Source organism: Neoaquamicrobium sediminum (genome assembly GCF_013240295.1).
GTDB lineage: Bacteria > Pseudomonadota > Alphaproteobacteria > Rhizobiales > Rhizobiaceae > Aerobium > Aerobium sediminum.
Genome location: NZ_JABETK010000003.1, coordinates 459921 through 573221, shown reverse-complemented (window position 1 = coordinate 573221; position 113301 = coordinate 459921). Strand labels below are relative to the sequence as shown.

The following is a 113301-nucleotide window of genomic DNA, read 5'->3' as shown; positions in this document are numbered from 1 at the left end:
GCAAAAGTAAAATCGACCAGTTTGGCATAGTGGAATGCCCGTCAAACCGCCAAAGGTTTAGAGCCGTAATGTGGGCGGAGTGAACCATGATCGTGGCAAAAGCGATCAACCTCCTGACGTCAGACAGGCGCCGATTGCTGTGTGCGTCCGATTCATCCTTGAAGCGCCAGATCACAGTTCTCACGCGCATGCGGCACAGACCGCTGAAGCTTGCCGACAACCGCAGGCTTTGTGTGCGGTCGACGCGGCCACTATGGCACCGCCCGATCCTTAGTCCCGGCTTTCACCGATTGGCTGCGTGGATATTGTGATGGACGAGCGGTCCAAAATATCGGAATGCTGCGCTCGCGCGCACCCTGCTTATTTATCCACCTAAGCAGGTTCGGGGAACGCTTTCGACCTCCTCCCAAAGCGGAGGATCTGATCCACGCAGGATCTGCCGGCAGCAGGCCTAGCCGTTGAGAACGTCACTCACGACATCTGCGAGAAGTCTCGGGAGAATGTCAAATGCATAGCCGGTGTGCAGCCGCTCGAGCGGCGTGTGATAGTCGCGACCCCACGGTCCAATGTTAATGGTGGGAACGTTGGCGATGCCATCGCTACCGGGCCAGCGTACGACCTGTTCCCACAATGGTGTGTTACGGCCGACGACGTTCAGGTTAGATCTCGTCTGCTTCTCCAAAGAAACTCATGTCAGAGATCCCAGCAAAGTAGTCGACGCATCTGACGACGCAACCATAGCGCGCTTCGCTGTGCCTCGCGGCGCGAACGGCGACGGTCCGCAAATGCCTCGCATTGTCGCGGCTCGAAAGTTGTGTCGAAAGATACGGAACCGAACCGAAGCCTGTTACGACGGCTGGACCCGCCAGGCCGCTCAGACGCCAGGCATGCTCCGTCATCAGCCGGCAGCTTTCTGGCAACGACAGGTGCTGCGTCGCCAGGGTGCGCGCCTTCTCCGTCATCAGCGTGTCGTTTCCTGGCTGACGTTTTCGCGCCGCGGCCGCCACATCCTCGTAGTTGTAGATTGGGATCGAACCCGGCAGGAGGGGTGCGTCCTTGGTGCCTGCGATCCCAACGGCCCGTGCCCGTAGCTCTCCCAAAGCCTGGGCCAGGGCTTCTGCGCAAAGCGCATCGAACCGGGTCAGAACCTCGATGGGTGTCCTCCGGTAAGTGAGGACATTAAAGTATGCGAAAGCCGTTGCCGGCGTTGTGACGTCATAGGATGTTTTCCCGTCCCGCAAGCTGAGTAGGCTCGGCGGTGCCCCGGCACCCGTCGAAAGCGTCTCCGTCAGTTCCTCCGCCCACTCCACTCGCGCTGCGATGGCCGCTGCGAGTGCGCCCGCATTAATGCCGTTGAAGGGAAAACCGCTATGGGCAGGCGTTCCAATGACGAGAGCGGTTGGCAACAACTTGCCTACGGTGCCCAGCGCGATCACGCGACCGTCATGCCCCTCCTGATCGTCGGCAATGGCGTCCAGATTAATGACGGCTGCGATGTCGAGATCGTGTCGGAGTGCGATCTCTGGCAGGAGCTGCGCGGCGCGTCGAGCGCCTGCTGAGCCGTTTTCCTCATCTGGAACCGCGATGAAAAGCACGTTGCCTGAACCCGAAGCTTCAGTAGCCAGGGCTGCTATGGCCGATAGACCGGCTGCCAAGCCGGCCTTCATGTCAAGAAGACCTCTGCCCGGTAGGAATGCATTCGCGGCTAGATCGGATTCCGCCCTCTGCGCGGCAGCCGTTGTCGGATTGGCAAGCCTCTGGCGCATGGCGACTGCAAGCTCTTGCGGCTCAGTTGCAAGATCGCTGAGGTCACCGTAGTCGTCTATCGAAACTGTATCGTAGTGACCGGTCAGAATTACTGTTCGCCGGCCCCCACGGCGCAACAACATCGCGACGCACTGACGCGCATCCCCGTCGGCCACGGGGAAGGTCCACACGTCTCGCCGAATGCCGAAACAGTCACTTTCCATGAGCCGGTGCGCCAGCCATTCCGCGAAATCCACCTCACCGGAAGTGCCCGTCACGCTGCGCCGGCGTGTCAGTTCCATGGCCCAGTGTTGGGCAATGTCGAAGTGCCGCTCGTCGGGACCGCTGTTCGACGTTTGATCCATCTGTGCACGCTCGCTCTTTGGCTGCCTCAAGGTTCGGTATGATGCCAGAAAGCACCAATTCAGCCCGACCGCCATCGTTCTAGCGACGCTGCGCTCAAGGCGGCTGTCAAACGCAAGCAGAGCGGTGTGGGTGAGCGGCACCCTTGTCCTTTGCTCCGCGCTCCGTCAGATTTGGCCGTTGAATCGAGGGACCTCATGACGAACGAAGCCGTACCCACCATCACCTATTCACCACTGGGCCAACGGATTGAAGGTGACGGCACCTACATCGATGTCGAGATCTACCGGCGCGAGAGTGATGCTGGTTGGATTCTGGAAGTCGTAGACGAAGAGAACGCCTCAACGGTCTATGACGATCCTTTCGAGACTGATGAAGCTGCGTTGGCCGAGGTTCTGGCGTCGATCCAGAAGTACGGATTGAGGGTCTATCTGGAGAATGGATTTCCAGATGAAGACGTGCAGTCAGGCACCCTTCACTAAAGCCATTTCGCTTAAAATCGATTGCGCCACGCCGCTAGGACCGGAGGTCACCTGGATTTGGAGAGCCAGTAGATGCAATCGGTTGCTTTGTATACCGTCGCAGGGTTGATCTTGACTGCTGTCGGCACGTTGGGAGTTGCTCCCGCCCTGATCAGAGGGCGGATTGGCAAGCAAGCCATCTGGTTCGCCATCCCTCTCGTAATCGGACTTGCAATGCTAGTCCTATTCCTCGCTTAAGCCACGCTGCAGTGTCGGATGATGCGCAAGCCGACAAAGTCTGCCAGCTAGCAGGCACAAAGGCCCGTTCGCGCGGGTTCGGCGAGCGAAGCGAGATTTGAGCGGGCGGCCCCGACATAAGGCCATTGCAGCCGGAGACCCTAACGCGGGGATCCGTACCTGCCGCATTCATAGGCACGTCTGCAGCGGGGGCCTTAAAAACGCTGAAGTACGCGAGCTGTATCGTACCCCTCCGGTGAAGGCCGCCTTGCGGGCTGAGGGCGAACGTCGGAAGTCCTAGGGATAATCCTAGGAGTAGCCCTATGACGATGCCGCGGGTGGAGGTGATCACGTCGGTCGAGAGACGCCGCCGCTGGTCGCGTGAGGAGAAGGAGCGCCTGGTCGCGGCGTCGCTTGAGCCTGGCGTGTCGGTTTCGGAAGTCGCGCGATCGGTGGGCATTCACGTCAGCCAGCTCTTTCGATGGCGCAAGGAGCTGTGCGATCGGGTCGATACCGGTTCATCGCAATTGGTCCCGGTCGAGATCGTTCCTGCCGCTGCCATACCGCCCGCCGTTGAGGCGGCGGGGCCATCGGCGTCTCCCGGCCGCAGTCGCCGCAAGAGCGGCATCATCGAGATCGAGCTTGGCGGCGGGCGCCGTGTCCGTGTCGATCGCGACGTGGATGCCGAGGCGCTGCGGCGCGTGCTGGACGCGCTCGGGTCCCGATGATTCCGGTTCCCAGCGGCGTGCGGGTGTGGCTGGCGACTGGCCACACCGACATGAGGAAGGGCTTTCCGGGCCTGGCGCTGGTGGTGCAGGAGACGCTGAAGCGTGATCCGCACAATGGTCACCTGTTCGTCTTCCGCGGCCGCCGCGGCGATCGGATCAAGGTTCTGTGGCACGACGGCCAGGGCGCCTACCTGTTCTCGAAGAAGCTCGAGCGCGGCCGCTTCATCTGGCCGTCGCCGGCCGACGGCGCGGTCACGATCACGCCGGCCCAACTCGGCTATCTGCTCGAAGGCATCGACTGGCGCATGCCGCAAAAGACCTGGCGGCCGACGGCGACAGGCTGACGATTTTGGCCTTGCACATGGTGGTGGATATGATTCCATCGCCCTGTGTCCACCGCTGAATCGCTCCCTTCCGACCTCGCCGCCGCCCACGCGATGATCCTCGCGGAGCGCGCCGCGCGCGTCGAGGCCGAAGCGCTTGCCGCCCGTGCGGCGGCGGTCAGCTCCGGGACCGAGGCGCTGATTGCAAGACTGAAGCTGGAGATCGAGAAGCTCAGGCGCGAGCTCTACGGCAGCCGCTCGGAGCGCAAGGCCAGGCTGCTCGAGCAGATGGAGTTGCAGCTCGAGGATCTGGAGGCGAACGCAACCGAAGACGAACTGGCGGCGGAGCACGCGTCGCGCGCCACGACGGTGAAGTCGTTCGAGCGTCGTCGTCCATCGCGCAAGCCGTTCCCGGAGCACCTGCCGCGCGAGCGCGTCGTGATCGCCGCTCCCGAGAGCTGCGCTTGCTGCGGCTCGACCAGGCTGTCGAAGCTGGGCGAGGACGTCACCGAGACGCTGGAGGTGATCCCGCGCCAGTGGAAGGTGATCCAGACGGTGCGCGAGAAGTTCTCGTGCCGGCAGTGCGAGGCGATCAGCCAGCCGCCGGCGCCGTTCCACGTGACGCCGCGCGGCTTCGCCGGCCCGAACCTGCTTGCCATGGTGCTGTTCGAGAAGTTCGGCCAGCACCAGCCGCTGAACCGGCAGAGTGAGCGCTATGCCCGCGAGGGCGTCGATCTGAGCCTGTCGACGCTGGCCGATCAGGTCGGCGCGTGCGCGGCGGTGCTGCGTCCGCTTCACGCCCTGATCGAAGACCATGTGCTGAAGGCAGAGCGGCTTCACGGCGACGACACCACGGTGCCGATCCTGGCGAAAGGCAAGACGACCACCGGCCGGGCCTGGGTCTATGTCCGCGACGATCGCCCCTTCGGCGGGGCATCACCACCGGCAGCCCTGTTCTACGCATCGCGCGACCGGTCGGGCGATCATCCCGAGCGGCACCTGAGGCAGTTCACCGGCATTCTGCAGGCCGATGCCTATGCCGGCTACAACGGGCTCTACCTCCCCGACCGGAAGCCCGGACCGGTGACGGAGGCGCTCTGCTGGAGCCATGCACGGCGCAAGTTCTTCGTGCTTGCCGACATCGCCGCCAATGCGCGTCGGGGAAAAACCGCGCCGCCGATCTCACCGATCGCCTTCGAGGCCGTCAAACGCATTGATCTGCTATTCGACATTGAGCGCGACATCAACGGACTGCCCACGGAGGAGCGCCTCGCCATCAGGTCGGAGCGGAGCGCGCCGCTGGTCGCCGAGTTGGAAGAGTGGATACGTGACGAGCGGGCCAAGCTGTCGCGTCACGCGCCCACCGCACAGGCTATAGACTACATGCTCAGGCGCTGGGAGGGGTTCAGCCGTTTCCTCGCAGACGGGCGCATCTGCCTGACCAACAATGCAGCCGAGCGGGCGCTGCGCGGTCTCGCCCTCGGCAGAAAGTCCTGGCTCTTCGCCGGCTCCGAACGAGGTGCCGAGCGTGCGGCCGTCATGCTCATCGGCACGGCAAAGCTCAACGATGTCGACCCGCAGGCTTGGCTCGCCGATGTGCTCGCCCGCATCGCCGATACGCCGCAGGGCCGGCTGAGTGATCTCTTGCCGTGGAACTGGACGGCGCAATCTGCAAGACTGGTGGCATGAGCCACGCCGATCGCATCGCCCGCATCATGATCCAACTCGATGACTGGCAACCCGCCATATGGCGGCGCGCCGAGGTGCCGCTGACGGCAACGCTCAAGGCCTTGCACGACGTCATCCAGGCGGCAATGCTGTTCGACGACTATCACCTGTTCGAGTTCCGCGCCGACGGAAAGCGCTACGCCATTCCCGATCCCGAATGGGACAGCCTGCGCGACAGAACCTACTCGGCGAAGACGACGCGGCTCGGAGCGCTGGTCGATCGCGGCATCACGCAACTGGCCTACACCTACGACTTCGGTGACGACTGGCGGCACACGATCACCATCGAGGCAATCGCCGACGCCGATCCCGCTGTCGAGTATCCCCACTACATCGACGGTGCCGGCCGCGCGCCACCCGAAGATGTCGGCGGCATCCCCGGCTTCGAATTGTTCCTCGACGCGATCACCGATTCCAAACACGAGCAGCATCGCGAACTCAAACGCTGGCACGGCCGCCCGTTCGATCCCGCACATGCTGCTGAAGACGAAATCCAGACCCGGATCAAAAAGCTCGCCAGACGCCGCGCTCTCGGCAAGGCCGGCTTCGAGAAAAGCCGCAGTCAGGCGCGCTGATGATCCGAGGCGGCTGCGGACCTCGCCGGAGGCTTACGCTGTATCGGACGGTTCAATGTCACCGAACGTAGATTGTGATTGTTTCCCTATCGTCCATCGTTGCGGCGACGATATTACGAATCGCCACCGAGCGGCGTAAAAGTTCCAGCTTGAGCTTTTCGTTGGCTACGATGGCAGTTTGTACCATGGCCCAGCCATCATCTGTATCTCTCAGAGCCAATTCGATCGCTTGGTTCTCATATGCTGAGTCAAATTCGCTCAGGTCGATAACATTTATACCGTTGTAGCTTTTGAGCGAACGGATTTCATTTGCGCTGAGATCGGTTGCATCGAGCGCGGCAACGATTTTGTGAATGTTTGCGCTGCGGTCGGACAAGTCGTCGCAAAGCGCCGCGACCGGCCACATTGCTAGGACGCTCCACAAGAGCCAGATAGCAGCAATTTTCATCGCGAGTTCCGACAAGAAACACTACCGGGGCGCAGGTGTCCCATATGGCTGGCGCAAAGCGGAGTTTCCAAAGCGTCCATATGCGGTGTTCCTGATACCAATTGTCCCCGCAGGGCCTGGGCGGCAACCTCGTCACCGCCCGAGAGCAGCCACTTATTTAACTGTCGGTCGCCGGCATCTCGTCGGCAGACGAATCCGGAGTTACCGTTCGCGCTGGAAGCGATTCCATCGCTATGAGTTGGTCGGCACAGATATCAGAGGCGCCGCTAACTTGTTTATCGAGTGCCGTGACAGTGTTCCATCCGCCATCCTCGATGAAGTCATCCTGCTGATAGGCGCTCTCCTTCTTCAGAGCGACGAGGTTATTTGCGGCGTTTGCGTCGGCGATGAAATTCTCGACACAGAGCGATGCGACCAGTTGCTCACGTGCGTCCTGCGAGGCTTGGTCCGCCATCGCTTGAGCAGAGCCGCCTGTGACCCATCCGGCCCAAGTGAAGCCGACAACCATCGTCAAGACACTGGCACCGACTGCTGTCCAGACGAGCCCACCCTTCGTTGGCCGATAATCGTTCCATCTGGTCGTAATGCTCATCTTTCGCTCCCTATTTGTTTCAATCGGATAGACAGCGTGAACCTACAGGTGGTGGATGTCAAATATCGCTAATACTAGGACCGCTAGCTCGGAGCGGTCCGGACCCTAAGCGGCGCTCGGGGACGTTACGGCGGGGTCCGCACGCAAAGCCCCGAATATGCCCCGGTGGGGCCTCGGATACGGCAGCTTCCGCTCGGGGCAATTTCAATCGCACCAGACAGGAAGGTGAGATCCTAAAAACGTGCAAGTCGCCATTGGACGCGGAAGAAATGGAAGCACCGAGCTCAACTGCAATTCGCGCGCAGGTTGTCCGAAAGCGCAACGTGTGGTTACCTTGTTGTGGCGGCGGGCGGCTATCGGAGAGGGACAATGCCGAGATTGACACTCAAACTCCTGCCGATCCTGCTTTTGCCGTTTGCTGCGGCTGGGTGTGTCAGCACCGACGATCAGCGCGCGATGGACGCTGAAAAATGCAACTCCTTCGGGTTCCAACCGGGAACGGACGGCTTTGCCACGTGCATGATGAGGCAAGATGCGCAACGCACAGCGGATGAACAGCGCTCGCTCGACCGAATGGAGGCACAAGAACGACGCGATCGCGACCGGCAGGCATCGCAACGCAGCGACGACATCGATACGCGGCCAAGCTTCGATAGAGACGGCAATCCCAATTTCGATCCCGATGGCAACTACATCGGTTGCCACGGCATCGGCTGTGAAGTCGACAATCCTGACGACGATACGGACGGTTAAGCAGGGTTACAGAAGACCGCCTGGGCCGGTGCCAGCGGGGCGATGAACTGGGACATTTTCAGCCCCTATTCAATTGGAAGATCGCTGGACCCGGAATGGTCGGCGGCGGGGTTAGCTTCACCCTTGCTCGTGTTCCGCTCAAAAATTACCTACGCGCGTCCTCCACGCTCTGCTGACGTTTTCGTCGGGAACGTCACCGCGGGACAGTTCGTCGCGCATTTCTTCGAACTCGTCGGGATAGAAAACTCCACGCATCGAAATTCTAGAGGTTGTCATTACTACCTCCTTTTCACTCTAGGGCGTGAGCATGATGATCGCTGACAGCGCCAGCGCGCCGACAATGGACTGACGATGTGGCATCATCACCAGGAACAATGACACCAAGAAGGCAATTCGGCTACTGGTCGATGACGAAGTGTTTCACCGAATCCTAGACTAGGGTCCAGACTCATAACCAGTAGCTGACGGTTGCCGCGATGCAGATGGCGGCCAGGAAGTTGGTTGCAAGCCTGTCATAGCGGGTAGCGATGCGACGAAAGTCCTTGAGGCGGCAGAACATGCGCTCGATGGCGTTGCGGTCGCGGTAGAGATAGGGGAGAAGCAGTTCTTCCACTTCCGGTTTGCCTTCGGCGGTATGTTGGCAAAGGCGCCGCGCGCCTTGACCTGACGACGGATGGCGTCACTGTCATAGCCTTTGTCAGCGTTCAGAAGAGATGTCGACGGCATCCGCTGGATGAGCACTTCGCCGGCCTTGCAGTCGGCGACATGGCCTCCGGTCAGGAGGAAGGCAACAGGCCTGCAAAGTCCATCGGTCAGGGCATGGATCTTGGTGGTGCGGCCGCCGCGCGATCTGCCGATCGCCTGGTTGAGTTCCCCTTTTTTCCTCCCGCCGCACTGCGATGGGCTCGGACGGCAGAGGAATCGATGAGCAACTGAGCAGGTGGACCACCGGCATTGGCCAGGGCGTGGAATATGGAGCTCCATATCCCTTTGGCTGCCCAGCGCTGGAAGCGGTTGTAGAGTGTCTTCCTCGGACCGTAGACGGAAGGTGCGTCAACCCAACGCCCTCCGCTCTTGATGACATGGATGATGCCGCTGATCACCCGCCGGTCATCCACGCGAGGCTTGCCACGGGTGTCGGTGGGAAGGTGCGGTCTCAGCTTCGCGAACTGCTCGTCGGTCAGCCAGAATTGATCCCGATTCATTGCTGTCCTCCTTTCGGAGGCCGTGAATCATATCAGGCCGCGTGACGGAACCCCTTTATGGGTCCGGACCCTAGTACATTGGAGATCTCCTCAACCGCCGTGACAGCTCTTTATGCGACCGAATGCATAAGATCTATTTTATCGCGGTTAACACATAATCCGTCGTTATGTGCTAAATCCGATATTGACCTTTTATCGGAATTAGAGCATAACTACCGAAATGACAAACTTGGCACGCAATCCGAAGCAGATCGGAAACATCGTACAGCGCGCCCGCAAAAAGCAGGGCCTTAACCAGACTGAGCTCGGCACCAAAGCGGGACTGCGGCAGGAGACCATTTCCCTTATCGAAACCGGCAACCCGGCGGCGAAACTGGAGACAGTTCTTGCCGTCCTCGCCGCCCTCGATCTGGAATTCAGAATCCTACCGCGATCGAAACGCCATCCTTCGGACATTGAGGACATCTTCTGATGGCGCGACGTCGCACGTATGAGCCGCTACGCGTTTATCTCAATAACCGGCTGGTCGGATTTTTCAGCAAGGAAACAAGCGGCGCGCTGGAATTCCAGTATGATCAAAGCTGGCTCGATTGGGAGCATACTCTCCCTATTTCACTATCGCTGCCCCTACGGGAAACGCCTTTCCGAGGCAAACCGGTCATCGCGGTATTCGATAACCTGCTCCCCGACTCCGACGCACTGCGCCGCCGGGTGGCCGAAAAAGTCGGCGCGCGGGGAACTGACGCTTACAGCATGCTCGCGGCAATCGGCCACGACTGTGTAGGAGCCCTGCAATTCATCCCCGCTGACGACGAGGCGATCGATGCGACCGGCACGATCAAGGGCGAAGCTGTTGATGACGCGGCTATCGACAGACTTTTGCGCGGCCTCGCGCAAGCACCGCTTGGCTTGAGCCGTGACGACGACTTCCGGATATCGATTGCAGGTGCCCAGCAGAAAACCGCCCTGCTCTACCTTGATGGCAAATGGATCAAGCCGCACGGTGCGACCCCTACAACGCATATCTTCAAGACACAGATCGGCACCTTGCCCAATGGCATCGATTTGTCGAGCAGTATCGAGAACGAGTTCTATTGCCTGAAGTTTCTCGAAGCGTTCGGCCTTCCGGTCAACAAAGCTGAAATCAGAACATTCGGGAAAACGAAGACGCTCATTATCGAGCGGTTCGATCGCCGCTGGACCTCGGACGGAAGATTGCTCCGCCTGCCGCAAGAGGATTGCTGTCAGGCACTCTCGGTTCCTCCTACGCTGAAATACCAAAGCGACGGCGGCCCCGGCATGGTCGCGATCCTCGATCTCCTCAAAGGCGGCGATAGTCCGGCAGAAGATCAGTCTGCCTTCATCAAGGCGCAAATCCTGTTCTGGCTCCTTGGCGCGACCGATGGCCATGCCAAGAATTTCAGCATCTTCCTAGGGAGCGGCGGCACTTACCAAATGACGCCGCTTTACGACGTCCTGACGGCACAACCGAGCCTCGACTCCCATCAAATCCAGCGCAAGCAGATGAAGCTGGCGATGTCGGTCGGCGATAGTCGACACTATCGCATCGACCAGGTTCACGCACGGCACTTCATTCAAACCGGCGCTGAAGCTGGCCTGCCGAAATTTCTGGTTCCTGATGCAATCGAAGACGTCGTCACACGTGCGAACGATGCGATCGAGTCGATCGAAAAGTCTTTGCCCGAGGGCTTTCCTGCCGTCATTCACGACTCGGTTTCTGCAGCGGTCGCTGGTCGGATACGCAACATGACGATGTCGCAGTCGCAGTCGGCATGAAGTCTAAGCCGAGATACAGGTGAAGCTGCGCGAGTGGACAATCCGGTCGTTCTAGCCGCATGGCGAAGGCGCGATACTGGAAACGTTTAAGGACATCCTCGCACAGGACATTGAAGACGGCGTCGTGGCACAGCCGGACCCAACGGCGTATCTGCCGCCATGGTCGACGAAATAGGTCAACAAGCCGGCGGAACATTGGCGAGAATGCGGCGTTTAGCCTTCCGCAACGCAGGAGGCTCTTATGCACGGAATCATCTATCTCGTCGGGCTCGTGGTCGTGATCATGGCGATCCTGTCTTTCTTCGGTCTGCGCTGAGGGAGGCTGAGATGGCAATTGTTGAAGAAACCATCGTAACACCCCAGGCAGATGAGGGTCGTTCGTATGTCGATTGGTCCGCAATTTTCGCAGGCGCCGCGGTTGCAGCTGCCATTTCGTTGGTCCTGCTGACCTTCGGCGCGGCGCTGGGCCTGTCGCTGACATCTGCCCATGAAGGTCAATCGGCATCCTTGTTCTGGATCGCGGTCGTCGGCGGGCTCTGGCTCTTGTGGGTTCAGGTCTCAGCTTCGATGGCGGGCGGCTATCTTGCCGGGCGTATGCGGCGGCGCGTCGGCGATGCGACCGAGTATGAATCCGACCTGCGCGACGGCTCACACGGTGTCGTCGTATGGGCCGTCGCAACGCTGGTCGCAGCTACCCTCGCCTATTCCGGCGCAATGGGCACGGCGACGGTTGTCGGACAGACCGCAGGTGCAGCCGCGTCGGCCGTAGGCTCGGCCACAGTGGCGGCCACCGATGCTCTCGATCCAAATGCACTGCTGGTCGACAGAACGCTTCGCGGCGCTCCGGGTGCCGACCCGATCGACGAAGGCACGCGAGACGAGGTCGCTCGAATCCTGCTGTCAGCCGTGACAACCGATGGCGGACTGGCTGATGCAGACCGCCAGTATCTCGTGGCCGTGGCAGCCGAGCGGGCCGGGGTTTCTCCTGAAGAGGCAGAGCAACGCATCAATGAAGTGATCGCCCAGGCTCAAGAGTTCGAGCAGGACGCGCGCGAGGTGGCGGATCAGGCTCGCCGTACCGCAATGCTTGCAGCCTTTATCGCAGCTGCGTCGCTGGTCGTCAGTGCCGCTGCGGCCTACTTCGGCGGCACACTCGGCGGGAACCATCGTGACAAACAGACTGTCGTCGCGGGCTGGTACCGTCCCTGGTAGTCCTCGTCGATCCCAAGAACTGCCGCCCCGGTCAACCGGGGCGGCTTCAGCAACGGCGCAGACCTCGAATAAGAATCCACGGTTGGAGGCTCCTGGAGTCAGGATCTGGCTGTATTCGACTGGGGAGCGCGAGCACGACATCGCCGCCGAGGTAATATGCGCAAGCTCGATTTAAGAAGCGGAAAACCAGTCTGGCAAGCCTATCGCTCTCCAGCTATCGCGCACTCAACGCTAACCCGCAGCCTCACAACTGATGTCCTCATTGTTGGCACGGGCATCACCGGCGCGATGACAGCGGAACTGCTTTCCGAAGATGGTCACGAAGTCATTTTGGTGGATCGACGTGGAGCGGCGCTAGGCTCCACCCCGGCGACGACAGCGTTGGTACAGCACGAAATCGACGTTCCATTGTCCAAACTGCAAAAAGCGATCGGAGCCGAAAAAGCGTTTCGTGCGTGGCGCCGCTCGAAGCTCGCAGTGGCAAACCTGCGCGGACAGATTGAAAGCTTGGAGATCGCCTGTCGGATGACGGATCGCCAGACACTCTATCTTGCGGGAAATGTGCTCAGCGGGAACAAGCTGCGCGATGAGGCAGATGTTCGCGCCTCCGCGGGACTGCCCGCACAATATCTTACCGCAAGCGAACTCGCCAAACGGTTCGGCATCGATCGTGACGGCGCCATTCTTTCGACCGGCAATTTCGTCGTCGATCCAGTCAAGCTGACGAAGGGTCTCTTGCTGCAGGCGCAGCGACGCGGAGCCCAACTTTTCGCGCCCGAAGAGGCCTCGGCAATCAAGTTCCACAAATCGTCGATAGAGATCACCATGCGATCGGGCCATCGGATCGAGGCCGGTCATGTGATACTCGCGACAGGGTACGAACTGATGGATGTCGTGCACACAGATCGACATGACATCATTTCGACCTGGGCGATTGCGACCAAGCGGCAGCCGAAGGATAGACTTTGGCCGGGCGAAGCCATGATTTGGGAGGCGTCCGATCCCTATCTTTATGTTCGCACCACCCATGACGGACGCGTTATCTGCGGTGGAGAGGATGAAGATTTCCAGGACGAACAGACTAGAGACAAGCTGTTAGCAAAGAAGACGCAACGGATCGTCGACAAGCTTAGCAAGCTCTTGCCCGGCATCGACCCCATGCCTGAATTCGCTTGGGCTGGCAGCTTCGGCACTACGCCAACCGGCTTGCCACTGATTGGCCCGGTCCACCGGCGGCCACGACTGTTCTCGCTGATGGGGTATGGAGGCAACGGCATTACGTACGCCCGTATAGCCGCGGAAGTGGTCAGGAACAAACTTGCCGGGCGGGAAGACTCCGATGCCGATCTCTATGCGTTATCCAACCGTGTCACGTCTCAAACCTCTTTCCATTGACGGGTCGCGAGGCAAAGAGCCGTCAGGGCCGATTTGTAAACAGGAAGGCCTTGAGCCCAATCCATTGTCTTTATGGTGGAGCATGGGTGGTCGACGTTACATCCAGCCACCAGACTTGAAAGGATCCCAATATGACGGTCGTACTTGCCACCGTTTGCCGAGATGGAGTCGTGCTCGGCTCGGACTCCCAGATCACCGACAAGGGGCGAGGCATGACATATCCCGCCGAGAAGCTTCACCCGCTAGGCAAGTTGGCGGCGTGGGGTGGCAGCGGCGCGCGATCTGTTCTGTACGACGTTGAACGTTGCTTCAACGAGAACAGCGCTGCGATCCTGGAGGCACCCGACATTGGACGGGCATTGCAGGAACAGGTCCTTCCGATCTTGAGCCATCACTACAACACCTTCATTCCCGACGTGCCGGGCGAAGAAGGCGGCGGGACGCCGTCGGCTTACGTCATGGCCGCCGGATGGCGTGACGGTGAACCGTGGATTGTCGAGATAACGCCGTCTGGCATGATCGGCCACTACGCTGATATTGGATTCCATGCAATTGGCAGTGGCGCGGCTATGGCTCAGCAGGCCGGTTCGCTGCTGTCCCACTTCCATCTGACCGAGCGGTCCCTGCGTTTTGGTTGCGCGGCGGTGCTGCGTGTCCTGCAGGCGCTCGACTTGACCTCTTCGAGTGTCGGTGAACCCTTCAGCCTGTGTCGCATCGACAAAGACGGCGCCCACCATCTCAGCGACAAAGAAATCGAAGCCGTAAACAAAGACGTGCGCCGCTGGGAGAAAGCCGAAAAGGCTGCCATCGCTGACATCTTCGATTGATCACCCCTTGCTCAGTTGCCGGCATCGCAGCGTTTACCCCATCCAGGGGCGAGGTTGGCGAATGCCTTGACCACGCGAGGCAGATGAGTCGCACGACCGTCCGTCGGTAGTCGCTTGAGGCCCTACCGCTATGACCAGAAGCCCGGCAGGGGCAAGACAGCGGAGAACGCCCGCCGCGAAACTGCTGAGATCGCCAGATCACTTTGAAACCTCCCGCAGAGACCGCTGTCCCGCCCTTCAGACTGGTTGCTGCCATGAGATAGGCTGCCATCGCCCTGCCACCGGCTTCGGGATCGTCAGGTCCGACCGGGCGAGCGCGCCGAGCACAACCTGCTCGAAGGAGCAAATTCCATTGGCGCGACCAGCGTTGCCATCACTGTGGGGCCCCCGTCCGGCTCGTGCGCCACAAAGAGTAGAAGATGCCAGCGGTAATAATCGCCAGCGTCACGCCGAGCGAGACCGACGCGGGGAATTTCTCCAGGGCGAGCATGTCGGCCACAAAGATCTTCGAGCCGATGAAGATTAGAACCACGGCCAACGCCGGCTTCAGATAATGGAACCGCTGGATCATCGCCGAAAGCGCGAAATAGAGCGCACGCAAACCAAGGATGGCAAAGATATTGGACGTGTAGACGATGAACGGATCTGTCGTGATGGCAAAGATCGCCGGAACCGAATCCACTGCGAAGATAACGTCGGCAATCTCGACCATGACGAGCGCCATGAACAGCGGCGTTGCAAACCAGGCCAGCTTCCCGGTTACCGGATCACGCTTCTTCACAAAGAAGTTCTTACCGTGGTGTTCGTCAGTGACATTTATGAGGCGGCGTACGACTCGGATCACGGGGTTGTTGCCGATCTCGGGCTCCTTGTCGCCTAGCCAAAGCATCTTAATGCCGGTTATTATCAGGAACGCCGCGAAGATATAAAGAACCCAGGAAAACTGAGAGACCAGGGTCGCGCCAAGCCCGATCATGATCGCGCGCAACACGATGACGCCGAGAATGCCCCAGAACAGCACGCGATGCTGATATTTGCGCGGTACTGCGAAAAAGGAAAAGACCAGAGCGATCACGAAGACATTGTCGAGTGCCAGCGTCTTCTCAACGACGAAGCCGGTGAGATAGTTCATACCTGGCTCGGCGCCCAGCTGCCACCATACCCAGGCGCCGAAGAGGAGGCCTAGGCTGATATACATCGATGACAAGATCAGGCTTTCACGAACCTCGATCTCACGATTATCGCGGTGAAGCACACCAAGGTCGAAGACCAGAAGTGCGATGACGATTGAAATGAAGCCGAGCCACATCCAGACCGGCTTGCCGAGCCAGTCGGTGAACAAGAGGGCAATTTCCACGTGAACTCTCCCGCCGGTCGCTCACCAGGTTTGAAATGTCCGACATCGCGAGAGGACCGGCAGCTCTCGCCAGAGGGGCCCGGACCAGGGGATTGAATCGAGCCCCGCCGGTTATGCAGAACCGGCGGCGGATTTCACTTGGCCAGCGCTGGATTGCAGTCGACCAGACGCTCGCAATGAGCGACCCGAAAAGAGGAGTGGCCAATTGGACAAACCAGGCGGTTGATGCGCCACCCCTGCCCATGCCGGCCATCCAAAGGGACTATCCCTGCGCTGCCAGCGTATGCGGCAAGAGCAAGCGGCGACCATGCGGTGCCTGGCGCGCTCCGCCGTAGCCGACATGGGACCGTCTCCCCATCCTCGCGCCTTGCACGATGCATGGCTGCACCCTCACGCCCGTGATCGCGCAGCCGTCGGCGTAGTGAATCTGCGGCGGATGACGGGGATGGATGTCGCCTGCCCTTCCCGGTTGAGCCGCTCCAGATACTCGATCTGCTCCCGGAACCTGAGCTTGAGCTTTTTCAATCCCTGAAGTGCCAGACTGTCCGGTGCAGGACGCGCCTGTTCACGCTCGATGCGGGCCTGGATTACAGCACGACGATTGCGCAGAGCATTCAGAATCGGGTCCATTTCGTGTCTCCTTGATAACCACCCGGCTGATCTGGTCACGACCGGATGATTGCGCCAATTGATTGTTGAAATGGCGACAATAGCGCATAACTATTGCTCATGCCGTATCGTCCCACGCTTCGCCAACTCGAATATATCGTCGCACTGGCAGAGTGCGGTCATTTCGGGAAAGCCGCAAAGCGCTGTCATGTGTCCCAGCCGACGCTCTCGGTCCAGATTGCCCTGGTTGAAGAGAACCTCGATATCCAACTCTTCGAGCGTACTCCGGCCGCCGTTCTGCTCACGCCCACAGGGGAACGATTTCTCCACGGCGCGCGCGTTACCATCGCAGCCATGAACGATCTGATGGACGCAGTCACCGATGACGCCGCAGCGCTTGGCGGCGTGATAAGGCTGGGCACGCCGTCCACTTTCGGGCCTTACTTCCTACCGACGTTTCTACCCCCATTGCACCAGACGTATCCGGACCTGAAGATCTACATAGTCGAGGATCGTCCGGCTGCGATCGAGACTGCGGTTGCAGAAGGTACGCTCGACTGCGGTCTCGGTCCTTCATGCGGTGAGCCGTCGCTGACATTCATCCCGATTGGGAACGAGAGGCTCTATCTCGGGGTGCCGGCCGACCACCGCCTCGCGCACCGTCACGTTGTCGCCTTGGATGAACTGCGCCAAGAACGCCTTTTGGCACTCGGACGCGGTAATCGGTTGCTGGAAAACGTTCAGCACTTGGCAGAGGCCTCGGGAGCAACGGTCATTGAGGATTATGCCGGCACGAGTCTCGATTCCATTCGTCAAATGATATCAATAGGTATGGGATGCTCCATCTTCCCGGAGCTCTACGCCCGTGCCGAACTCCAGAATGGGCAGGATGTTCGGATGCTGTCGATTGAAGGTTGGATGGAGACGCGCCAAGTTGGTCTCCATTTTCGAGACAACAGCGGACGAAGACGACACTTCGAGGTGCTTGCCTCACACGCGCACCAAGCCGCCTCAACTCTTGGAATAGCTGCAGGCGATATAATCTAGTCACAGAGCCACCGCTCCCGTAACCTGCCTGCGCGACTGACACCGGCAAAGCGTTGCCGGCCCCAAGCTCGACACTCCACAATTCTTTGTGACCTCGCCGCGGTGAACCGCGTGAAGGCTCCCCTCGTATGTCGATGCGAGATGACCCCTGGTCTCTCCCCGAACCGCGAACATGAGAGGAAAGCAAAGATGCTGAAGAAATTGATGATTTCCGGCGCAGCTGCCGTCGCGATGACCACGTCCGTACTTGCCGCAGACATTGTCGACACCGCCAGCCAGGCCGGCAACTTCACCACCTTGCTTGCAGCTGCCGAGGCTGCGGGCCTGGTCGAGACGCTGAAGGGCGATGGACCATTCACTGTCTTTGCGCCGACGGACGACGCATTTGCGGCCCTCCCCGCTGGCACGGTTGACGATCTGCTCAAGGAAGAAAACCGAGACCAGCTCGTGTCGATCCTCACTTACCACGTCGTACCAGGCAGCGTGGCATCTTCCGACCTCACCGAAGGAATGACCGCAGCCACGGTCCAGGGAAGCAACGTTACATTCACGCTTGAGGGCGGCGCCAAAGTGAACGATGCAAACATCACCCAGGCCGATATTGAGGCCGATAACGGTGTCATACACGTCATCGACGCTGTCATCATGCCATCAATGTGATGTCGTCGCAGGGCCATTGAGCCCGGGGCCGCAGCCGCGCGATCGCAACCGGCTGCGGCTTGCCCATACCGAAACGGGAGGTCTCGGTGAATATCGCGGTGGTGGTCGGTTCGACCGGCGGCATCGGCAGGGCACTGCTCGAAGCGCTTGAAGCACAAGGAACGTTCGATGAGGTGATCGGCCTGTCGCGCCGTACCATTCCTAATGTAGATGTTGTCGATGAAGCGACCATTTCAGCCGCCGCTTACACCGTCGCAAGCCGGGGGACGCCAAGGCTGATTGTGGATGCAACAGGGGTCCTGGCAGATGGGACCGCTGTGCCCGAGAAAACCATACGGGCGATCGAGCCCGAGACGATGGCGCGGCTTTTCGCGACAAATAGCATCGGTCCAGTGTTGCTGATGAAGCACTTCCTGCCGCTCCTGCCTCGCCAGGGCCGTGCGCTGTTCGCAACGATTTCGGCGAAAGTGGGCAGCATAGGGGACAATCGGCTGGGCGGATGGTACAGCTACCGCGCGTCCAAAGCGGCATTGAACCAGCTCGTACGCACTGCCGCGATCGAGCTCAGCCGTACCCATCCAGAGGCAATCTGCGTTGCCGTCCACCCGGGTACAGTGGCAACTCCTCTGTCTTCGCCATTCGCCAAGAACAGGCTCAATGTCCTTGCTCCTGCCGACGCAGCGCTGGATCTGCTGGCGGGTTTTGCTCGTCTTGGCCCTCAACACAGCGGCGGCTTCTTCGACCGGCATGGTGCGCCATTGCCTTACTGATCCCTTTTGGATTCCTGATCGATGACCTCAGAAAACGTACTTTGCCGGTCTCGCCCGCCCGACGGGTCATTGCCCTTCGTAGGAGGGTACAAGTCGCTCGCGCATGAGCACCAAAGAGAGTGTCAGTTGCAGACCTGAACTTCGGTAGTCGACGCTCACATCGGCCTCGAGTTGAACTTTCAACACGCGCTCGATCAGTATCGTACCGAAGCCTTCGTGGCTGGGTGGCATAACTGTGGGCCCGTCGCTCTCCCGCCACCAGAGTGACAGCCTTTCCCCTTCTGCGCAGGCATCTGTGTGCCATTCGACGTCAACGATTCCGGTACCGGCCGACAGCGAGCCGTATTTCGCAGAGTTTGTAGCAAGCTCGTGGATGGCCATGCCCAGTGGAACCGCTTGATCGGCGACCAGAAACACATCCGGCCCAGAGAGTCGGACACGTTTTGCATCGTTGTCGTATACCGACAGTTCGGCCTTCAGCATCTCCTGGAGGGACGCGCGCTGCCAATAGTCGTCCGTGAGAAAAGAGTGCGTTTTTGCAAGCGAATGAATACGTGCCGAAAAGCTCCGGTGGAAATCCTGTACCGTCGCCGCGGAGCGCGCGGTCGCACCCAGAACCGCCTGCACGTTTGCCAATGTGTTCTTCACACGATGGTGAAGCTCCCGGATCAAGAGCTTTTGCCTTTCATCTGCACGGTCACGTTCGTCAAGGAACGATTTGACCTGCAGTTGTCGTTTACGCGCGCGAACAGCCGAGCGGACAGCCGCACCCAGTGCTTGAGGGCCGAACGGGCGCTCGAGCGTCACGGCGTTATCGATCAGGAAATCCAGGCGCTGATCGAGTTGCGTGCCGCGCCAGGTCAAAAGGACAAGCGTGTAGTCGGACCACGCCGGCTGGTCCGCGATCCAGCCCGCAAGTCGGGTTCGATCTTCCGAAAGCAGCGCCTCCTCGGAGACGACGAAGCAGTAGCAGCCTTCAATGGCATCCAGAGCATCATCCAATGTCGAGCATATGATGGATGAATAGCCATGACCGTCGAGGATGGAGGCCGCGACACTTGCATCGCGCCCCGTTGGTGCGAGAATCAGCACATCGTGAGGATCAATCGTCACTGGAAGGCATCTGGTCCATGAGGTGCTCTTCAGCTCCGTGATAGGTAGGCACCCCAGTCAGGACGCCCGAGAATTTGGTCAGAGCTTCGCCAACCGACAGGCCTTTCGACGAGAATGCAAACTCCCGGATCGTATCTTCATGTGCACCCGTGCGTTTCTTGACTACCGAAACTGCCCGGCGGATGCGGCCATGCGCTTCGAAATATCTGAGCAGGACAACAGTGTCGCTCAAATAAGTCAGATCGACGGATACGCTCATTGGGCCCACCAAACCATGATTTGCGAGAAGCAGTAACGTCACCACGCCCCTTTGGTTCAGGTACGTGCTGATCTCATGCATTTGCAGGACCAGAAACTGCTCCTCCGGCATGGCGTTGAGATATCCAGTCAGACTGTCTATCACCACGACCTTCGTTCCGCGCTCTTCCACTGCACGTTGGATACGATTTGCCAGTTCTCCTGGTGAAAGCTCAGCCGGATCGACTTGGTCAATCTGCAGCAGGCCACTTTCCAGAAATACCTCAAGCGGCATGCCCATACCGGCAGCACGCTCCAAAACAATCCGTAGCGCCTCGTCGAAGACGACGAAGTAGCAGGGTTCACCTCCGCGAAGCGCTTGATAGACATACGACAATGCGATCGACGACTTCCCGGTCCCGGAGGGACCCATAAGCAACGTCGTCGTTCCCCGAGCCAATCCGCCCTTGAGCAAACTATCAAGCTTCGTACCGCTCGGTAGTTCGTCGCCACCGAGCGCCACGGCGTGTTCGGCAGCTATCAGTCGCGGAAAAACCGTAACCCCTCCCGGTCGGATGACGAAGTCGTGGTACCCGCCGCGTATCTGCACACCACGCATCTTCACCACGCGAAGCCGCCGCCTTTCTCCACCAAAGATTGGAACAAGCTGTTCGAGACGTATGACACCGTGACAGACACTATGGAGGTTGAGGTCGTCGTTCTCTCCGGTCAGGTCGTCCAGCATCAAGACCGTGCAGCGGTTGAGAAGGAAGAAACTCTTAAGCGCCAGAACCTGACGCCGGTAGCGGAGCGACCCCTGAGACAAAAGGCGGATTTCAGACAGCGAATCGAACACAACGCGGTCGGGCATCAAGCGCTCGATTTCATCGAGTGCCATTTGAACGGTTTCCCCGAGCTCAAGATCCGATGAATGAACCAGGGTTTGTCGCTTGCCCGCATCAAGGCTCAGTTCGGGTGGCACCAGTTCGAAAATCTCGATGCCTTTAAGATCAAAATTGTGTCGTTCGGCGACTGATAGAAGCTCTCGTTTGCTTTCGGACAAGGTGATGTAGAGACACCTCTCACCTTGATTTCGGCCGTCAATCAGAAACTGCAGGCCAATCGTTGTCTTGCCGCATCCAGGCCGACCTTCCACGAGATGGGATCGACCGGCGGCAAAACCTCCCCGCAAAATGTGGTCCAGTCCAGGAACCCCAGAACTGATCGGCGCGGCATCGAATGGTTGATCTTTTGACATCACGTTCCTCGTTTGGAGCCTCTATGCCATGTGATCCCCATGCCTGTCCGCAAGATTTGACGTATCGCGGGCTGATCGATCGAGGATCGTGGCTTTTGGCGACGGCGCTCGTCAGCGCAGACAACAAGAATCGGGGGTCGGAAAGCCGAGTTCGCACTTGGCGGGCGCCAACGGAGTCAGACGTCCTAGTGTCGGGCGTCAGACACTATAGTTGCAGCGACCTCTACAGGCGATCATTTCCGTCTCTCAGAAGTGAGATCTCGTTCTATTATTCGTCTCATTCGAAAAAAAAACGTCCTGCAGCGCATCTTGCGAAAGTGGCCGGCCCATCAAAAAGCCCTGCAGTTCGTCACATCCGATTTCGGCGAGGAAGCTGCTTTGTTCTGCTGTCTCCACGCCCTCTCCCGTCGTTCTCAGACCTCTCGCCTTGGCCAAATCGACAATCGCTCGGACAATGGCTTCGTCACCATTCCCGGATCCGAACCCGCTAATAAAACTGCGGTCGATCTTGATGCGATCCACATCCAGCTGCTGAAGCCGCCCCAGCGAAGAAAATCCGGTGCCGAAATCATCCAACGCAAAACGAACGCCGAGCTTTCTCAGCGCAGCGACGTTCGCTCGGCTGACGCCATCCATGTCAGACATGGCGGTCTCGGTGACCTCGAGTTCGAGCCGGTTCGGACTAAGGCCAGTCGCCATCAGGATGTTTGTTACACGCATCGCGTAGGCCGGGTTTGCCAATTCTACGGCAGAAGCATTTACAGCCAACGTTTCAACAGGCCACCCGCACGCAGCGGTGCACGCACCTCTGAGCACGATTTCACCCAATCTGTCGATCAATCCCGCTTCTTCGGCCAGGGGAATGAAGACATCCGGACCAACAGCGCCCCGAACGGGATGCTGCCAGCGAAGAAGCGCCTCAACTCCCACCAACTTCCTGCTCTTGGCTTCGAACAGCGGCTGGTAGTGGATTTGGAATTGCTCGGGCAAGTCCAGAGCCTTGCGAAGATCTCGCTCCAATTCCCGTCGCTCGGTGAGCAGCGTCTCCAAGTCTGTAGTGAATACGGCATAGCCACTGCGGCCGTTCTTCTTGGCCGCGTAAAGCGCCATGTCCGCCTGACGGGTGAGATCGATCGCATCCACCTCTCCCGCCCGCCCCACAGCAACGCCAATGCTGACGCCCACGAAAATCTGGGTGTCAGAGAGATGAAAGGGATGGCGTGCACTCTCCACCAGCTTGCTACAGAGCTGCTCGATCGCCTCCTCGCTATCCACATTGCGCAGGATGATGGTGAACTCGTCTCCGCCCAGCCGCGCAACAGTGTCCGCGGGATCAACGGCCCGGCTGAGACGGTCCGAGAACTCGCGCAACAGCACGTCCCCTGCCGGGTGGCCCAGCGTGTCATTGACTTCTTTGAATCTGTCGAGGTCGAGATAAAGCAGCGCTATCATGTGGCCCCGATCGGCAGCCGTCGTCACAGCCTCCTGCAGGCGATGTTCGAAGTGAATCCGGTTTGGCAGTCCCGTAAGCCCGTCATGCCATGCGATATGCCTGATTTCAGCCTGACTCCGGTTGAGCGAGAGAGAGCGACGGCGAAGAACGAGGAGCAATACCGAGAGCGCTGCCATGCCTATCACGAAGAGGCCTACCAAAATCGGCCAGACGCTGCCAAAGACGATCGATCCGGGGCGGTAGGGCCTCCAGATATAGTAGCCCATGACATTTCCTGCAGAATTGGTCAGCGGGCTTGCTGCTTCGTCCGCCGCCACCGCATCATCCCAAGTAAAGCGCAAACCATCGAGCAGGTAGCTGTCCTGCAATTCCTGAAGCAACGTGCCATCCAGATAGCGCACCGCAATGTGGAGGTATTCCTCGCCGGCGATCTGCTCGATCTCACCGCTATCTGACACAATCGGTTTCACACTCACGATCGCGGGACGTCCGCCAGCAACCGCGATGTCCGAGGTGCCAATTGAAAGCACTTGGTCAGAAATTCCCTCCTCGTCCCCATCGCGCAACCTGCGTCTCAAGTTGCTTGCAAGCGGTCCCGCTCGGCTCCAAATCTCATAAAGCTTGGCCGGATCGACCACGCCCCCGCCAATCGAGGCGTAGATGGGTTCGTCGTGAGGATCGAGGATGTATGCGCCGTCGTGACCGAAGTAGCTGTTCATCCAGCTACCAAGGTTAACGTCGATCCAGCCGAGATCGCGTTTCCGAACACCCTCAACTGCGTCATCCCAAACCGTCACGCTCTCTTGGTCGTGCGCGACGGTTTCCCTAAGCTGTGAAACGACAAGGTCGACGAGCGCCCTCTGGCGATCCGTCGAGATCCGATCGGCTTCGGCGGTTGACCAGTACAAGAACCCGGCCGCGACGACGTTGAGCATGACTGCCAACGCAGCGAATGGAAGCACGATGCGTAGAAGAAAGCGCAGGCGACTGGGATGTCCTAAACTAGTAAGCATCCGGACAAGCTTCTTATCATTATTGTTCCCTCGAACGCTGCCACCTATTAGCTAAGGAATCCTTGAGCGGAGCAGAGCGCCGAGTTGACGATGCGTAATCTGGGCGAAGCCGCAGGCAATGCCGTCAGTCTCCGCCAGAAGAGCCTAACGAAGAGGAACCTTTCTGCTCCTTCTGGAATCCAAGCGACATGAGCCCGGCACGAAGTCTCCTATGATTTGTGCTCGATCCAGACGCGAGCGCAGCCGAAAACGCGGATGAACCAGCGGTGCGTTGTCGAACAACCTGTGGCATCTGAAGCGACCCATATGACGTTCGCTGGTGGATTGTATTAGCAACTTGCTAGGCGAGACCGGCGATAGTCGCATTCGCGCATCACCTTCGATGCGTGGGGGAGTGTCGGCAGACTGCCGGTACCGTACGACGGTGCTGAAAGTGTCTTTCACCAATCTCAAGATTTCGCGCAAGCTTGGCCTTGCTTTCTCGGCCGTCGTGGCGGCCATAATAGGCGGAGAGAAACTCCGCCTCATTAAAGGTTGGCGTCGAATAACTTATTCCCAATCTTTGTCCTTAAGCAACCAGACTGACTGCGACCACGCGGTTTTGGGTTTGCAGGTAGAGTATCGTGGTGGTCTGCCCCCTGAAAAGTGGTCCTCCCTGAAGTAGGCTATTGAGCCTTTAGAGAGGACGTTGGAATGCCCCAGAAGAAGCACAAGCCCGAAGAGATTGTCGCGAAACTGCGCCAGGTTGAGAACGGCGGTGGAAAACTAGACCACGGTAGCGGCGGGATTGTCCGGCTGCGGGCGGCGTAAAAGTCGTCCACTTTTTCCCTTTTCTGCGTGGCGCAGGGAGGGAATAGGGATCTACACCGTGGAATTATATCTGAAGGTTCGCGTGGCTTGCGACGGAGGCATGAGCCAGCGCGAGGCAGCAAGGCATTTCGGCATCTCGCGCGACACGGTTCGCAAGATGATGGCGTATTCGGTTCCGCCGGGCTATCGGCGGCAGGCTCCGGTTCGGCGTCCGAAGCTGGACGCGTTCATCGCTGTCATCGATCGGTGGCTTGATGCGGACCGTGCGGTCCCGCGCAAGCAGCGCCATACGGCCAAGCGGGTGTTCGACCGGCTGCGCGACGAGCACGGGTTTGCCGGCGGCTACACGATCATCAAGGACTATATGCGCGAGCGGGATCGGCGCGGCCAGGAGATGTTCGTGCCGCTGGCGCACCCGGCGGGGCACGCACAGGCCGACTTCGGGGAGGCTGTCGTTGTCATCGGCGGCGTTGAGCAGAAGGCGCACTTCTTCGTGCTCGATCTGCCGCACAGCGATGCCTGCTATGTGCGCGCCTATCCTGCGGCGGTGGCCGAAGCGTGGGTGGACGGCCATATCCATGCGTTCGCCTTCTTCGGCGCCGTGCCGCAGTCGATTGTCTACGACAACGACCGCTGCCTGGTGGCGAAGATCCTGCCCGACGGCACGCGCAAGCGGGCAACGCTGTTCAGCGGCTTCCTGTCCCACTATCTGATCCGGGATCGTTACGGCCGCCCCGGCAAGGGCAATGACAAGGGCAGCGTCGAAGGTCTGGTCGGCTATGTGCGCCGCAACTTCATGGTGCCGATTCCGCACTTTGCATCGTGGGACGAGTTCAATCTGTGGCTCGAGTAGCAGTGCCGCAAGCGCCAGGGTGACCGGCTGCGCGGCGAGAGCGAGACGATCGGCGAACGCTTGCTGCGCGATCTGGTGGCGATGCGCCCACTGCCGGCATCACCCTTCGATGCTTGCGACCATGCCAGCGGTCGGGTCACTTCGCAGGCGCTGGTGCGCTACAGGACCAACGACTACTCCGTCCCGGTCGCCTACGGCCACCAGGACGTCTGGATCCGTGGCTATGTCGGCGAGGTGGTGATTGGCTGCGGCGGGGGATCATTGCCCGTCATCCGCGCAGCTATGAGCGCGAGGAGGTTGTCTTCGATCCACTGCATTACCTGCCGCTGATCGAGCAGAAGATCAACGCGCTCGACCAAGCGGCACCGCTACAGGGCTGGGAATTGCCGGAGGCGTTCACGACACTGCGCCGCCTCATGGAAGCACGGATGGGCAAGCAGGGCCGGCGCGCCTATGTGCAGGTGCTGCGCCTGATGGAAAGCTTCGATCTGGCCGATCTGCACGCAGCCGTGAAGCGGGCGCTGCATCTGGGCGCCATCAGCTTCGACGCCGTGAAGCACCTCGTCCTGTGCCGGGCCGAACGCAGGCCACCAAAGCTGGACCTCGACATCTATCCCTATCTGCCCAGAGCCACTGTCGAGAAGACGTCGGCCAAGGCCTATATGCGCCTGCTGGACCGTAAGGAGGAACCGGCATGAGCAGCGATGCTCCAGAACTCCTGCTCGCCCACCACCTCAAGACCTTGAAGCTGCCGACCTTCCTGCGTGAGCACCACAAACTTGCCCGGCAATGTGCGGTCGAGGGCGTGGATCATGTCCGCTACCTTGCCCGGCTGGTCGAGCTGGAACTGATCGATCGGGAACGGCGGATGGTCGAACGCCGCATCAAGGCGGCAAAGTTCCCCGCCGCAAAAAGCCTCGACAGCTTCGACTTCGCCGCCATCCCGAAGCTCAACAAGATGCTGGTGCTGGAACTGGCGCGGTGCGAATGGATCGAGCGCCGCGAGAACGTCATCGCGCTCGGCCCCAGCGGCACGGGCAAGACCCACGTCGCGATCGGCCTCGGCCTGGCGGCCTGCCAGAAGGGATTGTCCGTCGGCTTCACCACAGCGGCCGCGCTCGTCAGCGAGATGATGGAGGCGCGCGACGAACGCCGTCTTCTGCGCTTCCAGAAGCAGATGGCGGGCTACAAGCTGCTCATCATCGACGAGCTGGGCTTCGTGCCGCTCTCCAAAACCGGCGCCGAGCTGTTGTTCGAGCTGATCTCGCAGCGTTACGAGCGTGGCTCCACCCTGATCACCAGCAATCTGCCCTTCGACGAATGGACCCAAACCTTCGGTTCCGAGCGCCTCACAGGCGCACTCCTCGACCGGCTGACCCACCACGTCAGCATCCTCGAGATGAACGGCGACAGCTATCGCCTCGCGCAAAGCCGGGCACGAAAAACCCCCAACCCTCACCAATAAGATCGCCGCTGCTGCGAGCGGAAAACTCTGGTCGGGCTACGCCCTCCCGACGTTCCCCGCTCGCAGCAGCGCCAGTGGCCTGGTTTTGCGCCGCCCAATGGCCGGTTTTTGCTCCGCCGTTGACAGACGAGGCGTTGCCAAATGATGATGACGAGGCCGCCCTGTCGCGAAGGCCTTCGTGCGAAGGAAGTCGTTTCGACGAAGTGTGATGTCTTCGCCTCTTCCCAGGATGCGGTGCAGTAGACGAAATGTCCCAAAGCAAGGATGAGTGGGCACGGTTGGTTGTGCTTCCACGGCAGGAGGGCACTATGGCTAGACAGCAGATCTTGACGGACCACAATGCGATACGAGCTTGGGCAGCGGCACGCATGGGCGTGCCAGCCGTAGTCGATGTGTCGTCACAACCGGGCGTTCAACCGCATCTCCTTATCGCCTTCGATCAAGTGGCCTAGGAAGATCAGGATCAAGCGGAGCGACCTCCATGCCGGCGGGTTCGAGCTCGTGGGATGGGATGAGTGGTTTCGTATCTTCGATGACGCGGGGCTGGCTCTGGCTGTCCTGCCTGAGAAGCCCGGTGTTCTGGATAACAGGCATCAATTCATTAAACGCGACGACCGTTAGTTATAGCAACACGTCGAACGGTGCTGGGAAGCGTCGATCAGTATCCGAGGCGGCCTCCCGCCAAGGGCCGAAACCTTAGTTGGGTGCGCAGCGGTTGTTTCACAAAGCCGAGGTTGCCAGTCAGGGGTCGTAGGCTGCAGAGTTCACATCAGGCGCAGGGGCGGCGAACTGACGTGATATGACCGCAACGCCGATGTCCCCGGCATTTCTTCCAACTGAAGCAGGTAACGCGTTAAGAGTGCGAACCAGTTATCTCAACAGTGACAGAACATAATATCCTGCGTGAACCCCCAGGCTGCCCACCGACCGTAATATGAAGTGACTGGCCAGCAAGCCCGCAATCTGTGAGACTGGGTGCATCGTCAGCCATCTTCTAAGGGCGCTGACGGCTGTTTGCGACCATCATGCTCTCGCCCCAAAGGTTCGGAGATGGCTATGATGTCCGCCAAACCCGTTAACAATGGTATATTCACACCGCGCGATCTCGCTTTGATGTGCGAGGAGTTACGGCGCTCGGAAGCTCCTGACGAAGGTCCTGCAGACCGTGAAGCGCGAGCTGAGATGCTGGTTCAAACCTGGAGCCGTCAGCGGCAAGCCCGAAACGCAGACCAAAGGGAAGGCGGCGAGAGCCGACACACCTAAGCGGTGCGATCGGCCGTTATCGGTGGAGGACGAACAAGAACTCTACATCGTCTGGCTGCTGCCTTATCTGCGTTGAAAGGCATATCTCTGTTGCGGCGATAAGAAACACGCGGGTGCTTTTGTGCCGAACGCCCTGCAAACCGTCATTGACCAGGTCCACACTGCTCCCAGCGGCGGAGTGCGCGTGGCTGGATAGCAGAGCTAGGGGCGAGGCCGGCACCTTCTTAGCAAAGCGGACGCAATTGTATCCTCGGAAAGACCTGATGGAACTGCGGCAATATCGGTGGTCACAAGGCATCCGCTGCGCAGCGACGCACCCTAAGCCGTCTGTCGCTCGGCCTACCGCCGACCTTGTCCCTCAATGAACTGATATGATGCCGTCGACGGCCCTCCATTCCGATGGTCTGATCAGACGGTGGTGGGCGACGCGCACGGAATGAAGCGGCCCTTCCAGCGTCTCGCGCCAGTATTCCAGGAACCCGCGCAGTTCGGGGAAGCCGGGCGCAAGGTCGTATTCCTGCCAGACATAGAGCTGAAGAAGGCTGGGATGGTCCGGCATGTGATAGTGGATTTCTGCCGTGGTCAGGCCATATCCTTCCATTTGCAAATGAAACTCTCTGCTCACCGTCTTGGCCATTCAAGTCTCCAAGTTCCCGTTTGAACGTCAGGCATCCAGTTGCTGCCAATGCCCATCCGGCATCGCCTTGCGCGCCATCGCTCTCGCCTCGTCCGGGTGATCCAGTCGACGCAGGGCATCCATGATGACATTAAACGAGATTGGCTGTGGAATACCCGGCGGGCGGCGCAGGGTCGGCATCGATTCAACCGCGCACGCATCTGACGCCCAGGATGACAAAATGGCGCGTTTCTCGCCCATATTTAGCTCCGGGTCGCGAACAACATCATCGGGATGCTTGTAATGGCGCGATGGGGACAACAGACGATCAAGCGCGACATCCTCTGCTTCAGGCGCGAGTGACGGAATGATCGTTGAGAAATCGGTTCGGCCCATAGCTTACCTCCTTTCGGATTGCCGTTCCAAACTCCAGTTGCGACCATTTTTGCTGGCGCGTTTCAAGAACGCGACCATGGCGAAAATTTTGCCGTCTCCTTCGAAAAAATCAAGCCTTTTAGTGATCCGGGCGCCGTAGAAAGTTGCACGATTTCAGGCCCCTAGCACTCGTAACGATCAAGTGCCAAAATTTTTCGCCAGCCCTCTTGAAACGTCAAATTTCTCAAACTAGCTCCATGTGCGCGTAATGCCGAAAGGGTTGCGCGCCCCGTGCCGGACCCCGGTCCGGTGCGGAGGAACCTCTCAAAATTTGTTTGTCCTGAAGGAGAACGAGATGACGTTCCGTCCATTGCATGACCGCATCCTGGTCCGCCGCATCGAAGCCGAGGAAAAGACGGCTGGCGGCATCATCATACCCGACACGGCGAAGGAAAAGCCTCAGGAAGGCGAAGTCATCGCCGTCGGTTCCGGTGCCCGCGACGAAGCGGGCAAGCTGGTGGAGCTCGACGTGAAGGTTGGCGACCGCATCCTGTTCGGCAAGTGGTCCGGTACCGAGATCAAGCTCAACGGCGAAGACCTCCTCATCATGAAGGAGAGTGACGTCATGGGCGTGATCGATGCGACCGCCGCACTGAAGAAGGCCGCTTAAGGCTTCTTCCGTTTCTCAACCAGTCAACGAAAGCTGCCTACTGAAGGAGTGATCCAATGGCTGCCAAGGAAGTCAAGTTCCATTCCGACGCGCGCGAGCGGATGCTGCGCGGCGTCGATATCCTCGCCAATGCGGTAAAGGTCACGCTGGGCCCAAAGGCCGCAATGTCGTGATCGACAAATCGTTCGGCGCACCGCGCATCACCAAGGATGGCGTGACTGTCGCCAAGGAAATCGAGCTGGAAGACAAGTTCGAGAACATGGGCGCCCAGATGGTGCGCGAGGTCGCGAGCAAGACAAACGATCTCGCCGGCGATGGCACGACCACGGCGACGGTGCTCGCCCAGGCGATCGTGAAGGAAGGTGCCAAGGCCGTGGCCTCCGGCATGAATCCGATGGACCTAAAGCGCGGCATCGACAAGGCCGTCGACGCAGTGGTCGCCGAGCTCAAGGCGAATGCCCGAAAGATCTCGAAGAACGACGAGATTGCGCAAGTCGGTACCATCTCGGCCAATGGGGATACGGAGATCGGTCGGTTCCTCGCGGAGGCCATGCAGAAGGTCGGTAATGAGGGCGTGATCACCGTCGAGGAAGCCAAGACCGCCGAGACCGAACTCGAGGTCGTCGAAGGCATGCAGTTCGACCGCGGCTACCTGTCGCCCTACTTCATCACCAACCAGGACAAGATGCGCGTGGAGCTCGACGAGCCCTACGTACTGATCCACGAGAAGAAGCTCTCCAATCTTCAGGCACTGCTTCCGGTTCTCGAGTCTGTGGTCCAGTCCGGAAAGCCCCTGCTGATCATTGCTGAAGATGTCGAGGGTGAGGCTCTGGCGACTCTTGTAGTCAACAAGCTGCGCGGAGGCCTCAAGGTGGCTGCGGTCAAGGCACCGGGCTTTGGCGATCGCCGCAAGGCTATGCTCGAGGACATCGCCATCCTTACCGGCGGTACCGCAATCAGCGAAGATCTTGGCATCAAGCTGGAAAACGTCACGCTTCAGATGCTGGGCCGCGCCAAGAAGGTGGTCATCGAGAAGGAGAATACCACGATCGTCGACGGCTCCGGCTCCAAGGCTGAAATCGAAGGTCGCGTGAAGCAGATCAGGGCGCAGATCGAGGAGACGACCTCGGACTACGACCGCGAGAAGCTCCAGGAGCGTCTCGCCAAACTTGCTGGCGGCGTTGCTGTTATCCGCGTCGGCGGCTCGACCGAGGTCGAGGTGAAGGAGCGCAAGGACCGAGTGGACGATGCGTTGCACGCTACGCGCGCCGCGGTCGAAGAGGGCGTACTGCCTGGTGGCGGTGTTGCTCTGCTAAGGGCGGCCAAGGCGCTTGAGACCATCCAGGTCGACAACGCGGATCAGCGGACGGGTGTGGAGATTGTCCGCCGCGCGATCGAGGCGCCGGTCCGCCAGATCGCCGAAAATGCCGGTGCCGAAGGCTCGATCATCGTCGGCAAGCTGCGGGAGAAGGCCGAGTTTGGTTGGGGCTGGAACGCCCAGACCGACGAATTCGGCGATCTCTACAAGCAGGGTGTGATCGACCCGGCAAAGGTCGTTCGTACCGCATTGCAGGACGCAGCCTCCGTAGCCGGTCTGCTGGTGACGACCGAGGCGATGGTGGCTGAGAAGCCGAAGAAGGACACCGCGCCCGCCCTGCCCGCCGGCGCAGGAATGGACTTCTAGATCAACTGCGAAGCCTGCGCCCGATTACGGGCGCAGGCATCATCGATCAGGGAGGCTGTCATGAACATGGTCCCCAATATCGGCACGATCGCTCCACCGAATTGTCCGCCGAGCGATTTCGTTGGCCATCAGGCGGAATGCCGCTCAACGTTCAAGCCGTGGCTTGAAGGGTTGCTTGCCAAGGCGGAAACTGCCGGGTGGAACCGCCGGACAGTGGCTTCGACACTGATGTTTCTGTCAGCGCAGAGCGCCTCACGGCCGTCACCTACGCGTAACCGCGAGGGATGAGCCAATGCCGCTCATGGCGGCTGGATGATTTTTTGACACCGACGAAGGCGGCAGACCCGACCGCCGCCTTCCGAACCAGGGAGAAGGACGTTTTCGGGAGACTGAAGATGATCGTGTATATGCCACCGCGTGCGCAGCGATTCTTCGCCGTTGTTGTCACCACCATTTTCCTGGCCTTCTCGGGATGCGCCGTGGCCCCGTCGCCGCACAATCTCCATTTGCGGAAACCGTCGAAGCGCGTTCCCTTGCAGATGTGCTGGAAGATGTGACGCCGGCTGTCGTCAACATCGCCGTAACCTCGCGCGCGCCGGCAGAAACCAACCCGCTGTTCAACGACCCTTATTATCGCCGCTTCTTCGACCTGCCGCAGATGCCGCAGCAGCGACACAAGATGAGTGCCGGCTCCGGCGTCATTGTTGATGCCGCGAACGGCTATGTTCTGACCAATCACCACGTCATTGAAGGCGCCGGTGACATCGCCGTGACGTTGAAGGACCGTCGTCGCTTTGCGGCGGAGCTTGTCGGCAGCGATAAGGCCACCGACATCGCGGTATTGAAGATTGAGGCCGAAAGGCTGACTGAGTTGCCGATCGGTAACCCTGATCTGCTTCGGGTTGGCGATGACGTCGTTGCCATCGGCAATCCCTTCGGCCTTGGCCAGACGGTAACGTCCGGCATCGTCAGCGCGCTGGGCCGCAGCGGCATCAATGTCGAGGGCTACGAGGACTTCATACAGACAGATGCGTCGATCAACCCAGGCAATTCGGGCGGGGCACTGATCACGGGGGATGGCCGCCTCGTCGGCATCAATACCGCGATCATCGCGCCGGCCGGCGGCAATGTTGGAATCGGATTTGCAGTACCGATCGACATGGCACAGGCGGTCATGCGGCAACTCATAGAGCACGGTCAGGTCAGTCGGGGCCGAATTGGCGTCGCAATTCAGGATCTGACGCCCGACCTGGCCGAGGCGCTCGGCATCGAGAGGATAAGGGGCGCGGTTGTAGGGAGCGTCGAAGAGCAGGCGCCAGCGGCACATGTCGGCCTTCAGGCAGGCGACGTGATCGTTGCAGTGGATGGGCAGGAAATCACTGGGGCGCCCGATCTGAGAAACCGTATCGGGCTGACGCCGGTTGGCTCGACTGTTGAGATCGCCTGGCTGCGCGACGGTGAAAGAAATGTGGCCCGGGTTCGAATCGAAGCTGACAATGGTGGCGCGATCGCCGCAACATTCCCCCAGAAGTTGTCCGGAGCGATCTTACAAGATGCCTCCGGAAACGTCTTCGTCGAAACGGTGGAGCCCAACAGCGCTGCCGCGATGGCAGGACTGCGCGCCGGAGACGTCATCGTCGCCGTGAATCGTCAGCCCGTTCAATCGAGGGAGGACCTCTCAAGCGCCTTGCGTGCCGCGCGCGGCACCATTGCGCTCGATTTGTTTCGCGGCGGAAACCGCCTGCTTCTGGTTATCCGATGACTAGAGCCATCCCCACCTTACTTAGCGCGTGCAACCATCTCAAAGAGACGATGATGAGGAACTTCATGTGCCGCTCGCCGTGGCGGCGTGGCTCGAGGTGCTAGTCAGACTGCACAGTTCGTTGCCCGTGCCTGATACTAGGGAGACCGTGCAGATTGTCTCGACGAGCGCAACACCAACGTGCCAACCACTGAAGCCCGCATCGTTGACAATGATGCAAGTTCCACTGGAGGGACGTAGCCTTCTCGCCGGCACAGCGGCGCCGCGACAATTATCTAGGAAAGGATCGACACATGCCGCATCTATCCATTGAGGAGCCGATCATGATTCTGGTGGGAATGGCATTCCCAGACGTATCGAAACGGTGCTGGAGGCCTACGCACTGCTTCGCGATTGGCCCGATTCCAGCCGCAACGGGGCTCACATGGTGATACTCAACGCCTGTAAGGCGGGCGTTGCCGGTGAGATTGACGCCGAAACCGTGCGTGCCACTTTCGCTGCATTTGCGCGCCGCAACGGCATAATTGTACCGAACATCATTTCATACTCCCGAACCGAAGGCTGTCGGCTGGTCGCTTAAGGCTGTCGGCGGATTCCTAGCTAGGCCAGGCATTACTGCTTCGCGGTCGCTTCTCCGAGCTAGCCGTGACGTCAAGTTCTAGCATCCACAGAGCACGTCGCCTAGCTGATGCCTGCCTTCCGGGAGACTTCTCCAACAGACGTCCCATCCTGCGCCTGATCGATGATGAACGTCTTCTGCGCGTCCGTGAACTGCGATGGTATCATGCGTTCCGCTCCCCTGCCAGCCAAGGGCTTGGTGCGGAAAACTATAGCCAAAATAGGGCCGTTTTGATCATAACATTTAGCGATGTGGTGAACGGCGGCAATATCGCAATGTAGAGGGCAACGGCGGCGTTGGTGGCGGAGGACCGCTACCGTCGATCCCAAAACCTATCGGATGTACGCTACAAGCTCCGAACACTCTCGGCTTCTGGCAGCATAGTCACGCTGCGCGCTCGATTGCTTTGACGCGGGCACGAGGGGGCTCCTCTCGATCATTGCGTGCGGCACATCCCAAGCTCTATGGGGCGGCGGAAAAGACCGTCCGAAGGCTGGCTGGTTTCGCAGCCTTCGAGCGGTAGGCAGGTTCAACCAGTACCGTTAATTGTAATCCGCTTGCTCTTTGCCTGAGCGCGTTCGGTTTTGGGTAGAGTGACGGTGAGAACACCACTCTTGAAATCTGCGCTTACCTTATCGTCGTCGATTTCATAACCGAACGGTATCCGGCGCTCAAAGCGGCCGTAGAAGCGTTCGGAGAATCGACGATCCTTCTCCTCGGACTCGGCTCTCTTCTCGCCCCGTAGCGTCAGCACGCCATCCTCGAGCAGCACTTCGATGTCCTCCGCCTCGAGGCCGGCGACCTCAGCGGTTACGCGTATTTCCTTTTCGTTGTCGGACACCTCCACGTTGGGCCAACTTCCACCAAACGATGAGGCTCTGCCGAGGGTAGCCGCATGGCCACCAAAGCCTCGAAACACATCGTCGAACAGCCGGTTCATCTCGCGATGCAGCGAGAGGAACGGGTCGCGCGTATCGCCGTCGCGAAACACGGCGGGAACCTGACCTCGCTCCCGGTTCCAAGGGATCACGTCACGCAAACTCATTGTCATTCTCCTTTCAGTTTCGGTAGTTCGCAACAAAGCCGTCGACGAGGACCGGGCCTACAGCCCGGCCCTGTCAGCTCTCGCGTACGGGACCGCTCAGGCAGCCTGTTTGTCGGTTCCGCCCTTGCGGTGTTCGACCTTGGGCGTATCGGCGCTGCCGATCTCGATCCGGCGCGGTTTCATCTCTTCGGGAATCTCACGCTTGAGATCGACGGTCAGCAGGCCGTTTTCGAGGCCGGCGCCGGTCACCTGGACGTGGTCGGCCAATTCGAAGCGGCGCTGAAAGGCCCGGCCCGCGATGCCGCGGTGCAGGTATTCTCCTTCATCCTCTGGGGATTTTTGGCCAGAGACCAGTAGCAGGTTCCGTTCCTGCGTTATGGATAATTCGTCCTGACCAAAGCCAGCCACCGCCATCGTGATGCGGTAGGCGTCTTCGCCCGTTCTGGCGATGTCGTAAGGAGGCCAGTTATCGACGGCAGTCGTCTGGCTGGCGTTTTCGAGCAGGTCGAAAACGCGGTCGAAGCCGATGCTTGACCGGTAGAGTGGTGAAAAGTCGAATGCGGTTCTCATAGCCATATCCTCCGTTTGAGCAACATGGGTACGAGGAGCGCCAAGAAGCCGGCGCTCCTGACCATGCCGGCCCCGCAGGCAACCGGCAATATCGATTTGGGAATTCAGTGCTGGCCCGTCAAGGCCTTCTTCGAACCGGCGGAACTTTGGACGTGACCTTGGGTTTGCCATCATGGCTTCAAGCATGTTGAACCGATGGAGGATTGAACATGCCGATCACACGCGCTGACGTCATATCTGTTCTGGGACCCACCGATGAAGTGCTGGTCGTGGAACTGATAGCCTCGGAAGCATCGATAGAAGAGTTGCGCGAGGCATGGGAATGGCTCAACAACGAGGAAGCGCTCATCGGTGCCGGACGTCCGCTGCCAGGTCCCATGGTCAGCAGGCTGATCGACATACTGGATGATGATGACGAGAGATGATGCCGTGCGGCGGCGGCCTCTGGCTCCTTGAAGAGAGAACAGTCGTTGCCCATCTTGGACGAGGGCCCAAGGTTTGCTTGGCCAATTACGTTTTCAAAAGACGACCAAAACAAGCGGAGGAAGTGATGAATGATGTCACGTTTTCCGAGCCGGTGACCGTGGTTTTGCCCGCGGCAGCCAGCGCAAGGTTGCAACCAGCTTTGAGGCAATCGAATGTCTCCAGAATGAGTGGCCGCTATGGGCCCGCGGACGCAGCTGGCGAAAGGCATGCATGGCGTGCCGTAATGCGCTCGACGGCTGGTGCAGCGCAAAAGCAGCGAGACGACGCTTCATCAAGGCCGCGAAACATGCCCACCTGATGCCTGGCTACCATGCTACAGTTAGCCCTGTGTGGGGCTGGCCGGCTTGCAAGACTGGAAATACCGCCCAGATCGCTCAGTGAACCGATAGGATGCCGTCGAAGGCCCTCCATTCCGATGGTCTGATTAGACGGTGGTGGGCGACGTGCACGAAATGAAGCGGCCCTTCCAGCGTCTCCCTCCAGTATTCCAGGAATCCGCGCAGTTCGGGGAAGTTGGATGCAAGGTCGTATTCCTGCCAGACATAGAGCTGGAGGAGGGGTGGTCCGGCAAATGATAGTGTCTTTCAAAGAGGGTGCATTGCCTTGCGGTGGTGTTGCTCTGCTGAGGGCGGCCAAGGCACTGGAGACCATCCCGGTCGACAACGCGGATCAGCGGACGGGAGTTGAGATCGTACGCCGCGCGATCGAGGCGCCGGTCCGCCAGATCGCCGAGAATGCCGGTGCCGACGGCTCGATCATCGTCGGCAAGCTGCGGGAGAAGGCCAAGTTTGGTTGGGGCTGGAACGCCCAGACCGACGAATTCGGCGATCTCTACAAGCAGGCGCAGGGGTACCAATAGCACCGGTCAAATGAATCTTTGGACGTATTATCCTCCGGGGCTGGAGCATGTGTTGCACCCTAAACCTCGTCGACGATCTCTCTCGTGAGCCGTATGGAGTTACCCAGTAGGCACTCTCCATTTTGCCATTCGCGGTAAGGGTTGAAAGCCGTCTACCGATCACCGGCGTGTCGTTTTTCTGCTTGGATCCACACCTTCCGACTTGTGGGTCTGCGCCTGCGTTTGGTCGACCGGTTCAGACAGACCGAAACGTCCGGCAGGTTTCCGGTTTTCTGCCGCCTCCTGAGAAAACGCGTGGGAGGGATCGTCGCTACGCACAGGCTTCGCGATCCGCTTTCCGGTCTCTCGCCTGTTCGCCGTCTGTTTCGCAGTCATCAGTTCTTCCTCTTCCTGCCATAGAGCGTTCGTAGTTCGTCCTTCGCATCCTCGAGCACGCGGCGTCGTCTGGCGCGCAAGTTCTTGCCCGCACGGTTGATGTAGAAAGTCAGCATCGACATCGCGGAGCGAAACGGCTCGGTATTACGTCGGTCGCTTCGTTCAGCTGATCTTTTCAGCGAACGCGCGACGTCCTTGGGGTCGTCCCGTAGAAAGACATCTTCTTCGAGATCGAGCGCGTCACTCTCCTCGGTCACCTTTGCAGACCAGTCTTTTGTCGATCTAGCCATCGTCCTCTTCCAAATGGTTGGAACGGGTTCCATCGCCCGATGTTCCATACTGGGCGAACCCAACCGTCGCTCAAGCGTTCCGGCAGTACGGGTCGATCAGCCACGGAGGCGGGACCGTGAGAACCATCACCGCACATGAATTTCCGCAAGAGATAGCCTACGTCTACGCGCGGGCTCGGCGCCTGGAGTGGATCGCGGTGGGCTATATCGCCAGCTCCACTGCGTTTCTATTCTTCGTCATGGGCAGTTCGCAGGCAATGCGCACGAGCTTCTTCGAGGACGCGGTCAGCATAGTGCCGGCAGTGGCGTTCCTCGTCTGCACCAGGCTGGCGCGGCGCGCGCCCACCGACAACTTTCCCTACGGCCTGCACCGCGCAACCTCGATCGGCCACCTCATCGCAGCGTTGGCGCTGTCGACAATGGGGTTGTTTCTGCTGATCGAGGGTGGTCTGAAACTGATTTCTCAGGAGAAGGCGACTATCGGCACAGTCACATTCCTGGGGCATTCGATCTGGGCCGGCTGGCCGATGCTGATAGCCCTGCTCTACACGGCCGTCCATCCTTCTTCCTGGGCGCATGAAGACAAGGCTAGCACCCTGCCTGCACGACAAAATCCTGCATGCGGACGCGGCGATCATGCGCGCCGACTGGATGTCGGAAACGGCCGCCGCGGCCGGTGTGATCGGACTGGGCGTTGGCATCTGGTGGCTCGACCCCTTCGCTGCGATTGTTGTCTCGGGCAGCATCATGCGCGACGGTTGGGCCAATTTAAGTGTCGCCGTAACCGACCTGGCGGATCGCAGGCCAATGAAGACTGACGGATCAGACTGGGAGTACCTGCCGGAAGAGGTGCGGCAGACGCTGGAAAATCTCGACTGAGTGCAGCAGGCGGAAGTACGCCTCTGAACCGCCCCGGGTTTGCCGGAGGCCGTTTCTTTTGAGTCACGCGGCCATGGCTGGTTCTTCCAGCATGGCGTAGTAGCGTTCCTCGGCTTCCGCCGGCGGGATGTTGCCGATGGGCTCCAGCAGCCGGCGATTGTTGAACCAGTCGACCCAGGTCAGCGTGGCGAACTCTACGGCCTCGAAGCTACGCCATGGCCCGCGCCGATGAATGACCTCGGCCTTGTAGAGGCCGTTGATCGTCTCGGCGAGAGCATTGTCGTAGGAATCGCCCACACTGCCGACGGAGGGTTCGATGCCGGCTTCGGCCAGTCGCTCGGTGTAGCGGATGCTGACATATTGAGACCCCCTGTCGGAATGGTGCACCAGGCCGCCGCGGTGGATGGGCCGCCGTTCGTGCAGGGCCTGTTCGAGAGCATCGAGGACAAAGCCCGCATGGGCGGTCCTGCTCACCCGCCAGCCGACGATGCGGCGGGCATAGGCATCGATGACGAAGGCCACGTAAACGAAGCCGGACCAGGTGCTGACGTAGGTGAAGTCCGACAGCCACAGCCTGTTCGGCGCGGGGGCATGGAAGACCCGGTTCACATGGTCGAGCGGGCACGGGGCGGCCTTGTCCTGCACCGTGGTGCGGATCGGCTTGCCGCGGATGACGCCCTGAAGGCCGAGGTCGGCCATCAGCCGCTCGACCGTGCAGCGCGCGACGGCGAAGCCTTCACGCAGCATCTGCCGCCAGACCTTGCGCGCGCCATAGACCTCGAAGTTCTCGGCGAAGACGCGCTCGATCTCAGGCCTCAGGACACCGTCCCGCTTCGCCCGCGCCGACAGCTTCTCCGGATCGACGCGCTTGGCGACGTGGTCGTGGTAGGTCGACGGGGCGATCGGCAGAACCTTGCAGATCGGCTCGACCCCATGGACCCGCGGTGATCGTCTATGAACCCGATCATCGTTTGAACGGGCGGTCGAGCTCCGCCTGGGCAAAATAAGCGGAAGCCTTGCGCAGGATCTCGTTGGCCTGCCGAAGCTCCCGGTTCTCCCTCTCTAGCGCCTTCAGCTTTGCCGCCATGTCCGTCGGCACACCGGCGCGCTTGCCGGCGTCTACCTCGGACTTCTTCACCCACTCGTTCAGCGTCTGGCCCGTGCAGCCGATCTTGGACGCGATCGACATGACCGCAGCCCACCGGGAGGGATGTTCATGTTCGTGATCCAGCACCAGCCGCACGGCTCGCTGGCGCACTTCCGGGGAAAACTTGTTCGTCGTCTTGCTCATGATGGCTCCACCTTCTCAGGAGTTGGAGCCTCCGGCAAACCCGGAGCGGTTCACCTCCGGGAAGAGGGGCACTTCTTCATGGGCGAAGCCTTCGTGGTGCCCAAAGCTGGTACAGCTCGGCTGACGACCCTGATTATGGAGGCAGCTGCGACGGTGAAATCACTGGATTGGCGCGTGCACGATATCGTCATCATGCCCGTGCAAAGCCTTTCGCAGATGAAGGAGGACGAGCGTTCTCACCGTAGGGAAACGCAAGCCTGAACGATAAGCGCGGCCGAGCCGGTCCAGATGGCAGCGATAAGGGAGAGTGCTCCGATGAGCCGCGCAATCGTAATGATCGCGTTCGTGTCCGGCCTCTGCCGTTCCAGTCCGGTTAACCGCGACACCTGGACAGGGGTGATGACGATTGGCGCGATTAATGCGACTGAAAAAACCGTCGCGGTACCGACAAGGATGGATGACGTATGCTCTTGCCCGCCCAGCGCGCATAGGAACGTGTGGCCCACATAGACGAGGGAAAATTGCAGTCCCCACACGATCAGGCCCCAAAGGAGGAATAGCATCGTTGCGATGGTCGAGGGGTCTCGCCGAGGTGCGGGGATATCTTGTGTCACGACATCACTCTCGGAAAGCCGTGGACGAGAAGAAGACCGAACAGCATCTGCAGCAGAGCGTACCCGAAAAGCAGCGCTACATTTTCATAGCTGACCCGGCGGATGTGATCGAGGCGCCCGGCCAAACATCGCGCAGCGGCAACAGCAAGCATCATGACAAGAGCAAATGCGAGCTGCCCATCGAGCACACCGGCCATATAGACCATGGCTCCGTAGGCATTCTCAGTCGGGCGCAGACCGCTCTGCCAGTGGCCCCAGAGATTGCTAGCAACAGCTGCCACGAGGCAGACAGCGGTAAGAACGAACAGCAGCGGCGCGGCAACCCCGCGCTGGCCTGGTTCCGGCAGCAAGCTGTTGGCAGCCATGAGCGAGACACCACCGGCCAAAACAAGCCCCGCTGACGTCCATGGCCAAACGACACCGGGAAGCGATGGCGAGCCATCCGGCGCCCACACCTCGGGTGAGACCACCCAAAGGTAGAGATACGAAAAACGTAGGCGAGATAGAGTGAACCGGCGACCAGAACGAGGACGACAGTCGCCCACCACGCGTGCGAGGAGGGTCCGCTCATATACGTCGGCAGCTTGACGCCCGCCCCGATGTCGACCTCGCCTGCGTTAGGCCCCTTGTCCAGTCCCCAGGTCCAAACCAGCATCGCACCGATCGCGACGACGCTGCATATGACCGCCATCGTGACTGCCTTGATGGTCAGCAACAGGAAGAACGCCGCGGTGAAGATCGCCGCAATCACATGCGCGTATCCCGGCCCTGGCATGCGGATAATATATTGCGGACGCCCCTCGATGGCGCTCGTGACGATCGTCTCGCGGCCGCCCGTCGGCGCGTTGGGCAGGAAGTGACGTCCCTTCTCCACCTCTTCAGGAAGATTGGGCTGGTCCCACAGTGGGTCGCGGCTGGTGACCAGGGGAATGCTGCGCGTTGAATAGACGTCGTTGGGAAGCCATTCGAGTGTGCTGGCGCCCCATGGGTTATCCGGTCCCGCCGATCCCGTGATGACAGGCCGGAAGCGCCTTGCCAGGTCCACAACGAAGAGCGCGACGCCTGCGGCAAATATGTAGGCGCCCACGGTGGAGATCATGTTGAGTGCGTCCCACCCGACGTCGCCGGGATAGGTCCAGACGCGCCGCGGCATGCCTCGCAGGCCCGTAATGTGCATTGGGAAAAAGGTAACGTGGAAGCCGATGAACATCAGCCAGAAAACCCAACGCCCGACGCGCTCGGAAAGCATGTTCCTGCTCACCATCGGAAGCCAGTAATAAAAGGTCGCAAACAACGGAAAGACCATCCCGCCGATCAGCACGTAATGGAAATGGGCAACCACGAAGTAGGAGTCGTGCACCTGGAAATCGACTGGCACCAGCGCCACCATGATGCCGGTAAGCCCGCCCATAGTGAAAATGAACAGGAACCCGAGGACGAGCAGCGAAGGCGTGTTGATCCGGAAGCGTTCCTTGCTGGCCGCGATCGTTGCAATCCAAGAAAACACCTGGATGCCGGACGGTATGGCAACCGCCATGCTCGCTGCCGAAAAGAATGCGAGACTCAGCGACGGTATCCCCGTTGTGAACATGTGGTGGACCCAAAGGCCGAACGAGAAGAAGCCGGTGCCTATGAGGGCGACGACAATGAGGTCATGCCCCACCAAGGGCCGTCGCGCCATCGTCGAGACGATCATCGAGACGAGGCCAGCGGCCGGCAGGAAGATGATATAGACCTCCGGGTGGCCAAAGAACCAGAATAGATGCTGCCAAAGCAGTGGATCCCCGCCTCCGTCGGCTGAGAAGAAGGGCCAGCCAAATGACCGCTCGATTTCGAGGAGCATGGTGCCCAGGATGACTGCGGGAAAGGCGAAGATGATCATCGCCGCAAAAATGAGCATCGCCCAGGCGAAGATCGGCATCTTAGCCAGCGACATACCCGGCGGCCGTGTCTTGAGTGTGCCCACTACGATTTCCACGGCGCCGGCGATCGCCGATATTTCGATGAAACCAATGCCGAGCAGCCAGAAATCAGCGTTGTCGCCTGGTGAGAATTCCTTGAGTGTCAAAGGCGTGTACATGAACCAGCCGCCTTTGGGCGCCAGATCGTAAAACACGGTCGAGAAGAAGACGAGGCCGCCCACGACATAGGCCCAGACGGCGAAGGCGGAGAGCCGTGGGAAGGGCAGGTCACGCGCGGCAAGCATCTGAGGCAACAGCATCACGCCAAGGGCTTCGACCGCAGGCACGGCAAACAGGAACATCATCGTGGTGCCGTGTATGAACCGCTCCGGGTTTGCCGGAGGCTCCAACTCCTGAGAAGGTGGAGCCATCATGAGCAAGACGACGAACAAGTTTTCCCCGGAAGTGCGCCAGCGAGCCGTGCGGCTGGTGCTGGATCACGAACATGAACATCCCTCCCGGTGGGCTGCGGTCATGTCGATCGCGTCCAAGATCGGCTGCACGGGCCAGACGCTGAACGAGTGGGTGAAGAAGTCCGAGGTAGACGCCGGCAAGCGCGCCGGTGTGCCGACGGACATGGCGGCAAAGCTGAAGGCGCTAGAGAGGGAGAACCGGGAGCTTCGGCAGGCCAACGAGATCCTGCGCAAGGCTTCCGCTTATTTTGCCCAGGCGGAGCTCGACCGCCCGTTCAAACGATGATCGGGTTCATAGACGATCACCGCGGGGTCCATGGGGTCGAGCCGATCTGCAAGGTTCTGCCGATCGCCCCGTCGACCTACCACGACCACGTCGCCAAGCGCGTCGATCCGGAGAAGCTGTCGGCGCGGGCGAAGCGGGACGGTGTCCTGAGGCCTGAGATCGAGCGCGTCTTCGCCGAGAACTTCGAGGTCTATGGCGCGCGCAAGGTCTGGCGGCAGATGCTGCGTGAAGGCTTCGCCGTCGCGCGCTGCACGGTCGAGCGGCTGATGGCCGACCTCGGCCTTCAGGGCGTCATCCGCGGCAAGCCGATCCGCACCACGGTGCAGGACAAGGCCGCCCCGTGCCCGCTCGACCATGTGAACCGGGTCTTCCATGCCCCCGCGCCGAACAGGCTGTGGCTGTCGGACTTCACCTACGTCAGCACCTGGTCCGGCTTCGTTTACGTGGCCTTCGTCATCGATGCCTATGCCCGCCGCATCGTCGGCTGGCGGGTGAGCAGGACCGCCCATGCGGGCTTTGTCCTCGATGCTCTCGAACAGGCCCTGCACGAACGGCGGCCCATCCACCGCGGCGGCCTGGTGCACCATTCCGACAGGGGGTCTCAATATGTCAGCATCCGCTACACCGAGCGACTGGCCGAAGCCGGCATCGAACCCTCCGTCGGCAGTGTGGGCGATTCCTACGACAATGCTCTCGCCGAGACGATCAACGGCCTCTACAAGGCCGAGGTCATTCATCGGCGCGGGCCATGGCGTAGCTTCGAGGCCGTAGAGTTCGCCACGCTGACCTGGGTCGACTGGTTCAACAATCGCCGGCTGCTGGAGCCCATCGGCAACATCCCGCCGGCGGAAGCCGAGGAACGCTACTACGCCATGCTGGAAGAACCAGCCATGGCCGCGTGACTCAAAAGAAACGGCCTCCGGCAAACCCGGGGCGGTTCAATCCTTGTAGGATCGACGCATCCAGCGGGAGATTGTCATGGCCGATTTGCAGATGCTTAGTGAACTTGAACGCAAGGTATTGTGGCTAGCCACCTGGACGATCCATCACGCCAATCACGTGCGCGACAACGGTGATGGCCTAAAGGTCGGCGGCCACCAGGCGTCCTCCGCATCGCTGTCGACAATCATGACAGCGCTCCATTTCCATGCGCTCCAGCCTCAAGATCGCATCGCGGTCAAACCTCATGCAAGCCCCCTCTTCCATGCGATCCAGTACCTGGTTGGCAACCAGACTCGCGACAAGCTGGAGAACTTTCGCGGCTACAAGGGTGCGCAATCCTATCCGTCTCGCACCAAGGACGTCGACGACGTCGACTTCTCGACAGGCTCCGTTGGACTGGGAGTGGCCCAGACGATCTTCGCTTCTCTGGTGCAGGATTACGTGCGCGCCAAAGGATGGGCCGACACCCAACCGGGGGCAAGATGGTGGCGCTCGTCGGCGACGCGGAAATGGACGAGGGCAATATCTTCGAAGCACTGCTGGAAGGCTGGAAGCATGGGTTGCGCAATACCTGGTGGGTGATCGACTACAATCGCCAAAGCCTTGACGCTGTTGTGCGGGAGGGCCTCTGGACCCGGTTCGAAGCCATTTTCCAGAACTTTGGCTGGGACGTCGTCATCCTCAAATATGGAAAACGGCAACAGGCTGCCTTCGCTGAGCCTGGCGGCGAGAAGCTGCGCGAATGGATCGATGCCTGTCCCAACCAACTCTACTCCGCCCTTACCTTCCAGGGAGGAGCAGCGTGGCGCAAGCGCTTGCTGGACGATCTTGGAGATCAGGGTCCGGTCTCGCAACTGATCGAGAGACGCAATGACAGCGAACTAGAGCTGCTGATGTCCAATCTTGGCGGTCACGACATCGAAGCATTGCTCGCAGCCTTTGAGGAAGCGCGCTCACATGACCGCCCCGTCTGCTTTCTTGCCTACACGATCAAGGGCTACGGACTGCCGCTTGCCGGACACAAGGACAATCACGCCGGATTGATGACCCCAGGCCAGTTGGAGACTTTCAGAGAGACCATGAACGTTCGGGAAGGCCACGAGTGGGATCCGTTCGAGGGCCTGTCGGTAAGCCAGGCTCAGGCGCGCACCTATCTTGCCCGGGTGCCATTTACCCAGCGCGGCCGCCGCAGATTTGTCGCCCCCGACATCCCAGTGCCCGAGCGGCTTTCCCTCACCTATCAGCCCACCATGTCGACCCAACAGGGCTTCGGTCTGATCATGCATGAGATTGCCAAGGGCGGTGAACCATTGGCAGATCGCATAGTCACGACTTCGCCAGATGTAACGGTGTCGACGAATCTGGGCGCCTGGGTCAATCGCCGCGGTCTCTTCTCAAGGCAGACCACTCCCGATCTTTTCAGATCCGAGCGCATACCCTCAACCTACAACTGGACATTCTCCCCGCGCGGCCAGCACATGGAACTGGGCATAGCGGAGATGAACCTGTTTGTTCTGCTATCGGCACTCGGGCTCTCACATTCGATTTTCGGCGAGCGAATACTGCCAGTTGGCACGCTCTATGACCCCTTCATTGAACGCGGCCTCGATGCTCTGAATTATGCCTGTTACCAGGATGCAAGGTTTATGATCGCTGCCACGCCCTCAGGCGTGACGCTAGCTCCCGAAGGAGGAGCGCATCAGTCGATCGCAACCCCTCTCATCGGGATGTCTCAAGACGGATTGGCAAGTTTCGAACCGGCATTCGTCGATGAACTTGCGACCATCATGCGCTGGGGCTTCGAGTACATGCAGCGGTCTGGCGAGGCCGAGCCAGATCAAATGACATGGCTACGCGACGCAATCGGCGGCTCCGTCTATCTGCGGCTGTCAACCCGTACCCTCGACCAACCGAAACGGGATATGACACCAGAACTGCGAGCAGACGTCATCAACGGCGGCTATTGGATGCGAAAGCCGGGCCCCAACGCCGAAGTCATCATTGCCTACACCGGTGTGGTCGCCACCGAGGCAATAGAAGCAACCGGGATGTTAGGTGAAGACCGACGCGACGTAGGTCTCCTTGCGATAACTTCGGCAGATCGCCTCAATGCCGGGTGGACAGCGGCACAGCGTGCGCGCGAAGCCGGCCTTGCCTACGCAACAAGTCATGTCGAGAGACTACTCAGCGACATTCCTGCTCATTGCAGCATCGTTACGGTGATAGATGGTCATCCTGCAACGCTCGGCTGGCTAGGCTCGGTGCACGGTCATCGGCTGAGGCCCCTGGGTATCGAGCATTTCGGGCAGACCGGATCGATAGCCGAGCTTTATCGCCATTACGGGATCGACGCGCTCGGGATCGTTGCAGCAGCCGAGGCGCTCACGCCGGGCAAGCCGATCAGGCGGTTCCGCACCATCTAAAGCCTAGCGGTTCGTCGTGCATTGCTGATCCAAGGAGGCGCCTCCCCGGTCTTCCGCGATCTAAGAGCCACAATTCCAACCTACGCCAACCAACCTTCTTCCGCTTGACGTGTCGATCGTTCCGCCATTACGTCGCGAACATTGTTTGGGGGCGTGGGCCGTGCATTACTTCATCTACGAGAACCGGGCACAAGGCCGGGTCCGGGTCCACGTCGCCGAGTGTGGCTTCTGTGCGGCCAAAGAAGGGTTCCAGCAACTCGATTCATCCAGAAATGGCCAATGGCACGGCCCCTATGAGCGCGAGGTTGCCTTTAGCAAAGCGGCTAAGCTGGGTTGGAGTGACGTGCGGCCCTGCCCCACCTGCCGGCCCTAGCGAGCAGCCGACTGGTTGAGGCGAGCCATCTCAGGGCATGGGCTTTGTCTGCGAAGCGTAGAACAGCTGAGACAATCGATTGCCGTTTGGCATAAGGGCTGCACTGCTCGAAATACATGTTCGCATCGTGCCGCCCCCAAAAGTATGCCGGTACGCCACTTGCAGATTGGCCATGGGCTGCCCTAACATTAGGAATGAGTAAATTGCGTTTCCACAAGCCGGTCCGCGTGCAGCCCGGTCGCATCGATCGAGACAAGGTCGTGCTCTCCACCAAGCACGCCGCGGAAATACTGCTCAGGGATTGGCCGGACAGAGGCCAAAAGAAGCGGGAGAGAGCCATGCGGGCCTGTCTCGAAGTCATAAAGGGCCGCAAGCCTCCCAGCTATGCGCGTAAACGCATTCATTTCTGCCGCACGCGATGCCCGAATTCTGCTGGATGACTGGTCTTCGGCCCGGGTCTGTTGAACGCCGTTGGTACGTCGTTCTTTGCCGATCGGATCTGGTCGTTTCCAGAGCGCGGCCGGTGTCAGCGCAGTTGCTTGAGGCTAGTGTCTATCGGCCCTGCGAAGTTCACCAGACCCGACGGCCGCTGCACCGGGCGGGGGTAACCCAGCATGACATAGCGCTACTCAATCCGATGGCAGGTGAGTTGATCGCCACCTAGCCCGGGCGCAAGGCGTCAGCAATGATCCGCCGCCGATCGACATTGGAAAGGACGTGCCTCTTCCGGATCCGCTGGCTGCTCAGAGAGGCGCGCGTTATAGTACGCCGCCTCAATAGTCGCAGCACGTATCGGAAGCAGAAGATTCTTCTCCACCCGAACATTGAAGCGTTACCCCGGCCAATGATGGCGGCGAGTCCGGCCATCAGGACAGCGCTCGGTCGGCGCCCAGTAGTGGTTTGGGGCGCGATAGCGCGCGGTGGATCGGCGATCGGGCGAGTGAAACGGTGGGCTCAGACATGCCCCCTCCCCTTCTATCTCGCTGATCAGGAGAGCTGCCGCGAACGATCCGATGGATGCGCCGGAGGCGCCTGAAAAGGCGACGAGCTGCGTGGCGCAAAGAAGGATACCCGCGACAAGGACAAGGTGGACGAGATGGCAGGCGAAGTCGTTCAGCTCCCCGAAGAAGGTTGGGGCGGACAAGGGAGCAGGTAGAAGTCCCTCGATCTGTGGTCTCCTATCGGAAGCTCGCCGGAAACGATGGGGCGGCTATCGTCGGCTTGGGTCCCGAGGGCATATACACTACTCCCAATTTCGATCTCCGCCGCACCGGCAGTCAGCGCCCCATTTTCGTCTGCAGTCGCCGCCGCTAACTGGTGAGAGGCAGGCTTGTTCTCTGTGATCGATTAAGTGCGGATTCGAGCATGCTTGGCTTTCCGGAAACAATGCAAAAATGTGGCCTCGGCCGCGGTCCCGGGGCATCCCATCGAATCCGAGAGGTGTGTGAGTCGCTGCGATTCTCGATGAAACTGCGCGGCACGGGAGCCGCTGCCGGCACTCCCGATTGCAGTTACCCCCTTGAATCTTACAGGGCACTCGCGGGCGTAGGCATTTTCGTGTTTCTCATAAGTAGCCGAAAAACCGACGTAAATGACGACAAATAGCCGAAACGGGAATCAGCGAACCCTCTTGCCGCAAGGAGTCGTTAACCATTAAGTCCTTGCAAGGTAACGCACCTTAGGTATCGTCACGGAGAATTTGCGCGAAATGCGCTTCCACCGTGATGAGATACTATGTCCGTGACTGAAGCCGTCAGTGTGAACGCTGGCACAACCTTGGCAGCAGATGAGGCAATCGGCGCGCATGCCGAACTGTTGAGCTCGCAATTGCAAGCGATGAGCGAGATGCTGTTCCCGCCGACGTCTCGCAAGACCCTGCGCCTGTTCACCTCGGGCGAGGCGGCGAAGCTCATGGGAGTATCGGACTCCACGCTGCGCAAGATGACGCTCGCTGGCGAAGGGCCTCAGCCGAAGACCACCTCGAACGGCAGGCGACTCTACACTCTTGGGCAGATCAACGAAATCAGGCAGATTCTGGCAACCGGCACGCGAGGGCGTGACGCGGGAGATTTCATTCCCCATCGTCGCCCCGGCGAGCATCTCCAGGTTCTTGCGATCACCAATTTCAAGGGCGGGAGCGGGAAAACCACCACGTCGGCCCACTTGGCGCAATTCCTTGCACTCCAGGGCTATCGCGTCCTGGCCGTTGATCTGGATCCCCAAGCCAGTCTGTCGGCGCTTCTTGGCGTGCTGCCTGAAACGGACGTGCGTGCAAATGAAACGCTATATGCGGCTATTCGCTACGACGACCTTCGCCGTCCGCTCAGCGAAGTAATCCGTCCCACCTACTTCGATGGCCTGGACCTCGTTCCTGGGAATCTGGAGCTGATGGAGTTTGAGCATACCACTCCAAAGGCCTTGACCGACGGATCGGAGGCTAGGGACGGAATATTCTTTACCCGGGTCGCGACCGCGATCGACACCGTTTCTGATAATTACGACGTGGTTGTCATTGACTGCCCGCCGCAGCTGGGTTTCTTGACGCTATCTGGCTTGTGTGCGGCAACGTCGATGATTGTGACAGTGCATCCGCAGATGCTCGATGTCTCGTCGATGAGCCAGTTCCTTTTGATGACGCGGGATCTCCTGAGCGTGGTCCGGGAAGCCGGCGGACGACTCGAGTACGACTTTATCCGCTATTTGTTGACGCGCTTCGAGCCGCAGGATGCCCCCAGACCAAGGTGGCGGCCCTCCTGCGCAACCTGTTTGACGACCACGTAATGACCAATCCGATGGTCAAGTCTGCGGCGGTCTCCGATGCAGGGCTCACCAAACAGACGCTATATGAGATCGGGAGAGAGAACCTTACCCGGGCCACTTATGATCGCGCGATGGAATCGCTCGACGCCGTCAACGCGGAGGTCGAAGGGTTGATGAAGGTAGCATGGGGGCGAACCCGATGATGGCTCCAAGCTGTCAGTTGGGATTTCCCAACTCGATCATGGCTGAACGAACCGGGATTGCGCTCAAGGGCGCAGTCGCTTCACCTGCACGCCGCCGCAATGATCGCCGGTACGGGGTCAAGCCCGAACCCGTCAGGTCGCCAGATGGCCATGCGATCAAACTTCTCTCGGTGACGGAATCGCCTGTTGGGAGCTCCCAACCGCAGTGCGTGGATGGCGTCCAGTTGGGAGCTCCCAACATGAGCGGAGCTGAGGGGGCAGATGAGCCGGAAAGACGCCATCAACAGCCTGTTCCTCAAGAAAGCGGAAGCCCCTGCCCCGCACGCGTCCCCAGCGAAGGATCCAGAGCGCGTACGCACCGGCGCAATTGGCGCCATGGGCACGTCGCTCCAAGAGCTCACTCAGGGCGCGCGTGCCGCAGCGAAGCTCCAAGAGCAACTGAGCGCCGGTGATCATGTCGTAGAGCTGTTGCCGAACTTGATCGATCCGTCGCCAATCGCCGATAGATTGCCTGCCGATGGTGATCCCGGATTCGACCAGCTGAAGGCGAGTATAGAAACGCACGGTCAGCAGGTGCCGATTCTCGTGCGGCCGCACCCGACGTTGGAAGGCCGGTACCAGATTGCCTATGGCCGTCGACGTCTTCGCGCGCTCGCGGAGCTGAATCGGAATGTCAAGGCGATCGTTCGCAAGCTATCAGATGAGGAGTTGGTCGTTGCCCAGGGCCGGGAAAACCTGGACAGGGCCGACCTTTCGTTCATTGAAAAGGCGCTCTTTGCAAAACATCTCGAGGACGCTGGCTATGAGCGAACCGTCATTATGGCGGCGCTCTCGAGTGATAAGGCCGATTTGAGCCGCTACATAGCCGTCGCAAGACGTGTACCGGAAGCCTTGGCTCGCAAGATAGGGCCGGCCAAAAGGCCGGCCGCGCGCGATGGGTCAAGCTTGCCGAGGAACTCGAGAAGCCGGGGCTGTCGCGACGCGTCGACGACGTCATCGAGTCCGTTGGATTCCGAGAGGCGGATAGTGATGGACGCTTCTTGCTTGTGCTCAAGGCGGTATCGCCAGCCACACGACGCGTGTCGAAACCCCAGCCTTGGTCCACACCTCACGGTCGCCAGGCTGCGAAGATCATCAGGCAGGGCACGCAGACGGCTATCACGTTTGATGAAAGGCGCGTCCCGGAATTCGCAAACTTCGTAGCAGCACGGCTCGACCGGCTTTACGACGAGTTCTCACGGGCAAAGGAGGAAGATGACACAGGAAGCTGATAAGTCGCGCGCTCAGCGCGGTCATATCTGAACGCAAAAGAAAAAAGGCCCCCAAAGCGAACCTCGGAAGCCCTTTCTCACGTGTAGCAACTAGAGAATCGCACTTCCCAGAATCGCAGTCAAGGCCCGATGTGGCCTGAACCGCTTAGGGCGGCCGGATTTCTTTTGCCTGATCGTAGGTGAAGGAAATGCAGACACATCTTGCAACGACGCCCTTTGGGCGGCGGTCGATGACGCTTGGCCAGATATCAAGTCAGGTTTCAGCTAAAGCCATGCCGGCCGAAGCTATGGTTAACAAATGGGAAGTCTTCCAGCATATCCGGGAGGCACGGGAAATGCTGGGTGCTACGGACCGCGCCCTGGCAGTTCTCAACGCGCTCCTTTCCTTTCACAGGGATGCAGAGCTTCGTGCGGACGGCGTTATGATCGTTTGGCCGTCGAACGAGCAGCTCATGGCGCGTGCCAATGGCATCTCCCCGGCGACCTTGCGCCGGCACATCGCCATACTGGTCGAGTGCGGACTGGTGATCCGGCGGGACAGCCCCAATGGCAAACGCTTTGCGCGACGCGGGGCGGGGGAGAAATCGAGCAGGCTTATGGATTCGATTTGTCCCCCATCATCGCGCGAGCACAGGAATTCAAGGACCTTTCTGACGCGATGCAGGCTGAAAAGCGCGCCCTGCGCGTCGCGAGGGAGCGCCTGACACTCCTGCGGCGTGATATCGTCAAGATGATCGACGCCGGCATTGAAGAAAACGTGCCGGGGAATTGGGGCAGGGTGCTCCAAATCTACCAAGCAACCGTGTCGCAGGTTTCGCGGAGTTCCCCCCGTCAGCACCTTGAAGACGCCTGCAACGAACTGCAGGAACTGCATCTAGAGATCCGCGAGACGCTGGAATCGTTCGTTGGTTCGCAAAATATGAGCGCCAATGAGTCTCAATTTGAGCGTCACATACAGAATTCAAATACCGAACCACAGCTTGAATCTGAAACCGGCTCTCGAAAAAAGGAAGAAGCGAGCACCAGCGGCGGGAATAATCGCAATCTGCACAGCTTGCCGGCAAGGGAATTGCCATTGGGTATTGTGCTTGACGCCTGCCCTGACGTGAAAGGTTTGGCGAAAGGGGGCGAAATTCGCCACTGGCGGGATTTTCTGGCCGCCGCAGAAGTCGCGAGGCCGCTCTTGGGGGTCAGTCCCAGTGCTTGGCAGGAAGCCTGTGAAGCAATGGGCGAGGTCCAGGCTGCGATCACGCTCTCTGCAATCCTCCAGCGATCGGACCAGATCAACAGCGCCGGCGGCTATTTGCGCAATCTGACCGACAAGGCAAAAGAAGGGAAGTTTTCCACCTGGCCAATGGTCATGGCGCTCTTGCGCGCCAAACTTGATGCCAGCAGATCACCTGCACACAAGGCATCTGATCCACGAGCTGAAGGGGAAAGTCCGAGCGAGCGTTTGGAAGTATCAGACGCGCTATTGCGATCATTGGAGCGGCCGAGGTGAGGCGGAATGAAGATCGTAGTCGCGCTGTCGACCAAATTTCTCTTTGGTATCCGTGGGCTGGCTTTCTCCAGGTGCCGAACATAATAATCTGAACCTCGGATTATGGGGGCGCGGAGAGGACCACCTCATCAACTTGGGGATCTCTGATCCGCGGGGCTGGTTTCCAAAGGATCGGTTGTTCTGACGGCGAGACTTCCTCAACAGCGAGGGGAGGGGAGTCTCAAGCTCCCGATGGTCTGCCTGGGCCGATGCGGAACGAGTCTGGCCAGCGCTAGTACTCGATGCCGGTCACAACGTTGCCGATGTGACGGTCGGCCCTACCGACGGGATACCCATGCAGTCCATAGCTCCGCGCCAAGGCTGAAATGCGCCGTTTCCCTATGCATAGGCGGTGATGGAGAGGTCGCCCCGCTGTGGATCGGGCAGACTACCCCATGTCTTGGCACCGGCGTCGTAGGCAAGGATAACCGGATCGCTATACGCGTAGGAAAGATGTCTCGCCATCAGTCGCCATCTTGATGGCAACTGAGCCTAATTCTATATATAATCTGATTTCCAGGATGGAGGTGACAATGGCTGAACCACAACTCTCGGTCCGGAGCTCTAAGGCTCGGGATTTGGCCCATCGTCTGGCTCGACGGGAAAATCGTTCTATCGCCGATATCGTCGAGCGCGCTCTTGAGTCGTATGAAATCCGTGAAACCGGTCGGGAAGCTGCAGCAGCATTTTATGCCCGCCTTGCGGCACAATCCGGCACGGATATCGATCTGGAGGCGGTCATTCGCGAGAGCCGGCGCCCACATCAGGGCGTTGAGCTTTGATATTTCTCGATACTAATGTCGTCTCAGAGACGCTGAAGAAGTCACCTATCGAAGCGGTGGTTGCGTGGCTGGTAAGGTACGACGCCGAGCTTGCGCTGCCGACGGTGACGATCGCGGAAATTGCTTACGGAATTCAGAAAATCCGGCCGGATCAGCGCGCCGTCAGGTTGGAGCAGGGCCTACAGGACTGGCGTCGGCGCTTCGCCGACCGCATCTTCGGTCTGACAGAGGAAGCGGCACTGGCTTACGGCGACATAATGGGTGAGGCCAAACGGCAGGGGCGTGTGATGTCGGCTCCAGACGGCATGATTGCTGCGATCGCACGCGTAAACGGCGGCCGATTGGCAACGCGCAATCTCTCCGATTTCGAGACGACCTGCCTCGAACTCATCTCTCCATGGGATTATTGACGGAGCAGGGGAGGGGCCTTTCCATTCCTCTACAGGCCACTCGCTTTGGTGAGATTAACACGGAAACGGTCACGCCGGCGTTGATATTTGCGGGTCATCTCGGCACTCGCATGGCCCAGATGCCTCTGCACGTATCGTTCGTCGACTTCGGCCGAGGAGGCGAGCCCGGAGCGCAGCGAGTGGCCGGCAAATATCATCCCGCGGTCCCCTTCCGGCAGGTCGCTGCGTACACCGGCTGCCAGCGCGGTGCGCTTGACGAGGCGGGCAACCTCCTGAGCGTTTAACCGATTGGCGCCAACCGCTTTGCCCCGGCCCGTGACGCGCCGGAATAGGGGTCCGTGGGCGATGCGTGCAAGATGGAGCCAGGTCCCGAGCGCCGCTAAAGGGCAGGTTGCGTTGGATGAACCGCGTCCGATTTCGACCTCGCGCCACCCGGTCTTGCCGCGGATCCGCAATAGTATCCCCTTGTCGAGGATTTCTATCCAACCGGAAGAATCCTCAGTCTGGTCGCGACCGCAATCGAGGCCTACAATCTCCGAACGGCGCAGACCTCCGGCGAATCCCAGCAACAGCATGGCACGATCTCGCAGCCCGCGCAGGGTGCCACGATCGAGCGTCTCCAGCATGGCGACGAGGTCCTCGGGTAACACCGCTTCCTTCTGCCGGGGTGGTGAGCCGTGCTTGTTGCGGATGCCGGCCATCACGGTGGCGATATGGCGGTCCGTCCTGTCGAGCGGCTGTCCGCGCTGTCTGTAATTCCACGTCAGCGCGGAAATCCGACGTTCAATCGTCGCAACCGAGTTGGGTTGCCGGCCGTCAGTCACCGTTCCCGATGCGCAGGCGGCAATATAGAGGCCGACCAGCTGCGGATCGGGCGGAAATATCTCGATACCCTGGCGCCGGCACCAGCTGGCAAAGTGCTTCCAGTCAGACGCGTAAGCACGGCGCGTGTTTGTGGAACTGGCCGCTTCGACATAATCGCGTGCCCGGTTCGCGAGCGCATCGAGTTGCGATGATTGGTGAGATGGCGCGACGGCGGGCAAGGAAGGTGAGGGGGCTTCGTCCTCCTCACCTGGCTCGGACCCCAAGTCTTCCTTGAAAAGCACGTCCAGTTCGATGTCGGCTAAGTCGTTTGCTGAGCCGCTCACTTCGCCTCGGCCGACATTAGAGGAGGCTCCCTGTGGTCGAGCGGAGCGTCCGTCAGCGCGTTTTTTGAGGTTTTTGTCGACGAGAGAGGCCATTTTGCGGGGGTCGCACAAAACGAATGATAATGCAAGATTACCGTTCATTATTATCTCCAAACAGCCGGTGCGGAAACGGACGATAATGCTCGCATGAACCGCACATGACGTGTAGGCTGATTGCAATGAATCGGCAAGTTCCACCAGCATCGCCTTCTGCCATATCCGTCCCGCGTGTCCCCGCCTGGGCGGTACCGCGTACTCCGGCCGACAGTGATGTCGAGGCCGCCTATATAGCGGGCAGCGCCCTGAATTCGCTCGACAATCTCGTTCGCTCCGACGCGCCATGGCTCGGCGCATGGCGGCAGCGGCTCGCCCTGAAGGCCGCCGCCGCGACCGTCAAGCTCATGCGCCGCACAGAGGACGAATCCGCCTTGCGCGACGCCTGGTATCTGCGCCAGCCCGGTGACGCTTTTGGACCGGCCGGGAACGTGCTTTCGGCCTGGCGCAAACTCGCCGGTCGATTGCTGCCGCCGACGTCTGAGGATCTGCAAGCGGTCGCCGATCTGCTCGGCATTGTTGGGTCGGATGGCTTCGGCGATTGGATCGAGGAGCTTGCCGACGACGTCCGCGCGGCGGCTCCCGCGCCGTTGGTCGCCGCGCGTGCCGCAACGGCGGTCATGCGCGACGACCCGACAGCCGAACCCCTGGCCTGGTGGATGGCCGATTGCGCTCTGTCATGGCGCATGGGCTGGCGTCATGCTGTCCCGCTGCTCGCGAGCCAGATTTTTCCCCGATCCTGCGCACGGGGTCGGATCGTCGGCGCGGCCGCCCCGATGCTCCCGCGTTCGAGCGGATCGTCTGCCTCGCCGCCGCGGCCGGCGCAGCCGAGGCCTGCCGGCTCGCCGCCGGCATGGCGCAGCAGGCCGAACGTCTGCACGAGGTCATGCCAAAGCTGCGCGCCAAGGGGGCAGGGGAGGTGATTGCCCTGTTGCTGTCCGACGATGCCGTATCGAGTTCCTTCACCAGCAAGGCGATGACCCGTTGGGCCAGCCGCAGATTGTTCGAGCGCCTGCAGCAGCTTGACGCCGTGCGCGAGCTCTCGGGCCGACCCACCTTCCGGCTGTACGGGTTGTAGCCATGGGCCGTCCGTCACGCGAAACAGGCCTGCTGGATACCGAACTCGATGCCCTGCCGCCAGAGCTTCGCTGGCGCGAATGGATGACCCGCGTCGAGGCCGTCATTTTTGCCGCACCCGAACCGGTGACGCGGGAATTGCTGTCACAGATCGTCGGCCGCGGCTGCAGCATCGATCTGCTGATCGAAGATATCGCCAACGAGCTGGCGGCACGTCCCTATGAAATCGTTGCCGTGGCAGGCGGCTGGCAGTTCCGCACGCGGCCGCGTCAGGCCGAGGTGCTGAAGGCCGCTTTCGGCGGTACCACCACCGGCGCCGACATCACCGAGGGCGACATGCTGGTCCTGGCCTCGATCGCCTATCACCAGCCCGTCACGCGCGGTGTCCTGTCCGACATGCTCGGCCGGGAGGTGTCACGCGATGTCATCGGCCATCTGCGCCGGCTCGACATGATCGCCTCGGGACCGCGCTCACCGCAGCCCGGCGCGCCCTACACCTATGTGACGACGCGAAAATTCCTGGAGCACTTTGGGCTCGAGACGCTGCGCGATCTGCCCGACCTGGAAGCGCTCGAGGATGCGGGTCTTCTCAGCAGGACAGAAATGACGGATGGGATGGCGATCAGCGAAGGGGATTCAGAGCAGGAACCCGTTGAGATCGGAGCGGACGAATGGGGGAAAACACCATGACCGACGAAGAAGTGAAGCGGCTCGATCCCACGCCGTCCACGATCAAGAAGCTGTTCGCATATAGCGGAAATCAATGCGCCATGCCTGAGTGCCGCGAGTTCCTTGTCGATGAGACTGGCGCGATGCTCGGCAAGATCGCTCACATCCACGCCGCAGAGAAGGGCGGGTCGCGGTTTCGCAAAGATATGTCGAACGAGCAGCGCCGCGCCTTCGACAATTTCATGCTGGTCTGCGGCAAGCACCACGACATCATCGACTATCCGGAGAATGCCGAGACCTACAAGCCGGAGGTGCTGCGCAAATACAAGACTGAGCATGAGGACCGGTTTCGGCGTGCCGAACGCCAGTTGATCGAGCAGGTCACAGATACGACGCAGGCGACCCAGCCGACTTATCCCAAGACAATGAAACGTCTGGGGAAGGTACTAGGCGTCAGCGAGATGATCGACCATGACGAAGAGATCGAAGGCATCCGCACCTTCATCGACCGCCTGAAGATTCTGCCACTAGAACAACGTGGTTTCGCCATTGAACTTGCAAAGCGCATGCGCAGGCTCGGTTCTGACAAGCTCTTGGTTGAGGACGTGACGGGCGCCTTCCAGATCGGGAAGACCAAGCTGCAGAACCACATGCGCGTACTAGAGCATCATGGTCTCGGCGGCATCAATGAGGGACACAATTTTCGAGAGTATTTCGTTGAGCTATGGGACCGTGAGCCGGGCGGAAATCCCTGGATCGAGATGCTGGATTTCTGCGACAGCGCCGGGGTCAGCATCGACACGCTCGTCTACGATCTCGATTTCTCCCAGTATGACGAGTAAATACCCCGGTCTGGTCTAGCGAGATGCCGGGTGGCGTGCGCATCTTGAAGATGGAGCCCGGACGGGTTATATAGGGGGTCATGGGCCGCCCACGACTCCTTCGGGAAGTGCAAAAGGGTGGCCCTTCGCTTTTTATGGCATTGATACCATACGCCAAAGCGCATGCGACCGCGGCACAGCGGGTAGCCCATCTGAGGGCGAGGGGTCTCGTCGTCACCCGGCCAAACGTAGCTGCGCGGAAGATCGAGGCGATTGGCTATGAACGTCTCCGCATCTATTTCCTCAGTCGTCGGCAGACACACCTTCCCGGCAAGCCCTTCATTCCGGGCACTCGATATCACGACATAATCCGGCTCTACGAATGCGACGCGCGGCTGCGCGATGCCTGTTTCCAGGCCGTCGGACAGTTCGAACTTCTTCTGCGCAACAGCATGTCCGAAACACTCAGCGCCGCCTACGGAAGCCACCCGTACTACATAACGGCCGCCTTCAAGGATGCGAGTGCCAATTTGATGGCGCTGCAGAACTTCGTGAAGGTGTACGAAAACTCCAAGGATCGGCGTGCCAGGCACTATCGCGAGACTTTACGGAACACCCTTCATGCCGCCGGTCTGGACGATGAAGGAATTCCTAACGTTCGGGGCAACATCGCGCATTTTGCAGTGCCTTGCAGGGCCGATGAAGACCCATATAGCCAGTCAGTTTGGTGTAGGCTCCGACCTGGTGTTCACAAACTGGGTGGAGGCGCTTGTCGACCTGCGCAACATCTGTGCGCACTATGACCGGCTTTTCAATAGAAGCTTCCAGAAGCAACCCAGCCGACTTAGAAGTGCAGGCGTACCGTCAGCTCAACCGAAGACGCTTAAAGCCATTCTCGAGTGCCTCGACCATCTTCTGACTCAACGCGGATCGCCGTCAGAAATTACAGACAGGGTACATCGGGTCATTCTGCGATATCCGGAGATGAACCCCGCCGAAGCCGGATATTAACTCAAGATCGCCAGCAATAATGCGGCAAAGCGGCCTACCCGGCCGATCAATACTGTGACGAAGTCAAGTTCGTTCGCAATCAATCATAGATCGAGAAACCAGGGATGCTCTGGCCATGAGGGATATCATGGACAACAGCAACGACGTGACGAGCGCGCGTCAATGCGACATACAGCTTAGCACGGGTCTCGCCTTCTAGCTTGATTTGCGGGTTCATGAGCCACGACACCATACGTGCCGTGGGGTAGATCAGGATGCGATCAAACCCGAGCCCTTTGGCGCGTCCAAAATTGAGCGTCGGCAGATCAGCAGACGCGACTTTGACATTGGCACCCCAGCGAAGCTGTACCGGTCGGCCGGCTTCGATATAGCGAGGTAGGTCCTTGCGACGGACAATATGAAGTCCGGCATCTTCCGGGATCGGCTTCCGGCAATCTGCACAGTTGCAGGCCGCAGTCGCCGCCATTGCGGGATAGAGTTTCGACGAAAGCGCACATATCGCCGCGCTGTTGCGGTGCGAACTGGCCAGGCTGGTCACATCGATTTCGCATGCAAGTTTCTTTGGCAGGGTGTCGCGGATGAAATCCGCTATTCCACCGTTCCTGTATTTCTCATAACGGGCTTCCAGATGGGTGACGTAGGTCACCTGCCGCGGTCACCGACCAGAACGACATCGGAAGGGCTATTGAATAACGCCATCAGGATATCGAGGTCGTAACCGGCAAGGTCCTGCACCTCATCGACAAAAATGTGTCCGGCGTCAGCACTGATGGGACCAAATCGGCTTAACTGAGAACGGAGGATTTCTGGTTCATCGTAGCCTTTCAAAGGAGCGAAGGTGAGACAGAAATCCGGAACCGGGAAAGCGCCGGCAGAGCAGGTCATCAAAGACATCCGCCGCGCAACCCGCAAGCAATATTCGGCCGAGGAGAAGATCCGCATCGTGCTGGAGGGCTTGCGCGGCGAAGAGTCGATCGCGGCGCTGTGCCGGCGCGAGGGGATCGCGGAGAGCCTTTATTACACCTGGTCGAAGGAATTCCTGGAAGCCGGCAAGAAGCGGCTTGCCGGGGATACGGCGCGCGCCGCCACCAGCGACGAGGTGAAGGTTCTGCGCAAGGAGGCGCGCGATCTCAAGGAGGTCGTCGCCGAGCAGGCGCTGGAACTGCGGATTCTTAAAAAAGCATGATTGCGGATGGGGGCGACGACGAATGAGATACCCCGCATCCGAGAAGCTGGAGATCATTCGGCTCGTCGAGCAGTCGCATCTGTCGGCGCGGCGCACGCTGCAAAAACTCGGTATTCCGCGCTCGACCTTCAATCGCTGGTATGACCGTTTCCTGGCCGGCGGTGTCGATGCGCTGGAGGATCGCAGGCCCCGGCCGAACCGGGTCTGGAACCGCATCCCCGAGGAGAAACGCGATCAGATCATTGAGCTGGCGTTGAACGAGCCGGAGCTGTCGCCACGGGAACTGGCGGTCACCTTCACCGACACGAGGGGCTACTTCGTCTCGAATCCTCAGTCTATCGCCTGCTCAAGGCCCACGACCTGATCACCAGCCCCGCCTTCATCGTCATCAAGGCCGCCGATGAGTTCCACGACAAGACGACGGCGCCCAACCAGCTCTGGCAGACCGACTTTACCTACTTGAAGGTGATCGGCTGGGGGTGGTTCTACCTGTCGACCGTGCTCGACGACTTCTCTCGCTACATCATCGCCTGGAAGCTGTGCACCACGATGAAGGCCGAGGACGTCACCGACACGCTGACCATCGCGCTGCAGGCTTCTGCCTGCGACAGCGCCAGGGTGGTGCAGCGGCCGCGGCTGTTGTCCGACAACGGCCCCTCTTACGTCTCTTCCGACCTGGCCGCATGGCTATCCGACAAGGGCATGGAACATACGCGCGGGGCGCCCTGCCATCCTCAGACCCAAGGCAAGATCGAGCGATGGCACCAGACGTTGAAGAACCGCATCCTGCTCGAAAACTACTTCCTGCCGGGTGATCTCGAGCAGCAGGTCGCGGCGTTCGTCGATCACTACAACCACCGCCGCTACCACGAGAGCCTCGACAATCTCACCCCTGCCGACGTCTACTTCGGGCGCGGCGATATCATCACGCTGGAAAGGGAAAGGATCAAACGCGAAACCATCAAACAGCGCCGCTTGCTTCATCGAGATGCAGCGGCCTAATGTGACAAACCTGATGGACCAGAGCCTCCGTTAGCTCACGCCGCCTGTTGTCCCAAAAACCCTGACGACGGACATGCGCACGATCTGAAGACACCGATCAGCCGACTTTACATAACGCTTGAAGAAGCCATCGATCAGGCAGGGACGGATGCTGAGGCGAAGACGCGACTTGAGACCGCGCTTGGCGAAGTTCTGCAAATCTCCTCCACCTTCGAAGCCATGTTGAGAATTTCTCAGATCGAGGCTGGTGCGCGCCGCGGATGTTTTGGCCCTGTGCGCCTCGACCAGCTTTTAGAGGAAATGTTGGAAATCCACCAACCGATTGCCGAGGAAGCGGGCAAGCAACTGAGCTTGCTCCCCAGACGGGGCGTCCCCGGATCGAAATTCTCGGCGACCAGGACCTCTTGCGGCAGATGTGTGCGAACTTGATCGCCAATGCCATCCGCCACACGCAGCAAGGCGCGAAAATTGGGCTCACGTGCGGTCACGAACAAGGTTGGCCGTTCATCATCGTCGCCGACAACGGCCCGGGAATTCCGGAAGCGGAACGAGCCAAGGTTTTCAAGCGATTCTACCGTTTGGAAAAAGCAGAACAACTGAAGGAACGGGCCTTGGTCTTAGCCTCGTTAAGGCCGTGGCCGACCTGCACGGCGCGCACATCGTTCTGACGGAACGATCGCCGGGTCTGGCTGTTCGGGTGGTGTTTCCGAAGTGCCAACAAGTTTAGCAATCGGTCTTTCGTACTCCGACGTGATCGCCAACTCCCGAAAACCGCGGCAAAAAAGCCCGCCTGTGGAGGTCAGTCACACAGGCGGGCAGTAAGGTCGACGAGGCAGGGATGCTACGTCAACGTGGATACAGGTGAACTATGCAGGCAATTTCTTGTGGCTGTTTGTCGGCAAACTTACAAATATATGTAAGCGACGAAACTGCATGTTCTCGGGACCAAACGTGAATCGCTCGCCACTCGCTTCACGGCGCGCCGCGCGAAGGGGTGGTGTGAGTTTCCAACATTAAGAGCTCTGTCCTCTCCGTTGGGAACAGCTACAAGTTGCCCCGAAGCGAATGGCTCGTTTCAGCCCGTCGGCGAAGCCGATAGACCGCTGCAGGAGGAAAGTTGGCAAATGTGCCGCCGATACGTTCCGCCCTTAGCCCGAGGCGGTCCAGTATCAGCGGTGAAACCGGGCACCCCGGGCCGTATGTGAACTGATAGAAGGCCCCGTCCGCCCTCATTTTGCCGAACGCGCTGATGAGGATCGCCAGAACTTGCGGAGATGGTATAGTCAAAAGCGGGAGCCCACTGATGACAGCGCCGGCCGGTCTTCCATCGAAGAGGTCAATCCTCGATAGGCGGGCGGCGTTGATCTGGAAGGTGTGGGCATTCGGATAGTCGCTTTGAAGGACGATGGCGAAATGGGGTTCGAGCTCGATGAGCGCGAGATCTTGCTGCCTGACGCCGCGACCAGTCAACGCGCGTGTGAATACACCAGTTCCCGGTCCCAGCTCTATCACCGGTCCGGTGGCGGGCGAAATCTCGGAGGTGATAAGCTTGGCTAGTGCACGTCCCGATGGAACGATAGCGGCGACGAGCAAAGGATCACGGAGCCATGATCTGAAAAAGCTGTACGCTTCCGCCAAACGCCGTTGATTCATGGAGGGTGCGCTCGAATAGGGTTCCGATGAGGCGTGGGGTGCGCCACCTCCGGTTGCCGGAGGTGGCGTTCTTCGACGGAGAAGTGGGCTATTTCAGGTCGGTGATCGTCAGTCTCCCGCGCACGCGGTCGGCGATGAATTCGATGACATCGCCCTCTTTCATAGTGTCAAGCATTGCCGGATCGGCAACGTTGAAGACCATGGTCATAGCTGGCATGTCGAGGTTCTTGAGTTCCTCGTGGATGACAGTGACTTTTTCCTGCCCGGTCTTCACCTCCTTGACCGTCCCCTTGGTGTATTCCTGCGTCACAGCGACCACGGCAGGCGCTGCGGAGACTTCGACAGTTCCATACATTCCGGACTCGTAATGGCCGGGGATCAGGCACGCGAACTCGAACGTACCCGCATTGGTGAACGTCCAGACAATACTGCCGCTTTCTCCCGCGTCCAACTGAAGGGCGTTGGGGTCGTCATGCTCCATTTCCGGAAACCGCAACATGAGTTCACGGTGTTCGACATTCTTCTCTTTCTCGTCGAGGACGAACTCATGCTTGATCTCCCCGTCATTCACGATATTGAAGCGGATCGTCTGCCCTTGCTCGACCTCCAACGTGTTAGGCTGGAAGAGCATCTCGCCGTCGTCGTTCTCGAACATCGTGACGTCAATCGTCCGTGTGACTTTCGCCTCGTCGCCAGGTTCGCCGACGGCCATGTCGTTATGACCGCCGGAGTGTCCGGGGGACGCGGCGGCAAGGCTGGCGGAAAGCAACAGGATCGCTGCCGTCGCATATGCTGTCTTCATCGGTACTATCTCCGTTGAGTGGCGGATTGATTGCGCGGCAGGATGCCCGGAAGATCATCGCCAGCGCTCAGTTGCTGGTCATGCGAATGTCGATAACGGCATCCCGCAAGCGCTCATCCCGTTGAGGGCGGACATCCAGTTTTCAAAGGGTTTCGGGGGCGTTCCGGGCCTGGCCTCTCTAGACTAGAAGCTGGATTCGCGGCAGGAAGCACCCCACGACGCTATGGGCCGCTGCGAAGGTCCCACTCGGTCACCTGAGGACCGTAGTTTCCGTACGGACGGTGCGGCTGGTGATTGCTGTTGACTCCGGTATCGATCGAAGCCGTCGTGCGGGTATCGATCGCACCGCTGATATCGGCATGGCTGCCGGCATGGTCGCCGCGGACCTGGCGTCCGGGAGCGCCGTAGTGCTTGGGCTTGGAATCGTGGCCGGTGCGGACGACCGGTGGGTTGTAATCGAGCCCGTAGACAGGGGCTTCCTGAGCGGTGGCGATGCCCGAGGCGCTGAGGCTCAGGGCGATGGCGATGGTCGTCAAGCGATACATGAATTTGCCTTTCTTCGATCTTTTTGCGCGGTGGGAGTCCACGGAACGCCGGATCGCCCGGCGCTGAAAAGAAGACTGCACGGTCCAGTTGGACGGCGTTTGACGCCAACTTTACATATTGGTGAGAACGGCGGTGGAAAACTAGACCACGGTAGCGGCGGGATTGTCCGGCTGCGGGCGGCGTAAAAGTCGTCCACTTTTTCCCTTTTCTGCGTGGCGCAGGGAGGGAATAGGGATCTACACCGTGGAATTATATCTGAAGGTTCGCGTGGCTTGCGACGGAGGCATGAGCCAGCGCGAGGCAGCAAGGCATTTCGGCATCTCGCGCGACACGGTTCGCAAGATGATGGCGTATTCGGTTCCGCCGGGCTATCGGCGGCAGGCTCCGGTTCGGCGTCCGAAGCTGGACGCGTTCATCGCGGTCATCGATCGGTGGCTTGATGCGGACCGTGCGGTCCCGCGCAAGCAGCGCCATACGGCCAAGCGGGTGTTCGACCGGCTGCGCGACGAGCACGGGTTTGCCGGCGGCTACACGATCATCAAGGACTATATGCGCGAGCGGGATCGGCGCGGCCAGGAGATGTTCGTGCCGCTGGCGCACCCGGCGGGGCACGCACAGGCCGACTTCGGGGAGGCTGTCGTTGTCATCGGCGGCGTTGAGCAGAAGGCGCACTTCTTCGTGCTCGATCTGCCGCACAGCGATGCCTGCTATGTGCGCGCCTATCCTGCGGCGGTGGCCGAAGCGTGGGTGGACGGCCATATCCATGCGTTCGCCTTCTTCGGCGCCGTGCCGCAGTCGATTGTCTACGACAACGACCGCTGCCTGGTGGCGAAGATCCTGCCCGACGGCACGCGCAAGCGGGCAACGCTGTTCAGCGGCTTCCTGTCCCACTATCTGATCCGGGATCGTTACGGCCGCCCCGGCAAGGGCAATGACAAGGGCAGCGTCGAAGGTCTGGTCGGCTATGTGCGCCGCAACTTCATGGTGCCGATTCCGCACTTTGCATCGTGGGACGAGTTCAATCTGTGGCTCGAGGAGCAGTGCCGCAAGCGCCAGGGTGACCGGCTGCGCGGCGAGAGCGAGACGATCGGCGAACGCTTGCTGCGCGATCTGGTGGCGATGCGCCCACTGCCGGCATCACCCTTCGATGCTTGCGACCATGCCAGCGGTCGGGTCACTTCGCAGGCGCTGGTGCGCTACAGGACCAACGACTACTCCGTCCCGGTCGCCTACGGCCACCAGGACGTCTGGATCCGTGGCTATGTCGGCGAGGTGGTGATTGGCTGCGGCGGGGGATCATTGCCCGTCATCCGCGCAGCTATGAGCGCGAGGAGGTTGTCTTCGATCCACTGCATTACCTGCCGCTGATCGAGCAGAAGATCAACGCGCTCGACCAGGCGGCACCGCTACAGGGCTGGGAATTGCCGGAGGCGTTCACGACACTGCGCCGCCTCATGGAAGCACGGATGGGCAAGCAGGGCCGGCGCGCCTATGTGCAGGTGCTGCGCCTGATGGAAAGCTTCGATCTGGCCGATCTGCACGCAGCCGTGAAGCAGGCGCTGCATCTGGGCGCCATCAGCTTCGACGCCGTGAAGCACCTCGTCCTGTGCCGGGCCGAACGCAGGCCACCAAAGCTGGACCTCGACATCTATCCCTATCTGCCCAGAGCCACTGTCGAGAAGACGTCGGCCAAGGCCTATATGCGCCTGCTGGACCGTAAGGAGGAACCGGCATGAGCAGCGATGCTCCAGAACTCCTGCTCGCCCACCACCTCAAGACCTTGAAGCTGCCGACCTTCCTGCGTGAGCACCACAAACTTGCCCGGCAATGTGCGGTCGAGGGCGTGGATCATGTCCGCTACCTTGCCCGGCTGGTCGAGCTGGAACTGATCGATCGGGAACGGCGGATGGTCGAACGCCGCATCAAGGCGGCAAAGTTCCCCGCCGCAAAAAGCCTCGACAGCTTCGACTTCGCCGCCATCCCGAAGCTCAACAAGATGCTGGTGCTGGAACTGGCGCGGTGCGAATGGATCGAGCGCCGCGAGAACGTCATCGCGCTCGGCCCCAGCGGCACGGGCAAGACCCACGTCGCGATCGGCCTCGGCCTGGCGGCCTGCCAGAAGGGATTGTCCGTCGGCTTCACCACAGCGGCCGCGCTCGTCAGCGAGATGATGGAGGCGCGCGACGAAGGCCGTCTTCTGCGCTTCCAGAAGCAGATGGCGGGCTACAAGCTGCTCATCATCGACGAGCTGGGCTTCGTGCCGCTCTCCAAAACCGGCGCCGAGCTGTTGTTCGAGCTGATCTCGCAGCGTTACGAGCGTGGCTCCACCCTGATCACCAGCAATCTGCCCTTCGACGAATGGACCCAAACCTTCGGTTCCGAGCGCCTCACAGGCGCACTCCTCGACCGGCTGACCCACCACGTCAGCATCCTCGAGATGAACGGCGACAGCTATCGCCTCGCGCAAAGCCGGGCACGAAAAACCGCCAACCCTCACCAATAAGATCACCGCTGCTGCGAGCGGAAAACTCTGGTCGGGCTACGCCCTCCCGACGTTCCCCGCTCGCAGCAGCGCCAGTGGCCTGGTTTTGCGCCGCCCAATGGCCGGTTTTTGCTCCGCCGTTGACAGCTGGCTCTGCTCCTAGGCGAAACCGAAACGCCGACGTTCGGCGAACTGCAGAATGAACTCGGTCGGCTGATGCACGATGAGGAATGGGAGACGCGGCGGATCCCGAAGGCGCTTGCGAAGACGGGCGCGTGGGTCGAAGGCGAGATTCTCGACCAGGATCCCTTCATCAAGCCCTATATGGTCGACATATCGGACGACCACTACGAGATCGACATCTCGCGCGCCAAGAAGTTGCTGGGATGGGAGCCGAAGCGTTCGCTGCGAACCACGCTGCCGAAGATGGTCGCTGCACTGAACGCCGATCCGGTCGGCTGGTACAAGGCGAACAAGCTGAATCCCGCGCGCGTGGCGTCGGAGAACGTCGAGCGGGAGCAGGAGAAGGTGAAGGAACAGCCGAAGCAGCAGCACCACGCGATGATGCGCGAGCACATGGACCACATGCGCGGGATGCACTTCGACATGATCTGGGTGCACTTCCTCAACATGCTGCTCGGGCTTTGGCTCGCGACCAGCCCCTTCGTCTTCGGCACGTTCGGCGAGGACGCTTTCAGCACCGCCGTCATGCGGGTGACGGAGGAGAGGGGCCTTTGGGAGCCGTCGCTGCGGAACAACCTGACCGCCTGGAGCGACGTGATCAGCGGTCTTCTGATCATGGGGTTCGCGGCACTGTCGCTCTCCCCCGGTTCAGCTGGGCGCAATGGGCCAACACCGCGGTTGGCGTCTGGCTGCTCTTCGCGCCGCTGGTCTTCTGGACGCCGAGCGCCGCCGTCTATGCCAACGACACCTTCGTCGGCGCGCTGGTGATCGCCTTCGCCATTCTGGTGCCGATGATGCCGGGCATGAGCCATGAGAGCATGATGGATTCTTCCGACATGCCGCCGGGCTGGACCTATTCGCCGTCGACCTATCTGCAGCGCCTTCCCATCATCGCGCTCGGAGCCATCGGATTCGTCATCTCGCGCGTGCTCGCGGCATACCAGCTTGGACATATCGACGGGGTGTGGGAACCGTTCTTCGCAGGCGACATCGTCCGGAACGGCACCGAGTTCATCATCACCTCCGACGTGTCTAAGGCCTGGCCCATCGCCGACGGCGGCCTGGGCGCCACTACCTACATGTTCGAGGTGCTGATGGGCGTCATGGGCGGGCGCTCGCGCTGGCGGACCATGCCGTGGATGGTGCTGTTGTTCGGCTTCGTCGTCGTGCCATTGGGAGTGGTGTCGATCTACTTCATCATCATCCAGCCGATCATGATCGGCACCTACTGCACCTTTTGTCTGCTGGCGGCGCTCGCGATGCTGATCATGATCCCGTACTCGCTCGACGAACTGGTCGCGATGGGCCAGTTCTTGGTCCAGAACACCCGCCGGGGCCGGCCGTTCTGGCGCTCCTTTTTCATGGGCGACGCGCTCCCGGGCAGCGGCAAGGACGAGAAGCGGCCCGGCTTCGACCTGCCGCCTCGACAGCTCGTTTCGAACGCGGTCCGCGGCGTCACTGTTCCCTGGACCTTGGTGGCCAGCGGAGTGCTCGGCGCGTGGCTGATGTTCAGCCGCCTCGTCTTCGGTTCCGAGCCGCCGATGGCCGACAGCGACCACCTCGTGGGCGCCCTCATCCTGACGGTTGCGATGATCGCCATGGCGGAAGTCGCGCGGCCGCTGCGCTTCATCAACATCGCCTTCGGCCTCTGGCTGATCGCCGCGCCTTGGCTACTCCTGGGCGCCGATGGGATAGCGGTCGCCAACAGCGTGGTGGTCGGCCTGGTCGTGATCGGCCTCAGCCTGCCGCGTGGAACGCGCAGCGCCGAGCATTACGGCGGGTGGGACCGCTATGTTGTCTGACCGGAAGGGTCTGAACGTCGCAGCGCCTGGAACCTGCTTGCGCCGGAGGCGTTCCGGACCCATTATAGGACAGTCATGAGCCGATCGGCCAAACATCTCCTCGCCGTGCTGCTCGCCATCTTCGCGATGGCGGCCATGAGCCTGTCGGCTGTCCAGGCCGGCACGATGGCGATCGAGATGTCCGGCATGGCCGACGGGATGAATGCTCCTGGCGACTGCGTGACGCCGTGCCCCGGCGAGCAGGACGACGCGGACGCGATGGCGTGCCCGCCTGTGTGCGTAGCGCCTGCCGTCGCCGTGCTTCCTTCGGCCAAGACTGTGGCAGTCGCGTCAACGTCCAGTACCTACGCCTTCACTACCTCTCCCCGTCTCGGGCGGGAGTCCTTGCCAGACCCGTATCCTCCCAGGACCCGCGGCAGCGTCTGATGCCTGTCGGCCGCTGTCGCGCCGCCTGAGCATCTGCGCCAGCTGCGCGCCGTGGCGCGCACAAGCCAATCCCTGATGGCAGCGCCCGCCCTTTCGGTGGCTCGCCATCGGCGGTGATCGCGGAAGGTTCTGTGGTGAGTAGCGAATCTGCTTTTCCGATTCCCCGCCGGAGGTTTCTCCAGGCAGGAGCCGCCTTCGCCGCGGCAAGTTTTCTGCCGACCGGAGTTTCGACCGGAGCCGGCGTCGACGAACGTCGGCTGACGGTAGCTCCGGGCCGCGCAGCGATGCTGGGCAAGGGCAATCCTGAGACGGATGTCTGGACCTATGGCGGCGTCTTCCCTGGACCGCTGCTGCGTCTCCGACAGGGAGAGCCTGTCCGCATCGTGGTCGAGAACAGGCTCGACGAGGACACGACCGTCCACTGGCATGGCATCCGCCTTCCGAACGCGATGGACGGCGTGCCTGGCCTGACGCAGCCGCCGATTCGGCCGGGAGAGAGCTTCGTCTACGAGTTCACGCCGCCGGATGCCGGGACCTTCTGGTACCATCCCCACGCCAATAGCCTTGAGCAACTGGGCCGCGGACTTGCGGGAGTCCTGATCGTCGAGGAAGCCAAGCCTGTAGCGGTTGATCGCGACCTTCTCTGGGTGCTGAGGGACTGGCGGGTCACATCGGAAGGTCAGATCGCGTCTGGCTTCGGCAATATGATGGAAGCCGGGATGTCGGGCCGCGTCGGCAATACGATCACGCTGAACGGCACCGTTCCCGGCGACCAGCCGATCCGTGCGGGAGAGCGCGTCCGCCTGCGGCTCGTCAACGTCTCGCTTGCCCGCATCATGAGCCTCCGTTTCGAAGGACATGCCCCTGTCGTCATCGCAATCGACGGACAGCCATGCGAGCCGCACAAGCCCGACGGCGGCCGCATCCTGCTCGGCCCGGCGATGCGTATCGACCTCCTGATCGACATGAAGGGAGAGCCGGGCGGGCGATACCGGGTCATCGACGATTTCTACGAGGGGCTGGAATACGAGCTTACCCGGCTAGCTTATTCGGACGCAGTTCCTGTGCGGACCAGGTTTCCGGAACCGACCGCCCTGCCGATGAACCCTCTCCCTGAGCCTGACCTGTCCGCGGCCGAACGCCACGAGCTGATCCTGGAGGGCGGCATGATGAGCCGCATGATGGGTTCGGGGGCAATGGGCCGCGGCATGATGGAGGGCATGGGCGGGATGATGGGCGTGGCGCGAGCTATGTGGTCCATCAACGGCACATCGATGACCGGAGACGGCCATGCCGACATGCCCCCGCTGTTCACGCTCGCGCGGGGAAGACCCATCTGATCACCATGCGCAACCGCACAGCATGGTGGCATCCGATGCACCTGCACGGCTTCAGCTTCCGGGTGCTCACGCGCAACGGGGTCGAGGTTCCTCACCGCCAATGGGCGGACACGGTGCTCATGGCTCCCGAAGACACGGTCGAGGCCGCCTTCGTCGCCGACAGTCCCGGCGACTGGATGCTGCATTGCCATGTCACCGATCACCAGATGGCGGGCCTGATGACCGTCCTTCGCGTCCGCGACGCGGAGCAGGAACGATAGACAGCAACGACAACCGAGAAAGGAAACCCCAGATGCTTCGCATCCTCATGATGACCACGCTTCTCCTCGCCGGAGGGGTCGCCGCTAAAGCCGAGGAAGCCGTCGAGGCCACCCTCTACAAGAACCCGCAATGCGGCTGCTGCGAGGGCTACGCCGACTACCTGCGCGAGAACGGATTCGAGGTGGAGGTCAAGCCGACCAACGACCTGACCCGGATCAGCCGCGAGGCCGGGGTGCCCAAGGACTTCCAGGGCTGCCACACGATGTTCGTCGACGGCTACGTGGTCGACGGGCACGTTCCGGTCGCCACCGTTCGGAAGCTCCTATCCGAGCGCCCCGACATCGCGGGCGTCACGCTGCCGGGCATGCCGCTTGGCTCGCCCGGAATGGGCGGCGAGAAAACCGGGCCGTTTACGGTCTATACCGTCAGGAAAGGCGGCAAGCCGCCCACGGTCTTCGCGACCGAATGAGAGGCGACAGAGATGTTGAACGGCATGTTCGACTGCGGCCTCAACAACTGGCTGGGCATGGCCATCATGTCAGGGGCGGGGTTCCTCGTGCTCCTCGCGCTGCTGCTCGCGGTCGCCGTGCTTGTGAAACACCTCTTTTGGGGAGGCTGCCGAAAATGGCCAGAGACGCCATGACGGCGGGCGTGACTAGCCCGTTTGGACGTGGATCGTCGCCCGCCCCGCCAAGGCGACGCAGACTCCTGGTCGCGCTGCCCTTGACGGTCTTCGTCGCGCTGGCTGCGGTGCTCGGGTGGGGACTGACGCGGAACGTCGATGACATCCCGTCCGTCCTGATCGGCAAGCCCGTGCCGGAATTCAGCCTGCCTCCGGTGGAGGGCAGGATGCTTGGCCTGACCAGCGCCGACCTTCGCGGCGAGGTCTCGCTGGTCAACGTCTTCGCTTCTTGGTGCGTGGCCTGCCGCGAGGAGCATCCGCTGTTCATGCGGATCGCGGCGGACGGTACGGTCCCGCTCCACGGCCTGAACTACAAGGACCAGCCCGAGGACGCGAAGAAGTGGCTCGACGCGCTGGGCGATCCTTACACCCGGACCGGGGCGGACCTGGACGGACGCGTGGCCATCGACTGGGGCGTGTACGGGGTTCCGGAAACATTCGTAGTCGGGGCGGACGGCCGCATCGCGTACAAGCATATCGGCGCCGTGACGCCGAGGGCGTTGGACGAGACCATCTTGCCTCTCGTCCAGCGCCTGCGCGCAGAGGCCGCGGAGCGGCAGCCATGAGAAAGCTCCTCGTTGCTTTCCTCAGCCTCTCCTTTTGGCTTGCCTTGCCGCTGACAGCAGCCGAGGCGCCGGCGAACTTCGCGATGCACGAATCCCGGAAGCCGATGCCTGAAATCCGCTTCGAGGACGGCGAGGGGAATGAAAAGACGCTCGCCGACTTCCGCGGAGAACAGTCCTGCTCAACGTCTGGGCGACGTGGTGCGTGCCGTGCCGCGAGGAGATGCCGACGCTCGACAGGCTTCAGGCCGAACTGGGCGGTCCGGAGTTCGAGGTACTGGCGCTGTCGATCGACCGCGCGGGGCCGGATGCGGTGAGGGAATTCTACTCGGAGATAGGGATCGAAAACCTCGCCCTTCACATCGATCCCTCGGTCAAGGCCATGTTCGCCCTCGGCGTGGTCGGCCTCCCGACGACGATTCTGATCGACCGGGAAGGCAACGAGCTCGGAAGGCTGGTCGGACCCGCCGAGTGGGACTCGCCGGACATGACCGAGTTCATGCGCAGCACCATCAATCAAGACTGAGAAAGGAAAAGGAATGACAACGATACCGTCGGACAGAACCACTGAAAGGCCGCTTAGCCAGGACGTCATTTACGCCGCGAAATATTACCTCGGTGGCCGGCGCGGCCTTGTCCTGGCGGGCACTGCGGTCGTGGCTGCGGGGCTTGCCTTCAACTGGAACTGGCTGGTCGCCGCGGGTGTCGCCCCGCTGCTCCTGTCCGCGCTGCCATGCGTGGCCATGTGCGCGCTCGGGCTCTGCATGAGCCGGATGACCGGAGCTTCGTGCTCCAAACAGGCAGCGCCCCAGGAAGGTCTCGAGACGACACCCGCGCCTGCGGCGATTCAAATTCAACCGGAAGAAGGAAGGAAAACAACCGATGCGTAGATCGACGAAGACGTTCGCGGCAGCCGCGGCATTCGCGGCGAGTCTGGCGGCAGCCCCCTTTATGCCCAGGATACAACGGAGTCCGGCTCGGGCGCCATGATGGAAGGCGGCGGCATGATGGGCCAGGACGGCGGAGCCAATGGCATGATGGGCGGCCAGGACGGAATGGCCGGCATGATGAACATGATGACCCAGATGAACGAGATGATGACGACCTGCAACAAGATGATGCAGGCCATGATGGATGGCTCGGGCAAGGACATGCCCGGGTCGCAGGACGCAACCCCGGAGAAGGACGGCTGAGGCCTGCGGCGGGGCCGCTGTCAAAACGCGGCCCCCGCATGCGCCCGCCAACAGGAGGCGATGATGCTGACAACAAGACGGTGGATAGCTGCCGCGGGACTTCTCATGCTCCCGGCCGTTGCAGCAGCGCATTCGCTGGACGACGTCGAGACGATGCTCGGCGACAAGGAGAAGTACTTCCAGCAGATCGACAAGCCCGTGCCGGACTTCACGCTTCAGACGGCAGACGGGAGGACGGTGAGGCCAGCGGATCTCCGTGGCCAGGTCGTGGTGCTCAACTTCATCTATACGAGCTGCCCGGACGTTTGCCCCCTGCACTCCGAGAAGATCGCGGAGGTGCAGGGCATGATCAACCACACGCCCATGAAAGACCTCGTGACCTTCGTGACGGTCACGACCGACCCGACGAACGACACGGCGGACGTGATGCAGGGGTACGGTCCAGCGCACGGACTCGATCCGGTGAACTGGCTCTTCCTGACGAAGCTGCAGGGCCAGCCGGAGGATGCGACCCGCAAGCTGGCGGAGGCTTTCGGGCATGGCTTCGACAAGACAGACGAGGGACTCCAGATCCACGGCATTGTCACCCACGTCATCGATGCAGACGGCCGCTGGAGGGCGAATTTTCACGGGCTGAAGTTCCAGTCGGTCAACCTCCTCACTTTCGTGAACGCCCTGACCAACGGGTCGGTCCCGGAGCACGGCCACGACAGCGGAAGTTGGTGGGACACGGTCGTGGACCTCTTCTGATCTCCGCCGGATTCAGCCCAAGACAGGAAGGAAAGGGGACCTCAAGATGCATCAGCAAACGAGGAAATCGCGGCCCATCGTATGGCTGCTCGCGGCGCTGCTGCTGGTCGGGGCAGGAGGAGCCTGGTACGCGCTCGACCCCGGGTTCCAGCGTGCCCGCGCGGAACCGGAAGCGCCTGCCGATGACTTCGGCCAGCGGGTCCGCGAGTACCTGCTCGCCAATCCCGAGGTGATAGTCGAGGCGATGCAGGCGCTCGAGGCGCGCAGGATTCAGGCCGAGGACGGCGAGGCCCGATCGGTTCTTGCGGCACGGGCCGACGAGGTCTTCCGCGATCCGGACAGTCCCGTCGGGGGCAACGCCGAAGGGGACGTGACGATGGTCGAGTTCTTCGACTACAACTGCCCCTACTGCCGCCAGGTCGCCTCCGTGATGGCGGAAGCGGAGGCGGGCGATCCAGGGCTGCGGGTCGTCTACAAGGAACTCCCCATCCTCGGACCGGGGTCCGTCTTCGCGGCCAAGGCCGCACTGGCGGCCGACCGCCAGGGACGCTACGTGGAGTTCCACCAGGCGTTGATGGACGCCGACGGCCGCGTCGACGAAAGATCAGTGCTGTCGATCGCGGAAAAAGTCGGCCTCGATGTCGAGCGCCTGAAGCAGGACATGCAGGATCCGGCCATCCAGGCTGAGATCGACGGCAACCTCGAACTGGCGCAGGCGCTGCGGATCACCGGGACGCCCGGCTTCGTCATCGGCGACGAGTTCGTGCGGGGCGCCACCGACCTGGAGACCATGACAGGGCTGATCGACGCGGCGAGAAACGGGAAAGCGGCCGGACCGACAGAGACGGAGGTCGCGGACTGATGCCGGAACTCTCCAATATCGGCATGCTGACAGCCTTCGCCGCCGGGATCGTCTCGTTCCTCTCTCCCTGCGTCCTGCCGCTCGTTCCGGGCTACGTGTCCTATGTCGCCGGGCGGTCATCCGTCGGCGTCACGCCATCAGGCGCAGTCGCGCTGCGGATGCCTGCGGTCGTGCTCGGCCTGTGTTTCGTCCTCGGCTTCTCCACCGTCTTCATCGTGCTCGGGGCAAGCGCGACCGCTCTCGGCCAGATGCTGATCAGCTACCGTTACGAACTGAACCTTGTCGGCGGCGCGATCGTCATCCTCTTCGGACTGTTCGTGACGGGATTGATCCGTCCCCCTGGATGATGCGGGAAGCGCGTTTCCATTCCGACCTGCCCGGTGGAGGGGCGGGGTCCGCCTATGTCCTCGGCCTCGCATTCGCCTTCGGCTGGACACCGTGCATCGGCCCGATCCTTGGCGCGATCCTCACGGTCGGCGCGGCCTCGGCGACCGTCGCCGACGGCGTGCTTCTCCTGGCGATCTACTCGCTCGGACTCGGCGTGCCGTTCCTCCTTGCCGCCATGTTCACCGACGCACTGACGGCAAGGTTGCGGGCCTTCGGCCGGATCGGCCGGGTGCTGCGGATCCTGGCCGGGGGGTCATGATGCTGATGGGCGTCGCCATGATCACCGGGCAGCTTTCGGCGTTCTCGTTCTGGCTGCTGGAGAACTTTCCCGTTCTGGCCCGGATCGGGTGACGTGGAAGCACGAGGAAGGCCTATGAAGAAACACTCGAAGGGCAGGCGGAATCTCCTGATCGCCGCCGCGGAACAGCGGCGATGGCTTCCGGCCTGGCGGCGTTTCTCGTGCTGTCCCGCCTTTCGGGCTCGGCAGCGGGAGCGTTGCTTCATCCCGGCGACAGGAGTGTCGTGTCGCTCGGAAGCGAAATCTACGCGGAGCACTGCGCGTCCTGTCACGGCAGGAAACTCGAGGGGCATCCCGAATGGCAGGTTCGCGACGCCGACGGATACCTGCCGGCCCCGCCGCACGACGAGACGGGGCACACCTGGCATCATCCGGACAAGCTCCTGTTCGACATCACGAAGCTCGGCGTGGCGGTGGCGGCCAAGCTGGAGGGCTACCAGACCAGGATGCCCGCCTTCGAAGGGGTCTTGACGGACGAGGAGATTGTCGCAGCGCTTTCGTTCATCAAGGCGCAATGGCCGGAGCAGGTGCGCGAGCGCCACGACGAGATGAACCGCCGCTTCCAGCAGCGCCAAGAGGCCGGAGAGTGACTGCTATGCAGGCCTGCCCCTTGACCTTCCACCCGCTGGAACCAGCACTATGCCCGCGATGAGGAAAGGCGGCGCCATGCGACAGGGAAACAAGCCTCTCGACCGTTCCATTCTGGCGGCGTTCAGGCAAGCGCACGATGTCGGCAGGCTTGATGTCGCCGAGCATCTCCTTTGCGCGCTGGAATGCCTCTGCGGGGACGATGCCGTCGAGGAAAGCGCCGCCGGGGAGGCGTATCGGGTGATCTGCTGCGGGTGCGGGGATGGAAATCCGGAAACCGAATGCGAATGCGAAAGCACGAAAGGAAGAAGACAATGACGAAACGAAACAGGTTCGGAGTGACGGCCGTGGTTGCGGGACTGGCGCTCTCCGGCGCGGTAGCCATCGGCCTGGTTGCGCAGGCCGAATCCGTCCCGGTATCGGAACTCAGGGAGCAGACCCACATTCACGGCCTGGCGGTTGACCGTCAGGATCCGCAATCCCTCCTGATCGCCACCCACCATGGGCTTTTCCGTTCTGGCCCGGACGGGAAGGCGGAGCGCGTCTCGGTCGTGCAGGACTTCATGGGTTTCACGCCGCATCCCTCGGATCCGGGCACGCTCTACGCCAGCGGCCATCCTGCGGATGGAGGGAACCTTGGCTTCATCGCCTCGACCGACGGCGGCGCGACCTGGGAACAGGTGTCGCCAGGCGAGGGCGGTCCTGTCGATTTCCACCAGATGACAGTGAGCCCGGCTGATCCGATGGTCGTGTACGGCGCTTTCGGTGGCCTGCAGGTCAGTCGCGACGGCGGCAAGACGTGGTCCGTCGCCGGACCGCTGCCCGAGCGGCTGATCGACCTCGCCGCCTCTGCCCAGGACGCCGACACGGTGTATGCCGCGACCGAATCCGGGCTGCTGGTCAGCAAGGATGCGGGGGCACGTGGGCGGCGGTCGAAGGCTCTCCGGTCAGCATGGTCGAGGTAGCGCCGGATGGAACGCTTTACGCCTTCGTGGTCGGGCAGGGCCTGATGCGGTCAGCCGAGGGCGAACTCGACCTTGAATCCGTCGGCGCAGGCTGGGGGGCCGGATCCTCCTGCATCTGGCCGTTGATCCGGCTAACAAGGAGCGGGTGTTCGTTGCGACGCATGAAGGCGAAATCCTCGCCAGCACCGACGGTGGAACCAGCTGGACTACTTTCGGAAGTTGACGGCCGTGTCGGTCCGAAACCACTGCAGCCGACCTGGGAAGGATGTCCATGCCACGTTTCCGGAGAGACCGGAGTCTGGACGGCACCCTAGCGCTGTTAGTCGACCCGTGTGGGTTCATTCGGATCGTTGCCGGAAATATCGAACGGAAGCGTTCGAGACCCGGTTGGTGCTGCGGCGGACCATCTGCGTGACCGGGCCGTCGACTGCGGAGGTCTTATGTCGCTTGGCAGTTAAATGCAAGAATGCGTCGGTTTTGTCCAGAGTGGGCATTTAACTATGAGAATCTCCGCGATCAGATTCTCAAATTAGCTGCATCTGCGGAGTGACTCTCAAGCTGCGAGATCGAGCTATCATGCTCTCGGCGGCGTCAGTGAATCGGACTTTGTTGTCGCCCATCATGTGCCGACGCAGCATCCGGAGCATCTCTGGTCCGGCACGCTCGGCGATAGCAACGCCTGCAAGCAGAGCTGGCCGCATGTAGAGTGGCAGGATCGGTTTTGCAGGGGTCGGGAGGTTCTCGTGTTCTGCGGCAACGACATCGTCGAGATCGGGAATGATGGCGCCGAGCACCCTGTAGGCACCGGTACATTATTGGGACACAGATATACGGTAGGCATGGCGTCATGCTGGACTGTTGTGCAGGGGTAGATATCCGTCTGTGTCGAGCGGCAAGGTTTCGGACCAGATGTAGTCGCCGGTGATGTTGATATGGTCCCAGCCCAGCGGTGAGAGGCGGGCCGTGATCGTGTCTTCAATCTTCGCTCCCCGTGCCCTCGTTTCCTTCAGTATCCGTCCGAGGTAGCGGCAGTTGAACAGGATAATGGCGGCCGTGACGAGGTTGAGGGCGGCGGCTCTGCTTGACTGGTTTTCGTGACCGCGGTCACGGAAACGCCCCAGACGATGGAAGGCGACCGCTCTGGAGAGGGAGTTCCGCGCCTCCCCTTGTTGAGTTCCGTCGTGACGAGCCTGCGCAGATCAGGATCTTCGAACCAGCGCAGGGTGAACAGCGTACGCTCGATCCGGCCGATCTCGCGCAATGCAGTGGCAAGACTGTTCTGTTGCCGATACGCCGAGAGCTTCCTCAGGATCAATGATGGCGTGACGACCTTGTGCCGCAGCGCATGGATCACTCTCTGGATTTCGTCCCAGTGCGCGCGGATCAGCTGCGGGTTCAGCCGATTGCCGAACAAGGGCGCGAGAGGACCGTATTTTGCTTTGGGTTCGAATGCATAGAGCTTGCGGTCCGAGAGGCGCGGGATGCGGGGCTCGAACGACAGGCCGAGCAAATGCATGACGGCGAAGACAATATCCGAGACGCCACCGCCATCGACATGGAAGGCGGCAATATCGACGCCGCTCTCATGACCCAGGATTCCGTCCAGGGAATGCACAGCCTCGCTTGCAGTGCCGGCGATCACCTTCTGATGGAGCGGGGCATACCTGTCAGTGATCGTGGTGTAGATCTTGACGATCGGGTCCCGCCCGTAGTGGGCGTTGACGGCGCCACCTGCCTCGCCCGGTCCGCCGAGATAGAATGCTTGTCCATCTGCCGATGCGCGCCAGCCTTCGCCGAACCAGGCGGCGATCGGCTCCGCGTGAATGGCGTCCGTCAGGTTGGCAAGAGCCGCGCGGAAGGTTTCTTCGCGCATGTGCCACATCTGCATACGCAAGAGAGCACGCCGTGATCCCGCGCCGCTGACTTCAGCCATTCGGGAGAGGCCGAGATTCGTCGCTTCCGCGATCAGGGTCGCCATGAACGCTCGCATGTCGGCTGGCGGCAGGCCCGTCGAGACATGCGTAAAATGCTCCGCAAAGCCCGTCCACAGATTGACCTGGTCGAGAAGATCGGTGATGCGGACATGGGGCATCATGCGGTTAAGGGCGCCGATGACGGCCGCGCTATCGTCCTGCACACTGTCTTCCTGCTCCTTTGGAAAGCGCAGGCGCCCGCCAGCGAACAGCGTCGGCTCCCTTGCCGCCAATCCCTCAGCCACGGACAGCAATGCGGTATCCAGTGTCGAAGCCCGCCCGTGCAGGTATGTGTCCGCGTCGACGTCCGGATGTGCCGGCAACGCGTTGCCGTCCGCCTTGTCATTCGCCAGCAGGTCATCCAGAGACCGGTGGATACGGGAGGTTGGAACCCATACGCTCCCGCTCGCCAATGCGTTCGCCAAGCCGAAGTATGTCGCAAGCTCGTAGCAGGTCCGGTCAATCGAACCGTTTGTGAAGACATGGCGCCGCCAGCGTCGCTCGATATGGGCAAGTGGCAGCGTGTCAGGCAGTCGCCGGCGTTTGTCTCCGCCGATTTCCGCGAGAATGGCGGCGGCATCCAGCAACGGTTTGGCGGCGCGGCTGCCTTCGAACGCAAAAGACGACAGAAAGCGGGAACCGGTCTGCCTGAAGACGTGGTATTCGCGCGGGAGCTCGCCAATGATGTCCGGACGTCCCGGCCGGAGCGACCGGCGGATTGTAGCCGCATCGTCTTCGATGGTGTCGAGGGTCGCGATTTCGGTCACGGCGGAAGCGACGTCGCCTCCCTCCCTTGCGGAGATGACGAGTGCTTCCAGTACATCGGCGATGCGCGCCAATCGGGTGCGGCCCTGCTCAGCGGTGAGGGCAACTGTCTCTTCGAGCCGCTTTCTGGCGCGCAGATTCGCCCGCGCCACCAATGACTGGAACATCGAAAGAGCGCCGTCGGTCAATGTGGCCCCGAGTTCGCGCAGCGTGGCGATCATGACGGCGTGGCGCCGGTCCGCGCCCATCTGCAGGAAAGCCTGAGAGGTGTAGAGCAGTCCTTCCTTCGCCATCTGTGCCAGGCGAGAGCCAAAGGCAGGCGGCTGGCTGCCTATCCCCACAAGAGTGGAGCGGACGATGACGATCTTGTCGAGGATCTCGATCAACGGGCGCGCTCCGACCCGGGAAGGCGGCTCGCGGAGCCAGGATAGCCTTGTCTGACGGGCATGCGCCTTGGCGACGAGCAGCGTATCCAGTTGGTGACGATGACCTTCGTCGAGCATTGAGCAGACCCTGGTCACCATCATGCCGTCGGCCGCATGCATTGCCGAAGCCGCCAGACGCTCGACAACCGTCACACCGGGAATGACGATCTTCTCCTCCCGCATTTTCTCGATCAATCGTCCGAGAAGGATGCGTCCATCCGTCAGGCCCACAGCTTCTTGCTCGGCCCAATCGCTCAGCATCGAACGAGCCGGTCTCGTGAAGTCGCGATAACCATGATGCTGCTTGATCGCAGCCAGTTGCTCGTACCGTGTCGCGCCACGCCGAGCGAAGCGGGCGATCGCTTCCGTGTCGGCGCCGATCTGCTCGGCAATATAATCCAGCATGACCGGGGGCAGGAACTCCCCGCGTCGCAAATGCCTGCCGGGATAACGCAGGCAGCACAATTGGAGGGCATGGCTCAGGCGGGTTTCCGGTGTGCGGCTACTGGCTATAGCGGTGAGATCTTTAGCGTCCAGCGTATAGTGGCGAACAACCTCGTTTTCAGTCTCCGGCAACGCCAGCAGTACGTCGCGCTGCTTCTTCGTCATGGATATGCGGGCGGGCATGTTGTCTCCTTACAAAAACCCCTTGCCTTTCGATCTCTCATTGAAAGAGGATTGTGAAAGGATTTTCATCCTGATTCGTCAGCAGGACTGCCGCAGTTCCGCAAACGACCGTTATTGAAAGGGCGCCCATGCTGATCGGCTACGCCCGCGTGAGCAAAGGTGACGACCAGTCGAACAGGGCTCAGGCCAGGGCACTGGCCGAGGCCGGGTGCAAGCGCGTGTTCGAAGAGAAAGCATCGGGCGGACGCTGGGAACGTCCCGAGCTTCACCGCATGCTCGATCAGTTGCGTGATGGCGACACCGTCGTCGTCTGGAAGCTCGATCGCCTGTCGCGCTCGCTGAAGGATGTTCTCCACCTGATGGACAGGATCACCAGTGCCGGCGCGGGGTTTCGTTCATTGACCGAGGCGATCGACACGACGACGGCAGCCGGCCGCATGATGATGCAGATGGTGGGATCCTTTGCAGAGTTCGAGCGCGCCATGATCCGGGAGCGGACCACGGCCGGACTTGCCCAGGCCCGCGCCGAAGGCAGGATCGGCGGACGCCGCAGAAAGCTTGATCCGAAGAAACGGCGCGAAATCGCCGAAAGCGTCCTGTCGGGCCGCAAGAGCGGCGCCGAGATGGCGAGGCTGTATGACGTCAGCGAGCCGACAGTCTCGCGCATCATCGCCGAATATCGCGAGAAACTGGAGACAGACAGTGCCAGCCAGCCATGATCTCAAGGGGTTGATGAAGTTCCTGGCCCGCGAAGAATGGCGTGGGTGTTTTGAGCAGGTGTTCGATGATCACTTCGGCCCCGTGCTCGAAGCCGGAGACATGGAGTTCGATGATCTTGCCGAAATTCTCAGCGACGACTGGGCCATGACGCTCTGGGGATGCGTGTTCGAGGATTTCCTGACGCAAGAGTTCGACGTCCAGGGCGGCAATATCGTCGACGAATATCTCAAACGTCGCGGCTGGAAGGAGGGCACACAGACGAAAGCCTATATGAAGGCGCTTAGGATATCGGTCATGAGCCTCTATGAGGTGAGCGACATCGTGCCCGGCAAATCGCTCATGGCGCGCGATCTCATCCGCGGCGGCGAGCCGATCGCCGTGAGCGAGGGGACCGCAACGCTGACCCTGAAGCAGTGGGACAGGATCGCCGCCCGTATCGTGCCGGTCCTGGGCAAGAACATATTCGCCGGCGGGCTGCTGCCTTACACGCCGCAAGCCATCGATGCGCTGTTCGACGGTCTGCGACAGGTGTTCGGAAAGAAGGGCACAAAGAAACTCCCTGCCGTTGCGGACCAGGACCTGCAGTCGGTCGCTTCCATGTTCACGCTCTCATGGCTGTTCGATACGCTCGATCGAGCCATGGGGCTGCCACCGATGCAGAACTCGGACGGCGACGACCTCATGTTCCACGATGTCAGGTTTCCGCTGGCGAATGGCGTGACGCAGAAGGATATCGCCACGCGGGTGAACGCCATTTCGGCGATGGCGCAGGAGAACGCAAAGTTCTGGAACTGGCTCGAGGACAAGCCGAAGGGCGGAAAGAAGGTGAAACAGGCCGACGGGCTTTCCTTCGACGCCACCATGGATAACGGTCAGCGCGTGTTGGGTAATGTGGAGCTGAAGGGGCGGTTTCTACATCTGTCAACCAACTCCGCCGCGCGGGCGCAGAAGGGAACAGTCCTGATCCGTAAGGAACTCGGCGATCTCGTCCGCACGCCCCTGACAGACATCCGAACCATTGAGCAGATGATGGCCGAGCGGCCGCCACGCGAACATGGAGAAGCGGCTTCCGAAGTCCCGCCCGAAATTGCCGAGCAGGTTGTCCACCAGTTCATGGACCGGCAATATCGTGAAACGCTTGATCAGCCGGTCGGCATGCTCGGCAACAAAACGCCACGACAGGCTGCAAAGTCAGCCGCTGGTCGGCAGAAGGTCTCCGAATGGCTCAAATATCTCGAAAACCAGTCCGCAAGCCAGCCGGACCCTGCCGATCCAATGGCAACCTATAGTTTCGAGTGGATGTGGAAGGAACTCGGCGTTCAGGATCTGCGTAGGTAGAGCCTGTCTACCGTATATCTGTGTCCCAATAATGTACCGATGCCAAGAAGGAGAAAGCCGCCTCTTGACCAAAACCTAAGACCCAAACCATACATGAAGGCGGGTCACTTCTCGGCGAAAATCCCGGGTCAGCTCTCAGCGGAAATCAACATTCCTGCCCTTCTGGCAGATGGCGATCGCGGACGAGGAGCCCAGGCTGCCGCTCCAGTCGGGGACGGATGTGTGAGGCCTCCGGACCAATCCGGGAACCAGCCGCGGATCGGCGGCAAAGTCCTCGTCGGTCCGAACATCAATCAAAGCCGGACAGCCGGGTGTTCCGCAGGCGGGCGAGCTTGTCGACGGATATGGTGTGGGAGATGGCATGGCGCGTCCTCCGTTGCCGGGTTGATGGACGCGATTCTTGGGCCGGAGCCTCGTGGGGAGACCGCAGTCCCCATGGACGCCTTGTCGCCCCACCGACACCGATCTGTCAAGCGCGTCAGCTGCCGATCGCATTTGCCGCGACGATCACCAGAACCAGCCCGGCGAGCACCTGGATCGAACGCGTGACCGCGACGACGGCACGTGGCCGCGTCGCGAGCAGCCGCAGGAGTTGTCGGCGGAACAGGACTGCCGCAAGCGCCACCGCGCCGAGCACCAGCGCAACTCCGATCATCATCACCGCGGCGAAGGCGACGCCCGCCTCCGGCACGCCGCGCGTGATCGCGAAGGTCATGACGAACAGCGTCAGTGGGCACGGGATCAGCCCGGCGGCGAATCCTGCCGCCATCCCCTGGCCATGCGCATGGCCGGTGCCACGGAGTCCTTGCCAGAGCATCCACAGGCCGATCACGCCAAGCAGCCCGCGACTGATGTCTTCGAGCAGCGGCGCGCGGCCGACGCTGCCGAGCGCGACCGAGACGAGAGGAAGCGAGAGGAGCGCGATCAGCACGGACATGCCGACATGCACGAAGGAGAGAATGAGCGATACTGCCAGTCCGCGAGGCACACTAGCCGTCGACGCGGTCAGATAGGTTGCCAGCACCGCCTTGCTGTGTCCCGGCGTCAGCGCATGCACTGTGCCGAACAGGATTCCCATCGGCAGATAGGCGGCGAGCAGCGTCCAGTCGCCCGACTTCGCGAAGTCGCCGATCCGGTCGGCGAAGGCGAGGTAGATCTCGCGCTGGATGGCGACGAGGTCTTGAAACAGGCCCATCATGCGAGCACGCCCAGCGTGGCCGCGGCGAGCACTACATAGCGCGCCGTCTTGGCGATCGAGACCAGGGCGACGAAGCTCCACAGCGGCTCGCGTAGGACTCCTGCTGCGACCGTCAGCGCGTCGCCGCCGATCGGCGCCCAGGACAGCAGCAGGCTCCACCGGCCCCAGCGCCGATACCACCCGGTCGCGCGATCGAGAGACGCCGCGCTGACCGGGAACCACTTGCAGTCGCGGAACCGCTCGACGCCGCGTCCGAGCGCCCAGTTGAGGACCGCGCCGAGGATGTTGCCCAGGCTGGCAATGGCGACCAGCAGGACCGGGGCCTGAGCGCCGGCTACTAGTAATCCGACCAGCGCCGCCTCCGACTGCGCCGGAAGGATCGTTGCCGCGACGAAGGCGATGGCGAACAGGCCGCCCAGAATGGCGAGGTCATCCATCGCGACAGCGACGGACGCGTCCGCCGATCTCACCGCGCATGCGGCCATGCGGAATGCAGGTCGTCGATGACATAGGCGTGGGCGTGCCTGTTGCGGCCGTCGGCGATGCCCTCGTTCCAGTGCGGATGGCCGGCGGGCAGGCGCTCATGCGAATGCTCGACGATCTCCGGATCGTCGGCGGGCCAGAGCCATGCGGCTGCCGCCACGGCGCTTCCCGCGATCAAGGCCAGGATCACAGACGTCGCCGGAAGCCCGAAGGCCGCGCCCGCCCAGCCCGCGAGCGGATAGGTGATCAGCCAGCAGGCATGCGACAGTGCGAACTGGGCCGCGAAGAGCGCCGGGCGGTCCTCCGCGTGCGACGAGCGCCGCAGGAGACGCCCTGATGGAGTCTGCGCCATCGAATAGCCTGCGCCGATGATGAACCAGAGCGGCAGCAGCCAGCCATAGGATGGGATCGCGGCCGCGATCAGCGTGGCAACTGCCAGGGCCGACGCGCCGGCAAGCATTGCGGTCCGGTCCGGGATGCTGTCGAGAAGCCGCGGAAGGACCAGCGCCACCAGCATCGAGCCGCCGCCGAAGGCCGCCAGCGCCAGAGCCGTGTCGCTCTGGCCGAGGCCGAAGGCGGCCTGCACGTAGACGACCGTGTTGACGATCACAAGGGCGCCTGCCGCCGCGACCGCCATGTTGATCGCCAGCAGCCCGCGGAGGCGCGGCGTGGCGAGATAGATGCGGATGCCGCGGGTCGTGCGGTCATAGATGCCGCGCGGGATCGACGATTTCGGGCTCGGCAGCACGACCGAGACCACCAGCGCTGCCGAGACGAGGAAGCCGACCACCGTCCCGGCGAACAGGTTGTGGAAGGAGATGACAGTCAGGAGGGCGGCCGCGAGCATCGGGCTGACGAGGCTTTCGAGGTCGTAGGCTAGCCGCGAGAGCGATAGCGCGCGGGTGTAGTCCTTCTCGTCCGGCAGCACGTCCGGGATCGTCGCCTGGAAGGTCGGCGTGAACCCGGCGGATGCCGATTGCAGCACGAAGATCAGGACGTAGATCTGCCAGACCTCGGTGACGAAGGGCAGGAACAGCGCGACGCCCGCGCGCACGAGGTCGAGCGCCACCAGCATGGCCCGGCGCGGCAGCCGCTCGGCAAAGGCAGACGCGATCGGCGCGACGCCGACATAGGCGATCATCTTGATCGCGAGCGCGGTACCCAGCACTGCTCCGGCGTTCTCTCCCGCAAGCTCGAAGGCGAGCAACCCCAGTGCCACTGTGAGGAGCCCTGTGCCAAGGAGCGCGATCACCTGTGCAGCGAGCAGATGGCGGTAAATGCGATTGGCGAGGACGGCGAGCATTATCGATGAGCCTCTCAGTCCAGGCGACGCGTGATGCCGGTCATTGGCCAGACCAGCCAGAGACCGATGCCTGCTGCGGCCAGCCACACCGCGATGACGATGACAATGCCTGCCCGGCTGACTGGCCTGATGCGTCCGGCCGCCGCCCGACGCAGTTCCAGGAGCAGATCGTCGGGGATGAGCTTCGTCGCGAGCACGATCCCGATCGGCACGATGATCAGGTCGTCCAGATAGCCGAGCACGGGAATGAAGTCGGGAATGATGTCGATCGGGCTGAGGGCATAGGCGGCGACCGCGCCGGCGAGAAGCTTCGCGGTCCAAGGCACCCTGGGGTCACGCGCCGCGAGCCATAACGCAACGACATCCACCTTCACAGCGGCGGCCCAGCGTTTCAATCGGTCGATGGCAGACACAGGCCGCATCACAGGTACTTCGCGATTTCCCTGAACTCTTCGACCGAGCCGCGCTGTTCGAGCGATAGCGGGCCGACCGTCTCATCCAGGCAGTGGTCGAGGTGATCGTGGATGAGCGTGCGCTTGGCCTGCGCCACCGCCTTCTCCACCGCATGGAGCTGCTGGGCGATATCGAGGCAGGGCTTGCCGCCCTCGATCATGGCGACGACGCTGCGCAGGTGTCCTTCGGCGCGCTTGAGCCGCTTGACGATGGCGGGATGGGAGGCGTGGCGGTGATCGGACATGACTTTGTCCTATCCTCCCCTAGGGATAGTGTCAAACCTGTACTGCCGCTTTGCCTTTACCTCGCCTTGTCCGTGCGTTTATACCGCTCGGGATGATGACGGATCGAATCGCGACCGCTAGGACTCTGCTGATCTGCCTGCTCGCGCTGGCGGTGCTGGGATTCTGCGCGCCTGTCACCGATCCTTCCGGCCTGACGCAGATCGCATCGGTCGCGAGCGACCATGTCGGCCATTCGCACGATCATCACGGCCATTCCCACGACGACGAGGACGAACCGTCCGCGACTTCGGGCCATGACCACGACCGCTTCCACGTCGGCGATCACAGCCACGACACGCCGGCGGCCGCCGTGCTGATCGGCTTCCGCTTCGGCTCCCCTCGACCAGGGTCCGGGAATGCCGGACGACCGCGTCGCATCGCGGCCTACCCCACCCGGCGACCGACCTCCCCGAACGGCATGATGGACTGACTTCGGCTTCGGCCGTCATCCTTCACTGCAATTTCGGAACGACACCATGACATCTCATCCGCCCGAGGGCGGACGGTTCGCCGCGCGCGATCCGTTCGTCCTCACGGTGGCCATCCTGTCGGTCGGTCGTCCTGGCCATGCTCCTGTCCACCGGCCTTGCCGCGGCTCACGCCGTCGCCGAGGGGGACAAGGGCTATATCCAGGAGATCACGGGGGTCCACCTCATTCCGTTCATGTATCTCGGGGCCAAGCACATGGTCACCGGATACGACCATCTGCTGTTCCTGCTGGGCGTGGTCTTCTTCCTCTACCGCCTGCAGCACATCGCGATCTATGTCAGCCTGTTCGCCATCGGCCATTCGACGACGATGATCCTCGGCGTGTATTTCGGCTGGAACGTCAGCGCCTACCTGATCGACGCGATCATCGGCCTGTCAGTCGTCTACAAGGCGCTCGACAACCTCGGCGCGTTCCAGCGCTGGTTCGGCTATCAGCCGAACACCAAGGCAGCCACGCTCATCTTCGGCTTCTTCCACGGGCTGGGTCTCGCGACCAAGATCCTGGAATACGACATCGCGCAGGACGGGCTCCTGCCCAACCTGCTCGCTTTCAATGTCGGGGTCGAGATCGGCCAGTTGATCGCGCTCGCCATGATCCTCATCGCGATGGGGTACTGGCGGCGCACGCAGAGCTTCTGGAAACACGCCTACACCGCCAACGTCCTCATGATGACCGCCGGGTTCGTGCTGATCGGATATCAGCTCACCGGCTATTTCGTCGCCTGATCAAGGAGAACTCACATGTACAATTCCGACACCCCCACCCGCGCCGAACTGCCGACCTCGGCGCAGCTTCTGAAGTCCACGATCATCGCGATCGTGGCGGCCATCGCCATCCTCGTCGCGATCGTTCTTCCGTCCGAATACGGCATCGACCCGACCGGGGTCGGCGGCGCGCTCGGCCTCACCGAGATGGGCGAGATCAAGACCCAGATCGCCGAGGAAGCCGAACAGGATCGCATCCGCGACCAGCAGAATGCAGTTCCGGCTGCGCCTGCCGCGCCGCAGCAGGGTTCGAGTCTTCTCGACCGCATCTATGCCGAGTTCCTCGTCGGCACCGCGCATGCGCAGGAGACGCGCTCCGACGAAATGTCGGTGACGCTGGCTCCAGGTGAAGGCGCGGAGATCAAGCTCGTGATGGTCAAGGGCGCGCAGGCGAACTACGCTTGGACCGCCAACGGGGCCGTCGTGAACTTCGACACCCATGGCGATGGTGGCGGCGAGAACATCTCCTACGAGAAGGGTCGCGGCGTCGCCGAGGACGAGGGCGTGCTGGAAGCCGCCTTCGACGGCAATCACGGCTGGTTCTGGCGCAACCGCACCGACGCGCCCGTCACCGTGACGCTGAAGACCACCGGCGCCTATTCCGACATCAAGCGGATGATGTAGGCGGCGATGGCGAAAGCCGACCGTCCCATGCGGCCCGGCGGATCCGACCCGCCGGGCTCACTCATCGTCGTTCCCCCGAACGGTGAGCGGTTCGAGGATCCCGACGTGATCCGCAGGCTCGAATCCTTCGTCCGCAAACGCCTGCCTATGTTCGACATCAAGGTGGCCTGGGTCGTCCAGCCCCGCATCGAGACGTTCACAGTGGTCGAGCGGGCCGCCAATGGAAAGTCGACCGCGAACAAGCAGGCGATCCTGCAGGCGCTCGATGAGTTCGATCCCGACGCGATCGAGCTGAAACCCGACTGAGCTTCGGCAATCTACACTGCCGCGGAGGCTGATTATTCCGCGGCAGTCGCCTCGCCGGGCGACGACGCCTGCTCATCGAAATCATACGGATCGTGCGGGTCGGGCCAGTTTTCGGTATTCCGCCGGCGTCGGCCCGACCGCGGCACGAAACGCCCGCTGGAAATGTGGTTGGTCGCTATAGCCGGCGAGTAGGCCGACAAGCGCGAGTGGCGTGTTCGTCGATGCCAGCAGGCGGGTCGCGCTGTGCACGCGTGCGGATGCTACGATGTCTCCCAGTGACCAGCCCGCCCCGGCAAGCCGCCGCTGAAGGGTTCGCAGGCTGAGCCCCGTCGCTCTGGCGATGTCGTCCGCTCCCCGTCGACCATGTGGAGCGCCGAGCTGCTCGGCGAACAGCCGCGCGACGAGCGGATCTGACACGGCCCGTCCCGAGAAATCGACGGCCGGGACCGGGACTTCGTCCTGCTTCTCAGGGGCAAGTGGCAAAGGCTCGAATGCCGTCCAGCCGATCGTCCAGCGATGCGTCCGTTTCGCCGTCGCGAGCGGATCAGGCAAACTGGACGTGCCGTCGAAGCGCAGCGCCGCATCGCGCGCCCCGCGCCACCTGAGAATGCCCAGGATCAGCCCGGCCACGGCAAGGTTCTCGCCAGCCGAAATCGGCGATCCGCGCGTGTCGAAATGCTCCATGACGATGCGGTCCGCGTCGCGGTCGACGACACGGGTGCGATGCCGCGAATGGAAGTAGCGTTCTATCGCGATCCAGATTGCGACCACATCGCTTGGAGCCCGGCATCCCGCGAACACGCCGGCCACTGGATGATCGGCGAATTCCGGAACGACGTCGGCCACCCTGAGGATCGCCTCCGGACCGTGCGCGTCGAGAACCCCGGCAAGCAGGGCCCGCTTCTCGGCAAGGTCCACGGTCCGCTCTCCCGCTGCCGTCAACGCCGGCACCGCTATCGATTGCCGCGCAAGAGAACGGCGCACCATCGCCAGAACCGGCGCGCTGGCAAAATCCTCCATGGTCAGGCCGCCCGCACGGGGAGCTTCGTCACCGTCTGCCCGGACAAGGCCGCGATGGCGTTGGTGACGGCGGCCGTTCCGCAGACGATCGCGGTCTCCCCGGCGCCCGTCGGCTGCGGGCTGCCCTCGATCAGGCGGATTTCAATGTTCGGCACATCCGACAGCACAGGCAGCGGATAGTCGAAGAAGCTTTCGGGCACGATGCGACCGCCGTCGACGGGCAGTTCCTCCTTCAATGCCATGCCGATCCCCCAGACCAGATTGCCTTCCACCTGCGCCCGCACCTGATCAGGATTGACGACCAGGCCGCAATCGTGCGCGCACCACAGGCCCGTCACCCTGTATCCGGTCTCGCTCCTTGTCACGCGCGCGACCGCGGCTGCGTAGGACATGTCCTTGTAGATGCCGCAGGCTAGCCCCCAACCTTCGTCCGATGAGTCCTTCGGCCGCACGGTCCAGCCGGCCATCTCGGCGGCTGCCGAAAGCACCACGCTCAGCCTTGCGTGTTGCGGCGAGAGTGACCTGAGGCGCATATCCAGCGGGTCGATGCCTTTTGCCCGTGCCAGCGCGTCGATGGCGGTCTCGATCGCCCAACTGTTGGCCGCCGCGCCGAGCCCGCGCCAAGGACCGGTCTTGACCGGCAGGCGGACGTCCTCAAATTCGACGCGGGTGGAATCCGCCGCATAGGGCGGCACAGAGCCGCGCGCGACGCCGGGGTCTGCAGTAAAGCTTGTCGCAAACTGCAGTCCGGGGCCCATCGCTGCCGAGGTGAAGATCACGTGCCCGGACCGGAATGCGTGGCGCCAGTGGGTGATCCGCCCGCTTGCGTCCGCGGAAAGCCGAAGGCGGTGCGACGATGGAGGGCGATGGAAGCCCGCTCGGAATTCGTCGCTCCGGCTCCACTGCACCTTGACCGGGCGTCCGCAGAGCTTCGCGAGCCGCGCCGCGTCCATCTCCGCGGCAACGATCGTGCGGGCGCCGAACCCCCGCCGATGCGCATGCCGCGGACCACCACCTTGTCCCGGCCGAGGCCGAACGCGTCGGCGAGGCTGTTGCGGGCGAAGAAGGGATCCTGGGTCCCTGTCCAAACTTCGAGGCCGCCATTCTCGTCGAACCGGGCCACGGCCGTGCGGGGTTCGATCGAGGCATGTGCGGCGAGAGGAACCGTGAGCGTCAGGTCGACGTCGAAGCGCTCGTTGCGGTTGTGTTGCAAATTTCCGGGAAGGTGAGAGGCAAACGCTCCGTCTGACGCCCTTCAAGCGGCGATTGCCTGGAACTGCTCTTTGAGAGAAGGGGCCGGGTTGAATGCGAAACGGCCCTGTCGCTTGCGCATCATGTGAACCATCTCGATGCCGGCCAGAGTGACGACCGCCGAGGAGAATGACTTGAAGCCCAACATCGGTCGTATCCGGCGCTTGATGCGACGGTGGTCCTGTTCAATCCGATTATTGAGGTATTGGCTTTTGCGGATGCGGATCGCCTCCAAGGCCCGCCGTGACCGATCCTTCAAGCGGCTCTCTGCGTCGCAGGAAATGATCGCTTCCCGGTTGGTCTGGCTGCCGTCGATGACGATACGGTCAGGCCGACCGTGGTGCTGCAAAGCCTTGCGCAGGAAGCGCTTCGCCGCCGGTAAGTCGCGGTGCTCACTGAACCAGAATTCGACCGTGTCACCGACGCTGTCGATGGCCCGGTAGAGATACATCCATTGGCCGCGGACCTTGATATAGGTCTCGTCCATGTGCCACTTGCTTCCGACGGAGCGCTTTCGGCGATTGAACCGCTTCAGCAGCACCGGCGAGAAGTGCACGACCCAGCGATGGATCGTCGAATGGTCGATGCTGATGCCGCGCTCGGCCATCATCTCCTTCAGATCTCGCAAGCTCAGGCCATAGGCGAGATACCACCGTACGCAGAGCAGGATCACAGAGCGATCGAAGTGACGGCCTTTGAACATGAAACGCGCTCCACAAATGGAGACGCTCTCATGCCCCAAGGCTCTTGCCAAAAAGTTTGCAACACAATCCCATCACCGCGCTCGATGCAAACGCCCAATCGCATGGCGTCGGGATAGGCATGGCCGTCGCCAAGGCGCAGGCTCTGGTGCCCGGGCTGGTCGTCGTCGATGCCGATCCGGCGGGTGACGACGATGGGCTCCATAAGCTCGCGCTCTGGGCACTGCAGCGGATCTCACCTGTTGTGGCTCCCGATCCGTCAGATGGCCTGGTGATCGACACCACTGGCGCCGATCATCTGCATGGCGGCGAGGCGCTGATGCGGCAACGACCTCGTCTTCGGCGGGCGGGCGACGACCGGCTGTTCGGCGAGGAGGGCGACGACATCCTCCATGGCGAGGCCGGCGACGATCTCCTGTCGGGCGGAGCGGGCCGCGACATGCTTTACGGCGGCGACGGCGACGACGTCCTTCAGGGCGACGACGGCGACGACTATCTCGACGGTGGCGACGGCAATGACCGAATCGATGGCGGCGCGAGAAACGACATTCTGTCGGACGGCGACGGAGCCGACCTCGTCTTCGGCGGGACAGGCGACGATGTCGTCTTCGCCGCAATGGACGGCGCGGATGACGTTTACGATGGCGGCTGCGATTACGACACGGTCGAAGCTTCCATTTCCGAACTCAAGTTCGCGATGGAAACCGAACGCGCAACATGCGAGTTCGGGTCGCCTGGCGGCGGCGCAAGGGGGTGCAGCCATCGCGCGAGGGGGCGACGTGCTCGACTATTCGGCCGCCAACGAGACTTTGCTGATCGACCTCGCCGACGGTCGGGCCAGCGGCATCGAAATCGGCTACGACACGATCATGGGCTTCGAGACCGTGATCGCAGGATCGGGCGATGACCATTTCGTTGTCGGTCCGACCGCAGTGTCGCTTTATGGCGGGGCTGGAGAGAACCTGTTCGAGTTTCGCGGCCCGGGCGAGGAGGCGGCCCGGCAACTTGTCTTTGATGTCCACGATTTCAAGGCCGGCGACCGCGTCCGGATGGACAAGTATGACCTCTTCGAACGAGTCTTCGACGACCTCGAGGACCAGTTCGAGAAGGTTTACGGCGACAAGGTCGATGAAGAAGACTTCGCCGTGCGCACGCGTATTGAAGAGGTTGACGGCTACACGCGGACCCTCATCGAGGCGGATTTCAACCGCGACGACACGTACGAGACCACCGTCGTCATCGACGGGCGCTACGTTCTCGCCGTTGTCGAGACCGCTTGACCAGGTCAACCCGCTGCGTCCGGCCGCATATTGCTGGGTTCCAGCCCCGAAGAGCAGGCTCGCGTCGGTCATGCAGCCGTCCGGGCGGGATCGGCGGGTATCGCGAATTTGCTGCCGGACCTGGATGGAATGCCTTCCCTTAAGCTCCATCCCTTGACAAGCGCGTACACCGCCGGGATGACGATCAAGGTCAACAGCGACGACGAAACCATGCCGCCGATCATGGGCACCGCGATCCGCTGCATGATCTCGGACCCGGCCCCCGTGCTCCAGAGGATCGGCATGAGGCCTGCCATGATGGCGACTACGGTCATCATTTTCGGGCGCACCCGCTCCACAGCGCCGACCATGATCGCCGCGCGCAGGTCCGCGGCCGAAAACTCCCGACCTTCGGCCTCGCACCTTGCCTTTGCTTCGGATAGTGCGTGGTCCAAGTAGATCAGCATGATGACCCCTGTTTCCGCGGCGACGCCCGCCAAGGCTATGAAGCCGACGGCGACCGCGACCGACGTGTTGAAACCGAGCCACCACATAAGCCAGACGCCTCCGACGAGGGCGAAGGGCAGCGACAGCATGACGATAAGAGTCTCGGTCGAGCGGCGGAAGTTGAGGTACAGCAGAAGGAAGATAAGACCCAAGGTGAGCGGGATCACGATCTTGAGGCGCTGCGCCGCGCGTTCGAGATACTCAAATTGGCCGCTCCATCCGAGAGAGTAGCCTGCGGGCAGATCCATGGACTGCCCGACTGCCTCTTGCGCCGCCGCGACATATCCGCCGAGATCGCGTCCGGCGATGTCGACGAAAATGTAGGCCGCAAGACGCCCGTTCTCGGTCCGGACCGAGGTCGCGCCGCGGGTAAGCCGGACCGTTGCCACTTCGCCGAGCGGAACCGCGCCCCCGCCGGGAAGGGCGACCTCGACCGTGCGGGCGATGGATTCCGGATCGCTCCGCAGGTTCCTTGGATACCGCATCGTCACGCCGTAGCGTTCGCGGCCTTCCACCGTCGAGGTCACGACTTGCGCGCCCAATGCCATCGACACCACGTCCTGGACGTCGGCGACCGAAAGGCCGTAGCGGCCGAGCGCGGTTCGGTCGGGTTCGATGTCGAGATAGTAGCCGCCGATGACACGCTCGGCATATGCGCTCGACGTTCCGGGAACCGTTTTCAGGACGGTCTCCACCTCGCGGGCGACGCGTTCGATCCCCTCGAGGTCCGGCCCGAAGACCTTGACGCCGACAGGCGTCCTGATGCCCGTGGCGAGCATGTCGATCCGTGCCCGGATCGGCATCGTCCAGGCGTTCGCGACACCTGGGAACTGAAGCGCCGCGTCCATTTCGGCCTTGAGGCTCTCCACCGTGACGCCCGCCCGCCATTCCTCCTCGGGTTTCAGGTTGATGATCGTCTCGAACATCTCCGTGGGCGCGGGATCGGTTGCCGTCCCGGCGCGACCGGCCTTCCCGAATACCGACTCGACTTCAGGGAAGGATTTGATGATCCGGTTCTGCACCTGCATCAACTCGGCGGCCTTGGTCACCGAGAGCCCCGGCAACGTCGTCGGCATGTACATCAACGTGCCTTCGTCAAGGTCGGGCATGAATTCGCTGCCGAGCTGTCGCGCGGGCCATACGGTGGCGGCGAGCACGAGTATCGCGACGAGGATCGTCGCGCCCTTCGCCCGCAGGACCGTCTGGATGACAGGTCTGTAGACGGCGATCATGAAGCGGTTGAGGGGATTGCGGTGTTCGGGAACGATGCGGCCCCGCACGAAGAAGACCATCAGGGCGGGAACGAGCGTCACGGAAAGAAGCGCGGCAGCAGCCATTGCGAAGGTTTTGGTGAACGCGAGCGGTGCGAACAGCCGTCCTTCCTGCGATTCGAGGGTAAAGATCGGCAGGAAAGAGACGGTGATGATCAGCAGGCTGAAGAAGAGCGCGGGACCGACCTCGGAGGCGGCCTCGATGAGTACTTCGAGCCGCGGCTTGTCCGGCTGCGCCCTCTCGAGGTGCTTGTGCGCGTTTTCGATCATGACGATCGCCGCGTCGATCATCGCGCCGATCGCGATCGCGATGCCGCCGAGGCTCATGATGTTGGAACCGAGCCCGAGCATCTTCATCGCCGCGAACGACATGAGGATGCCGACGGGGAGCATGATGATCGCGACCAACGCGCTGCGGACATGGAGGAGAAAGACGATCGTCACGAGCGCGACCACGATCGATTCCTCGACCAGCGTCGTCTTGAGCGTCGCGATCGCCGCCTCGATGAGTTCGGACCGGTCATAGACCGGAACGATGTCGGTTCCGGGCGGCAGGCTGCCCTTGATCGCCGAAAGGCTGTCCTTGACGTTGTCGATCACATCCAGCGCGTTCGCCCCGAAGCGTTGTATGGCGATGCCGCTGGCGACTTCGCCCTCGCCATTGAGCTCCGTGATCCCGCGTCGTTCGTCGGCGACGATTTCCACGCGCGCGACATCGGCAAGCCGGAGCGGCACGCCGCCTTCGGCGATCAGGGCGATGTTTTCGAGGTCGCCCACACCCTGGAGGTAGCCGCGCCCGCGCACCATGAACTCGAATTCGGAAAGCTCTACCGTGCGTCCGCCGACGTCGATGTTGCTGTCGCGCACGGCCTCGGCGACGTCGCCGAGCGTCAGGCCGGCGGTTCGCAGCCGCGCGGGATCGATAACCACGGAATATTGCTTGACGAACCCGCCCACGCTCGCGACTTCGGCGACGCCGTCGGCCTCGGCAGCGGCGAACCGCACCACCCAGTCCTGCAGCGAACGCAACTCGGCCAGCGTCAGTTCTTTCGCGACCACCGCGTACTGGTAGACCCAGCCCACGCCAGTCGCATCCGGTCCCAGCGTCGGCGTCACGCCGCCGGGCAGGCGGCTTGCGGCCGCGTTGAGGTACTCGAGGACCCGGCTTCGGGCCCAATACGGATCGGTGCCGTCCTCGAAGATGACGTAGACGAACGACACCCCGAAAAACGAGAACCCCGGACCACCTTCGACTGTGGCACCGTGAGCATCGCCGTCGTCAAGGGATAGGTGACCTGGTCTTCCACGACTTGCGGAGCCTGCCCCGGATGCTCGGTGAACACGATCACCTGGACGTCCGAGAGGTCCGGTATCGCGTCGAGGGGAAGCGTACGCAGCGCGTAAAGCCCTGCCGCCGAGGCGAACAAGGCCGCGAAGACGACTAGGAACAGGTTTCGTGACGACCAGTCGATGACGCGCGCGATCATTGCTCTGTCACCTCCGGCTCAAAGGCGCTGAAGGCGGCATTGAGGTTGCTTTCGGCGTCGATGAGGAAGTTCGCCGCGACGACCACGGACTCTCCCGCCGAAACGCCTTCCAGGATTTCGGTCCGACCGCCGCCTCGCGTGCCGATGCGCACGTCGCGGGGTTCGAAGCGTCCTTCGCCAAGGTCGACGAACACGGTCTGGCGAATTCCAGTGTCGATGATCGCCGCGTCGGGCACGTTGACGGTTTCGACGTTCGCCTTGCCGTCGATCGTGACGTCCGCATACATGTTCGCAAGGAAAATGCCGTCGGGATTGGCAAGTTCGATCCGGACCTGCGTCGTCCGCGTGCGCGCGCGGATTTCCGGGTAGAGCTGATCCACCCGGCCTTGAAATTCCTTTCCGGGAAGACCCCGGATGCGCACGGCGCTCTTCGCCCCGATGGCGACATCGGACGCAAGGTATTCGGGCACGTCGGCGATGACCCAGACCCGCGACAGGTCGGCGATACGGAACAGGACTTGGCCCGGTGCCGCCATCATGCCCGGCACGGCGGACCGTTCGAGAACGACCCCGCCGAGGGGAGCGGTGACGACGATGCTTTCGGGTACGGCCCGGCTCGCCTCCATCTCGCTTATGACGGCGTCGGAGACACCGAGGTTCTTCAGGCGGAGGCGGCTGCCGGACATCGCCTTGGCGGGGACGCCGCTGCTCAGATCGAGAAGGAATTGCGCGCCTGCGACAGCGACGTCGCGGGAATAGACACGCATCAGTTCGCCGCCGGCCTCGATCCGGTCGCCGGTCGTCACGTCGGCGACGGTCTCCACGAATGTCTCGACCCGCGGCGACACGACGCTGACCAGCCGTTCGTCCAGCGCGACGCTGCCCGGGACGTCGATGGACCGGTTTACGACTCCGAGCGCCGCTTTTTCGGTTTTCACGCCGGTGCGCTGGACCTTGCCCGTCGAGATCCTTATCGCCGAATCGTCCTGCCCGTCGCCCTCGTAGACTGGAATATAGTCCATTCCCATCCAGTCCTTCTTCGGCACGGGCGACGTGTCGGCCAGTCCCATCGGATTCCGGTAATAGAGGATCTCTCCGTTATCCGGCGACGTGGATGCTGATTTGCCCGGCGGGACAGGGCCGCCTTCTCCGAGCATCACGTCCTCATCCTCGTAAACCGGAACGAACGGGGTGCCCTCAGCGGTCTTTGTCGCGACCGCCGAATAGGCCGCCTTACCGTCCGGATGACGGTAGTAGAGGATTTTGCCCCTATCGCCTTCAGGGTCATTGGCCTGCTTGACGCTTTGCGCTGCATCGACGCGGGCAAACGCGGCCAGACTTTCAAACCCACCTTGCCGTCCCGCCCAAAAGCCCGCGCTTGCGCTTGCCGCGACGAGCAAGATCATCGCCGTTATCCTCGCCGTCTTCATGGCTGAACCTCCAAAGACAGTTCCGCCGTCACCGTCGCCGTTTCACCTTGGACCTTGGCGGCGATCTGGAGACGCCAGTTGCCTTCCATCATGAAGTCGGCGCGAAAGCGGTAGCGCCCGTCGCCAAGTTCCTCGACCGGCTGCAGGGTGGCGGTCATCGCCGCCATTCCGTCGGGAGCCATGTCCAGCCGGAGAGCGTAGACGACCGCAGCTTCGACCGGTTCTCCGTCGGCATCGACGAGTCTCAGCGTCACCGGCGTGTCGCCCACCATCGCGGTGGCCTCGACGATTTCGAACGTGTAGTCGCTGGCAGCGGCGAGGAGCGACGGGATCGGGAATGTTGCCCCGGCAAAGCCCGCGATTGCAGCCAGGAGGGCGAGCGGTTTTTTCATCGCGTGTCCTCGCCGACGCTCGTTTGCGGTGGAGACTGGACCTTCATGCACAGCCCCAGCGCGCACAACGCCGCGCAGGGCAGGGCACCCAACAAGAATGGGGCAAGACCGGCGGCCGCGAGCCAATTCCAGTTAAGGGCGACGCCCGTTGCGGTGGCGACAACTCCCGCGACCATAGGCCACCGTGGGCGCAGGCGCAGCGAACCGTGGCCGCCTGCGGCAGGCGCGGGCCGGTGATATTCGATCATTTTCATGGGTCTCTTTCCCGAGAGTGCGTCTAGCGCCGTGTTCCGTCGCGCAGATACTTGACCAGTGCTGCGGCAACGAGGACGAGGACGATGAAGGCGAGAAGCCAGAAGGCGCTCATTCCCCACATCATCATGCCCATGCCGCCATCCATTCCGTTCATGTCCATCATGTGAATGTTCCTTGCGGAGCGCAGCCGCACTCGGCGCGCCAAATCCCAGCTTTTGTCCACCGACGCGAGCGTTCGGCTCGGCGCGTCAGGGAACTCACTCGATCAACCGGATGATGCCAACCGCGAAACCCGGACCCGAAGGAACAGCGATTTCGTCGAAGGAAACTTTCGGCGATTCAGACCATCAGGCAGAGCGACGGGGAGGGAACGGGTCGGGCGTACGGGCGATGCCGAACGAAATCGGGGCAGGGGTGAGATCGTGCGAAACGCGCGGCGAGGGATCGGCTTCGGCGGCTTGGAAAAGGATGGTCGCACAGGCCGAAGCGCACGCCGTCATGCAGGACGGTTCGGACATTCCGGCGACATCGTTGCAGTCGTCGCATGCCGCCATGTCCATCGCCATCATGGACGATGTGCCCATGTCGACGGACATCGATGCTGCGGCTCCAGGCTGCACGGAGGCCGCCGCCGCGAACGCGACGACGAGAAACAGGAGCAGGGATCTGGTCCAGTTGCGCATTTGACGACGCTAGCCCAAGGCGACGATGCTGTCCATCGCTCCGAGCCTGCCTTACAAATATGTAAGGTGGAGCGGGATTGACCTCATGGGCGGACTGCCGCACTCCTGAATGGAGTGCCCTTGGGCGGGGTGCGTTCCATACGGGCCCACGTATCCTTGCCCATAGAGAGACGGAGACAATCATGGCAATTCGCAAACTCATGCTAACCCTCGCGGCCGCCGGCGCGGTGCTGGCCGGAACCCCCGCGATGGCGGCCGTCCTGGAGGTCTATAAGACGCCGTGGTGCGGTTGCTGCACCGCCTGGGCTGAGGCGTTTCGCGCCGCCGGCTACGACGTTCAATTGACGGACATGGAAGACCTGACCGACGTTCGTGAAGAAGCGGGCGTTGCCGAAGAGCTCCAGGGCTGCCACACGGCCGAAATCGAAGGATACTTTGTGGAAGGTCACGTGCCGCTCGAAGCGGTCGCGAAGCTTCTCGAGGAACGCCCCGCCATCCGCGGATTGGCCGTGCCGGGGATGCCGTCCGGCTCCCTCGGTATGGGCGATGATCCGGGAGCGGCCTATGACGTCGTTGCGGTCGATAACGACGGACGTACGTCCATCTACATGAGTGTCGGCAAGCGGTGAACCCGGCCCTTTGTCGGGTCGCTATCCTGGCAATGGCGGCTTTCGCCACCGGATCGTCGCTCGTCCTCGGTCCGCTTCTTCTGGAACGGCGACACCTCCAGACGGGCCGTGAGGTCTACGCGGCTCATTGCGCATCCTGTCACGGAACCAATCTGGAAGGCCAACCGAACGGGCAGGTCCGGAGCGCGGATGGCCTGCTGCCCGCCCCGCCGCACGATGAAGACGGCCATACCTGGCATCATGATCGGGAGCTTCTTGTGGCGATAACGAAATACGGCGTCGCTGAAGCGGCCGACCTCGAAGATTATCGCTCTGCCATGCCTGCCTTCGACGATGTTCTGGATGACGGCGAGATCGAAGCCGTCATCGACTGGATGGCCTCGACCTGGCCGAACGAAATCCGAACGCGGTGGGAAAATCACTAGGCGCGGCCTATCCGCGCGAAGCGGCTTTGCCGAAACCGAATGCCAGTCGATGGGCTGCAGAAATCCAAATCACCGCGAACAGCCATCCCGCGAGAACGTCCGACGGCCAGTGCGTTCCGAGGAAGACCCTGCTCGCGCCGACCGCGAAGACGATGGCCAGGACGATCGCCAGGACCAATCGTCTCAGCCTTGGGTCGCGGGGCTCCCACAAGACCAGTATCGTCAAGGCGAGAAGTAGCGACAGCACGGCGTGGCCGCTCGGAAAGCTCGTGGCGGCCATCGCGTCTGACCCCGGCAGGTGATGGGGCTTCGCCGTGGCGAAGGCCGCCTTCGCGATGTAAGCAAGGGCCGCGCCGCCTGCCAATGCGAGGAATGCGAACCAGGCCCGGGACAACTCCTCGCGAACGAGGAGGATGGTCACCAAGGCCGCCGATATCGGTACCACGAAAGGCGGGCTTCCCAGGACCGTGAACATCCAGGCCAGCCAGAAAAACATGCCGGACATGTCAATCGGCTCGGAATGGGGACCCTGAATCGGCGTGCAATCGGGACCCCCTCGTAGGGCTCGACGGTGAGCGCCCGACCGGGTGGAGCTGGTCGGGGTTGCGCAGCCCGGTCGGGCGCGTGGGTTGAGCTTTCCTGGCTTTAGCTTTGAGATCGGTTCTTGAAGCGCCAGGATTCGTTGCCGGTTTCGATGATCTCGCAGTGATGGGTGAGCCGGTCGAGCAGAGCGGTGGTCATCTTGGCGTCGCCGAAGACGGCGGGCCATTCGCCGAACGCAAGGTTGGTGGTGACGATGATCGAGGTGCGTTCGTAGAGCCGGCTGATCAGGTGGAAGAGCAACTGTCCGCCGGCCTGGGCAAAGGGCAGATAGCCGAGTTCATCGAGCACGGCGAAGTCGAGCCGGGTGAGGTAGTCGGCGAGGCGTCCCTGCTTTCCGGCACGGTGCTCGGTCTCGAGGCGGTTGACCAGATCGACGACGTTGAAGAAGCGGCCGCGGGCTCCATTGCGGATGAGGGAGCGGGCGATCGCGATGGCCAGGTGCGACTTGCCCGTGCCGGTGCCGCCGATGAGCACGGCGTTGCGCTGGTCGGCGACGAAGGCGCCGGTGGCGAGGTCGCGCACGAGCGTCTCGTTGACGGGCGTGTCGGCGAAGTCGAAGTCGTCTATGTCCTTGGCCAGCGGCAGCTTGGCGACGGTGAGTTGGTATTTGATCGAACGCGCCTGCTTCTCGGCGATCTCGGCCGACAGCAGGTCGCCGACGACCCTCGGCGGCTCGTGCTGGCGCTTGATGGCGGTGGCCATAATCTCGTCGTAGGCGCTGCGCATGCCGTAGAGCTTCAGCGTTCCCATCAGGTCCAGAACCTGGGTGCGTTCCATCAGCTTGCCCTCCTGAGACTGTCGTAGCGAGCGCAGTCGGCCTGCGGCTCGTGTCGCAGACGCAGCGCGTCGGGTGTGAGGATGGTGACGGCCGGCGCCGGATCGCGACGCCGGGCCAGGATGTTGAGTATGACAGCGGACGAGCAGACGTTCTCGGCAAGCGCCTGCTGGCACGCGCGGTCTCGACGGCATCGAGCCCATCCGCCAGCACCGCCGTCAGGATCGCCACCATCTGACGGTCGCCGTCGTCAGCGGCCTTCAGCCGGCGCCTGACCCGATCCATCGCCGGCGGCAGTTCCCAGCCCTGGAACGGCGCACCGTTGCGCAGCGCTCCGGGCTTGCGGGCCAGCACCGGAACGTAGTGCCATGGATCGTAGACCGTCTGGTTGCGGCCGAACGAGCGGGCATGCTCGCCCACGATCCTGCCGTCCTGGCGCACGACGATGCGGTCGGCGTAGGCCTGGATCTCGACCGGGCGGCCGACCGCGGTCGAGAGTACCGAGTACTTGTTGTTGTCGAAGCGCACGGTGCAGGTCTTCGACACCGAGGCGGGAACGCTATGGAATCCGTCGAAGGGGCCGCGATACTCGACCAGCTTGCTCCGTTCCTCCTCGAACACCTCCCAGATCGTGCGCTCCGGCTGGTCGACATGGCGGTGAGCCTTGGCATAAGCGACGCACCTGTCGAGCAGCCAGGCATTCAGCTCCTCGTAGCTCCTGAAGCGCAGCCGCGGCGTGAAGAAGCGCTCGCGCACCAGGCCGACCTGGTTCTCGACCTGACCCTTCTCCCAGCCCGAGGCCGGCGTGCAGGCGACGGGCTGCACCAGATAATGGCTGCACATCTGCAGGAAGCGGCGATTGTATTGACGGTCCTTGCCGACGAAGACCGTCTCAACCGCCGTCTTCATGTTGTCGTAGATGCCGCGCGTGCAGGCGCCGCCGAAGAAGGCGAAGGCCCGGTCGTGGGCGTCGAACACCATCTCCTGCGTCTCGCGCGGATAGGCCCTGACGAACATCATGCGGCTGTGGCAGAGCCGGACATGGGCCACCTTCACCGTCACGGTGACGCCGTTGATCAGGACGATCTCGTGGCTCCAGTCGAACTGGTAGGCGTCACCCGCCGGATAGAACAGCGGCACGTAGGCCTCGGCCATGGCCCCACCGCGAGCCTTCTCCCGGCTCTTGGCGTAGCGCCGGATCGCGTCGTAGCTGCCATCGTAGCCCAGCGCCCGCAGTTCCTCATAGATGCGGATCAGCGTCAGCCGTTCGCGCTTCTGCTTCGCGTCGTTGCCGTCCAGCAGAGCATCGAGCCGCGCCTGCCATGGGCCGATCTTCGGCTTCGGCTGGTGCTGACGCTCATACCGGAACTCGGTCGCATCGGAACGAAGCACCTTGCGGACCACCTTCCGTGATATGCGCAACTCGCGGCAGATCTCCTTGATCGACTTCCCCTGCACCAGCGACAGCCGGCGTATCTTCGCAATCGTCTCCACGACCAACATCCAAAACAAATGCCTCCGATCAAACCGGAGGCAGTGTGAAACACCTGCCGTTACAGGGGTCCCGTTTGGATGCCGATCACCCCTGAAACGGGGTCCTTATTCCACGCCGAAACACACCCTTCCGGACACCGGCTATTCCGACCTCTACGGAAACTGCATGGTCAACGAGACTCTGCCATCCCTGGCTTTTGGGATGAAAACCTGCTCGTTAGGTCCAGCCTTCGTGAGTGTCTTCTTTGGTCGCGACGGAGAACGGGCCGACCGCCGCGCTATCCAAAAAGCTGGCGGCGGTCGGCCCGTTTGACCTAAACTTGACGCCTGTCGGCTGAGATGCGCGGTGTCCGATCTTCCAGGCGAGGAGCCGTTCTAAGCGACCGATCCAATCGCATCCTCAAGTGCCCTTCGAATTATCGAACGCCCTGAGCCAGAGGCGTTTTTGTAGGCATCTGCGGAAAAGTCGATGTCTGCTGCCCGAGACAGATAATCCTGGAAAAATTCCTGCTTGACGTTCTTTTCCTTCAAGGCGGCTGCGGCGAAGACGCGTCGGAGCAGATCGAACAGGGCTTGAACACCCACGGTGCGTACAATGAAAGAATTCGCCGGTGCCTTTGACCAGAACACGGCGTCGCACGCCTTCAGGTAATTGAGAACCAGCGTGTAAATGAGGTTGTCGTTCGCCTCAATATAGTAAGTGCGTAACACCGATTTGTCCTTTGGCCCTTCTTGCAGAACTTCTCGGGTGTTGCGCGTCGGCGTTAGCATCAGCTGCGTGTCGCGCTTGGGGTTCGAAGAAAAAAGCCGCATAATCCCCTCGACAACAACCGCAGTCGAAACCCTCCAGTTTCCTTGGCCGCTGATTTCCTTGAGAGCTTCGTCTTTTTGGGGAGCAATCACGATACGCCCTTTCAACGGCGAACCGTTCTCGGTGCCAAGCTTGCGGGTCAGAAACACCGCCAATTTGTCAGGTGACCAGTATTGTGGCTCTTCCTCGTCGATGTTGTACCCGAACAATTCGTAGGTCAGGCTCTTGTCGACGGGCTTCTGTGTCGAGTTAATGGTCGCGAAAAGCTGCGCTTGGTATGGCTTTGGCAGGTCGAGGAAAACTGAGCACAGCAAATTCATATCCAGTCGTTCTGGACGGTCGGTCTCGGCGAAAGCGAACAATCTATGCTGCCCGTCGATCACCGCAGCTAGTTTTTCGGCTGTTGGAATCGTTAAGGTATACCCGCCGCACTCGTCTTCGATCACGCTCCATCGCTTCGAGATGATTGCGGGCATATTGCCGGCGTTCTCCTCATCGAGAGGCTCGTCTTCCTCAATCAGACCGTCCTGCCTGTAATTAGCTGCAAGAATAATAGTGTTGGGGAAGCCAGAATCCTCACGATCGATGTATCTGGCTATCTGCGCCAGCCGCTTTGACTGCATAATCCGCTGTGTTGCCTCAACAGTGTAACCAACACCGTCGGCTTTGATTTTCGCTTGCATCGCATCACTGAATGCCACGCTGAGCAACACATTTGCAGGGACAACAGCAGCGAAGAATTGATAGAGCGGCTGCTCGACGAGAATGGCTTTGGTGGTGAAGGGAAAGGTTGGGGTGCTCATGTCTGGAAACCCTGCAGGCTTCCCTGAGGCTTGGTATCCGGGTCGCCTCCAAGTGGCGTCGTATCATCAATGTCGTCGTTGAAGGCGGGGTCTTGGCCACTGGTCAGCCACCACATAAAGATCGCCAGCACGCATCCCAGTGCCGCCCCACCGAACGCATATGTAGGATCCTCCGGTTTCGCAAAGCCAAGCCACACCGCGATGGCGGCGAAAGCGAAGCAATACGCAATCGAGAATGCCTTCAAAGGCTTCTGACCCTCTCCGAAGAGGAGTTGTAGCGCTGACGATCCTGCAAGTGCCGGAAAGAATGTCAGGAGCGCGGTATGGACGCCCTCCGCTGAACTGCCTGCCCGGGACAACAACAGCGGCAGAAGTTCATACCAAACCCCGAATCCACCACAGAGAATAACGCCGGTGATTAGGTATATCCAAAACGTGAAATGTCCAATCGGCTTTAACAATCGACGCCGCAATTCCCGACCCAAATAGGTCAGACCACCGGAACCCTGATACAATGACGCCTCCCCCAGGCCGAAGCGCTATTCCTTGTTTATCTTCACAATATACCACAAGTGAACATCGTCCTTGCCTTTGTCGACGAGCTCGTGACCATCGGAACTGACCATATGCGGTATGTCGATTTCGGCAAGTGGGGGTCGTTTGCGGGAGGGGGCGAAATCCTACGCTAAGCCGAGGACACGCTTTCCGTAGTTCCTGAGTTCGCCGTTCGGGCCGACATAGCGGTAGAGGGTGACGCGCTCGATCCCCAGTTCCTTGCACAAATTGGAAACGGACGTGTCGCGTTGCGCCATGGCGGCTTGCGCGAGGCGCACCTGAGCTTTGGTGAGGGCAAATTTTCGACCGCCCTTGCGTCCGCGCGCCCTTGCGGCGGCGAGACCGGCCATGGTGCGTTCCCGGATCAGATCCCGCTCAAACTCGGCCAAGGTGGCGAAGATACCGAACACCATGCGGCCGGATGCGGTTGTGGTGTCGATCTGCGCACCCTTTCCGGTCAACACCCGCAGGCCGATCCTGCGTTCTGACAGATCCTTCACGGTGTTGACCAGGTGGGCAAGCGACCGTCCGAGGCGATCGAGCTTCCAGACCACCAGCACATCGCCTTCGCGCAAGGTTTTTAGGCAGGCGGCCAGGCCAGGCCGATCATCCCGAGCGCCGGAAGCGCGATCCTCATAGATGTTGTCCTGTTCGACACCGGCGGCGCGCAGATCGTCGTGCTGCAGGTCGAGGGACTGTGAGCCATCGGCTTTGGAAACGCGGGCATATCCGATCAGCATGTTTCTTAAACGTTGGTTTGAGGCGGCGCGCCGGCCACGATTGCATCGGTCTCTAGAAATGTATCTCAACCAGCTTCATAAACAAAGCATCTTGAACATCATCAAATTTTGAAAAAGGAACATCGATGCCACGTCGCGTCACTCTAACCGATCGGCAGAAGGACGCGCTGTTGCGCCTGCCGACCTCGCAGGCGGACTTGCTCAAACACTATACGCTGAGTGACGAGGATCTCGGGCATATCGGGCAGCGTCGCCGCCCGCACAACAGGTTCGGCTTCGCCTTGCAATTATGCGTCCTACGCTATCCTGGTCGGGTGCTGGCTCCGGGCGAGCTGATTCCGGCGGAGGTCGTCGAGTTCATCGGAGCGCAACTCGGCTTGAATGCCGACGATCTCGTTGACTATGCCGCTCGCGAGGAGACGCGGCACGAGCATCTTTCCGAGTTGCGGGCGCTCTACGGATACCGCACCTTTTCGGGACGTGGTGCGCGCGAGCTGAAGGATTGGCTGTTCCGAGAAGCCGAGATGGCGGTGTCGAACGAGGATATCGCCCGTCGCTTCGTGATCGAGTGCCGTCGAACTCGCACGGTCCTTCCTGCGACATCGACGATCGAGCGGCTTTGCGCCACGGCCCTGGTCGACGCCGAGCGGCGGACCGAGACGAGGATCGCCAGCCGGTTGTCCATGCCGATCCGGGAACAGTTACTGGCATTGCTCGAGGAGACGGCGGACGATCGGGTGACCCGCTTCGTGTGGCTGCGGCAGTTTGAGCCTGGCTCGAACTCTGCGTCGGCCAACCGGCTGCTCGATCGGCTAGAATACCTGCAACGTGTTGATCTTCCCGAGGATCTGCTGGCCAGTGTTCCTGCCCATCGGGTGACACGTCTGCGCAGGCAGGGCGAGCGGTATTATGCCGACGGCATGCGTGATCTCCCGGAGGACAGGCGGCTTGCGATTCTGGCCGTGTGCGCATCAGAATGGCAGGCGATGCTTGCCGACGCCGTGGTCGAGACCCATGACCGGATCGTCGGCAGGCTCTACCGTGCTTCGGAGCGCATTTGCCAGGCGAAGGTCGCGGATGAAGCGAACGCGGTGCGCGACACCTTGAAATCCTTCGCCGAAATTGGCGGTGCCCTGGTCGATGCACAGGATGACGGCCAGCCGCTGGAAACCGTCATCGCGAGCGGTTCGGGTTGGGATGGCTTCAAAACCCTTGTTGCAGTGGCAACCAGGCTGACCGCCACCATGGCCGACGATCCGCTCAATCATGTGCTCGACGGGTATCATCGCTTCCGTCGCTATTCCCCGCGGATGTTGCGTTTGCTTGATCTTCGGGCTGCGCCGGTCGCAATGCCGCTGCTGGAAGCCGTGATGGTCCTACGCAACGGTTTGAACGATCGTGCACATACCGGCTTCCTGCGGCCGAGTTCGAAATGGCATCGTCATCTTCGTGCCCAGGCGGCTGGCGACACTCGCCTCTGGGAGATCGCGGTGCTGTTCCATCTGCGCGATGCCTTCCGATCCGGGGATGTCTGGCTGGCCAGATCCCGGCGCTATGCTGATCTGAAACACGCACTCGTTCCGGCGCAGGCCGCGGCGGAAAGCGGCCGTCTTGCCGTGCCGTTGCGGCCGGAGGAATGGCTGGCAGACCGGCAAGCGCGCCTCGACATCCGTTTGCGCGAGCTTGGCCGTGCCGCGCGCACGGGCACGATTCCCGGCGGGTCGATCGAAAGCGGCGTCCTGCATATCGACAAGCTCGAAGCCGCCGCACCCGACGGCGCCGAGGACCTAGTGCTCGATCTCTACAAGCAGATAGCGCCCACACGCATCACCGATCTTTTACTGGAAGCGGATGCTGCGACCGGCTTCTGCGAAGCTTTCACCCATTTACGCACGGGCGCCCCCTGCGCCGACCGGATCGGGCTTATGAACGTTATCTTGGCAGAGGGGATCAATCTCGGCCTGCGCAAAATGGCGGACGCCACCAACACTCACACCTTCTGGGAGTTGATCCGCATTGGACGGTGGCATGTCGAAGGCGAAGCGTACGACCGGGCGCTGGCCATGGTGGTCGAGGCGCAGGCAGCGTTACCCATGGCCCAGTTCTGGGGCATGGGCACTTCGGCTTCGAGCGACGGCCAGTTCTTCGCCGCCACAGAGCAGGGCGAAGCCATGAACCTGGTCAACGCGAAGTACGGCAATACCCCGGGCCTGAAAGCCTATAGCCACGTCTCCGACCAATATGCGGCGTTCGCGACCCAGGTGATACCTGCAACGGCGAGCGAAGCCCCCTATATCCTCGACGGCCTGCTCATGAATGACGCTGGCCGCCATATCCGCGAGCAGTTCACCGACACGGGCGGCTTCACCGATCACGTCTTTGCCGCATGCGCCATTCTCGGCTACCGGTTTGCCCCTCGCATCCGGGATCTGCCGTCCAAGCGACTCTATGCGTTCAATCCATCGGCCGCCCCGGCGCACTTGCGGGCCTTGATCGGCGGCAAGATCAACCAGGCCATGATCGAGCGCAACTGGCCCGACATCCTGCGCATCGCCGCCACTATTGCGGCCGGAAGCATCGCGCCCAGCCAGATACTGCGCAAGCTCGCCTCCTATCCGCGGCAGAACGAACTTGCCACGGCTTTGCGCGAGGTCGGCCGCGTCGAGCGAACCCTGTTCATGATCGACTGGATTCTGGACGCCGATCTGCAACGCCGCGCCCAGATCGGGCTCAACAAGGGCGAAGCGCATCATGCGCTGAAGCGGGCAATCAGCTTCCATCGCCGGGGTGAAATCCGCGACCGTTCCGCCGAAGGCCAGCATTACCGGATCGCCGGCATGAACCTGCTCGCTGCGATCATCATCTTCTGGAACACCATGAAGCTGGGCGAAGTCGTCGCCAACCAGAAACGCGAGGGAAAATTGCTATTGCCCGATCTGCTGGCCCATGTCTCGCCCCTCGGATGGGAGCACATCAACCTTACCGGAGAATATCGTTGGCCAAAGCCTTAGCGTAGGATTCCGCCCCCTCCCGCAAACGACCCCTCTTTACGCTTTCGTGCTCGGGAAGGGGCTCGTGCGGTCAGCCGAGGAGCAACTGGAATTCGTTTCCGCCGGGGCAGACTGGGGGACCGGATCCTCCTGCATCTGGCGGTCGATCCGGCGGACGAGGAACGGTTGTTCGTCGCGTCGCATGAAGGCGAAATCCTCGCCAGCGAGGACGGCGGAGTCACCTGGACCGAATTCGGCCGGTGACGAGTAGCTTGTGCTGCCGCGCGCGGATGGCCGGCGCGGCAGCCAAGTAACCATTCCTCGGATGGGCAGAAGGGTCCGGCGCGTCAATCCACCGACCCGACCAGCGGCTCGTCCCCATCGAGGCATCAGCCCGGCCACCGCCCGCATAGACGCGGAAGGCATCGAGCATCACGTGAGCGAGGAAACGCTGGAGGCCTCCGCCCAGTTCATCAGGCGATCGGGCGGCAGTCCTGATCGCACGTCGCTTGAGGGCGAGGTTTGTGCGGCGGTCGCAGGTTTCCTCACCGCGCTTGAGGCGCTAGTATCGCAGTCGGGCGTTAACTGGCGCGGGAACCGGCCGCCGCACTCGCCTCGGAAGGCACACATGCCACGTATCCCGAGAGACCGGAGCCTGGACAGCACCCTTGCAGTGCTCCTTGATCCGTATGGGTTCATTTCGAATCGTTGCCGAAAATACCGAACGGACCTGTTCGAAACGCGGCTGATGCTGCGGCGGACCATTTGCATGACCGGGCCATCGGCCTCGGAGGTTTTCTATGACCAGCGAAATTTCGTCCGGCGAGGCGCCATGCCGGAGCGCATCCGCAGGACGCTGATCGGCCGCGGCGGCGTCCAGGGCCTGGACGACGCGGAGCACCAGCACCGCAAGCAGATGTTCATGTCGCTGATGACGCCGGAACGGATCGGCGAGCTCGCCGAGACGGTCCTCCACTGGATGCGGGCCTATTCGCGCAATTGGGCCGCGATGGACAGGGTGAAGCTTGGGGACGAACTGCCTGAGATACTGACCCGCGCCGCGTGTGCCTGGTCCGGCATTGCCTTGGAAGAACGCGAAGTCGAAACGCGGACGCGGCAACTGACGGCCATGTTCAGCTATGCGGGCTCGGTCGGCCCGAAGCACTGGTGGTCGCGGCTGGCCCGGAAGCGGACCGAACGCTGGATCGGAGACCTCGTCGTGCGAGTGCGCGCTGGCGAACTGACTGCGCCTGAATCGAGCGCGATGCACGTGATATCGTTCCACAACGACCTGCAAGGGAGGCATCTTTCCCCGACCGTCGCGGCGGTCGAGATCCTCAACATCCTGAGGCCGATCGTGGCGGTGTCCGTGTATCTTCAGTTCCTTGCCCACGCGCTTCACATGCATCCACCGGGAATCCCGTCGGACACTTCGGCAGGCGCGCGGCACAGGGAGGCTTTCGTGCAGGAGGTGCGGCGCTACTATCCCTTCTTCCCTGCCGTCGCCGCCGTCGTGCGGGAAAGCTTCGAATGGAAGGGATACCGTTTCGCGAAAGGCCGCAGGGTCATGCTGGACCTGTACGGCACGAACCGCGATCGGCGGACGTGGGACGCGCCCGGCGAGTTCCGCCCCGAACGCTTCGACGGGATCCAGCCACGCCCCTTCGCCTTCGTTCCCCAAGGCGGCGGCGACCATGATCTTGGGCACCGCTGCGCGGGCGAATGGATTTGCATCGAGCTCATGAAAGCGGCGATGGGTTTCCTGACCGAGGAAATTGCTTACGACGTGCCGGAGCAGGACCTGCGCATCGAGATGAGGCGGCTTCCGGCGGTGCCTCGAAGCGGTTTCGTGATCCAGAACGTCTCGCGCGCCTGAGAGGCTTGGCAACGGGGAACGCAGCGCGTCAGGAGGGCTCTTTGCCCGCCCGCGTTTCGACGTTGCTGGGAGCCAGAACTCCATCGAGCAGCATGAGCGCCGCGCCGCATACGATCGCCACATCCGCCAGGTTGAACGCTGGCCAATGGTACCCGCCAACGTGAAAGTCGAGGAAATCCGTCACAGCGCCCAACCGGACTCGGTCGACGATATTGCCAATCGCCCCTCCGGATATCAGTCCCAGCGCGGTGGCCACCACTGGCCGAGCGGTGCGCCACATCCACGTCAGAAGGATTCCCACGATAACCAAGCTTGCAAGCACCAGCAGCCACCGCGGCATCCCGCCTAACATGCCGAAGCTGATGCCTGGATTCCGCAGGTAGACGAGGTCGAGCACAGGCAGCACTTCCACTCCGAGAGAGCGCATCCATGTTGCCGAGGACGGCTTCCTTCGTGATCTGGTCAGCGGCCAGCGCCGCCGAGACGCACGAGAAGCCGATTAGCCGGGCCTTCATCCTTTTGCGTCCCGCAGGTCGCTCCGCGCATCCCGGATGATCGACCAGGCTGATTGCAGGAACAGGCCCGCGATGATGAAGGCGACGACGAGGTCTGGCCATTGCGTTCCAGTCCAGAAGACCAGGCCGGCCGCGAGCACGACCATCAGGTTCCCGATGGCATCGTTGCGGGAGAATAGCCAGACCGCCCGCACGTTCGCGTCGCCTTTCCGGTGCGGGATCAGCACCGCGGCGCGGCGACATTCACCGCGAGGGCGACGACGGCGAATCCGCCCATGAGCAGGGACTCGGGCTGGTGTTCGACGAAGATCCGGTACGCGGTAGAGGCCATCACGCCGAGACCCAGGAGGCCGAGGAACACGCCCTGGAGCAGCGCGGCCTTGGCGCGGGCCGCGAGGCCAGCCGACAGCCATCAAGCCCAGGAACGAGATCAGCCCATCGCCAATGAAGTCGAGCGAGTCGGCCTGCAGTGCCTGCGACCCGGCGAGGAAGCTCCCGGCGGCCTCGACGATCCCGTAGCCGACGTTGAGGAGCACCACGATCCATAGCGCCCGCTTGTAGGCAGGAGTCACGTGCGAGAGATCGGGAATCCTGTCATCGTCGTCGTCATCCGAGGCTTCGCTGACGCGGTTCAGCCGATAGCCTAGGTCGGTCACGGCGGCTTCGACGGCGGGAAGGCGGGTGCCCGGATCGTCGACCGAGAGCGTCATGACTTGCGAGGCGATCGACACCTTCACGTCCCGGACCCCTGCGACGCCGCGCGCCGCCTTCTCTATCTTCGCGGCGCAGGACGCGCAGTCCATTCCGGTCACGTTGTAGCGCGCCGCCTCGGTCGACGATGTTGCGTTGCCGTTGGCCATTGCCGTATATGCCTCTTTCAGGAACTCACCAGTTACATATCATTGTGTGGTGATATGTCGAGAGGTGGAGAGATGCTCGTCGAGACCCGCCCGGTAAACCTTCAGGCCAAGCTTTTCCGGGGTTTCTCCGATCCGTCGCGGCTTTCGATCCTGGAAGTGCTTCGCGGCGGCCCCGCGTCGGTGAGCGACATCGTCGCCGTGACGGGCCTGTCGCAGCCGAACGCCTCCAACCACTTGAGGTGCCTGGCCGAGTGTGGCCTCGTTCTCGGCGAGCAGCAGGGCCGGTTCGTCCGCTATCGTCTCAGCGACCCGAGGATCGACAAGCTGATGGCGCTGTCCGACGAGCTAGTGGCAGGTCCCGCCCGGCTGGTCGATTCGTGCGCTAATTATGGTGCGCGCGGATGAACGGCGGCGGCCAGCGCTCCCGTTCATGACCAAGGGCATCGGCTTCAAATGTTCGCTGTCGCACAGCGCGTGATCCGCGAGCGCGGGGATGACGTTGCAGTCGCCGACCGTGTCCCCGGTGCAGCAGGTCGCGATCCGCTCCAATTCCTTCTCGAGCCGCCTCAGCTGCGCGATGCGCTCCCTGACAGACTGGAGCTGCTCCTTCGCGATCCTGTCGGCATCCGCGCAGGGCTTCTTGGCATGGCCGCCAGGTCGATCAGCTCGCGGATAGATTCGATGGTGATGCCGAGGTCGCGGGCGTGCCGGATAAACGCGAGCCGCTCCAGCTCCTTCTTGCCGAAGCGGCGCCTGGTAGCGCACCACGCGCAACGGTGAGTGCGAAGGGATACTGGACCGGTTTCCCGATGTGTTTCTGCAACCGGGAAGGATGAGACTGGACCGGACACATCCACGCGCAGGTCCGATTCCCGCTTGTTCCGCTGGCTTCCTGGTCCAGGTCCGTCCTCCTCCAATCAACCCACGAGGGGTCCGCTACGCGAGCGTGCGGCCGCTGCGGCTTCGCCTGCGCGATGATTGCGGCCGGGCCCCGGACCCGTCGGGCGCCAGAGCGGGGATCGGCCCCGCCCACGGACGGAGCCCTACAATGTCACACGATCTTTCCCTCGCACAGAATCACGCTTTCGATCTCGCCCGCACCCTGATGATCCCCGTCACCCTGTTCCGCGTCGATGGCGAATACGGCGTCATGCCGAGCGAAGACCTCGACGATGCCGAGGTCGAGCTGATCCACGAATACGATCCCTGGGTTTCCCGCCCGGCTCATTGAGCCGGGCCATTGCCTACCGCTTGCGCCCGGAAGGGCGCAAGGGAGGCTTCGCCGCGGACGAGGCCCGTCAGAATTGCCGGGTTGCCAGCCGCGCCCTTGGCGCCCTTCGGTCTTCGCGGAGGCAGGAGGCGCGCCCGGAGAAGACGGGCAAGTCAAACCGGAAGAGAAAGGGGCCGGACCCGTGATCGGGCGAAACCGGCAAGCGAACATGGACAGACAAGAAATCGAGGAGCTGCGCGCAAAAGTATCGTGCGGCGCCGTCCTTGAGGCGGACGGTTGGAAGATCGACATCAAGGAAAGCACGCGCCGCGCGGTGAAGTACCGGCGGGTGGACGGCGAGATCATCATCGTCATTCACGATGGGGCGGGCTGGTTCGATCCGCTGTCGGACGCGAAAG

Annotated in this window: 104 protein-coding genes, 24 pseudogenes and 2 other annotated features (1 of these 130 cut by a window edge); of the genes and pseudogenes, 77 read left to right on the top strand and 51 right to left on the bottom strand. The window is 61.6% G+C overall.

Annotation, left to right across the window (positions count from 1 at the left end):
- Positions 1-659 precede the first annotated feature (659 nt).
- The gene (locus HK436_RS25455; RefSeq protein ID WP_173194451.1) at positions 660-2111 is read right to left on the bottom strand and encodes a M20/M25/M40 family metallo-hydrolase; all 1452 of its coding nucleotides are present in this window, start codon (positions 2109-2111) and stop codon (positions 660-662) included.
- A gap of 195 nt (positions 2112-2306) precedes the next feature.
- Here HK436_RS25455 and HK436_RS25450 point away from each other — a divergent pair, with 195 nt between their 5' ends.
- The 5 genes from HK436_RS25450 (at position 2307) to HK436_RS25430 (ending at position 6161) form a co-directional block, all read left to right on the top strand.
- Positions 2307-2591 (top strand): hypothetical protein, encoded by a 285-nt coding sequence (locus HK436_RS25450; RefSeq protein ID WP_173194450.1) that lies wholly within the window; start codon positions 2307-2309, stop codon positions 2589-2591.
- A 539-nt stretch (positions 2592-3130) separates the two neighbouring features.
- Entirely contained in the window at positions 3131-3535 is a 405-nt protein-coding gene (gene tnpA / locus HK436_RS33820; protein WP_173194449.1) for an IS66-like element accessory protein TnpA, read from the top strand.
- Entirely contained in the window at positions 3532-3879 is a 348-nt protein-coding gene (gene tnpB, locus HK436_RS25440; RefSeq protein WP_173194448.1) for an IS66 family insertion sequence element accessory protein TnpB, read from the top strand. Before tnpA ends, tnpB begins: the two co-directional genes overlap by 4 nt.
- Before the next feature lie 93 nt (positions 3880-3972).
- The gene (gene tnpC, locus HK436_RS25435) at positions 3973-5547 is read left to right on the top strand and encodes an IS66 family transposase (RefSeq protein WP_173194571.1); all 1575 of its coding nucleotides are present in this window, start codon (positions 3973-3975) and stop codon (positions 5545-5547) included.
- On the top strand, positions 5544-6161 hold the full coding sequence (locus tag HK436_RS25430) for a plasmid pRiA4b ORF-3 family protein (RefSeq protein WP_173194447.1): 618 nt from the start codon (positions 5544-5546) through the stop codon (positions 6159-6161). Before tnpC ends, HK436_RS25430 begins: the two co-directional genes overlap by 4 nt.
- A 58-nt stretch (positions 6162-6219) precedes the next feature.
- Here HK436_RS25430 and HK436_RS25425 read toward each other — a convergent pair whose 3' ends face one another.
- A complete protein-coding gene (locus tag HK436_RS25425; protein ID WP_173194446.1) occupies positions 6220-6609 on the bottom strand; it encodes a hypothetical protein in 390 nt (129 codons plus the stop codon).
- Positions 6610-6766: 157 nt separating this feature from the next.
- Complete coding sequence (locus HK436_RS25420; protein WP_173194445.1) at positions 6767-7201, bottom strand: hypothetical protein; 435 nt, start codon at positions 7199-7201, stop codon at positions 6767-6769.
- 339 nt (positions 7202-7540) lie between these two features.
- Here HK436_RS25420 and HK436_RS25415 point away from each other — a divergent pair, with 339 nt between their 5' ends.
- Complete coding sequence (locus HK436_RS25415) at positions 7541-7954, top strand: hypothetical protein (RefSeq protein ID WP_312860740.1); 414 nt, start codon at positions 7541-7543, stop codon at positions 7952-7954.
- A 448-nt stretch (positions 7955-8402) separates the two neighbouring features.
- Here HK436_RS25415 and HK436_RS25410 read toward each other — a convergent pair.
- A pseudogene (locus HK436_RS25410) lies at positions 8403-9159 on the bottom strand (IS5 family transposase).
- Between the two features lie 220 nt (positions 9160-9379).
- Between HK436_RS25410 and relB the strand changes: the two are divergent.
- The 5 genes from relB to HK436_RS25385 all read left to right on the top strand — a co-directional run bounded on the left by relB (position 9380) and on the right by HK436_RS25385 (position 14390).
- Positions 9380-9631 carry a type II toxin-antitoxin system RelB family anti-toxin gene (relB, locus tag HK436_RS25405; RefSeq protein ID WP_173194444.1) on the top strand — a complete coding sequence of 84 codons (252 nt, stop codon included), beginning with the start codon at positions 9380-9382 and terminating at the stop codon, positions 9629-9631.
- Entirely contained in the window at positions 9631-10956 is a 1326-nt protein-coding gene (locus HK436_RS25400) for a type II toxin-antitoxin system HipA family toxin (RefSeq protein WP_173194443.1), read from the top strand. The genes relB and HK436_RS25400 overlap by 1 nt, the downstream gene beginning before the upstream one ends.
- Before the next feature lie 327 nt (positions 10957-11283).
- A complete protein-coding gene (locus HK436_RS25395) occupies positions 11284-12168 on the top strand; it encodes a hypothetical protein (protein ID WP_173194442.1) in 885 nt (294 codons plus the stop codon).
- A 156-nt stretch (positions 12169-12324) separates the two neighbouring features.
- Positions 12325-13563 carry an NAD(P)/FAD-dependent oxidoreductase gene (locus tag HK436_RS25390; protein WP_173194441.1) on the top strand — a complete coding sequence of 413 codons (1239 nt, stop codon included), beginning with the start codon at positions 12325-12327 and terminating at the stop codon, positions 13561-13563.
- A 131-nt stretch (positions 13564-13694) separates the two neighbouring features.
- Positions 13695-14390: an Ntn hydrolase family protein gene (locus HK436_RS25385; RefSeq protein WP_173194440.1), complete on the top strand. Its 696-nt coding sequence runs from the start codon at positions 13695-13697 to the stop codon at positions 14388-14390.
- 373 nt (positions 14391-14763) lie between these two features.
- On the opposite strand, the gene HK436_RS25380 is transcribed toward HK436_RS25385, so the two are convergent.
- Together HK436_RS25380 and HK436_RS25375 are read right to left on the bottom strand one after the other, a co-directional pair.
- Positions 14764-15747, bottom strand: a complete 984-nt coding sequence (locus tag HK436_RS25380) for a TerC family protein (protein ID WP_173194439.1) — start codon at positions 15745-15747, stop codon at positions 14764-14766.
- Between the two features lie 390 nt (positions 15748-16137).
- Positions 16138-16377, bottom strand: coding sequence for a YdcH family protein (locus HK436_RS25375; protein WP_173194438.1), 240 nt, complete (start codon positions 16375-16377; stop codon positions 16138-16140).
- A 99-nt stretch (positions 16378-16476) separates the two neighbouring features.
- On the opposite strand from HK436_RS25375, the gene HK436_RS25370 reads away from it, so the two are divergent.
- The 3 genes from HK436_RS25370 to HK436_RS25360 all read left to right on the top strand — a co-directional run bounded on the left by HK436_RS25370 (position 16477) and on the right by HK436_RS25360 (position 18833).
- Positions 16477-17403, top strand: coding sequence for a hydrogen peroxide-inducible genes activator (locus tag HK436_RS25370; RefSeq protein WP_173194437.1), 927 nt, complete (start codon positions 16477-16479; stop codon positions 17401-17403).
- Positions 17404-17607: 204 nt separating this feature from the next.
- Positions 17608-18063: a fasciclin domain-containing protein gene (locus HK436_RS25365; RefSeq protein ID WP_376769215.1), complete on the top strand. Its 456-nt coding sequence runs from the start codon at positions 17608-17610 to the stop codon at positions 18061-18063.
- An 86-nt stretch (positions 18064-18149) separates the two neighbouring features.
- Entirely contained in the window at positions 18150-18833 is a 684-nt protein-coding gene (locus HK436_RS25360) for an SDR family NAD(P)-dependent oxidoreductase (RefSeq protein WP_312860739.1), read from the top strand.
- A 66-nt stretch (positions 18834-18899) separates the two neighbouring features.
- Here the strand turns inward: HK436_RS25360 and HK436_RS25355 are convergent, their stop codons facing one another.
- From HK436_RS25355 to HK436_RS25345, 3 genes are all read right to left on the bottom strand, one after another.
- Complete coding sequence (locus HK436_RS25355) at positions 18900-19946, bottom strand: sensor histidine kinase (protein WP_312860738.1); 1047 nt, start codon at positions 19944-19946, stop codon at positions 18900-18902.
- Positions 19936-21441: an ATPase domain-containing protein gene (locus tag HK436_RS25350; protein ID WP_173194435.1), complete on the bottom strand. Its 1506-nt coding sequence runs from the start codon at positions 21439-21441 to the stop codon at positions 19936-19938. The genes HK436_RS25355 and HK436_RS25350 overlap by 11 nt, the downstream gene beginning before the upstream one ends.
- A gap of 246 nt (positions 21442-21687) precedes the next feature.
- Positions 21688-23829, bottom strand: coding sequence for a putative bifunctional diguanylate cyclase/phosphodiesterase (locus tag HK436_RS25345; protein ID WP_244649399.1), 2142 nt, complete (start codon positions 23827-23829; stop codon positions 21688-21690).
- A 946-nt stretch (positions 23830-24775) separates the two neighbouring features.
- Between HK436_RS25345 and istA (HK436_RS25340) the strand changes: the two are divergent.
- Together istA (HK436_RS25340) and istB (HK436_RS25335) are read left to right on the top strand one after the other, a co-directional pair.
- Positions 24776-26268, top strand: a pseudogene (gene istA / locus HK436_RS25340) (IS21 family transposase).
- A complete protein-coding gene (gene istB, locus HK436_RS25335; RefSeq protein WP_173194433.1) occupies positions 26265-27035 on the top strand; it encodes an IS21-like element helper ATPase IstB in 771 nt (256 codons plus the stop codon). Before istA (HK436_RS25340) ends, istB (HK436_RS25335) begins: the two are co-directional and overlap by 4 nt.
- 1621 nt (positions 27036-28656) lie before the next feature.
- Here the strand turns inward: istB (HK436_RS25335) and HK436_RS25330 are convergent.
- Both HK436_RS25330 and HK436_RS25325 read right to left on the bottom strand, forming a co-directional pair.
- On the bottom strand, positions 28657-28935 hold the full coding sequence (locus HK436_RS25330) for an usg protein (protein WP_173194432.1): 279 nt from the start codon (positions 28933-28935) through the stop codon (positions 28657-28659).
- 27 nt (positions 28936-28962) lie between these two features.
- Complete coding sequence (locus HK436_RS25325; RefSeq protein ID WP_194248645.1) at positions 28963-29310, bottom strand: hypothetical protein; 348 nt, start codon at positions 29308-29310, stop codon at positions 28963-28965.
- A gap of 334 nt (positions 29311-29644) precedes the next feature.
- On the opposite strand from HK436_RS25325, the gene groES reads away from it, so the two are divergent.
- The 4 genes and pseudogenes from groES to HK436_RS25305 all read left to right on the top strand — a co-directional run bounded on the left by groES (position 29645) and on the right by HK436_RS25305 (position 33985).
- Positions 29645-29959, top strand: a complete 315-nt coding sequence (gene groES, locus HK436_RS25320; RefSeq protein WP_173194431.1) for a co-chaperone GroES — start codon at positions 29645-29647, stop codon at positions 29957-29959.
- Positions 29960-30015: 56 nt separating this feature from the next.
- Positions 30016-31643: pseudogene (groL, locus tag HK436_RS25315) on the top strand (chaperonin GroEL).
- A 472-nt stretch (positions 31644-32115) separates the two neighbouring features.
- A complete protein-coding gene (locus HK436_RS25310) occupies positions 32116-33405 on the top strand; it encodes a Do family serine endopeptidase (protein WP_173194430.1) in 1290 nt (429 codons plus the stop codon).
- A 364-nt stretch (positions 33406-33769) separates the two neighbouring features.
- Complete coding sequence (locus HK436_RS25305) at positions 33770-33985, top strand: DUF982 domain-containing protein (protein WP_312860737.1); 216 nt, start codon at positions 33770-33772, stop codon at positions 33983-33985.
- A 568-nt stretch (positions 33986-34553) separates the two neighbouring features.
- On the opposite strand, the gene HK436_RS25300 is transcribed toward HK436_RS25305, so the two are convergent.
- Positions 34554-35069, bottom strand: coding sequence for an Hsp20/alpha crystallin family protein (locus HK436_RS25300; RefSeq protein ID WP_173194429.1), 516 nt, complete (start codon positions 35067-35069; stop codon positions 34554-34556).
- 96 nt (positions 35070-35165) lie between these two features.
- Positions 35166-35639, bottom strand: coding sequence for an Hsp20 family protein (locus HK436_RS25295; protein WP_173194567.1), 474 nt, complete (start codon positions 35637-35639; stop codon positions 35166-35168).
- Positions 35640-35848: 209 nt separating this feature from the next.
- Between HK436_RS25295 and HK436_RS25290 the strand changes: the two genes are divergently transcribed.
- Positions 35849-36064, top strand: a complete 216-nt coding sequence (locus tag HK436_RS25290) for a hypothetical protein (RefSeq protein WP_173194428.1) — start codon at positions 35849-35851, stop codon at positions 36062-36064.
- 208 nt (positions 36065-36272) lie between these two features.
- Positions 36273-36506: a DUF982 domain-containing protein gene (locus HK436_RS33815; protein WP_173194566.1), complete on the top strand. Its 234-nt coding sequence runs from the start codon at positions 36273-36275 to the stop codon at positions 36504-36506.
- Here the strand turns inward: HK436_RS33815 and HK436_RS33810 are convergent.
- A complete protein-coding gene (locus tag HK436_RS33810) occupies positions 36500-36628 on the bottom strand; it encodes a hypothetical protein (RefSeq protein WP_376769214.1) in 129 nt (42 codons plus the stop codon). The genes HK436_RS33815 and HK436_RS33810 overlap by 7 nt on opposite strands.
- 83 nt (positions 36629-36711) lie before the next feature.
- Between HK436_RS33810 and HK436_RS25275 the strand changes: the two are divergent.
- Positions 36712-36966 (top strand): annotated as a pseudogene (locus HK436_RS25275) (TCP-1/cpn60 chaperonin family protein); the annotation flags it as partial.
- A gap of 392 nt (positions 36967-37358) precedes the next feature.
- Here HK436_RS25275 and HK436_RS25270 read toward each other — a convergent pair.
- Positions 37359-37649 carry a DUF3175 domain-containing protein gene (locus HK436_RS25270; RefSeq protein WP_173194426.1) on the bottom strand — a complete coding sequence of 97 codons (291 nt, stop codon included), beginning with the start codon at positions 37647-37649 and terminating at the stop codon, positions 37359-37361.
- Positions 37650-37765: 116 nt separating this feature from the next.
- On the opposite strand from HK436_RS25270, the gene HK436_RS25265 reads away from it, so the two are divergent.
- Complete coding sequence (locus HK436_RS25265) at positions 37766-38467, top strand: cation efflux transmembrane domain-containing protein (protein ID WP_173194425.1); 702 nt, start codon at positions 37766-37768, stop codon at positions 38465-38467.
- Positions 38468-38591: 124 nt separating this feature from the next.
- Here the strand turns inward: HK436_RS25265 and HK436_RS25260 are convergent.
- Positions 38592-39819 (bottom strand): annotated as a pseudogene (locus HK436_RS25260) (IS3 family transposase).
- Positions 39423-39538 (bottom strand) — a sequence feature (AL1L pseudoknot). (Overlaps the previous pseudogene by 116 nt.)
- 78 nt (positions 39820-39897) lie before the next feature.
- Between HK436_RS25260 and HK436_RS25255 the strand changes: the two are divergent.
- Entirely contained in the window at positions 39898-40080 is a 183-nt protein-coding gene (locus HK436_RS25255; protein ID WP_173194424.1) for a hypothetical protein, read from the top strand.
- Positions 40081-40429: 349 nt separating this feature from the next.
- Here HK436_RS25255 and HK436_RS25250 read toward each other — a convergent pair.
- Positions 40430-42714 (bottom strand): annotated as a pseudogene (locus HK436_RS25250) (cbb3-type cytochrome c oxidase subunit I); the annotation flags it as partial.
- 52 nt (positions 42715-42766) lie between these two features.
- On the opposite strand from HK436_RS25250, the gene HK436_RS25245 reads away from it, so the two are divergent.
- From HK436_RS25245 to HK436_RS25235, 3 genes and pseudogenes are all read left to right on the top strand, one after another.
- A protein-coding gene (locus tag HK436_RS25245) for an IS3 family transposase (protein ID WP_173187516.1) occupies positions 42767-43995 on the top strand; the annotation gives its coding sequence in 2 pieces (ribosomal slippage) (positions 42767-43055 and positions 43055-43995; 1230 coding nt in all).
- Positions 43048-43164, top strand: a sequence feature (AL1L pseudoknot). It overlaps the preceding gene by 117 nt.
- Before the next feature lie 76 nt (positions 43996-44071).
- Positions 44072-46458 (top strand): annotated as a pseudogene (locus HK436_RS25240) (thiamine pyrophosphate-binding protein).
- Positions 46459-46947: 489 nt separating this feature from the next.
- A complete protein-coding gene (locus HK436_RS25235) occupies positions 46948-47271 on the top strand; it encodes a DUF982 domain-containing protein (RefSeq protein ID WP_312860736.1) in 324 nt (107 codons plus the stop codon).
- Between the two features lie 403 nt (positions 47272-47674).
- On the opposite strand, the pseudogene HK436_RS31845 reads toward HK436_RS25235, so the two are convergent.
- Positions 47675-47793: pseudogene (locus HK436_RS31845) on the bottom strand (VirB3 family type IV secretion system protein); the annotation flags it as partial.
- Between the two features lie 772 nt (positions 47794-48565).
- On the opposite strand from HK436_RS31845, the pseudogene repA reads away from it, so the two are divergent.
- The 4 genes and pseudogenes from repA to repC all read left to right on the top strand — a co-directional run bounded on the left by repA (position 48566) and on the right by repC (position 52566).
- Positions 48566-49794: pseudogene (repA, locus tag HK436_RS25230) on the top strand (plasmid partitioning protein RepA).
- Between the two features lie 261 nt (positions 49795-50055).
- Positions 50056-50655, top strand: a pseudogene (gene repB / locus HK436_RS33250) (plasmid partitioning protein RepB); the annotation flags it as partial.
- Positions 50656-50765: 110 nt separating this feature from the next.
- Complete coding sequence (locus HK436_RS33245; RefSeq protein ID WP_312860757.1) at positions 50766-51065, top strand: hypothetical protein; 300 nt, start codon at positions 50766-50768, stop codon at positions 51063-51065.
- A gap of 188 nt (positions 51066-51253) precedes the next feature.
- Positions 51254-52566: pseudogene (repC, locus tag HK436_RS25220) on the top strand (plasmid replication protein RepC).
- A 378-nt stretch (positions 52567-52944) separates the two neighbouring features.
- Here the strand turns inward: repC and HK436_RS32560 are convergent.
- Complete coding sequence (locus HK436_RS32560; protein ID WP_280515823.1) at positions 52945-53070, bottom strand: hypothetical protein; 126 nt, start codon at positions 53068-53070, stop codon at positions 52945-52947.
- A 68-nt stretch (positions 53071-53138) separates the two neighbouring features.
- Between HK436_RS32560 and HK436_RS25215 the strand changes: the two genes are divergently transcribed.
- Positions 53139-53387 carry a type II toxin-antitoxin system VapB family antitoxin gene (locus HK436_RS25215; protein WP_173194423.1) on the top strand — a complete coding sequence of 83 codons (249 nt, stop codon included), beginning with the start codon at positions 53139-53141 and terminating at the stop codon, positions 53385-53387.
- Positions 53384-53797 (top strand): type II toxin-antitoxin system VapC family toxin, encoded by a 414-nt coding sequence (locus HK436_RS25210; RefSeq protein ID WP_173194422.1) that lies wholly within the window; start codon positions 53384-53386, stop codon positions 53795-53797. Before HK436_RS25215 ends, HK436_RS25210 begins: the two co-directional genes overlap by 4 nt.
- Positions 53798-53826: 29 nt before the next feature.
- Here HK436_RS25210 and HK436_RS25205 read toward each other — a convergent pair whose 3' ends face one another.
- Positions 53827-55038 (bottom strand): site-specific integrase, encoded by a 1212-nt coding sequence (locus HK436_RS25205; protein WP_173194565.1) that lies wholly within the window; start codon positions 55036-55038, stop codon positions 53827-53829.
- Positions 55039-55142: 104 nt separating this feature from the next.
- Here HK436_RS25205 and HK436_RS33805 point away from each other — a divergent pair.
- From HK436_RS33805 to HK436_RS32555, 5 genes and pseudogenes are all read left to right on the top strand, one after another.
- Positions 55143-56116, top strand: a pseudogene (locus HK436_RS33805) (DUF1403 family protein).
- A gap of 2 nt (positions 56117-56118) precedes the next feature.
- Positions 56119-56805 (top strand): SMC-Scp complex subunit ScpB, encoded by a 687-nt coding sequence (scpB, locus tag HK436_RS25195; RefSeq protein WP_173194421.1) that lies wholly within the window; start codon positions 56119-56121, stop codon positions 56803-56805.
- Complete coding sequence (locus HK436_RS25190; protein WP_173194420.1) at positions 56802-57626, top strand: hypothetical protein; 825 nt, start codon at positions 56802-56804, stop codon at positions 57624-57626. The genes scpB and HK436_RS25190 overlap by 4 nt, the downstream gene beginning before the upstream one ends.
- 80 nt (positions 57627-57706) lie before the next feature.
- Positions 57707-58153, top strand: a pseudogene (locus HK436_RS33800) (Abi family protein); the annotation flags it as partial.
- 73 nt (positions 58154-58226) lie between these two features.
- A complete protein-coding gene (locus HK436_RS32555; protein ID WP_280515821.1) occupies positions 58227-58616 on the top strand; it encodes an Abi family protein in 390 nt (129 codons plus the stop codon).
- Between the two features lie 79 nt (positions 58617-58695).
- Here HK436_RS32555 and HK436_RS25180 read toward each other — a convergent pair whose 3' ends face one another.
- Positions 58696-59262, bottom strand: coding sequence for a hypothetical protein (locus tag HK436_RS25180; protein WP_194248644.1), 567 nt, complete (start codon positions 59260-59262; stop codon positions 58696-58698).
- 192 nt (positions 59263-59454) lie between these two features.
- Here HK436_RS25180 and HK436_RS25175 point away from each other — a divergent pair.
- From HK436_RS25175 to HK436_RS33785, 4 genes and pseudogenes are all read left to right on the top strand, one after another.
- Positions 59455-60804 (top strand): annotated as a pseudogene (locus HK436_RS25175) (IS3 family transposase).
- 84 nt (positions 60805-60888) lie between these two features.
- The gene (locus tag HK436_RS33795; RefSeq protein ID WP_173194564.1) at positions 60889-61233 is read left to right on the top strand and encodes an ATP-binding protein; all 345 of its coding nucleotides are present in this window, start codon (positions 60889-60891) and stop codon (positions 61231-61233) included.
- Positions 61230-61472 carry an ATP-binding protein gene (locus HK436_RS33790; protein WP_173194419.1) on the top strand — a complete coding sequence of 81 codons (243 nt, stop codon included), beginning with the start codon at positions 61230-61232 and terminating at the stop codon, positions 61470-61472. The genes HK436_RS33795 and HK436_RS33790 overlap by 4 nt, the downstream gene beginning before the upstream one ends.
- Positions 61439-61531, top strand: a complete 93-nt coding sequence (locus HK436_RS33785) for a hypothetical protein (protein WP_376769207.1) — start codon at positions 61439-61441, stop codon at positions 61529-61531. Before HK436_RS33790 ends, HK436_RS33785 begins: the two co-directional genes overlap by 34 nt.
- A 317-nt stretch (positions 61532-61848) precedes the next feature.
- Here HK436_RS33785 and HK436_RS25160 read toward each other — a convergent pair whose 3' ends face one another.
- The 4 genes and pseudogenes from HK436_RS25160 to HK436_RS25150 form a co-directional block, all read right to left on the bottom strand.
- Complete coding sequence (locus HK436_RS25160) at positions 61849-62457, bottom strand: class I SAM-dependent methyltransferase (protein ID WP_244649397.1); 609 nt, start codon at positions 62455-62457, stop codon at positions 61849-61851.
- Between the two features lie 88 nt (positions 62458-62545).
- Positions 62546-62812, bottom strand: coding sequence for a copper-binding protein (locus HK436_RS31830; protein WP_244437424.1), 267 nt, complete (start codon positions 62810-62812; stop codon positions 62546-62548).
- A pseudogene (locus HK436_RS25155) lies at positions 62789-63259 on the bottom strand (cupredoxin domain-containing protein); the annotation flags it as partial. The pseudogene HK436_RS25155 and the gene HK436_RS31830, both read right to left, overlap by 24 nt.
- A gap of 221 nt (positions 63260-63480) precedes the next feature.
- Positions 63481-63804 carry a hypothetical protein gene (locus HK436_RS25150; protein ID WP_173194417.1) on the bottom strand — a complete coding sequence of 108 codons (324 nt, stop codon included), beginning with the start codon at positions 63802-63804 and terminating at the stop codon, positions 63481-63483.
- A gap of 244 nt (positions 63805-64048) precedes the next feature.
- On the opposite strand from HK436_RS25150, the pseudogene istA (HK436_RS25145) reads away from it, so the two are divergent.
- The 17 genes and pseudogenes from istA (HK436_RS25145) (at position 64049) to HK436_RS25070 (ending at position 76587) form a co-directional block, all read left to right on the top strand.
- Positions 64049-65541, top strand: a pseudogene (istA, locus tag HK436_RS25145) (IS21 family transposase).
- Entirely contained in the window at positions 65538-66308 is a 771-nt protein-coding gene (gene istB, locus HK436_RS25140) for an IS21-like element helper ATPase IstB (protein WP_173194416.1), read from the top strand. Before istA (HK436_RS25145) ends, istB (HK436_RS25140) begins: the two are co-directional and overlap by 4 nt.
- Before the next feature lie 195 nt (positions 66309-66503).
- Positions 66504-67238 (top strand): SPW repeat protein, encoded by a 735-nt coding sequence (locus HK436_RS31825; RefSeq protein WP_244649396.1) that lies wholly within the window; start codon positions 66504-66506, stop codon positions 67236-67238.
- Positions 67235-68272, top strand: a complete 1038-nt coding sequence (locus HK436_RS31820; RefSeq protein WP_312860734.1) for a vitamin K epoxide reductase family protein — start codon at positions 67235-67237, stop codon at positions 68270-68272. The genes HK436_RS31825 and HK436_RS31820 overlap by 4 nt, the downstream gene beginning before the upstream one ends.
- Positions 68273-68347: 75 nt before the next feature.
- Positions 68348-68698: a hypothetical protein gene (locus HK436_RS25130; protein ID WP_173194415.1), complete on the top strand. Its 351-nt coding sequence runs from the start codon at positions 68348-68350 to the stop codon at positions 68696-68698.
- A 134-nt stretch (positions 68699-68832) separates the two neighbouring features.
- Positions 68833-70298: pseudogene (locus HK436_RS25125) on the top strand (multicopper oxidase family protein).
- A 47-nt stretch (positions 70299-70345) separates the two neighbouring features.
- Positions 70346-70768 carry a DUF411 domain-containing protein gene (locus HK436_RS25120; protein ID WP_244649439.1) on the top strand — a complete coding sequence of 141 codons (423 nt, stop codon included), beginning with the start codon at positions 70346-70348 and terminating at the stop codon, positions 70766-70768.
- A 12-nt stretch (positions 70769-70780) separates the two neighbouring features.
- Positions 70781-70942, top strand: coding sequence for a hypothetical protein (locus tag HK436_RS25115; protein WP_173194412.1), 162 nt, complete (start codon positions 70781-70783; stop codon positions 70940-70942).
- Complete coding sequence (locus HK436_RS25110; protein ID WP_376769206.1) at positions 70924-71547, top strand: DsbE family thiol:disulfide interchange protein; 624 nt, start codon at positions 70924-70926, stop codon at positions 71545-71547. The genes HK436_RS25115 and HK436_RS25110 overlap by 19 nt, the downstream gene beginning before the upstream one ends.
- A 202-nt stretch (positions 71548-71749) precedes the next feature.
- Positions 71750-72070 (top strand): TlpA disulfide reductase family protein, encoded by a 321-nt coding sequence (locus HK436_RS33230; protein ID WP_312860733.1) that lies wholly within the window; start codon positions 71750-71752, stop codon positions 72068-72070.
- A 13-nt stretch (positions 72071-72083) separates the two neighbouring features.
- Entirely contained in the window at positions 72084-72434 is a 351-nt protein-coding gene (locus HK436_RS25100) for a hypothetical protein (RefSeq protein WP_173194410.1), read from the top strand.
- A gap of 114 nt (positions 72435-72548) precedes the next feature.
- Positions 72549-72737, top strand: a complete 189-nt coding sequence (locus tag HK436_RS25095) for a hypothetical protein (protein WP_173194408.1) — start codon at positions 72549-72551, stop codon at positions 72735-72737.
- Positions 72738-72797: 60 nt separating this feature from the next.
- Positions 72798-73487: an SCO family protein gene (locus HK436_RS25090; protein WP_173194406.1), complete on the top strand. Its 690-nt coding sequence runs from the start codon at positions 72798-72800 to the stop codon at positions 73485-73487.
- Positions 73488-73533: 46 nt separating this feature from the next.
- On the top strand, positions 73534-74349 hold the full coding sequence (locus tag HK436_RS25085) for a DsbA family protein (protein ID WP_173194404.1): 816 nt from the start codon (positions 73534-73536) through the stop codon (positions 74347-74349).
- A pseudogene (locus HK436_RS25080) lies at positions 74349-75087 on the top strand (cytochrome c biogenesis CcdA family protein). Before HK436_RS25085 ends, HK436_RS25080 begins: the two are co-directional and overlap by 1 nt.
- Positions 75088-75168: 81 nt before the next feature.
- Positions 75169-75624: a c-type cytochrome gene (locus HK436_RS25075; RefSeq protein WP_173194403.1), complete on the top strand. Its 456-nt coding sequence runs from the start codon at positions 75169-75171 to the stop codon at positions 75622-75624.
- A gap of 312 nt (positions 75625-75936) precedes the next feature.
- Positions 75937-76587, top strand: a complete 651-nt coding sequence (locus HK436_RS25070) for a WD40/YVTN/BNR-like repeat-containing protein (RefSeq protein WP_173194401.1) — start codon at positions 75937-75939, stop codon at positions 76585-76587.
- A gap of 524 nt (positions 76588-77111) precedes the next feature.
- Here HK436_RS25070 and HK436_RS25065 read toward each other — a convergent pair.
- Together HK436_RS25065 and HK436_RS25060 are read right to left on the bottom strand one after the other, a co-directional pair.
- Complete coding sequence (locus HK436_RS25065) at positions 77112-77381, bottom strand: hypothetical protein (RefSeq protein ID WP_206680590.1); 270 nt, start codon at positions 77379-77381, stop codon at positions 77112-77114.
- A 212-nt stretch (positions 77382-77593) separates the two neighbouring features.
- Complete coding sequence (locus HK436_RS25060) at positions 77594-80377, bottom strand: Tn3 family transposase (protein ID WP_244649395.1); 2784 nt, start codon at positions 80375-80377, stop codon at positions 77594-77596.
- A 128-nt stretch (positions 80378-80505) separates the two neighbouring features.
- Here HK436_RS25060 and HK436_RS25055 point away from each other — a divergent pair, with 128 nt between their 5' ends.
- Together HK436_RS25055 and HK436_RS25050 are read left to right on the top strand one after the other, a co-directional pair.
- Positions 80506-81096, top strand: a complete 591-nt coding sequence (locus HK436_RS25055) for a recombinase family protein (protein WP_173194399.1) — start codon at positions 80506-80508, stop codon at positions 81094-81096.
- On the top strand, positions 81080-82435 hold the full coding sequence (locus tag HK436_RS25050; protein ID WP_173194397.1) for a DUF7986 domain-containing protein: 1356 nt from the start codon (positions 81080-81082) through the stop codon (positions 82433-82435). Before HK436_RS25055 ends, HK436_RS25050 begins: the two co-directional genes overlap by 17 nt.
- A gap of 478 nt (positions 82436-82913) precedes the next feature.
- On the opposite strand, the gene HK436_RS25045 is transcribed toward HK436_RS25050, so the two are convergent.
- The 5 genes from HK436_RS25045 to HK436_RS25025 are packed head-to-tail and all read right to left on the bottom strand — an operon-like array spanning position 82914 to position 86116.
- Positions 82914-83624, bottom strand: coding sequence for a HoxN/HupN/NixA family nickel/cobalt transporter (locus HK436_RS25045; protein ID WP_173194561.1), 711 nt, complete (start codon positions 83622-83624; stop codon positions 82914-82916).
- Positions 83625-83629: 5 nt separating this feature from the next.
- The gene (locus HK436_RS25040; RefSeq protein WP_173194560.1) at positions 83630-84070 is read right to left on the bottom strand and encodes a YqaA family protein; all 441 of its coding nucleotides are present in this window, start codon (positions 84068-84070) and stop codon (positions 83630-83632) included.
- Positions 84071-84099: 29 nt separating this feature from the next.
- A complete protein-coding gene (locus HK436_RS25035; RefSeq protein ID WP_173194395.1) occupies positions 84100-85419 on the bottom strand; it encodes an MFS transporter in 1320 nt (439 codons plus the stop codon).
- A gap of 14 nt (positions 85420-85433) precedes the next feature.
- Entirely contained in the window at positions 85434-85832 is a 399-nt protein-coding gene (locus HK436_RS25030; protein WP_312860732.1) for a YkvA family protein, read from the bottom strand.
- A gap of 8 nt (positions 85833-85840) precedes the next feature.
- Positions 85841-86116, bottom strand: coding sequence for a metal-sensing transcriptional repressor (locus tag HK436_RS25025; protein ID WP_173194391.1), 276 nt, complete (start codon positions 86114-86116; stop codon positions 85841-85843).
- 92 nt (positions 86117-86208) lie between these two features.
- Between HK436_RS25025 and HK436_RS25020 the strand changes: the two genes are divergently transcribed.
- The 4 genes from HK436_RS25020 (at position 86209) to HK436_RS25005 (ending at position 88340) form a co-directional block, all read left to right on the top strand.
- On the top strand, positions 86209-86586 hold the full coding sequence (locus HK436_RS25020) for a hypothetical protein (RefSeq protein WP_173194383.1): 378 nt from the start codon (positions 86209-86211) through the stop codon (positions 86584-86586).
- A 137-nt stretch (positions 86587-86723) separates the two neighbouring features.
- Positions 86724-87371: a HupE/UreJ family protein gene (locus HK436_RS25015; protein WP_194248643.1), complete on the top strand. Its 648-nt coding sequence runs from the start codon at positions 86724-86726 to the stop codon at positions 87369-87371.
- 15 nt (positions 87372-87386) lie between these two features.
- Positions 87387-88034 carry a transmembrane anchor protein gene (locus tag HK436_RS25010; RefSeq protein WP_173194381.1) on the top strand — a complete coding sequence of 216 codons (648 nt, stop codon included), beginning with the start codon at positions 87387-87389 and terminating at the stop codon, positions 88032-88034.
- 6 nt (positions 88035-88040) lie between these two features.
- On the top strand, positions 88041-88340 hold the full coding sequence (locus HK436_RS25005) for a hypothetical protein (protein ID WP_173194379.1): 300 nt from the start codon (positions 88041-88043) through the stop codon (positions 88338-88340).
- An 81-nt stretch (positions 88341-88421) separates the two neighbouring features.
- Here the strand turns inward: HK436_RS25005 and HK436_RS25000 are convergent, their stop codons facing one another.
- The 5 genes and pseudogenes from HK436_RS25000 to HK436_RS24980 all read right to left on the bottom strand — a co-directional run bounded on the left by HK436_RS25000 (position 88422) and on the right by HK436_RS24980 (position 91517).
- On the bottom strand, positions 88422-89360 hold the full coding sequence (locus tag HK436_RS25000; protein ID WP_173194378.1) for a helix-turn-helix transcriptional regulator: 939 nt from the start codon (positions 89358-89360) through the stop codon (positions 88422-88424).
- A gap of 2 nt (positions 89361-89362) precedes the next feature.
- Positions 89363-89752 carry a molybdopterin cofactor-binding domain-containing protein gene (locus HK436_RS31815; RefSeq protein WP_244649437.1) on the bottom strand — a complete coding sequence of 130 codons (390 nt, stop codon included), beginning with the start codon at positions 89750-89752 and terminating at the stop codon, positions 89363-89365.
- A gap of 189 nt (positions 89753-89941) precedes the next feature.
- Positions 89942-90483 (bottom strand): annotated as a pseudogene (locus tag HK436_RS24990) (molybdopterin cofactor-binding domain-containing protein); the annotation flags it as partial.
- A 132-nt stretch (positions 90484-90615) separates the two neighbouring features.
- Positions 90616-91314 carry an IS6 family transposase gene (locus tag HK436_RS24985; RefSeq protein WP_173194372.1) on the bottom strand — a complete coding sequence of 233 codons (699 nt, stop codon included), beginning with the start codon at positions 91312-91314 and terminating at the stop codon, positions 90616-90618.
- Positions 91281-91517, bottom strand: coding sequence for a hypothetical protein (locus HK436_RS24980; RefSeq protein WP_173193771.1), 237 nt, complete (start codon positions 91515-91517; stop codon positions 91281-91283). Before HK436_RS24980 ends, HK436_RS24985 begins: the two co-directional genes overlap by 34 nt.
- Here HK436_RS24980 and HK436_RS34050 point away from each other — a divergent pair.
- Positions 91434-91886: pseudogene (locus HK436_RS34050) on the top strand (hypothetical protein); the annotation flags it as partial. The gene HK436_RS24980 and the pseudogene HK436_RS34050 sit on opposite strands and share 84 nt — an antisense overlap.
- A gap of 205 nt (positions 91887-92091) precedes the next feature.
- Complete coding sequence (locus HK436_RS24970) at positions 92092-92592, top strand: hypothetical protein (protein ID WP_312860761.1); 501 nt, start codon at positions 92092-92094, stop codon at positions 92590-92592.
- 68 nt (positions 92593-92660) lie between these two features.
- On the opposite strand, the pseudogene HK436_RS24965 reads toward HK436_RS24970, so the two are convergent.
- From HK436_RS24965 to HK436_RS24945, 5 genes and pseudogenes are all read right to left on the bottom strand, one after another.
- Positions 92661-95836 (bottom strand): annotated as a pseudogene (locus HK436_RS24965) (efflux RND transporter permease subunit).
- Entirely contained in the window at positions 95833-97242 is a 1410-nt protein-coding gene (locus tag HK436_RS24960) for an efflux RND transporter periplasmic adaptor subunit (protein ID WP_244649394.1), read from the bottom strand. The pseudogene HK436_RS24965 and the gene HK436_RS24960 overlap by 4 nt, the downstream one beginning before the upstream one ends.
- 20 nt (positions 97243-97262) lie before the next feature.
- Positions 97263-97658 carry a FixH family protein gene (locus HK436_RS24955; protein WP_173194364.1) on the bottom strand — a complete coding sequence of 132 codons (396 nt, stop codon included), beginning with the start codon at positions 97656-97658 and terminating at the stop codon, positions 97263-97265.
- A complete protein-coding gene (locus HK436_RS24950) occupies positions 97655-97912 on the bottom strand; it encodes a hypothetical protein (protein ID WP_206680589.1) in 258 nt (85 codons plus the stop codon). Before HK436_RS24950 ends, HK436_RS24955 begins: the two co-directional genes overlap by 4 nt.
- A gap of 23 nt (positions 97913-97935) precedes the next feature.
- Positions 97936-98076, bottom strand: a complete 141-nt coding sequence (locus HK436_RS24945) for a hypothetical protein (RefSeq protein WP_173193769.1) — start codon at positions 98074-98076, stop codon at positions 97936-97938.
- Positions 98077-98381: 305 nt separating this feature from the next.
- On the opposite strand from HK436_RS24945, the gene HK436_RS24940 reads away from it, so the two are divergent.
- The 3 genes from HK436_RS24940 (at position 98382) to HK436_RS24930 (ending at position 99650) form a co-directional block, all read left to right on the top strand.
- Positions 98382-98600: a hypothetical protein gene (locus tag HK436_RS24940; RefSeq protein ID WP_173194362.1), complete on the top strand. Its 219-nt coding sequence runs from the start codon at positions 98382-98384 to the stop codon at positions 98598-98600.
- A 178-nt stretch (positions 98601-98778) separates the two neighbouring features.
- A complete protein-coding gene (locus HK436_RS24935; protein ID WP_173194360.1) occupies positions 98779-99225 on the top strand; it encodes a DUF411 domain-containing protein in 447 nt (148 codons plus the stop codon).
- A complete protein-coding gene (locus HK436_RS24930) occupies positions 99222-99650 on the top strand; it encodes a c-type cytochrome (protein ID WP_312860731.1) in 429 nt (142 codons plus the stop codon). The genes HK436_RS24935 and HK436_RS24930 overlap by 4 nt, the downstream gene beginning before the upstream one ends.
- Positions 99651-99657: 7 nt before the next feature.
- Here HK436_RS24930 and HK436_RS24925 read toward each other — a convergent pair whose 3' ends face one another.
- The 6 genes and pseudogenes from HK436_RS24925 to HK436_RS24900 form a co-directional block, all read right to left on the bottom strand.
- Entirely contained in the window at positions 99658-100155 is a 498-nt protein-coding gene (locus tag HK436_RS24925) for a phosphatase PAP2 family protein (protein WP_173194358.1), read from the bottom strand.
- Between the two features lie 140 nt (positions 100156-100295).
- Positions 100296-101030 (bottom strand): IS21-like element helper ATPase IstB, encoded by a 735-nt coding sequence (gene istB, locus HK436_RS24920; RefSeq protein WP_173194356.1) that lies wholly within the window; start codon positions 101028-101030, stop codon positions 100296-100298.
- Between the two features lie 5 nt (positions 101031-101035).
- Positions 101036-102531: pseudogene (gene istA / locus HK436_RS24915) on the bottom strand (IS21 family transposase); the annotation flags it as partial.
- A 366-nt stretch (positions 102532-102897) separates the two neighbouring features.
- The gene (locus HK436_RS24910; protein ID WP_173194354.1) at positions 102898-104136 is read right to left on the bottom strand and encodes a DNA phosphorothioation-associated DGQHR protein 1; all 1239 of its coding nucleotides are present in this window, start codon (positions 104134-104136) and stop codon (positions 102898-102900) included.
- On the bottom strand, positions 104133-104651 hold the full coding sequence (locus tag HK436_RS24905) for a hypothetical protein (RefSeq protein ID WP_244649393.1): 519 nt from the start codon (positions 104649-104651) through the stop codon (positions 104133-104135). Before HK436_RS24905 ends, HK436_RS24910 begins: the two co-directional genes overlap by 4 nt.
- Positions 104652-104816: 165 nt before the next feature.
- Positions 104817-105431, bottom strand: a complete 615-nt coding sequence (locus HK436_RS24900; protein WP_108610824.1) for a recombinase family protein — start codon at positions 105429-105431, stop codon at positions 104817-104819.
- Between the two features lie 125 nt (positions 105432-105556).
- Here HK436_RS24900 and HK436_RS24895 point away from each other — a divergent pair, with 125 nt between their 5' ends.
- The 3 genes and pseudogenes from HK436_RS24895 to HK436_RS24890 all read left to right on the top strand — a co-directional run bounded on the left by HK436_RS24895 (position 105557) and on the right by HK436_RS24890 (position 110297).
- Positions 105557-108442, top strand: coding sequence for a Tn3 family transposase (locus HK436_RS24895; RefSeq protein WP_127601112.1), 2886 nt, complete (start codon positions 105557-105559; stop codon positions 108440-108442).
- Between the two features lie 370 nt (positions 108443-108812).
- A pseudogene (locus tag HK436_RS31805) lies at positions 108813-108881 on the top strand (manganese-binding transcriptional regulator MntR); the annotation flags it as partial.
- Between the two features lie 372 nt (positions 108882-109253).
- Positions 109254-110297 (top strand): cytochrome P450, encoded by a 1044-nt coding sequence (locus HK436_RS24890; protein ID WP_244649435.1) that lies wholly within the window; start codon positions 109254-109256, stop codon positions 110295-110297.
- Between the two features lie 28 nt (positions 110298-110325).
- On the opposite strand, the gene lspA is transcribed toward HK436_RS24890, so the two are convergent.
- The gene (gene lspA, locus HK436_RS24885; RefSeq protein ID WP_173194352.1) at positions 110326-110724 is read right to left on the bottom strand and encodes a signal peptidase II; all 399 of its coding nucleotides are present in this window, start codon (positions 110722-110724) and stop codon (positions 110326-110328) included.
- Between the two features lie 84 nt (positions 110725-110808).
- On the bottom strand, positions 110809-111672 hold the full coding sequence (locus HK436_RS24880; protein ID WP_244649392.1) for a cation efflux transmembrane domain-containing protein: 864 nt from the start codon (positions 111670-111672) through the stop codon (positions 110809-110811).
- A gap of 72 nt (positions 111673-111744) precedes the next feature.
- Here HK436_RS24880 and HK436_RS24875 point away from each other — a divergent pair, with 72 nt between their 5' ends.
- Positions 111745-112077, top strand: coding sequence for an ArsR/SmtB family transcription factor (locus HK436_RS24875; protein WP_173194350.1), 333 nt, complete (start codon positions 111745-111747; stop codon positions 112075-112077).
- A gap of 48 nt (positions 112078-112125) precedes the next feature.
- On the opposite strand, the pseudogene HK436_RS31800 reads toward HK436_RS24875, so the two are convergent.
- Positions 112126-112427: pseudogene (locus tag HK436_RS31800) on the bottom strand (MerR family DNA-binding protein); the annotation flags it as partial.
- 293 nt (positions 112428-112720) lie between these two features.
- On the opposite strand from HK436_RS31800, the gene HK436_RS24865 reads away from it, so the two are divergent.
- Positions 112721-112903, top strand: coding sequence for a hypothetical protein (locus HK436_RS24865; RefSeq protein WP_173194348.1), 183 nt, complete (start codon positions 112721-112723; stop codon positions 112901-112903).
- A gap of 208 nt (positions 112904-113111) precedes the next feature.
- A protein-coding gene (locus HK436_RS24860; RefSeq protein WP_173194554.1) for a DUF3991 and toprim domain-containing protein crosses the window boundary here: on the top strand, positions 113112-113301 show its beginning. 722 nt of this gene lie beyond the right edge of the window; the window shows 190 of its 912 coding nt (coding positions 1-190); the start codon lies at positions 113112-113114; its stop codon lies off the right edge, out of view.

Bases quoted from the DNA above. Each gene is read 5' to 3' on its own strand.
- HK436_RS25455 (WP_173194451.1), bottom strand. From the start codon at position 2,111: ATGGATCAAACGTCGAACAGCGGTCCCGACGAGCGGCACTTCGACATT.
- HK436_RS25450 (WP_173194450.1), top strand. From the start codon at position 2,307: ATGACGAACGAAGCCGTACCCACCATCACCTATTCACCACTGGGCCAA.
- tnpA (WP_173194449.1), top strand. From the start codon at position 3,131: ATGACGATGCCGCGGGTGGAGGTGATCACGTCGGTCGAGAGACGCCGC.
- tnpB (WP_173194448.1), top strand. From the start codon at position 3,532: ATGATTCCGGTTCCCAGCGGCGTGCGGGTGTGGCTGGCGACTGGCCAC.
- tnpC (WP_173194571.1), top strand. From the start codon at position 3,973: ATGATCCTCGCGGAGCGCGCCGCGCGCGTCGAGGCCGAAGCGCTTGCC.
- HK436_RS25430 (WP_173194447.1), top strand. From the start codon at position 5,544: ATGAGCCACGCCGATCGCATCGCCCGCATCATGATCCAACTCGATGAC.
- HK436_RS25425 (WP_173194446.1), bottom strand. From the start codon at position 6,609: ATGAAAATTGCTGCTATCTGGCTCTTGTGGAGCGTCCTAGCAATGTGG.
- HK436_RS25420 (WP_173194445.1), bottom strand. From the start codon at position 7,201: ATGAGCATTACGACCAGATGGAACGATTATCGGCCAACGAAGGGTGGG.
- relB (WP_173194444.1), top strand. From the start codon at position 9,380: ATGACAAACTTGGCACGCAATCCGAAGCAGATCGGAAACATCGTACAG.
- HK436_RS25400 (WP_173194443.1), top strand. From the start codon at position 9,631: ATGGCGCGACGTCGCACGTATGAGCCGCTACGCGTTTATCTCAATAAC.
- HK436_RS25395 (WP_173194442.1), top strand. From the start codon at position 11,284: ATGGCAATTGTTGAAGAAACCATCGTAACACCCCAGGCAGATGAGGGT.
- HK436_RS25390 (WP_173194441.1), top strand. From the start codon at position 12,325: ATGCGCAAGCTCGATTTAAGAAGCGGAAAACCAGTCTGGCAAGCCTAT.
- HK436_RS25385 (WP_173194440.1), top strand. From the start codon at position 13,695: ATGACGGTCGTACTTGCCACCGTTTGCCGAGATGGAGTCGTGCTCGGC.
- HK436_RS25375 (WP_173194438.1), bottom strand. From the start codon at position 16,377: ATGGACCCGATTCTGAATGCTCTGCGCAATCGTCGTGCTGTAATCCAG.
- HK436_RS25370 (WP_173194437.1), top strand. From the start codon at position 16,477: ATGCCGTATCGTCCCACGCTTCGCCAACTCGAATATATCGTCGCACTG.
- HK436_RS25365 (WP_376769215.1), top strand. From the start codon at position 17,608: ATGATTTCCGGCGCAGCTGCCGTCGCGATGACCACGTCCGTACTTGCC.
- HK436_RS25350 (WP_173194435.1), bottom strand. From the start codon at position 21,441: ATGTCAAAAGATCAACCATTCGATGCCGCGCCGATCAGTTCTGGGGTT.
- HK436_RS25345 (WP_244649399.1), bottom strand. From the start codon at position 23,829: ATGCTCAACGTCGTCGCGGCCGGGTTCTTGTACTGGTCAACCGCCGAA.
- istB (WP_173194433.1), top strand. From the start codon at position 26,265: ATGAGCAGCGATGCTCCAGAACTCCTGCTCGCCCACCACCTCAAGACC.
- HK436_RS25330 (WP_173194432.1), bottom strand. From the start codon at position 28,935: ATGGCCAAGACGGTGAGCAGAGAGTTTCATTTGCAAATGGAAGGATAT.
- HK436_RS25325 (WP_194248645.1), bottom strand. From the start codon at position 29,310: ATGGGCCGAACCGATTTCTCAACGATCATTCCGTCACTCGCGCCTGAA.
- groES (WP_173194431.1), top strand. From the start codon at position 29,645: ATGACGTTCCGTCCATTGCATGACCGCATCCTGGTCCGCCGCATCGAA.
- HK436_RS25310 (WP_173194430.1), top strand. From the start codon at position 32,116: ATGCGCCGTGGCCCCGTCGCCGCACAATCTCCATTTGCGGAAACCGTC.
- HK436_RS25300 (WP_173194429.1), bottom strand. From the start codon at position 35,069: ATGAGTTTGCGTGACGTGATCCCTTGGAACCGGGAGCGAGGTCAGGTT.
- HK436_RS25295 (WP_173194567.1), bottom strand. From the start codon at position 35,639: ATGAGAACCGCATTCGACTTTTCACCACTCTACCGGTCAAGCATCGGC.
- HK436_RS25290 (WP_173194428.1), top strand. From the start codon at position 35,849: ATGCCGATCACACGCGCTGACGTCATATCTGTTCTGGGACCCACCGAT.
- HK436_RS25270 (WP_173194426.1), bottom strand. From the start codon at position 37,649: ATGGCTAGATCGACAAAAGACTGGTCTGCAAAGGTGACCGAGGAGAGT.
- HK436_RS25255 (WP_173194424.1), top strand. From the start codon at position 39,898: ATGGGCGAAGCCTTCGTGGTGCCCAAAGCTGGTACAGCTCGGCTGACG.
- HK436_RS25235 (WP_312860736.1), top strand. From the start codon at position 46,948: ATGTTCGCATCGTGCCGCCCCCAAAAGTATGCCGGTACGCCACTTGCA.
- HK436_RS32560 (WP_280515823.1), bottom strand. From the start codon at position 53,070: ATGGCGAGACATCTTTCCTACGCGTATAGCGATCCGGTTATCCTTGCC.
- HK436_RS25215 (WP_173194423.1), top strand. From the start codon at position 53,139: ATGGCTGAACCACAACTCTCGGTCCGGAGCTCTAAGGCTCGGGATTTG.
- HK436_RS25205 (WP_173194565.1), bottom strand. From the start codon at position 55,038: ATGGCCTCTCTCGTCGACAAAAACCTCAAAAAACGCGCTGACGGACGC.
- scpB (WP_173194421.1), top strand. From the start codon at position 56,119: ATGGGCCGTCCGTCACGCGAAACAGGCCTGCTGGATACCGAACTCGAT.
- HK436_RS25190 (WP_173194420.1), top strand. From the start codon at position 56,802: ATGACCGACGAAGAAGTGAAGCGGCTCGATCCCACGCCGTCCACGATC.
- HK436_RS32555 (WP_280515821.1), top strand. From the start codon at position 58,227: ATGCCGCCGGTCTGGACGATGAAGGAATTCCTAACGTTCGGGGCAACA.
- HK436_RS25160 (WP_244649397.1), bottom strand. From the start codon at position 62,457: ATGAATCAACGGCGTTTGGCGGAAGCGTACAGCTTTTTCAGATCATGG.
- HK436_RS31830 (WP_244437424.1), bottom strand. From the start codon at position 62,812: ATGTATGGAACTGTCGAAGTCTCCGCAGCGCCTGCCGTGGTCGCTGTG.
- HK436_RS25150 (WP_173194417.1), bottom strand. From the start codon at position 63,804: ATGTATCGCTTGACGACCATCGCCATCGCCCTGAGCCTCAGCGCCTCG.
- istB (WP_173194416.1), top strand. From the start codon at position 65,538: ATGAGCAGCGATGCTCCAGAACTCCTGCTCGCCCACCACCTCAAGACC.
- HK436_RS31825 (WP_244649396.1), top strand. From the start codon at position 66,504: ATGCACGATGAGGAATGGGAGACGCGGCGGATCCCGAAGGCGCTTGCG.
- HK436_RS25130 (WP_173194415.1), top strand. From the start codon at position 68,348: ATGAGCCGATCGGCCAAACATCTCCTCGCCGTGCTGCTCGCCATCTTC.
- HK436_RS25120 (WP_244649439.1), top strand. From the start codon at position 70,346: ATGATGACCACGCTTCTCCTCGCCGGAGGGGTCGCCGCTAAAGCCGAG.
- HK436_RS25115 (WP_173194412.1), top strand. From the start codon at position 70,781: ATGTTGAACGGCATGTTCGACTGCGGCCTCAACAACTGGCTGGGCATG.
- HK436_RS25110 (WP_376769206.1), top strand. From the start codon at position 70,924: ATGGCCAGAGACGCCATGACGGCGGGCGTGACTAGCCCGTTTGGACGT.
- HK436_RS25100 (WP_173194410.1), top strand. From the start codon at position 72,084: ATGACAACGATACCGTCGGACAGAACCACTGAAAGGCCGCTTAGCCAG.
- HK436_RS25095 (WP_173194408.1), top strand. From the start codon at position 72,549: ATGATGGGCCAGGACGGCGGAGCCAATGGCATGATGGGCGGCCAGGAC.
- HK436_RS25090 (WP_173194406.1), top strand. From the start codon at position 72,798: ATGATGCTGACAACAAGACGGTGGATAGCTGCCGCGGGACTTCTCATG.
- HK436_RS25085 (WP_173194404.1), top strand. From the start codon at position 73,534: ATGCATCAGCAAACGAGGAAATCGCGGCCCATCGTATGGCTGCTCGCG.
- HK436_RS25075 (WP_173194403.1), top strand. From the start codon at position 75,169: ATGGCTTCCGGCCTGGCGGCGTTTCTCGTGCTGTCCCGCCTTTCGGGC.
- HK436_RS25070 (WP_173194401.1), top strand. From the start codon at position 75,937: ATGACGAAACGAAACAGGTTCGGAGTGACGGCCGTGGTTGCGGGACTG.
- HK436_RS25060 (WP_244649395.1), bottom strand. From the start codon at position 80,377: ATGCCCGCCCGCATATCCATGACGAAGAAGCAGCGCGACGTACTGCTG.
- HK436_RS25055 (WP_173194399.1), top strand. From the start codon at position 80,506: ATGCTGATCGGCTACGCCCGCGTGAGCAAAGGTGACGACCAGTCGAAC.
- HK436_RS25040 (WP_173194560.1), bottom strand. From the start codon at position 84,070: ATGGATGACCTCGCCATTCTGGGCGGCCTGTTCGCCATCGCCTTCGTC.
- HK436_RS25035 (WP_173194395.1), bottom strand. From the start codon at position 85,419: ATGCTCGCCGTCCTCGCCAATCGCATTTACCGCCATCTGCTCGCTGCA.
- HK436_RS25025 (WP_173194391.1), bottom strand. From the start codon at position 86,116: ATGTCCGATCACCGCCACGCCTCCCATCCCGCCATCGTCAAGCGGCTC.
- HK436_RS25020 (WP_173194383.1), top strand. From the start codon at position 86,209: ATGATGACGGATCGAATCGCGACCGCTAGGACTCTGCTGATCTGCCTG.
- HK436_RS25015 (WP_194248643.1), top strand. From the start codon at position 86,724: ATGCTCCTGTCCACCGGCCTTGCCGCGGCTCACGCCGTCGCCGAGGGG.
- HK436_RS25010 (WP_173194381.1), top strand. From the start codon at position 87,387: ATGTACAATTCCGACACCCCCACCCGCGCCGAACTGCCGACCTCGGCG.
- HK436_RS25005 (WP_173194379.1), top strand. From the start codon at position 88,041: ATGGCGAAAGCCGACCGTCCCATGCGGCCCGGCGGATCCGACCCGCCG.
- HK436_RS25000 (WP_173194378.1), bottom strand. From the start codon at position 89,360: ATGGAGGATTTTGCCAGCGCGCCGGTTCTGGCGATGGTGCGCCGTTCT.
- HK436_RS31815 (WP_244649437.1), bottom strand. From the start codon at position 89,752: ATGTCCTACGCAGCCGCGGTCGCGCGCGTGACAAGGAGCGAGACCGGA.
- HK436_RS24985 (WP_173194372.1), bottom strand. From the start codon at position 91,314: ATGTTCAAAGGCCGTCACTTCGATCGCTCTGTGATCCTGCTCTGCGTA.
- HK436_RS24980 (WP_173193771.1), bottom strand. From the start codon at position 91,517: ATGGAGCCCATCGTCGTCACCCGCCGGATCGGCATCGACGACGACCAG.
- HK436_RS24960 (WP_244649394.1), bottom strand. From the start codon at position 97,242: ATGATCTTGCTCGTCGCGGCAAGCGCAAGCGCGGGCTTTTGGGCGGGA.
- HK436_RS24955 (WP_173194364.1), bottom strand. From the start codon at position 97,658: ATGAAAAAACCGCTCGCCCTCCTGGCTGCAATCGCGGGCTTTGCCGGG.
- HK436_RS24950 (WP_206680589.1), bottom strand. From the start codon at position 97,912: ATGAAAATGATCGAATATCACCGGCCCGCGCCTGCCGCAGGCGGCCAC.
- HK436_RS24945 (WP_173193769.1), bottom strand. From the start codon at position 98,076: ATGATGGACATGAACGGAATGGATGGCGGCATGGGCATGATGATGTGG.
- HK436_RS24940 (WP_173194362.1), top strand. From the start codon at position 98,382: ATGGTCGCACAGGCCGAAGCGCACGCCGTCATGCAGGACGGTTCGGAC.
- HK436_RS24935 (WP_173194360.1), top strand. From the start codon at position 98,779: ATGGCAATTCGCAAACTCATGCTAACCCTCGCGGCCGCCGGCGCGGTG.
- HK436_RS24925 (WP_173194358.1), bottom strand. From the start codon at position 100,155: ATGTCCGGCATGTTTTTCTGGCTGGCCTGGATGTTCACGGTCCTGGGA.
- istB (WP_173194356.1), bottom strand. From the start codon at position 101,030: ATGGAACGCACCCAGGTTCTGGACCTGATGGGAACGCTGAAGCTCTAC.
- HK436_RS24910 (WP_173194354.1), bottom strand. From the start codon at position 104,136: ATGAGCACCCCAACCTTTCCCTTCACCACCAAAGCCATTCTCGTCGAG.
- HK436_RS24900 (WP_108610824.1), bottom strand. From the start codon at position 105,431: ATGCTGATCGGATATGCCCGCGTTTCCAAAGCCGATGGCTCACAGTCC.
- HK436_RS24895 (WP_127601112.1), top strand. From the start codon at position 105,557: ATGCCACGTCGCGTCACTCTAACCGATCGGCAGAAGGACGCGCTGTTG.
- HK436_RS24890 (WP_244649435.1), top strand. From the start codon at position 109,254: ATGCCGGAGCGCATCCGCAGGACGCTGATCGGCCGCGGCGGCGTCCAG.
- lspA (WP_173194352.1), bottom strand. From the start codon at position 110,724: ATGCGCTCTCTCGGAGTGGAAGTGCTGCCTGTGCTCGACCTCGTCTAC.
- HK436_RS24880 (WP_244649392.1), bottom strand. From the start codon at position 111,672: ATGGCCAACGGCAACGCAACATCGTCGACCGAGGCGGCGCGCTACAAC.
- HK436_RS24875 (WP_173194350.1), top strand. From the start codon at position 111,745: ATGCTCGTCGAGACCCGCCCGGTAAACCTTCAGGCCAAGCTTTTCCGG.
- HK436_RS24865 (WP_173194348.1), top strand. From the start codon at position 112,721: ATGTCACACGATCTTTCCCTCGCACAGAATCACGCTTTCGATCTCGCC.